The organism is Marinobacter sp. B-21, from assembly GCF_056857895.1.
Genome location: NZ_JBSXNZ010000088.1, coordinates 171,246 through 286,588, shown reverse-complemented (window position 1 = coordinate 286,588; position 115,343 = coordinate 171,246). Strand labels below are relative to the sequence as shown.

The window sequence follows — 115,343 nt, the reverse complement described above, 5'->3', positions numbered from 1 at the left end:
GTCTGTCACCGGTGATCGTTGCCGACAGCGCGACCCTGTTCGCAGCGCTGGATGAGAATGCTTCACTTAATCCTTCCCTGAATGCATCTGGCCAGGTGCACAGCTGGATCAACCCGCCTGAAGGACCGTTCGATCTTGTGGTTATGCGAATTCCGCGGCAGGCGGACTATCTTGCCTGGCTGCTGCGCTGGCTCAATGGCGTAATGGCAGGATCCGGTGTCCTGCTGGCTGGAGGCATGATCAAGCACCTTCCGGCCAGAAGCGTTGATGTCTTTGCTAAAACCGTGAACACCGAGAAGGTACTGCCGGCACGAAAAAAGGCCCGGGTCATTCGTTGCAGGAAAGGGAGTGAGCTTCCTGGAGATTGGCCGGGGACCTGGAAAGGCTATCTGTTAACCGGGCAGAGCGATCGCAAGGTTGAGGCGTTACCCGCGGTGTTTGCAAGGGAAAAGCTGGATATCGGTACCCGGCTGCTCCTGCCCCGCGTGGCAGAGGCGGTGAGAGATGCCGAACCCGGTGCACGGGTTCTCGATCTCGCCTGTGGCAACGGTGTGCTTGGCATGACGGCTCTGGCAGAGCGGCAGGATCTGCAGGTGTGCTTCAACGACGTATCGAGCCAGGCGGTGCTCAGCGCCAGCCACAATGTCGAACGGGCATTCCCGGAAGCGGAGGTGGCCTTTGTGCACGCCGACGGTATTGAACCCGGACAGGGAAGATTTGATCTTATACTCCTGAATCCGCCGTTTCACGAAGGAGGCGTGGTTGGCGATCATATCGCCCTGCGCCTGTTCGGGCAGGCCGCCCGACATCTGTCGCCGGGCGGCAGGTTGTTGATGGTCGGAAACCGCCATCTGGGCTATCACCGCAGCCTGCGCCGGTATTTCTCATCTATACATCAGCTGGATGCCAGCCCTAAGTTCGTGGTCTTCCGGGCTGGCAATCGCTGACAGACCGGGCTGGTTAAAGGGTGGGTGCCGGACCGTCATAGCCCAGTCGTGCCAGGGTATCCACGATGGTCTGGGTCTGGCTGTCTATTTCAATATTCACCTGCTGGCCTTCCTGAACCGAGGCAAAGGTTGTGGCCCTGAGGGTTTCCGGAATCAGGTGGACACTGAACCGGTTGCCCCGGGCTTCGCCAATGGTCAGGCTGGCGCCGTTAATGGCAATGTAGCCCTTGGGGAAAAGGTAGCGGGCCCACTCATCAGGCACTTCAAACCACAGGGTGACATTGTTCTCCGGGCGCAGGATTTCCACGATCTTTGCGGTGGTATGAATGTGACCGGACAGCAGGTGCCCGCCAATCTCATCCCCGATACGGGCGGCGCGTTCGAAATTTACCGGGTCCCCGGCTTTCAGATGCCCCAGTGTGGTCAGTTTCAGGGTTTCCTGCATGGCGTCGAAGCAGAGCGCGCTGCCTTCATGGCGCGTTACGGTCAGGCAGGTGCCATTGATGGCCACGGAAGCTCCGATAGAGACACCGTCGAGTTTATCCTCCGGGAAACGGACAATATAGGTGCTAAGACCGGGTTCGGCAGTGACCTCTTCAATGGTTGCGACTCCCTGAACAATGCCTGTGAACATAACCTGACCTCATAAAATGGTGTGCGGCTGCCGGTTTGGCAGGAGCGCACAGGATAGCGAGCGGACCGCCCGGTGCCAAGGCGGCGGTAAAGGATTCAAGAATCCGGTTTGATGGTCGATACTTGTTAAAACCGTCTTTATTCCGGACAACCTGTCATGGCCGAAAACCAGAGCAAAGCCACGCAAGCAGATGCGCCCGCCCAGGCTCCTGTGCTGCGGCCCGGCCGGGCAGCGGATCCTGTGCCCGCGGCGGCGCCCACCGACGCCCAGCCTTCAGTCCCGGCGCCTGCCCTGACCGGAACGGTAGGCGTCACAAAGCCCGGGGAGGGTTCAGGCGCTGCCGTTGCCCCCGATGCCCCCGATGCCAGGGCCGGCGAGGGTGGTGATAAAACCGATGGCAGTACAGAGCGGGTGGTGGCGGAGTCGAGGCAACGCAAACTGAGGCTGATGCTGCGGCAGTGCGACCGTGTTCTGTTGATGGATTTCGACCTGCTGGCGATGAATGACTGGCCCGACAACTACACTCTGGCCGAGGCGCGCCGAAGCCGGGACCTGTGGCTTTTCAGTGCGCTGCTTGCCGCGGTCGTCTTTCTCGGCGGCTTGACCGGGGTTGTGCCGGCCTGGATCGCGGGTGGCGGTTTCGGGGTCTTTGTGATGATCCTGCTGCTCGGAATGCCCGCTGTTCGTCGAATCTACACGTCGAAACCGTCCTACCTGGATTTCCTTGTCACCCGTCAGCGGATGCTTCGGGAGGCCAGGCGGCATGCGGCGCATCTGGAAGGCGCCGACGGGCTGATATGGCAGTGTGCGCAGATGTCCGATTTTAATCCGGCTCTCAGGAATTCGCGTTTCAGTCATTTGCTGAGACTGTCTGAGAGCCGCATTCTCCCCCGTCAGCTTACCCGGCGGGAGTACGTGCGCCTGTATCTGATATACCTGCTGGAGGCGGAGAAGGCCTACAGCCGGGTTCAGAGGGCATTTTTTGAGGGCAATCAGAAAGCCATTGACCATGGCTGGCAGGATGTTGCGGCGGAACCTGCGCCCAGAACTTGACATAACTGCGCCTCAAACGTATGTTTCAAACAGACGTTTGCTAGAGGCATTGAAAACAAAATGGCACAGTCTGATACCGTTGACCGGATTCTCGATGCAGCCGAAGAGCTGTTCGCCGACCGGGGTTTTTCAGAAACCTCGCTCCGCATGATTACCAGCAAGGCTAAAGTAAATCTGGCCGCTGTCAATTACCATTTTGGTTCAAAAAACGCTCTGATTCATGCCGTCTTCGCGCGTTTTCTGACGCCGTTTTCCGCAACTCTTGAAAGCGCGTTCGACGAACTTGAGGAGCGCTGTGCGGGCAAGCCGCCAACATTGAATCAGACGCTCTGGGCCCTGACGGAAAGCGCGGTACGAATGCCCCAGCGGAACGAGAAGGGCATTTCCATCTTCATGCGCCTGCTGGGTCTCGCCTACACCCAGTCCCAGGGGCATCTCCGGAAGTTTCTGGAGCAGGAATACAGCGAGCCGTTCGGCCGTTTCATGCGCCTTCTCAAGGAAGCAACGCCGCAGTTGTCTTCGGTCGACCGGTACTGGCGCATTCAGTTCATGCTCGGAGCAACCGCGTTCACCATGTCCAGCAGTGACGCCCTGCGCGATATCCTGCAGAACAAGCTGGGTGTCGAAACCACCGTTCAGGAAATTGCCGCCCGGCTGGTGCCCTTCCTGGCCGCCGGCATGCAGGCAGAAGACGCCGTGCTGATTCCCTCGTCTGGCAGCAAGGTCTCGGTTGCCTGAGTTCCTGCCTCTCGGTTAGGCTTCCCTCCTGAACCCACAAGGGAGCCTGGCCAGTGCTGATTCATTCCACTGCAGCGCGAATCGATATTGATCTGACCCTCCAGCTCCTCAGGCTTGTCACCGGAGATGGGCAGGTTCTTGCCTCCTATCCGGTATCCACGGCACTGAACGGCCCGGGTGAACAGGATGGTAGTGGCTGCACCCCGAGGGGTGAGCACTATATCCGTGCCCGTATTGGTGCCGGACTTCCAGACGGGACGGTGTTCCGTGGCCGGCGTCCGACCGGCGAGATCTACAGTCCCGGGCTTGGCCTTGAGCACCCCGGCCGGGACTGGATTCTAAGCCGGATTCTCTGGCTGTGCGGTCGTGAATGGGGAAAAAACCGGGGGCCGGGTGTCGATACTTTCCGTCGCTTCATATACATTCACGGCACACCAGACAGCGAGCCCATGGGGGTGCCGCTGTCCCATGGCTGTGTCCGGATGCGGAACGCCCACATTCTTGAACTGTTCGAACGTGTTGGGCCGGGTGCAGCCGTTTACATCCATTAAACCGTTTTTTGTCAGAGGGATCCGATGATCGGGGATTTTAAGGCCATCGTGAATGGCTGGATCGAGAATTTCGGGCTGCTCTCGGAAAGCTGGCGTGTTGGTATTGTTGTGTTTGCGCTGGTATTCGGAACAGCGGCGGTGGCGTATGTCGCCAGTCATATCGTCGGTGCGCTGGAGCGAAAATTCAGTAAAACCAGTAACCTTTGGGACGACGCACTGCTTCATGCCGCGCGCAAGCCTGTCGTCGCGTTTGTCTGGGTACAAGGCGTATACTGGGCCGCCGAGGTCGCTCACCGGTATTCGCAGGCCGAAATTTTCAAGGCCAATGACTCAATGCTCCAGCTGGGTTTCGTGTTCGTGCTGGTCTGGGCGGTACTTCGCCTGATCAAGGAAGGCGAGGGGATTCTCGCTTCTCCCGTGAAGATGAAACAGCCCATGGACTACACCACTGTGAATGCGGTGAGCAAGTTATCCAGGGCCGTGGTCATAATTACCGCCGTTCTGATTGCAATGCAGTCTCTGGGGTACAGCATCTCCGGGGTGCTGGCGTTTGGCGGCGTGGGTGGCATTGCCGTCGGCTTCGCCGCCAAGGATCTGCTGGCGAATTTCTTCGGCGGTTTCATAATTCACCTGGACCGCCCGTTCAAGGTGGGGGACTGGGTGCGCTCGCCGGACCGCAACATTGAAGGCACGGTTGAGCATATCGGCTGGCGGCTGACTACTATCCGGACTTTTGACAAACGCCCGTTGTATGTGCCGAACGCAACCTTTACAACCATTGCGGTCGAGAACCCCTCGCGGATGACCAACCGCAGGATCTCGGAAACCATTGGTATCCGGTATGCCGACGTCAGCCAGATGGCCACCATCGTTGCCGATATCAGGGCCATGCTGGAGCAGCATGACGATATTGACAGCAAGCAGACATTGATCGTCAATTTCCTCGCTTTTAATGCCTCGTCGCTGGATATCATGGTGTATACCTTCACCAAGACAACCCAGTGGGTTCGTTTTCAGGAAGTGAAGCAGGATGTGTTGCTGAAAATCAGCGACGTTATTGAGAGCCATGGTGCCGAGGTGGCGTTCCCGACAAGGACACTGCATCTTCCGGACGGCGTTCGGCTAACCGGGTCGCAGACCGGTGAGTCCCGCGATCAGGGCGCCGGTTCATCGTCTGCAAAAAGTGCGGAGAAATCACGGCATCGCCAGACAACGGGAGATGCAGACGATTCAGGAGATTCAGAATGACGTCACCGGAGAAAATTCATCCCGTCGGCATTATCGGTGGCACCGGGCTGACAACCTTGTCGGGCCTGGAGATTACCGGCGAAAAGCAGGTCGGGACATCCTGGGGCATGCCATCGGCGCCACTGGTTGAAGGGCGACTGGGAGACCAGCCGGTCATATTCCTGTCCCGCCATGGCAATCCGCACCGCATTTCGCCTCATCAGGTGAATTACCGGGCCAATCTGCGGGCCCTGTATGATGCCGGCGTCAGAACGGTGGTTGGTGTCAACGCTGTGGGCGGGATTCACAAGGACATGGGGCCTGCTCACGTGGTCATTCCCGATCAGATTATTGACTATACCTGGGGGCGTGCCAGTAGCTTCTTCGAGGGCGATCTGGCGTCAGTGACCCACATTGATTTCACCTGGCCCTACGATGAGAGTGCCCGCCAGATCCTGATTGATGTCGCCGGCGCTGAGGACGTGCCGTTCTCGGGTTTCGGGGTTTACGGCGCAACCCAGGGTCCGAGGCTGGAAACGGCGGCTGAGATCATCCGCATGGAGCGGGACGGCTGCGATCTGGTGGGTATGACAGGCATGCCGGAAGCGGTGCTGGCAGCCGAACTGGGGATGCGCTATGTCTGTCTCGGGCTGGTGGTGAACCGGGCGGCCGGCAAATCCGACCACATCATTACCATGGCGGAGATTGAAGAGGCCATTGAGCGGGGGATGTCTGGGGTCAGGCGGATCCTTGAGGTCTCAATGGCCGGTCTTGGTGTGCTTACTCCGTTGCCTCAATCTTCTTGAAGAACACCAGGACGCCGATGGTGGGGGAGTCCAGGAAGTGGACTTCCTCGCTCCGCATCCGGCGTGTTTCCCGAATCCAGGTGAGCAATTCCAGAGGCACAGATTCGGCCCTCAGGGCTTGCGGTTGAACGGCCGGATCGCCTGCTGAGGTTGTGGCCGGGTTTTCGCCTCCGGGCGGGGGCGCCTCTTCCGTGGATGCATCCGGGATTTCTCCGGCCGCGGGCTCATCAAGCGCCGGCCGGGCATCTTCCGCAGTCTGCCAGTGGTTCAGGTGAACACCCACATGGAGATAGCGCTGGCGGTCGATGGTGATGTGGCCTTCCACCTCCCGGGTTCCCGCGCCTTCGATCCAGTCTCCTGCCTCAATCCTCAGAGGAGTGCCTTCATAATCCGGCGGAAAGGCTTCGTACCAGCCGGCGCTGACCAGTACGCGGTATCTGCCGCTGCGCTCCAGGCGTTTGGCTGCGTTTGCAAGATACAGCTCGTTCCGGGGTGCCAGGTTCAGAGTGGTTTCCGTTGATCCGTCCTGAAGCACCGACCAGAGTACCTGGTCGGTTTCGACCGGTGGCTCCACGCTACGACCCGACATTTTTTCATTCACCGCTTCAGGCTCGACAATCCGCTCAAGAATCACGAATTCTGCACGGTAATAGTCCTCCGGAATCGGTTTGCCCGGTTCCAGTGGCAAACTGGCGCGCTCAGGTTGCTGGGCAGTGCCAGTGGTTGAAACAGTCAACAGGAGCGCTGCCAGAAAGGCCCGTGTCGCGTATCGGTTCCAGCGAGTTCCATCAATCTGCAAGGGTCGTACTCCACATGTTGATCGGGCGTTCATGAGCCGGATGCGCCGTGTTTGGCAGGTTCCAGTTCGTCAAGCATCCGGGAAATGCCGTCGAGTTTACCATCGGTTGTGGCATCCTTCAGCCGAAAACGGAAGCTGTTGGCCCCTTCAAGCCGGTACTGGTCCGGCCTGGATTGCACTTTTTTAACCAGTACCAACGGGTCTACCGGCGTCGAGCTGCCAAATTCCAGGCGCGCCCATTCCTTGCCGGCATCGACTTTCACGATACCCAGGGCCTCTGCCTCGAGCCGAAGCCCGGTCTGGCGGATCAGGTTCCTGGCCGGATCCGGTAATAATCCGAACCGGTCAATCATCTCAACCTGAAGTTCTTTTAATGCTTCGTTGTTATCCACGCTGGCAATTCGCTTGTACAGCATCAGCCGGTTATGGACGTCCGGCAGGTAATCCTCCGGAATCAGGGCAGGAATACGCAGATTCATTTCGGTGCCGTGGCTCAGGGGCAGATCGGCATTTGGCGTCCGGCCCTCACGAATGGCCTTGACGGCCTCATCCAGCAGCTGCATGTACAGCGTAAAGCCGATGCTTTCGATCTGGCCGCTCTGTTCCTCTCCGAGCAACTCGCCAGCGCCCCGGATTTCCAGGTCGTGGGTGGCCAGCATGAAACCGGCACCCAGGTCCTGTGCTTCCGAGATGGCCTCCAGACGCTTTTTGGCGTCCGCGGTGATGGATTTCGGCGGCGGCGTCAGCAGGTAGGCATAGGCCTGGTGGTGCGAGCGACCCACGCGGCCACGCAACTGATGCAGCTGCGCCAGGCCGAACTTGTCGGCCCGCTCGATGATAATGGTGTTGGCGCTGGGAATGTCGATGCCGGTTTCGACAATGGTGGTGCACACCAGCACATTGAAGCGCTTGTGGTAGAAATCCGACATGATCTGTTCCAGGTCCCGTTCCCGCATCTGGCCATGGGCCACACCCACCCGGGCTTCGGGAATCAGCGACCGGAGGTCCTGAGCGGTTTTTTCAATGGTCGCCACATCGTTATGGAGGAAGTACACCTGGCCGCCCCGGAGTATTTCCCGGAGGATGGCTTCCTTGACCATGGGGTTGTCCCGCTGGCGGACAAAGGTCTTCACCGACAGGCGCCGGGCCGGCGGTGTGGCGATGATCGACAGATCCCTCAGGTGTCCCATGGCCATGTTCAGCGTACGCGGAATCGGCGTCGCGGTGAGAGTGAGCATGTCGACTTCCGCCCGCAGGGCCTTGAGTTTTTCCTTCTGCTGCACGCCGAAACGATGTTCTTCGTCGATGATCACCAGCCCGAGGTTTTTGAACCGGATATCGCCCTGAAGGAGTTTATGGGTGCCGATCACGATGTCGGCCTTGCCATTTCCAATGGCTTCCATTGCCTTGCTGGTCTGGCCGGACGAGCGGAAGCGGCTGAGCAGTTCCACCTGTACGGCCGTGTCTGAGAACCGGTCCCGGAACGACTCATAGTGTTGCTGTGCCAGCAGGGTGGTTGGCACCAGGACGGCCACCTGTTTGCCGGACCAGGTCGCCATAAAAGCGGCCCGCATGGCCACTTCGGTTTTGCCAAAGCCGACGTCACCACAGACAAGGCGGTCCATCGGGCGTTCACTGGTCATGTCTTCAATAACGGACTGAATGGCGACCTGCTGGTCCGGGGTCTCCTCGAAGGGGAAGCCGGCGGCAAAGGCCCGGTAGGCCTCTTTCGGATCTTCAAAGCTGAAGCCCTTGCGGGCCTCCCGGCGGGCGTAGACATCCAGAAGTTCCGCTGCGGTGTCGCGGATTTTCTCCAGCGCTTTCTGTTTGGTTGTGCTCCAGCGATCCGTGCCGAGTTTGTGCAGCGGGGCATGCTCGGTGTCGTTACCGGCATAGCGGGAAATCAGGTGAAGACTGGACACCGGCACATAGAGTTTTGAGCCGCCGGCATATTCCAGCATCAGAAATTCGCTGGCTTCGTCTTCAACAGTAATGGTTTCCAGGCCCCGGTAGCGACCGACACCATGGTCGATGTGGACCACTGGAGCACCGATGCGCAGCTCTGACAGGTCCCGGAAACCGGTATCATCGGTTTGTGTCGGTTTTTCCCGGCGCCGTCTTTGCAGCACCCGCTCTCCGAAGAGCGCGGTTTCGGTAATCAGCGCAAGGGAGTGCTCCGGGAGCAGGAGCCCTTGCTCCATCGGGGCAATGGTAATGCCCAGCGGACATCCGTTGTTCTCCAGAAACGCCTGCCAGTTGGCAAGGGTTTCAAGCTCAAGGCCCTGGTCTCCAAGGTTTTCAATCAGGGCCTCACGCCGGCCGGATGATTCCGCGCAGATCAGCACCCGGCCACTGAATTCCCGGAGAAACCGCTTCAGGCGGCCGGCAGGATCAGCGGCGCGACCGTCCATGGCAATGTCTGGCAGGGTTTGACTGGGGCAGTTGAACGATCCGGCGGCGTCCGAGGTTTCAGACGATATCGATACCCGCGGGAACGCCTTCAGGTGACCAAACAGTTCATCCTGCTGCAGGAACAGGAGGCCGGGCGGCAGGATTGGTCGTAAGCGGTCGTGGCGGCGGTCCTCGTACCGGTTCCGGGTTTCGGAGTCGAAGTGGCTGACGGCTTCGTTCAGTTCAGCGGCGGTAAATACATGGGTTGTGCCCGGCAGGTAATCGAACAGAGTAGCTGTTTGGTCGAAGAACAGGGGCAGGTAGTACTCAATCCCTGGTGGTGTAATGCCGTGGGTCACATCCTGATAAATGGGCGTGTCTTTGCCCGAATTGGGGAACTGCTCGAACCAGCGGCTGCGGAATCCGGAACGGGCTTCCTTGTGCCAGGGGAACTCATACGCGGGCAGCAGTTCGATGTGGTCTATACGATCGATCGAGCGCTGGGTCTCCGGGTCGAAGGTCCTGAGCGTTTCAATCTCATCATCGAACAGGTCGATCCGGTAGGGCTGGCCGGCACCCATGGGAAAGATGTCGAGGATCGAGCCACGAACGGCATACTCCCCATGCTCATAGACGTTTTCCGCGTGCCGGTATCCTGCGGCTTCCAGTTGCATTCGCCAGCTGTCGATGTCCAGGGACTGGCCGACTTCCAGCACAAGTGTGTTGCCCTGGAGATAGCTGACCGGGGGCAGCCTGTGCATGAGCGTTCGTGCCGGTACGACGAGCACGCCGTGGCTGGTTGACGGCAGCCGGTGCAAGGTGCGGATACGCCTGGAAGTAATGTCCTGGTGCGGCGAAAACAGGTCGTAGGGCAGGGTTTCCCAGTCTGGCAATGACAGCAGTTCCAGTCCATCCTCGCTGACTGCCGGGCCATCTTCCCCGGCGTCCAGGCCAAGGAAAAAGCGCATGGCCTGCTCCAGGCGAATGGCATCGTCGGTGCTGCGGGTGATGACCAGCGTCAGGCCCTTGTGGGCGCGGGCACTTTCACAGATGGCCAGCGCGTCACTGCTGCCGTGCAATTGGCCCCATATGCGATGATTGGCCGGCCGGGTTGGAAATTCCGGGGCAATCATGATCCGGGATGACGGGTGGGTGGTTGCACCTTGGCTCATGGGCAGTCTGGTTCTCCTGCTGTGGATGTCCGGGAGGCGGCGAGCCGCGTATTCTAACGCCCGCGGATGACGCTGTCATGGCGGCTGCGGCTGGCGAGCCCCCGTGTTCCGGGTGAAAGGGGGTGTCTACGAAGGTCTGGGGTGCTCGTATTTGCGGTCGGCGGGATTAAGTTGGATAATGTGCGCGCCAAATTCCAAGTGCCAATTGCAGAGGTCCAAGCGTGAGTCACGAACAGATCAATCAGCACCTGTCCAACTGGACAGAAAGAGAATCCACCGCGGAAGCCATGATTCCGCTGATCGGCCGCCTCTACCGCAAGAACAACGTGGTTACTTCTGTCTATGGCCGCGCAATCATTAACCAGTCTGTTATCGGTATCATTCGTGCCCACCGGTTCGTACGTCAGGTTGAAGATAGCGAACTGTCTGTTCACGACACCCTGCCGATCCTCCAGGCCATGGACAAGCTTGAGCTTGGCCGTGCCCACGTTGATATTGGCAAGCTCGCGGTCAAGTTCAAGGAAGAAGGTGGCGACCTCACCGAATTCCTGAAGCGTGAAATCGGCCCGGTGGTTGGTCAGTACGCCGCCCAGTCCGAGGAAGATGCCAACAACGACACCAAGGACGTGGTTCTGTATGGCTTTGGCCGTATCGGTCGTCTCCTGGCGCGCATCCTGATCGAAAAGGCCGGCGGTGGTAACAACCTGCGTCTGCGTGCGATTGTGGTTCGCCAGGGGGGTGCCGAGAATGATCTTGAGAAGCGCGCCAGCCTGCTGCGCCGTGACTCGGTCCACGGTCCGTTTGATGGCACCATCACTGTGGACGGGAAAGAATCCGCCCTGATTGCCAATGGCAACTACATCAAGGTGATCTACTCCGATGGGCCCGACAAGGTGGACTACACTCAGTACGGCATCAATAACGCCATTGTGATCGACAATACCGGTAAATGGCGTGACGAGGCTGGTCTGGGTCTGCACCTGAAATCCAAGGGTGTCAGCCGGGTGATGCTGACGGCGCCGGGCAAGGGCGACATCAAGAACATCGTCTATGGCATTAACAACGACTGGATCACCGATGAAGACAGGATTCTGTCAGCCGCCTCCTGTACCACCAATGCCATTACGCCGGTCCTGAAGGCCATTGAGGACGAGTACGGAATTGAAGACGGACACGTTGAGACCGTTCACTCCTACACCAATGACCAGAACCTGATCGATAACTACCACAAGGGCAGCCGTCGCGGTCGCAGTGCGGCCCTGAATATGGTTATCACTGAAACCGGCGCGGCCAAGGCGGTTGCCAAGGCGCTGCCGGTTCTGAAAGGTAAGCTGACCGGTAACGCCATCCGGGTACCGACACCCAACGTCTCCATGGCGATCCTGAACCTCAACCTCAAGAAGGAGGTTGATGTGGAGGGTGTCAACGAGTACCTCCGGGAAATGGCGCTGCATTCCGAGCTGCAGAAGCAGATCGATTTCGTGAATTCTCCGGAAGTGGTTTCCACGGACTTCGTGGGTTCCCGCCATGCCGGCATCGTTGACGCCCAGGCGACCATCGCCAGTGGCAAGCGTCTGATCCTTTACGTCTGGTATGACAACGAATTCGGTTACAGCGCCCAGGTGATCCGTGTGGTGAATCAGATGGCCGGCGTAAGTTACCCGATCTTCCCCAAGCGTGCGAGAGACTGATCAAACCGCACTGACCTGGTGAAGTGAAAGGTATGAAAACCCCGACAGTGAATGCTGTCGGGGTTTTTGTTTTATCGGTCTGTGAGCCAGGCGGTTTACGTTCAGGCACAAACCTGTTCCGGTTTCTGGTGGAAATAGGATTCCTTAATCTCTATAATTGGCGCGATTTTGGGTATGTCTGGCACTCCGTTTCTCATCGTTTCCTGGGCCGCAGGTGTCGGGCGTTACAAATCCATTGAATAGTTTCTGATGATTGGACGAGGCTAATGATTAAGATCAAAAAAGGCCTGGATCTTCCCATCAGCGGCGCTCCCGAACAGACCATTACAGACGGCAAACCCGTTCGCCATGTGGCGTTGATCGGTTTTGACTACAACGGCATGAAGCCGACGATGGCTGTGAAAGAGGGGGACCGTGTCAAGCGCGGTACGCTGCTGTTCACGGACAAGAAGACCGAAGGCGTTCGTTATACTTCACCCGCCGCCGGCGTCGTGAAAGAGATTAACCGTGGTGAGCGTCGGGTATTCCAGTCGATCGTTATCGAAATCGATGGCGATGAGGCTGAAACCTTTGCGCGCTACAGCGAAGCGGATCTTGCCGGCCTGGAACGCCAGCAGGTGGTTGACAACCTGGTGGAGTCCGGGCTGTGGACGGCGTTCAAGACGCGCCCGTACAGCAAGGTTCCGGAGATCGATTCCGCTCCCCACTCCATTTTCGTGTCGGTCATGGACACCAATCCGCTGGCAGCAGACCCGACGGTCATCATAGGCGAGAATGGCCAGGCGTTCGAAAAAGGCCTTACGCTCCTCACCAAACTGACCTCCGGCAAGGTATTTGTCACTGGCAAGCCCGGATCCAACGTTGCGGTTCCCAAGTCCGACGCCGTTGAAGTGCACCAGTTTGACGGTGTGCACCCGGCCGGCAACGTGGGCACCCATATCCACCACCTGGATCCGGTTTCCGGCAGCAAGACTGTCTGGAGTATCAACTACCAGGACGTCATCGACATCGCCAGGCTGTTTGAATCCGGTGAAGTGCCGGTCGAGCGTATCGTGGCGATCGGCGGCCCCAAGGCCCTGAAACCCCGCCTGGTGCGTACCCGCCTGGGTGCCAGCCTTCCGGAACTTCTGGACGGTGAGATTGCGACCGACTGCGAAGTACGGGAAATCTCCGGCTCCGTGTTCGGTGGTCGCCGCGGCGATGGCCCCTGCGCGTACCTTGGCCGTTTTGCCAACCAGGTTTCCGTGCTGGAAGAAGGCTACAAGCGTGAGTTTCTGGGCTGGCTGTCTCCCGGGCCGAACAAATTCTCGGTTCTGAACATCTATCTGTCCAAACTGGCCAGTGGCAAGTTATTCAACTTCACCACCACCACCAACGGCAGTGAGCGGGCAATGGTTCCCATGGGTGCCTATGAGCAGGTCATGCCCCTGGACATTCTTCCAACCCAGTTGCTGCGTTCGCTGATTGTCGGCGACACAGAGATGGCGCAGAAGCTTGGCGCGCTCGAGTTGGATGAAGAAGATCTGGCGCTGTGCACCTTCGTGTGCCCGGGTAAATATGAATACGGTCCGATTCTCCGCGAGAACCTGACCCGAATCGAGATCGAGGGCTAAGACGATGGCTATCAGACAGTTTCTCGATGGAATCGAGCATCACTTTGAAAAGGGTGGCAAGTACGAGCGGTGGTATGCGCTCTTCGAAGCCGTGGACACTATTTTCTACACTCCCGGCAAAGTTACCTCCACGACGGCCCACGTGCGCGATGGCGTAGACCTCAAGCGCATCATGATCACCGTGTGGTTGTGCACTTTTCCGGCGATGTTCTTCGGCATGTGGAACATCGGCTATCAGGCCAACAGTTTCCTGGCTTCCAATCCGGGTGCCATGATCGCTGACGGCGGCCTGCGGGCTGCATTCATCCAGGCGCTTGCCATTACCGGTGCCGGTGCCGGCGTCTGGGACAACTTTGTCTATGGTATAGCGTACTTTGTGCCTATCTACTTCGTGACCTTCGTGGTCGGTGGCTTCTGGGAAGTGTTGTTTGCCACCGTGCGTCGTCACGAGGTGAACGAGGGCTTCTTCGTCACGTCGGTTCTGTTTGCACTGATCTGCCCGCCGACCATACCGCTCTGGCAGGTGGCTCTGGGCATCACCTTCGGTGTGGTTATCGGCAAGGAAGTGTTTGGCGGTACCGGCAAGAACTTCCTGAACCCGGCACTGACTGGTCGTGCGTTCCTCTATTTCGCCTACCCGGCGCAGCTTTCCGGTGACACGGTATGGACCGCCGTTGATGGTTTCAGTGGTGCCACGGCTCTGAGCTGGGCAGCCAGCGGTGGTCTGGAGGCCCTGCAAACCCAGATCGGCTGGATGAACGCCTTTGTCGGTACCATTCAGGGGTCCGTCGGTGAGACCTCAGCCCTTGCAGTGCTTGCCGGCGGCCTGATTCTCCTGATTATGAAGATCGCCAGCTACCGGATTGTGGGTGGTGTTCTGATCGGCATGATTGGTATGGCCCTGGTGCTGAACATTGTCGGTTCGGAAACCAATCCCATGTTCGATGTGCCCGCGCACTGGCACCTGGTGATGGGCGGGTTTGCCTTCGGGATGATGTTCATGGCGACGGATCCGGTGTCCGCGGCGATGACCAACACGGGCCGCTGGTGTTTCGGTATCCTGGTGGGTGTGATGACGGTTCTGATCCGTGTGGTCAACCCCGCCTTCCCGGAAGGTATAATGCTGGCGATCCTGTTCGCTAACCTGTTTGCGCCGCTGATGGACCATTACGTGGTCCAGGCCAACATCAAACGGAGGCTTGCTCGTGGCTAAAGCTAAAGAAACCGTCTCCCGCACGCTGATTGTTGCGCTGGTGCTGAGTGTTGTGTTCTCGGTGGTAGTTTCTGTCGCGGCGGTCACGCTCCGCCCGGCCCAGATTCAGAACCAGAAGCTGGATATCGTAACCAATATCCTCTCCGCCGCCGGTATGCTGGAGCCTGGCTCCAGTACCCAGCAGATCAAGGAAGCGTTTGAGCGTTTTGATGTCCGGCTGGTGGATCTTGATACCGGCAAATTCGTGGAACCGTCGACGGTTGGTGTCGAGGACCCCATGAAGTACAACATGTACAAGGCCGCTTCCGATCAGAAAATGTCCGAAATGATCCCGCCTTCAGAGGATATGGCGGGTATCAAGCATCGTCCGAATATCGCCAAGGTTTACACCCTGACCGAGAATGGCAAATTGGTTCGCGTGGTGTTACCCGTTCACGGCTACGGCCTGTGGTCCACCCTTTATGGATTTATTTCGCTCGAAGGTGACCTGAACACCATTGAAGGGCTTGGTTTTTACTCCCATGCGGAAACACCGGGGCTTGGTGGTGAAGTCGACAACCCTCGCTGGAAGAAGCAGTGGGTCGGTAAGAAAGTCTATGAGGACGATACCTACGAGCCCCGAATTCAGTTGGTCAAGGGCGGTGTTAGCGCCGACGCGCGTAACAAGCAGCACAAAGTTGATGCTTTGTCTGGTGCGACGCTCACCAGCAGGGGTGTTGAAAACCTGGTCAATTACTGGATGGGCGAGAATGGATTCGCCACATTCCTGCAAAAACTTCGTGAAGGGGAGGTCTGATCATGGCAGCCGGATCGGTCAAGCAGGTTCTTTTCGAACCAATTTTAAACAATAACCCCATCGCCCTTCAGATTCTGGGTATCTGCTCGGCTCTGGCGGTAACCACCAGCATGAACGTGAGTATCGTCATGTCAGTGGCGGTTATTGCGGTTACTGCGTTCTCAAATCTTGCGGTATCGCTGATACGCACCCAGATCCCGGGCAGTATTCGGATCATTGTGCAGATGACCATCATTGCTTCCCTGGTAATCGTGGTTGATCAGATTCTCAAGGCCTACGCCTACGAGATCTCCAAGCAACTTTCGGTTTTCGTGGGTTTGATTATCACCAACTGTATCGTCATGGGTCGTGCGGAAGGCTATGCCATGAACAACCCGCCGTTAATGAGCTTTCTGGATGGTATCGGTAACGGTCTGGGATACGCCGTCATGCTGATGTTCGTGGCTTTCTTCCGCGAACTGATCGGTGCCGGCTCCCTGTTTGGTTTCACCCTGTTACCTACTGTGAACGAGGGCGGCTGGTATGTGCCCAATGGCCTTTTGCTTCTGCCCCCCAGTGCTTTCTTCATCATTGGCCTGGCTATTTGGGGGTTGCGCATCTGGAAGCCGGAGCAGGTTGAAGAGCCGGATTACAAGCTGTCCCGCCATACCGCCAAGGAGGCTTTTTGATGGAACATTATATCAACCTGATTGTAAAGGCTATTTTCGTTGAGAATATGGCGCTGGCGTTCTTCCTGGGGATGTGCACCTTTCTCGCCATATCCAAGAAGATTGAAGCTGCGACAGGCCTGGGTATTGCTGTCATAGTTGTGCTGACGGTTACTGTCCCGGTTAACAACCTTCTGTACAACAGCGTTCTTCGGGAAGGCGCTCTGGGCTGGGCCGGCCTGCCGAATGTTGATCTGAGTTTTCTCGGATACCTGAGTTACATTGGTGTAATCGCAGCGATTGTCCAGATCATGGAAATGGTCATGGACAAGTACATACCGGCACTTTACGCCGCCCTGGGTGTGTTTCTGCCACTGATTACAGTGAACTGCGCCATTCTCGGTGCCTCGCTGTTCATGGTGGAGCGTGACTATGCCTTCGGCGAGAGTGTGGTGTATGGCTTTGGTGTTGGCATCGGCTGGGCATTGGCAATTATCGCTCTGGCGGGTATCCGCGAGAAGCTCAAATACAGCGATGTTCCGGAAGGCCTGCGCGGGCTGGGTATCACCTTCATTACCGTTGGTCTAATGTCTCTGGGCTTTATGTCCTTTTCCGGCATTTCCCTGTAACTCATCCGGTGATACGGTTTAACAAAAAGGCGAGACCATGAATACAGAAATTATTCTCGGCGTGGTCATGTTCACCGTTATCGTTCTGGCCCTTGTCGCGGTGATTCTTGCGGCGAGGTCCAGGCTGGTAAGCACCGGTGATGTGACCATTGAGATCAACGATGATCCAGAGCACACGTTGAAGACCGAAGCTGGCGGAAAGCTGCTCGGTACCCTGGCGAACAACGGAATTTTCCTGTCTTCTGCCTGTGGCGGAGGCGGTACCTGTGCCCAGTGCAAGTGCAAGGTGTTTGAAGGCGGCGGTGCCATGCTGCCGACGGAAAAGACTCACTTCACCAACCGTGAAGAGAAAGAGGGTTGGCGCCTGTCCTGCCAGGTTCCCGTCAAGCACGATATGAAGGTGGAAGTGCCGGAAGAGTTCTTCGGCGTCAAGAAGTGGGAATGTGAGGTCGTCTCAAACCACAACGTGGCGACCTTCATCAAGGAACTGGTGCTGAAGCTGCCAGAAGGGGAAGAAGTAGACTTCCGTGCCGGCGGTTACGTGCAGTTGGAGTGCCCCCCGTATGAAATCGACTTCAAGGATTTCGAGATTGAGGAAGAGTTCCACGAAGACTGGGACAAGCACAACATCTGGCGTTACAAGGCGATTAACAAGGAAGACACCATCCGCGCGTATTCCATGGCGAACTACCCGGAAGAGAAGGGCGTTCTCAAGTTCAACATCCGTATCGCCACGCCGCCTCCGGGTACCGATCACCTGCCGGGCATCATGTCCAGCTACGTATTCAACCTGAAGCCGGGTGACAAGGTCACCGTGATGGGACCGTTTGGTGAGTTCTTCGCCAAGAAGACCGACGCCGAAATGGTATTCATCGGCGGTGGTGCGGGTATGGCGCCCATGCGCTCCCACATCTTCGATCAGCTCAAGCGTCTGAACTCCAAGCGCAAGATCAGCTTCTGGTACGGTGCGCGAAGCGTTCGCGAGATGTTCTATGTGGAAGACTTCGACGGGCTGGCCGAGGAAAATGATAACTTCGAGTGGCACGTTGCACTGTCAGATGCGCTGCCGGAAGACAACTGGGAAGGCCCGACCGGCTTCATCCATAACGTGTTGTACGAAAACTACCTGAAGGACCACCCGGCTCCGGAAGATTGTGAGTTCTATATGTGTGGGCCCCCAATTATGAACGCATCTGTTATCAAGATGCTCAAGGATCTGGGCGTTGAGGACGAAAACATCATGCTGGATGACTTCGGAGGTTAAGCGATCCTGATGACATTCCGCATGCTTCGACCCGCCAGGGTGGCCCTGGCCAGCGCTTTTGCAGCGCTGGCCATCGTCGCTCTGGCGGGTTGTTCGTTTGAGCCCGAAGAACAAATCTGGGAAATATCGGGCCCCGTTTTCGGCACCAGGTACCACATCAGTGTGGTATTGACGGACGATCAGGAAAGGCTTGAGACGCTGTCAGACGGTATCGAAAGGGTGCTCGAAGGGGTAGATGCCTCTATGTCCACCTGGCGTGAAGATTCGGAATTGTCCCGGTTTAATCAGCAACCGGACCAGTCGGACTGGACGCCGGTCTCCGAGGAGCTCTTTGAGGTGCTTCAAAAGGCCGATGAAATCTCGAAACTGACCGACGGAGCCTTTGATGTAACAATTGGCCCAGTGGTGAATCTCTGGGGGTTCGGGCCGCAGGCACAACCGGAAACGATACCCTCAACTGAGGAACTTGCAGAGGTTTTGTCTGCGACCGGTTTCGAAAAGCTTGAGCTGAGAGCCAGTCCGCCGTCAGTGCGGGCATCCACGCCACAATACGTGGATCTTTCTGCCATTGCCAAGGGCTATGGCGTGGATGCGGTGGCCCGCTTTCTCGACAGTCAGGGCGTGCAGGCCTACCTCGTGGAGATCGGAGGGGAAGTCCGGGTCAATGGGCGAAAACCGGACGGCAGCACCTGGCGTCTGGCGATAGAGCAACCGATATCTGAAGGGCGGCAGGTTAACCGGGTGGTGTCGCTGGAATCCCGCTCCATGGCGACATCCGGTGACTATCGGAACTATTACGAATCGGAAGGACGCCGATATTCCCATACAATAGATCCTGCGACCGGTGAGCCGATTACGCACAATCTGGCGTCGGTAACCGTGATTGCAGCGGACTGTATGACCGCAGACGCCCTGGCAACGGGGTTTAATGTGATGGGCTACGAGCGGGCCAATGAGCTCGCGGTAAGGGAAAATATCCCGGCCTATTTTATTGTAAGGACAGATGAGGGCTTCGAGACGCATCAGACGCCGGCCTTTTCGTCTTACGTGACTCAATGAGGGGGAGGGCAACATGGGTACCTTTCTTTTGGTTTTGTTTATTGTAGTGCTGCTGGTTGCAGCCATGTCCATTGGCGTGATTTTCGGGCGCAAGCCGATCAGCGGAACCTGTGGCGGCATTGGCGCCCTGGGTATCAGCCAGTCCTGTGATATCTGCGGTGGTAATACCCGGAAATGCGAGGAAGAAAACGAGCGACTGGCCAATGAAGGAAAAGAGCCCGAGGCCCTGGCATACGACGCCACCAGGACCAGCAAGCATTGATCTGATTCTGTTTTCAACAATTACAACCATTTTTTCACGACGTAGATAAGGAGTCACTGCGCGCATGGCAGAACATCATTACGACGTCGTCGTTATCGGCGCTGGTCCGGCCGGCGAAGGCGCGGCGATGAATGCGACGAAACACGGTAAACGTGTCGCGATCATCGAGGACAAGCCCACGGTTGGCGGCAACTGCACCCACTGGGGCACCATTCCGTCCAAGGCCCTGCGTCATTCCGTCAAGCAGATCATCACCTTTAACACCAACCAGATGTTTCGGGATATCGGTGAACCCCGCTGGTTCTCCTTCCCGAGGGTTTTGCAGAATGCCCAGAAGGTGATAGGCAAGCAGGTCAAGCTCCGGACCCAGTTCTATGCCCGGAACCGGGTGGATCTGATTAATGGTCGTGCATTTTTTATTGACCAGAACCGGGTCGAAATCCGCGGCAGCAAGTCGGTGGACACCCTGCACTTCAAGCAGGCCATCATAGCTACCGGCTCCCGGCCCTATCTGCCACCGGACGTGGATTTTCGTCATCACCGGGTCTACAACTCGGACACCATTCTGAACCTCTCCCATACGCCACGAACGCTGGTTATATACGGCGCTGGTGTTATCGGCTCGGAGTACGCCTCCATTTTCGCCGGGCTGGGTGTGAAAGTGGATCTGATCAACCCGGGCAGTCGGCTGTTGTCATTTCTCGATGACGAGATTTCCGATGCCCTGAGCTATCACCTTCGCAATAATGGCGTACTGGTGCGCCACAACGAGCAGTATGAGTCTGTCGTGGGTGACGACCATGGCATTGTGCTGTCGCTGCAGTCCGGTAAAAAGATCCGTGCAGACGCTTTCCTGTGGTGTAATGGCCGAAGTGGCAACACCGAGAAGTTAGGTCTTGAAAACATTGGCCTGGTGCCGAATGGCCGCGGTCAGTTGGCGGTTGATGAGCATTACCGCACCGAGGTTGAAAATATCTACGCCGCAGGGGATGTGATCGGCTGGCCAAGTCTGGCCAGTGCCGCCTACGATCAGGGTCGTTCGGCATCCTCGGACATCGTCCGGGATGAGTACTTCAGGTTTGTCTCGGACGTACCAACCGGCATTTACACCATTCCCGAGATCAGCTCCGTAGGCAAAACTGAGCGCGAGCTGACTGAAGCCAAGGTGCCCTATGAGGTTGGGCAGGCCTTCTTTAAGGATCTGGCCCGGGCCCAGATCACCGCTGAAGCGGTGGGCATGCTGAAGATTCTGTTTCACCGCGAGACGCGCCAGATTCTGGGTATTCACTGTTTCGGGGACCAGGCAGCCGAGATTGTCCACATCGGCCAGGCGATCATGAATCAGGACGGGGAGGCAAACTCCCTGAATTACTTCATCAACACCACCTTCAACTACCCGACCATGGCCGAGGCTTACCGGGTTGCTGCTCTTAATGGCCTGAACCGAATCTTCTGATTCGGCTTCAGTGCGAACCAGGGGTCAGATGAAGGCTTTCATCTGACCCCACGTTCATCTCGGGCTCCACATTTAGCGCTTCCCTCGCAGGCAAGCTCAACAATGCCTTGGCCCGGTTATCGAAAAATATCCGGGTGCTGGTGGGGTAGTCGGTAATAATGCTGTCCACCCCTATTTCTTCCAGTTGCAGCATGTCGTGAATGCGGTTCACTGTCCAGGTGGAGACGTGCATGCCACGGCGGTGTGCATGTTCAACAAGGTCCTTTGAGCACAGCTTCCAGTTAATGCAGAGGTACTCGCATCCCAGACGGCTGGCCATGCTCAGGGGGCGCGGGAACTTTCTTTCTGTTACCAGACCGATGCGGATGTTTTTGTTGCGCCGCCGGATTTCCTTCAGAAACCAGGTGTCCGACGACGTGATCGCGGCGGTCTGATACAGGCTCCGGCGCTGGATCACCTCCGTCAGCCGGTTACAGAGGATATTGAGCCTGGCGCGACTGTCCTTTTTGACCTCCAGTTGCAGGTGTTCCAGATCGTCAAACTTATCCAGAAGGTCTTCCAGTGTCGGTATACCGGTAGGCCTGGGCCATGAACTGGTATTGCGCCTTGCATCCATGGCCGCCAGTTCGGCAGCGGTGTATTGGCTGATGCTGCCTTTCTGGCCGGTGGTGCGTTCAACCGACAGGTCGTGCACCAGCACCGGCTTTCCGTCCTTCGACAGTACCAGATCCAGTTCGAAGTGCCGGATGCCGTGGCGGTAGGCGTGCACAAAGCCGGGCAGGGTGTTCTCCGGGGCCTCTCCTTTGGCGCCTCTGTGTCCGTACACAATCATTCGGGTGCTTCATCCTTCAGGCGTTGATAAATGGCCTGGCGTTTCTTCCAGGTGTCATGGCAGAGACGGATATCTTCGAGGTAAGCCGGCAATTCGTGCATCAGCAGGGCCTGGGGGCCATCCACAAGGGCTTTTTCCGGTTTCGGGTGGAAGTCCACCAGCACCATGTTGGCGCCCGCGATAACGCCCTGGGCTGTCGCGTGCATGACATCGAGAATGCCATCCGGCGATTGCTCACGGGTCCCGACCGAATGGGAAGGATCCACGCACACCGGCATGCGGGTCAGGCGTTTGACTGCAGGCACATGGGCAAAATCCACCATGTTGCGATGGGGCTGACCGGCCTCTGTTTTCATGCCCCTCAGGCAGAAGATGACGTTGGCGTTGCCTTCGCTGGCCAGGTACTCAGCGGCGTTCAGGGATTCATTCAGGGTGATGCCAAAACCACGCTTTAGCAGCACGGGGTAGGTGCTCTGCCGGCCAATGGCCTTCAGCAGCTCGAAGTTCTGGGTGTTCCGGGTGCCTACTTGCAGCATGACACCGGTGGGCCGGCCGAGTTTTTCCAGGCAGGTGTCGATTTCTTCAATATGGCTTTCGTGGGTGATCTCCATGGCGATCACCTTGATGCCATGTTTGCCGGCTTTCTCAAACACCCAGGGCAGGCAGCCCTTGCCATGCCCCTGGAACGAATAGGGGTTGGTGCGCGGCTTGTAGGCGCCCATCCGGGTGCAGACTTCGCCACTTTCCTCCAGAGCCTTCATCATCATGTCGACGTGCTCGGGTACATCTACAGCACACAAACCGGCGAAGATGTTCAGGTTGGTCTGATTGAATTCCACACCATTGTAGGTGAAACCGCTCTGTCGCCGGTCGTCCCGGTGACGGCCGAGAATGCGGTAATCCTCCGATATGCGAATGGCCCGCTCAACCGCCGGAAGTGCCTCGATTTCTTCCTTGTTCAGGGGTTTGGTGTCGCCCAGCAGATAGATTTCCGTCAGCCGCTGGGTGGCGCCCTGAACCTCGTGAACCCGCACGGTAACACCCGGAAGATTCTCAAGGTAATGCATTGTCTGGTGGTATTCTTCACTGTCCAGAGCTGTGTTGGGGTGAAGGATGGCTAACATGCTGTCTCCTTTTATGAACCGGCCCCTTCCGCGCGGTGCCGCGCCTGCATGTATTCCCGATGGTTAAGGTGCAGCAGGTCCGCCATGCGGCGAATAAGGTGTTCTTCGTATTTGTCGATGCGCCCGTCCGCAAAGGCCACGCGCCAGATGCTTTCCAGCAGTGCCTGTTTGCCTTCCTGATCCAGATGTTCGTTGATCTGACCGGTAAATTCATAAAGCGAGGTGGCATCGTCGGCGTGGCTGAGGGCGTCCTTCAGGATCTCCCCGGCTTCCGCCCGGGAGACCTGGTGTGCTTTAACCGCGCTATCGACAATGGCCTGCAGTTCCCGCTCATCTTCATGCTGATCAACCCGGGACAGTTGCACCATCAGCGCCGTGGCTGCCACGGCCAGCTGATGGTTATCAGGCTTTTCGTTTTCAGCTTCCGGTCCCGCAAACAGTTTTTTCAGGCGCTCGATCATGATCGGACAGTCGTACTCCTGTGTTCAGTGTCAGGCTCGGAGTCAGGCGGCTTTCGCGAGCTGCCGGACCCGGTTTTCAAGTTCAATCTGGTCCGCCGTAAAGCGGCGAATACCATCGGCCAGCTTTTCCGTGGCCATGGCATCTTCGTTGGATTCCCAGCGGAACAGCTTTTCATCGATAGTGCCAAAGCGATCCGGCGAGCTGGCCGAATCAGCCGTCAGTTGTTGCGGCAGACCGCCCTGGTCGTCTTTCAGCTCCTGTAAAAGGGTAGGGCTGATCGTCAGTCGGTCGCAGCCGGCGAGCATCTCGATTTCACCGGTGTTGCGAAAGCTGGCCCCCATTACCACGGTGTTGAAGCCGTTGGCCTTGTAGTAATTATAGATCCGGGTTACTGAAAGCACGCCTGGATCTTCGGCGGCCGGATAGCTGTCGCGGCCACTGTTGGCCAGGTGCCAATCCAGAATTCGCCCAACGAAGGGCGAGATCAGGAATGCCCCGGCCTGGGCGCAGGCGGCAGCCTGGATAAAGGAGAACAGGAGCGTAAGGTTGCAATGTATGCCTTCCTTCTCCAGTTGCTCGGCGGCTCGGATACCTTCCCAGGTAGACGCAACCTTGACCAGCACACGGCTGGCATCCACACCCTGTTTGTCGTAAAGCTCGACCAGGCGGCGGGCCCGTTCCAGAGTCCCCTTGGTGTCAAACGAAAGCCGTGCATCGACTTCGGTGGAAACCACGCCAGGAATCAGGTTCAGGATTTCCCGGCCGGCAAACACGGCCAGCATATCCGTCGCCATGGTCAGTTGCTCGGCATCTGATCCGCCGTGGCGGCGGGCTTCGGCTATTGCCTTGTCCAGCATCGGGCGATAGGCCTCGGAGGCGGCCGCCTTAAGCAGAAGCGACGGGTTTGTGGTGGCATCTTCCGGCCGCCATTTGGCGATTGCGTCGATGTCGCCGGTGTCTGCCACTACGGTGGTCATGGTTTTCAGTTGGTCGAGCTTGCTGGTCATTCGTCCTGTTGTCCCGGTTGATTTGTTATTGATGTGCCCGAATCCCGGGCGCTGGCTATATGCCTACAATAACGGGCCGCTCTGACAGGAACAAGACAACAAATGGTATGGGGTGTACTGAGAGCAATTAAGCTTCGGCAATCTCCGGACTGACCGGCTCCCTCACCTTTTCCAGGGCGGTCTCGATGACTTCCAGGCCAGCGCCGGGTTTGTGGGCATTCTCGCTGATGTAGCGCCGGAACCGCCGTCCGCCGGGCTGGCCGTGGAACAGGCCGAGAAGATGCCTGGACATGTGGGTGAGGAACACGCCCCGGTCCAGCTCGCTCTGAATGAACGGGAGCGTTGCCCGCAGCGCCTGGTGGCGCGTTTCTACGGGCGCGGCCTGTCCGAAGAACTCCGGGTCAACGCCGGCGAGCAGCCAGGGGTTATGATAGGCCTCCCGGCCGAGCATTACGCCGTCGGTGTGCCGGAGGTGTCCGTGGCACTCGTCGAAGGTCTTGATGCCGCCGTTAATGATCATTTCCAGGTGCGGGTATTTGGCCTTCAGGCGGTATACCCAGTCGTATTTGAGCGGCGGTATATCCCGGTTCTCCTTCGGACTGAGGCCCTCCAGAATGGCAATGCGGGCATGCACGATAAAGGTCCGGCAGCCGGCAGCGGCCACCTTTTCCACGAATTCACACAGATCGTCCCAGGATTCCCGGCCATCGATCCCGATTCGGTGTTTCACGGTAACCGGCAGATCCGTTGCCTCAATCATGGCGCGGACGCCTTCAGCCACCTTGTCCGGGTGCCCCATCAGGCAGGCGCCGATCATGTTGTTCTGCACCCGGTCGCTGGGGCAGCCAACATTCAGGTTTACCTCATCAAATCCATACTGTTCTGCAAGCCTCGCACAGTGCGCCAGCTCACCGGCATCACTGCCACCCAGCTGCAACGCCAGCGGGTATTCGGCTTCGTCATGGCGGAGGAAGCGTGCGGTATCGCCATGGATCAACGCCCCGGTGGTTACCATCTCGGTGTAGAGCAGGGTGTGCCGGCTAAGCTGCCGCGCCAGGTAGCGATAGTGGCTGGTGGTCCAGTCCATCATTGGTGCTACGCAAAACTTCCGAGACGGCCCATCGCCAGTGTTACCGCTGCTTACCGCTGAATTTCCTGCCTTTTCTGCGTCACTAATATAGACCATTTATTGCCCGTTATTGCCCGTTTTTCACCATTTTGGAAGGTAGTATATCGCGAAAGCCGCACCTTTGACCGTAAGGCTTTGGCGAAAGATTGGGCAAGCCGCCGTGAGCCGTGAGTTGGAGCTCCAGGAGCCCGGGGCCATCGATAAGGTTCGTCATCGCGGTGTCACTATTGGCGACTGGATGAGCGGATCTTTCCCTTCAACTCAAAGTCCATCAGTGCCCGGTTCACCGATTGGTGCAAGTTACTGGGCATCCCAGACCCGCACTTCAATGATCTCAGGCATGAGTGCATAAGCTGGTTGTTTTGAGCGAGGGTGGGATATTTCGAGTGTGGCAGGAGTGAGTGAGCATGCCACCTGGTCTTCTCTGCAGAGGTATACCCACCTGAGTCAGCATGAGCCACACGACAAATATGATGGGTGGAAGTGGCGCCCGGCTCCTGTCGATAGCCAGAGCGACCAACTGTAAAAACATTGTGAAATGTGAACTCTGACCCCCTTGCATCTTGAAAGACTCAATCGGCTTCTGTTTCTGGTGGTACTGAATGATCAGCGAAAGCTCCCGCAGGCTGATTGTCTCGATAGACTTCCCGCGCTTCTCAGGGAGCTCCAGCACCTCGCCCTGTTCTTCCAGGTCCATTTGCTTTAATTCCGGCGCCGGCTGACGCATGTCCATAGCTTGCAGGGTTCCAGGATTCTGCGGATTAGGGTCGCTTTCATCTTTGGCGGTCCTTTTCGAGCTGGAGCGGTGTATTGGTAATGCAGGCTTGCGTACTATCCCGGACTATTCCTGAATTGTTTTTCTGTATTCAGTTGGATACACTTTGATCATGAACGAACTGAACGAAACGGAAGAATTCGCCAGTTGGTTGTCCAAGCTGAGGGACCCGATTGGAAAGGCGAGCGTGATTCGCCGAATAAAAAGAGCGCGTAAGGGCAACTTTGGAGACCATGAGCCTGTTGGAGATGACGTCTCGGAGATGCGCCTTTTTAACGGTCCGGGGTACCGTCTCTATTACACGATGGTGAAGGACAAGGTTTATTGGCTGTTGGTCGGTGGAGACAAGTCCACGCAGGAAAAAGATATAGCAAGGGCCAAGGAAATGGCCGCTGATATTCACGGAAAAAAGCCGTGAGAGGTGGTGAAAATGACTGTTAATCAGGAAGCAATGGAAAAATACGGTGTTCGCCCATTCGATGCAGCTGAATACCTGGATGATGATGAGGTAATTGTTGCCTACCTGTCGGAGATCCTGGCAGATGGTGATATGGATGAACTTCTGGAAGCTCTGGGAGAAGTTGCCAGGGCGCGGGGTATGACCAAGCTCGCCGAAGATACAGGACTTGGCAGGGAGTCTCTCTACAAGGCTCTGACCCCTGGAGCGAAGCCGCGATTCGATACGATCAATCGCATTTTGAAAGGCCTCGGAGTAAACCTGCGAGCTGAGCCGGCTGAGCCACGAGTAACCAGAACTGCCACTGCTACTTATACTCATTATGGGCGTCGTGGATTGAAGGCCGGTGTGGCCAAGCGCGGCGCTAGAAACAAACTGAAACACGCTTAGCCCCCTGGCGAGCAGCGCGCGCCTGGCTCACAAGGTACCCGATGGCAACTTGAAGATGTGACTCGTTGGAGCCGGGCCTGTCGGCAGTTGTCATTTTGCCTGGAGCCAGATCAGCGCAGTTTTTTCCGGGGTGCCTGCGCTTTGCATGGCCGCGACAGGACGATGCGGCAGGCTTTTGCTATCCTCCATGGCTTGCTAATAACGGGCGGTTCTACGCCCGTCCTCTTCAGGTCTTGGAGTTTGCGCGTATGCCCCTGATGGTACAGGCTCTGCTGCCGGTATTTGTCCTGATCATGTTCGGGCATCTGTTCCGGCGTATTGATTTTCCGGGTGGCGATTTCTGGCCCCAGGCGGAGCGCTTTACCTATTACGTACTGTTCCCGGCGATGCTGGTTTTCAAGCTGGGGCAGGCACGCTTGCCAGCCTCGGCCTACGGCGAAATAGCGGTTCTGATCGGGTCCATGCTGTTAGCGATGACCCTGGTTCTGGCGATGGTGCAATGGTTCTGGCGCTGGAGTGGTCCGGTGTTTTCATCCGTTTACCAGGGTGCCATCCGGTTCAACTCCTACGTTGGCCTGGCTGCCGGGGGCATGTTGCTGGGCGATGAGGGGTTGTCGTTGACCGCAATAGCGGTTGCCGTCATGGTGCCGCTGCTCAACCTCCTATGCATCCTGATGTTTTCTCTGGTGGCGACGGACGGGCCGGTACGGCTTGGGCCGGTGTTCCGGGCCATTGGCACCAATCCGTTGATTGTTGGCTCGGTTACCGGTGTTGTCTGGAGCTTTTTCGAAATTGGTTTCCATCCCCTGATCGGCGGCATACTTGAGCCACTCAGTAATCTGGCTTTGCCCATGGGGTTGATGACGGTCGGCGCGGGTCTTCAATTGAAGGCGTTGCGCGGAGCGTCACTGCCTTTCATCGTCTCCTCCGTTCTGAAGCTGGTGGCTTTTCCCCTGATGACTGCCGGGCTGGCGCTGTTGCTGGGCCTCGACGGACTGATGGTGCAAGTTGCTGTTTTGCTGGCGGCCCTGCCGACTGCCACATCTGCTTATATCCTGGCTCGCCAGTTGGGAGGCGATGCCCCACTGATGGCGGCTATCATCAGTGGCCAGACCCTGCTGGCCATCGCTTCCATCCCTTTAATGCTGAGTATTCTCTGGTAGGCATTTGAGCACGGCATCGGCCATGCTGTGCTGAAAATCGTTATAGCCATCCGCAGTGACCATGATCTCCGTCGCCAGTGGATCCCAGGTACTGAATGTGACATCCAGATTTTGCGTGATCGATTTCCACCATTGCTGATTAAACTGGGGCTCGGTCAGCAGGCAAGGGTGGTGGCCTTTGCGCAGTTTGCCCTGAACCTCGGCAATATGACGTGCGCCCGGTGAGAGCTCCGGGTTCAGTGTCAGAACACCTTCCAGTTTCAGGTCGTAGTGATCAGCAAATCGGGTGAAGGCACTGTGGTAGGAGAACAGGCTGATGTCGTGCGCTGGCGCCAGCCGGGCACGAATGGCGCTCTCAGTTTCCCGAACACTGGCCTGGAACTGCTCGAAGTTCTGATCCATGGCCGGAATGTTGACGCCTTCCAGTCGGACCAGTGCGTCGCGAATGGTCTCAGCCATTTCGATGGCCAGCTCGGGATCAAGCCAGGTGTGCGGGTCTTCACCATTGCCATGATCGTGGCCGTGAGCATCATGATCGTTTTGCCCGGCGTTGTCGGGCTCGTGCTCGCCTGCCATCAGTGTCACGGTGCGGCTGCTGAACTCTTGTCCCGACAGAAGCCGGTACAGAAAGTTTTCCATCTCCGGTCCCACCCAGAAAATTACGTCGGCATTTTCCAGGGCGCGCCGCTGGGAAGGTTTCATGGTGTAGTTGTGGGGGCTTGAGCCCGCTGGAACCAGACTGGTTGTCTGCATGTCTTCCGTGGCAATGGCGCGGACGATCAGCTCGACAGGCTTGATGGAGGTAACAATACGGGTTTCGGCATGCAGAAGGTCGCTTACAAGGAGGGTGCTGGCACCGAGTGCCAGTGAAAGTGCTTTTCCGGGAGCGCGCATGGGTGTTTCGGATCCTGCGATTGAATATGTAACGTTATAATATAACAGATATTTGGTTTTTGTCGCAAAAGTGGTGATTGTCGCAAAATAAGGTGCCAATGCCGGGATTTATCTGGCCTCGGAAACGCCCCGATCATGCGAAACCTGTTGAGGGCCGGTATAATGCCGGATTTATCAAACGGCCACCGACTTTTTCAGGAAGGTTTCATGACAGTACGTACCCGAATTGCTCCGTCACCCACCGGTGATCCACACGTTGGTACCGCCTACGTGGCTCTGTTCAACCTGTGTTTCGCCCGCCAGCACGGTGGCCAGTTCATCCTCCGTATTGAAGATACCGACCAGGCCAGAAGCACGGCGGAGTCGGAGCAGGACATCCTCAAGGCCCTGCGCTGGCTGGGGCTCAACTGGGACGAAGGTCCCGATGTGGGTGGCCCCCACGGTCCTTACCGGCAGTCCGAGCGCAAGCATTCCTACCGCCAGTACGCCGAGGACCTGGTCACCGCCGGCCATGCCTTTTACTGCTTCCGTACCCCGGAAGAACTGGATGCCATCCGGGAAGAACGCAAGGCCCAGGGCCTGAACCCCGGAATCAAGGGTAACCTGGAGCTGTCGGAAGAAGAGGTAAAGCGCCGCCTGGATGCCGGCGAGCCACACGTGATTCGCATGAAAGTGCCCGACGAGGGTATCTGCGAGATCGACGACATGCTCCGCGGCACCATTGAAATCGACTGGGCCCAGGTAGATTGCCAGATCCTGCTCAAATCTGATGGCATGCCAACCTACCACCTGGCAAACGTGGTCGACGACCATCTGATGGAAATTACCCACGTTCTGCGGGGCGAGGAGTGGATCAACTCTGCGCCGAAGCACAAATTGTTGTACCAGTACTTTGGCTGGGACATGCCGGTGCTTTGCCACCTGCCGCTGCTGCGCAACCCGGACAAGAGCAAGCTCTCCAAGCGCAAGAACCCGACCAGTATCAATTTCTACGAGCGCATGGGTTTTCTGCCGGAAGCGGTTACCAACTACCTTGGGCGCATGGGCTGGTCCATGCCTGACGAGCGGGAAAAGTTCACGCTGGACGAAATGATCGAGAACTTCGACATCCAGCGTGTTTCCCTGGGTGGCCCGGTCTTCGATGTGGAAAAACTTCGCTGGCTCAACGGCCAATGGCTGCGGGATGAGCTGACCGAAGAGCAGTTCATGGAGCGCATGCGCCAGTGGTGGTTCAACGAAGACGCTCTGAGCGCCCTGGTGCCTCATATCAAGGGCAGGGCAGAGGTGTTCTCTGATGTGGCGCCCATGGCCCAGTTCATGTTCTCCGGCACGCTCAACCTCAAGCCGGAAGACTTCGCCCACAACAAGCTCGAAGAGGCCCAGATCAAGCGCGTCCTGCAGTTCAGCCTGTGGAAGCTTGAAGCCCAGCGCCACTGGAGCAAAGACACCATCTTTGCTGACATCAAGGCCCTGGCCAAAGCCATGGACCTGAAAATGGGCGACTTCATGTTCTCCATCTTCGTGGCCATTGCCGGCACACCCAACTCCTGGTCAGTGATGGACTCCATGGCCCTCCTTGGCCCGGACATGACCCGTTCACGACTGCGGCACGCGCTGGAGGTGATGGGCGGTTTTTCCAAGAAAGAAACCAGGAAAGTGGAAAAAGAATACGCCGCACTGGGTATTTGATAACCGCTTTGGTGAATTAATAGACGGCCTGAACAGGGATGTTCAGAAAACTGAAAAAAGTATGTGCAAAAGGTTGACGCCCATAGGGCGGATCCTTAATATACGCAGCCGTTGAGGGGCCATAGCTCAGCTGGGAGAGCGCAACACTGGCAGTGTTGAGGTCAGCGGTTCGATCCCGCTTGGCTCCACCAATTTCCAGTCCCCTTCGTCTAGTGGCCTAGGACTCCGCCCTTTCACGGCGGCAACAGGGGTTCGAACCCCCTAGGGGACGCCAATACGGCTTGACGGTTTAGTCCACCGGAAAGCCATCAAAAAAACCGCCTTCGGGCGGTTTTTTTGTGCCTGAATTCGGGGTCAGATGAAAACGGGGTCAGATGAAGTTTTCATCTGACCCCGTTTTCATCTGACCCCAAGTTCAATCAACGGTCAGCGATTGCCCCTTTGCCCACACCTTCGTAAGCCTTGACCCGAATGGTGTCAGTGGGAAACTCCACCTTGAGCTTGTCGGCAATATGCGCCGCAATCAGCTCAACCGTGGTATCGGTATCCAGCATGTAAACCCGCTCCTCGGGCAGTGTCAGCGCAAACTCCCCCTGATTGGCCTCATACTCGAAGGTCACGTACCGAATGCCGTCGTCACCCACATGGCGCCGTACCACGTCTTCTTCTGAGCCCACGTAAATATCGCGCCAAAGCTTCGCCCAGCGACGCTCCAGGTCATGATCCCGGTGCCCGTTGCGATCAATGCGAATCGGGGAGCGATGGCCATGAGCGATGCGTTGGCAGTTGCCGAGATGCTTCTTCAGGCCATGCACGTAGTGATAGTAAGCACCGTCGATTTCCTCTTCCCGAAGATGGATTTCTACAGAGGTTACGTTCGCCGGAAGCACCGCCTTGATCTCCTGTTCCAGCAGGGCAGCCACTGCAGAAGGTACGACCCGTTCCGCCGACAACCAGACGATGGCTTCGTCCGGCGAGCGGTGAATGATCTCGGCGCCATCGGTCAGCGCCCAGTTGAAGGTGTCCGGCTGCTCCTCGTTCCGGGACAAACCCTGGTAGCCACGCGGAATCACCAGCCGGTGGTCGACGCGCTCATCGATAACCCGTTTGATGGTGCGCTTCACGTTGCTAAAGTCGAACACCATTCCCTGTTCGTCCAGCTCCCCGCCAAGCACCACATCCGCAATCCAGCTTTCGCCTACCAGCCCCCTTGTCGGGTCCAGATACGCGAAATCAATAACGGTCAGGTTGTCTACAAACAGATGGTTCATCAAATTTCCGGGCGGGTATGGTTGATTGATGGACGAATTCTAGCAAAAATCCCCGGGTACAGCAGTCTGGCTGAGTGCCGGGGACCATTACTTATCGCTATCGGGCGCAACGTCATAAACTTCCGCAAACGGATCAACGATCAGGAATTTCCGGCACTGATACTGGCTGCCGGTGCTTCGAGCCGAATTGGGCGGCCCAAGGCGCTTCTGCCCCTTGGCGTCGGTGGAGGTGAGGGCAAGCAAATCCTGCTGGACGCTGCCATTGACCAGGGCCGGCTATTGAGCCGTGATGTCAGGGTAGTTTGTGGCGCCTGGTACCCTTTGATCCGTTTTCGTTGCCACAGGCAACCGTCGCTATGGCTGAAAGCGCCAGACTGGCATGAGGGGATGTCGGCGTCGCTGGCTGCCGGAATCCGCAGCCTGGGGCCCACGGCGAAAGGAGTCTTTGTGCTGCTGGCGGATCAGCCACTGCTGGATCTGAATGCCCTGAAGGCGTTTGGGAATGCCGCGCGTTATGTTCCTGAGCAACCAATCGCGGCGGATTACGGCAGCCGGCCCGGTGTTCCGGCCTATCTGCCTCGCTGGCTGTGGCCCCTGGTACTGGATCTGGAAGGGGACCGTGGAGCCGGACGGTTACTGGCGGATGTGAGGGCAACCCGGGTGGACATACCGGGGGTCCGCGACGATGTGGACACCCTGGCCGACTGGCAAAGAATCAGAGCCTTGCTCAGCCAAACAGGCCCGACAACCATGCGATTCCGACGCTGAAGATGCCAAGACTGACGGCCAGGCCAACGGTATAGACCCGGGACGACGCTGACCGCTGTTGGGCAACGAACAGATCGATGGTGCGCTGGGCGATGTCTTCCGCGGTTTCCCGGGAAATCTCGTGGGCCTGCTGAATCGCCTCGGATTGCAGGGTTTGCCAGAACTCCGTATCAATGGTCTGGACGCTGGTGATGTGATCCTTCAGTTCGGCCATGTGTTCGCTGGTAAACCCGGAATTCTTTTTCAGCTCTTTTTTCAGCACCGCAAGCTCGCTGCCCAGATTGAGATTAACTTCGGCGGCAACGTCATCCCGCAGATTTTTCGTGCGCTCTTCGACCATGTCGGAAACGGTATTGAGGCGTTCCTCAATGACCGCCTCCTGTTTGCTGCGGGATTCGTCCAGAGCGCGCTTGAGGTGGTCAAACTGCTCATCAAAGAGGGAGCTGAGCAGCTCGTGCAGCCGGTTGTTGATATGGGTTTTAACAGCGGAGCGGGCAATTTGCTCAATGAGGTCGCTGGTCAGCGGGACAACGTTGGCCTGGGTGCTGCTCCGGCTCGCGGAACCTCCGGTTTTGGGTGAGAGTTCGACCGAGGCATCTGCAGGCACATTCAGCAGGTCGTCTTCCCGGGCCAGGGCGGCCTCTTCGGTGGGTGGCTCAGGCAGCGTCCCCTTGGTGACATCGCTGGCCAGTTGATCCAGAACCTGGCTGAGGCCATCGGTCTGGGGCGGTTTGGTCAGGATGTTGTAAACGCCGAAGTTCTTTGCCTCTTCCATGAAGGAGGAGGATTTCTTGGACGTGCACATGATGATCGGAATGCCCGCTGTCTGGGGGTTGCACTTGATGGCCTTGGTGGCTTCGACGCCGTTCATGCCTGGCATCAGGTGATCCATGAAGATCACATCCGGCCGGTCATGACTGCTCAGGAAATCCAGGGCCTCTTCGGCCGAACCCGCCATGTTGACTTCCATATCACGATCCTCCAGCAGTTTGCTCAGGGCAAATCGGGCCACCTTGGAGTCGTCCACCAGCAGAGCGTTCTTGATCGCCATGTCACTACCTCAATCGTTTACTGCAAACGCGTTTGTTATCGGGCCGGCGTGATTACCAGCCTTCCAGTTTCGGGCATTCGGTAGCCCGGTAGCTCTTGTCCCGATAACAGACACCGGGTTCCGTTGTGCGGGCTGTGAAGATTTCCCCCGCCGCCGTGGTCAGGCGAACCTGTCCATAGGGCTCGCCATGACGGAAAGTGGCTTCAATGGAGCTGCCATTCGGGTTCCTTAACAGCCCGTTGCCATGGAACTTCCCTTCGATGTACTGGCCCTCGTACTTCTTGCCATTGGCGAAGACCTCGGAGCCGGTACCGTGGAAGGCTCCGTTGGAAAATTCACCCTCATAGTGGCGTCCGTCCGGGTAAGTCAGTGTGCCGGTGCCGTGGAATTCATCGTTACGGAACCCGCCGACGTAGAGCATGCCGTCAGCGGTGGTCAGTGAGCCGTGGCCATTGAGTTGGCCCTGCTGCCAGTGGCCGGTGAGGATATCCCCGTTCGCCAGGGTCAGTGTGCCTTTGCCGTTGAACTGGTCCGCCCGGAATTCCCCTGAGTAGCGGGCACCGTCGGCACTGCGCCACACGCCTTCACCTTCACGCTTGCCGCCGGACCATTCGCCTTCATACCGGCTGCCGTCGGGATACCAGGCGGTGCCCTGACCATCAAACCCGCCATTCACGAAATGCCCTTCATAGCGCAGGCCATCGGAGTCTTCGTAGGTGCCGTCGCCGGTGCGCACGCCACCGATCCAGGTCCCGTTGCGGAAATTTACCGTCGTGTAGGCTTCCAGTTTGCCGACCAGCGTCATCTCGTTGCCGGCCTCCAGGGCAACGTACTGGCTCCAGGGTTTAAAGCCGGTCTTGCTGATGGTGACATCGTACCGGCCCGGTTCCAGTTCCAGATCCAGGCGGGTTGCGCCGTAATCCTTACCGTTGATGGTGACCTGGTCGCCCACAACGTTCGAGCGAAGCACCAGTGTCCCGGTGGTTGGTGGTTGCTTCCCGGGTTTGTTGCGAGCCGGCTTTTGCGCCGACGGAGCGGCGTCCGTGCGAGTTGCCATTGCCAGGGGCGGTTCGGCGACCGCCAGAACCGTGGGCTCTTCAGGCATGGGCGGTACGGTGAACGGGGTGGTATCGACAACGGGCTGACGGGCTTTGGTACGGGCCTGCACTGTATTTGCGGGATTTGCAGGTGCCGGTTCAACCGGCGCGGGTGCTGGCGGCTTGCCGGTTGCAACAGCTTCAGCGGCAACGGCCTGGTCCATGATGGGGGGATCGAAGATTTCTGTCATCCGCAGCTCGTCCCGGACCGATGCGAACCCGGCGGTGACCAGCAACATCAGCGCCAGGGCGTTGATGAACAGAAGTGGTCTGAAATCGACCATGGCGGAACCTCTTAATCCTGCATTCTCGGAATTCTGTCTACCGCTTCATCTTAACCAGTGAGCGCAACGTTATGTAACAGAAAGTGTCTGGAGTTAACGAGAATGCAGGCCAAATCACACTTTATCCGGAAGCTGGTCATGGTTGAGCTGTTCCCATGATTTCATGTACACATCGGCTTCGTATTCATAAGGCGACTTAAAAGGGGTGAGCACAAAATCAAACACCAGGAAGAAGAATCCGATTGATGCCCAGGCAATCAAAAGGCTACTGATGGTGGTGGCCTGCACCTCCGGGTTGGAATTGACGAAATCCTCCAGCAGAGGAATCAGATCGGATGCCATGACAACAGGGTTGAAGCTGGCCATCACGAACGGAATCCAGAAGGCCAGGAATACCGGGAAAAATCCGAATGACCAGAGCACACGACGGAGCAGGTAGATGGCAACTTCCCGCCAGAAACGCTGTCTGGTTTCCGGAATCATTCGTATGCGGTTGAGATATCGGCGTCGTTCTGCCCAGTAGGCAGCGACCTCGGGGGCATCAACAGCCTTGGTATGAGGTGCAGGTGTTGTCATGGGTTGGTGGGGTACCTTATCGCTACGGGAGTGATGCATGATAATCGATACTACGTGTTACCCTACAATTCTCCAATTGTTTAAAGACAGGATAGATTGAATGGCTGCAGTGATCGACAACGCAACCCACCCGGCCTTTGAGAAGCTTCGCAGTCACCGGATTGACACGCTCAATCTCGAGGTTGAGGAGTATCGCCACAAGAAAACCGGGGCCCGGCACCTGCATCTGGCGGCAGATAACGATGAGAACGTGTTCTTCGTGGCCCTGCGTACCTTCCCGATGGATTCCACCGGCGTTGCCCATATTCTTGAGCATACCGCACTCTGCGGCAGCGAACGTTATCCGGTTCGCGATCCGTTCTTCATGATGATCCGGCGGTCACTGAATACTTTCATGAACGCCTTTACCAGCAGCGACTGGACCGCGTATCCCTTTGCCAGCATGAACCGGAAAGATTTTAACAACCTGCTGTCGGTGTATCTGGACTGTGTGTTTTTTTCCAAGCTGGATCCGCTGGATTTCGCCCAGGAAGGCCATCGCCTGGAATTCGAAAAGCCGGAAGATCCTTCCACCGATCTGGTCTATCGGGGGGTTGTCTATAACGAAATGAAGGGTGCCATGAGTTCGCCCACATCCCAGCTATGGCAGAGTCTGAGCAGCCATCTGTTCCCCACCACCACCTATCACTACAACAGCGGTGGTGAACCGGACCATATTGTCGACCTCAGCTACGATGACCTGATGAAGTTCTATCGCCACCACTATCACCCCAGCAACGCGATTTTTGCCACCTACGGCGATATTCCGGCTCGCGAGCACCATGAAAAGTTCGAGGAGCTGGCGCTAAAGCGCTTTGACCGGCTCGACATTGACCTGCCGGTCCGGGACGAAAAGCGCATGTATGCTCCGGTTCGGGTGGAACAGGGCTATGCGGTCAACGAAGGTGAGGGTACAGACAACAAGACCCACATCGTTGTTGGCTGGCTCCTGGGCCACAGCTTCGATCTTCAGGAAAACCTGGAAGGGCAGCTGCTTTCCGCAGTACTTCTCGAAAACAGTGCCTCGCCCCTGATGCGGGCCCTGGAAACCACCGGGCTCGGCCACTCGCCATCGCCCATGTGTGGCCTGGAGGATTCCAATCGCGAGATGACCTTCGTCTGCGGTATTGAAGGCAGCGAACCCGGCAAACACGAAGAACTGGAAGCACTGGTCGAGGCAACGCTGCTCAAGGTAGTGGAGGAGGGCGTCAGTGAGGAACGGCTGGAAGCCATCCTGCACCAGTTGGAACTGCATCAGCGTGAAATCGCCGGTGACCAGTTCCCCTATGGTCTGCAACTGATCATGAGCGCGATTGGTCCGATGGTTCACGGCGGCGACCCGGTTGAATTGCTCGATCTGGAGCCGGTGCTGGCAACACTCCGAGAGAAGATCCGGAATCCCGGGTATGTGCCCGGCCTGATTCGCAAAAAGCTGCTGGAAAACCCCCACAGGGTGACACTCACACTGCGCCCGGACGAAAAGCTGGAGAGCCATCGCCAGGACGCTGTCCGGGAAGCGCTGGCTCGTCGTAAGGCCGAACTTACCGGGGATGAGGTGCGGATGATTGTCGAGCGCGCCGGCGCGCTGGAAGAGCGCCAGATGCGCAAGGACGACGACTCCATTCTGCCGAAGGTCGATTTGTCGGATGTGCCACTGCAAATGCCGGAGCCACAAGGCCGTTACGACGGCGAGATGTCGGCAACGGCCTATGCCCGCGGAACCAATGGCCTGGTGTATGAGCAGGTGGTGGTGCCGGTGCCGGCGCTCACAGAAGAGGAGCTTTTGCTGGTACCGTATTACACCACCCTGGTCTCCGAGGTGGGTTGCGGAGAGCTGGACTACCTGCGGATGCAGGACCGTATTTCCGCGGAATCCGGCGGCATTGGAGCCGCATTCAGTGCCAAGGGGCGTATCGACGATGTTCAGGACCTGTCCGGTTACATCATCTTTAATGGCAAGGCTCTGGCCCGTAATCGCAGCGCATTGACCCGGTTGCTCCGTGACGTCTGTACCAGTGCCCGCTTTGATGAGAAAGAGCGGGTTCGGGAACTCATTGCCCAGATCCGTGCCCGCCGCGAGCAGGCGGTCACAGGCAGTGGTCATGCCCTGGCCATGAGCGCGGCCTCCCAGGGTATGAGCCCGGGGGCCTGGCTGTCATTCCGCCTCGGCGGTCTGGCTGGAATCCGGGGCACCAAGCAGCTGGATCAGGCCCTGAAGGATCCGGAAGAGCTGGCGGCGCTGTGCGAGAAACTGTCAGCCCTTCATAAGAAAATCAGTAACCAGGGGCGGGAATTCCTGGTGATTGGCGAGGAAGAGCAGCTTCCGGCCATGGTTGACGATCTCAAATCCTGCTGGCAGGAAGCATCCGCGCCAGAGAGCTCTGACTGGAAAATGGAGCCGGTCAGCTATACCACCCGAGAGGCCTGGCTGACGTCTACGCAAGTGAATTTCTGTGCCAGGGCTTATAGTACTGTGCCGGTAGACCACCCGGATGCAGCGGCGCTGACCGTGCTTGGTGGTTTCCTGCGTAACGGTTACCTGCACCGTGCCATCCGTGAAAAGGGTGGCGCCTACGGTGGTGGTGCCGGGCAGGACAGCGTGAACGGAACCTTCCGGTTCTTCTCCTACCGGGATCCCCGCCTGGAAGAGACCCTGGAGGATTTCGACAAGGCGCTGATCTGGCTGCAGGAAACGGACCACGAATACCAGGAGCTCGAAGAGTCGATTCTCGGGGTCATCGGCCAGCTGGACCGGCCCCGCTCTCCGGCCGGTGCAGCCCGCCATGCGTTCCACAACAAGCTGTTTGGTCGTTCCCCTGAGCAGAGGGCCCGGTTCCGGGAGCGCGTTCTGGCAGTTACCCTGGAGGACATCAGGCGTGTCGCCAGTACCTGGTTGATGCCGGAGAAGGCGAGTACCGCGGTTGTTACCAGTCCCGAGAACCGGGCCAGGGTGGAGAAACTCGGCCTGGCTATTCAGGAACTGTAGAGCAGAAGTGCAACGCAGGACACACAGGGGTCAGATGAACGCTTTCATCTGACCCCTTTTTCATGACCCCTTTTTCACTTTTCCCGCCCCTTCAGCGATTCCGCTTCAGCCCGGTGCTCACCATAATCCGTGTCGAAATCTCTTCCACTGAATAGGCCGTGGTATTCAGGTAGGGAATGCGCTCACGCCGGTACATCAGCTCGATTTCCTCGATTTCATGCATGCACTGCCTGATTGAGGAATACCGGGAGTTGGGGCGGCGCTCGTTGCGTATGGTGGCGAGGCGCTCGGGATCGATGGTCAGCCCGAAGACTTTCTCCTTGTGGGGCTTCAGGGCGCCCGGGATCTGCTGATCCTCCAGATCCTCCTCGGTAATCGGATAATTGGCGGCCTTGACGCCGTATTGCAGCGCGAGATAGAGGCAGGTGGGGGTTTTTCCGCTTCGGGAAGCACCCACCAGAATCAGGTCCGCTTCATCGTAATATCGTGTCCGGGCGCCATCGTCGTTATCCAGCGCAAAATTGACGGCCTTGATCCGCCGCTCGTAACTGCCCTCGTTATTGATTGAGTGAGATTTTCCCACGGTGTAGGAAGAAGATGACTGCAGCTCCTGCTCCAGGGGTTTGAGAAAGGTTCCGAAAATATCCACCATGAAACCCTCGGCTGTGGAGATGATATCCCGGATGTCGCTGTTCACGATGGTGTCGAAAACCAGTGGCCTTGCGCCGTCTGTTTCGGCGGCCTTGTTGATGCGTGTGACCATTTCGCGGGCTTTTTCTTCGTCCGCAATGTAGGGAACGGTCACCCGTTCAAACTCGATTTTTTCAAACTGGGCCAGAAGACTGTGCCCCAGTGCCTCGGCAGTCAGGCCGGTGCCATCGGAAATGAAAAAAGCAGTGCGTTTCATGATGTATCGTCCGGTTCCGTATTCAGCGGGTGGTTCCCTAGGTAATTTCCGCGGGTTACAGTATCATACACGCCAAGTTCGAGACCCCGCAGTGGATATTGCCTGCTTTTACCGCTTGATACCGCTGGCCCGGTTTTGCTCTTTGCTTCATAGACTCAAGGGAGACGTGCTTTGGAAGATTACATTATCTGGTTTGATCACCTGGGAATGTCCGATGTCGACCGGGTGGGCGGGAAGAACGCCTCCCTCGGCGAAATGATCAGTAATCTCGCCAACGCAGGTGTTACCGTTCCAGGTGGTTTTGCCACGACAGCACACGCCTATCGCGAATTTCTGGCCAAAGACGGCCTGAAAGAGCGAATCGATAATGTCCTGGATGCTCTGGACATCAATGATGTCAACGAGCTGGCCCGTGTAGGCGCTCAGATTCGTGAGTGGATTATTGACACACCCTTCCCGGATGTCCTGGAAAAGGCCCTGGAAGAGGCGTTCTCAGCGCTTCAGGATGGCAATGATCGCATGGCCGTTGCGGTCCGTTCCTCAGCCACCGCCGAGGACTTGCCAGATGCCTCGTTTGCCGGCCAGCAGGAAACCTTCCTGAACGTGGTGGGGCTGCAGCAGGTGCGCACCTCGGTTAAAGAAGTGTTTGCTTCGCTGTTCAACGACCGGGCCATCTCTTACCGTGTCCACCATGGTTTCGATCACAAGATGGTTGCTCTTTCTGCCGGCATTCAGAAAATGGTTCGCAGTGAAACCGCGGCCAGTGGCGTTATGTTCACCCTCGACACCGAATCCGGGTTCCGGGATGTGGTTTTTGTAACGGCCTCTTATGGCCTCGGCGAAACCGTTGTCCAGGGTGCCGTGAACCCCGATGAATTCTATGTCCACAAGCCGACACTGGAGGCTGGGCGCCCGGCGGTATTGCGCCGCAACCTGGGCAGCAAGGCCATCAAGATGGTTTACCATTCAAGCCCCGGTGAAGGCCAGTTCGTGGAAACGGTCAAGGTTGGGCAGGACGAGCGTAACCGCTTCTGCATTACCGATGCCGAGGTGGAAGATCTGGCCCGTCAGGCGATGATTATCGAGAAGCACTACCAGCGCCCGATGGATATCGAGTGGGCGAAGGATGGCGACGACGGCAAGATCTACATCGTTCAGGCCCGTCCTGAAACCGTCAAGAGCCGCGCCTCCGCCAACGTGATGGAGCGGTACCTGTTGAACGAAACCGGCAATGTGCTGGTGGAAGGTCGCAGTATCGGCCACAAGATTGGCAGCGGCCCGGTGAAGGTTATTACCAGCATCAAGGAAATGGATCGCGTTCAGGCCGGCGACGTGCTGGTGACAGACATGACCGACCCGGACTGGGAACCGGTCATGAAGCGGGCCTCCGCCATCGTGACGGATCGAGGCGGTCGTACCTGCCACGCAGCCATTATTGCCCGTGAGCTGGGTATTCCGGCGGTGGTCGGTTGTGGTGACGCGACCGAGGTTTTGAAAGATGGTCAGGAAGTGACGGTTTCCTGTGCCGAGGGCGACACCGGTCTGATTTACGAAGGTGCCCTGGACTTCGAGCTGCGGGAAAATACCGTTGACTCCATGCCCGATATTCCGTTCAAGATCATGATGAACGTCGGCAACCCGGACCGTGCCTTTGATTTCCAGGGGTTGCCCAATGAAGGCGTTGGCCTGGCCCGCCTCGAGTTCATCATCAACCGGATGATTGGCGTGCACCCCAAGGCCCTGCTGAACTTTGACGGGTTGCCCCGGGACATCAGGCAGACCGTTGAAAAACGCATTTCGGGCTATTCGTCTCCGGTCGATTTCTACGTGGACAAACTGGTGGAGGGTATTTCCACCCTGGCAGCCGCGTTTGCGCCGAAAAAGGTCATTGTGCGGCTGTCGGACTTCAAGTCCAACGAGTACGCCAACCTGATTGGCGGCACCCTGTACGAGCCGGATGAAGAAAATCCGATGCTGGGTTTCCGTGGCGCATCCCGCTACATCTCCGAAACGTTCCGCGATTGCTTTGAGCTGGAATGCCGCGCCCTGAAAAAGGTGCGCAACGAGATGGGGCTGACCAATGTGGAAGTGATGGTGCCGTTTGTTCGCACCGTTGGTGAGGCGGAACAGGTGGTTAGCCTGCTGGCGGAGAATGGTCTGAAGCGGGGTGAGAACGGCCTTCGTGTGATCATGATGTGTGAGCTGCCGGCCAACGCGATTCTGGCCGAACAGTTCCTTGAGCATTTTGACGGCTTCTCCATCGGTTCCAATGATCTGACTCAGCTTACCCTGGGGCTGGACCGGGATTCCGGCATCATCGCCCACCTGTTCGATGAGCGTAACGACGCCGTCAAGGCATTGCTGGCCAGCGCCATTCAGGCCTGCAAGAAAGCAGATAAGTACATTGGTATCTGCGGGCAGGGGCCATCGGATCATCCGGATCTTGCCAAGTGGCTGATGGATCAGGGCATTGATTCCGTTTCCCTGAATCCGGATTCGGTGCTGGATACCTGGTTTTTCCTGGCCGACGAAAAGATCGACTGAGTTCATTTTCCAGGATGAAGGAGAACGACAAAGTGACACAGATTATTACCCCGGACCTGTGCGACGAGTTTCCGGAAGTGCAGGTTGTGGCGCCCGGCTTTAACAACTACGGCGGTAACAAGGCGTTTGGCGGCGAGATCGTTACCGTGAAATGCTTTGAAGACAATTCCGTGGTGAAGGAACAGGTTGGCCAGCCCGGCAATGGTCGGGTTATGGTGGTGGATGGTGGTGCCTCAAGGCGCCATGCACTGCTGGGCGACATGCTGGCGGAGAAGGCCGCCAGCAATGGCTGGGCCGGCCTGATTATCTATGGCTGTGTCCGGGACGTAGACGAGATTGGTAACACCGCACTGGGCGTTCAGGCCCTGGGGACTCATCCCCGGAAAAGTGAAAAACGCGGCCTTGGCGACCTGAATGTGCCGGTTACCTTCCACGGTGTAACCTTCCACCCGGGTCATTATGTCTATGCCGACAATAACGGCATTGTTGTTTCGGAGAAGCCCCTGGTCTGAGCCAGAAGCCATCTTGCAGGAACAAGAAACGGTGGCTGCTGGCCGCCGTTTCTTGTTCAGCGAGTCACTTCGCTGATGTTCGTTCCGAGCAGGTAGCCTTCACCCTCCGGTTCACACCGAATGACTTCGCACACGGTTTCCAGTGGAGGAAACTGATCGCTTGTGGGGTGGAGGACCGTTTGCAGTTCTTCGCCAACGGCTACCTCGCGCTCGACATAGAGCTGCATGCCGGCTGCACTCAGGTCGCGGCAGACGCCGGTGAACCTGTTACCCTGGCTGTCGGTAATTTCGATTTCAGAGTTCACCTGCATACGGTGAAAGTCGCGCTTTTCCGAGTAATCCTTCATGGCATCAGGCCCAGTTGTCAGTTTTTCTTGTTGGTTTGAGCATCGGAATAATCAGTGCCAGCAACACACCGCCGAGGACCAGGCCGGCACCGAGTAGCATGAAGTCATACTCCTTGCTGGCTTCGAGGCGTTCGTTTTCCGCGGTAAGGATCTCAAGGTCGTTGCGGATCTTCTGGTTTTCCTCGAGGAGTTCGCGGTTGCGGCGCGACAGATTGATAGAGTCGGATGCGATACTCTTGATGCGCTGAAGTTCTTCCTGGAGTTCCTGGGAGCGATTCGAAAGCGACGATTCAGAGTTTTCAAGAGCGTCCCGTTCGTTGGTTACCTGGGTCAGTTGCTCTTTTACCCGGGCGAGCTCCGCACGGGTATTTTCCAGCTGTTGGTTGGCTGTCCGGAGACGGTCGGCGGCGATGGGTGTTTCGCTCAGATATTGGCTGGAGACCCAGCCCTCCGTACCCTTGGGGGTGCGAACCAGGGTGTAAGCCGAATCGGAGGCATCGAGCACTTCCAGGGGCGTCCCACTGGGCACGGCATTCTCGATAATCCGGTACTGGGTACCTGCGCCAGACCTCACCGGAAGGTACAGCTGATCGTCCACCCAGACCGTTTTCGCCTGGGCAACGGCAATTGACGACACTGCAAACAACACACTGATGGCGAGGCGAAAAAGCGTCACTGGTTACGTTCCCTGAAATTCTCTGGATGAAGTCCGCGCATGATTAAAAGCGCAATTTTGTCACAGATGCCCTGCTGTGCAAGCGAGCCATCATTACAATAAACTCATGCTGCAACGGAGGCGATCACGGTAATACAGCCTTGAACGGCTTCACGGTAACCTTCTCGTATACGCCGGCCTCAATGTAGGGGTCAGAATCTGCCCATGCTTGTGCTGCCTCCAGTGAGTCGAACTCCGCAATCACCAGGCTGCCGGTAAAGCCAGCCTCACCCGGTTCCGGTGTGTCCAGGGCGGGGTGCGGGCCGGCAACAAGCAATCTGCCCTCGGCTTTCAGTGCCTGCAGGCGCTCAGTGTGAGCGGGTCGCGCCGTCTGGCGCAGTGGCAGGCTGTTTTCGACATCTTCACTGATAATGGCGTAATACATTCAGCTCTCCGGATTGAAGTTCCTAACGTTACTGGCTGGCAAATAATCAGCAGTCGTGCGGCGCCAGGGATGGGTGGTACAATGTCCCACCGTGGCATATCGCCCGTTACCCTCTGATTCAGGATGTTTCGTGACTATACCGCAAGACCCGGTTTTGTGCATCGACCTGCATTGCCACAGTACCGCCTCGGATGGCGCGCTATCGCCGTCGGCGCTGCTTGAGCGTGCGGCCGAGCGGGGTGTCAGCCACCTTGCATTGACGGATCATGACACGATTGGCGGGTTCGCCGAAGCCTGGGATGCGGCCGGAAAGCATGGTGTCACCCTGATTCCCGGGGTGGAACTGTCCTGCCTCTGGAAAAGCCGTACCATTCATGTTGTTGGGCTGGATTTCGATCCGGACAGTGCCGGATTCCAGGGCGCCCTGGCGCAGCAAAACGAGAATCGCTGGGCCCGGGCAAGGATGATTGCCGAACGGCTGAGCAAGCTTGGCATCGATGATCTGCTGGAACAGGCAACTGCTGCTGCAGGCGGCGATGTCCCGGGCCGTCCGCATTTTGCCGCAGTCCTGACTGGCGAGGGTGTCGTGCGTAACTCCGCGCAGGCGTTCAAGCGTTACCTCGGCAACGGCAAGGCCGGTGACGTAAAAGCCTACTGGCCGGAACTGCCGGAGGTGGTTCGCTGGATTAATGAGGCGGGCGGAATTGCCGTTCTTGCCCATCCACGGAAATACCAGCTCACTGCTACCAAACTCCGGGAGCTGACAGCCGATTTCCGGAGAGCGGAAGGGCAGGCGATTGAAGTTTCCACCTCGGGGCAGTCCAGCGGGGATCTGGGATTTCTGGCGGAGCTGTGCCGAAGGGAAGGGTTGTTGGCATCTCAGGGCAGTGATTTTCACTTTCCCGGAGCACCCTGGTGTGAGCTTGGTCGCATCACGAAAATGCCAGACGGGCTTGAGCCGGTCTGGCATTCATTCAGGCAGCCAATTCTGAGTCCTGCGCCGGTTTAATCCGGCGCGTGAAACAGGAGATACAGATCGGTCAGTGAATCGGGAATGGCATCGGCCATTTGCCGGGACAGTTTGTCGCTGTTGCGAACCTTTTGAAAATCCTCGTCATCGAACAATCCTGACAGCGTAAGCATGGGCACCATCAGGTCGGCGGTTTCCTCTTCGCTGGCAGCGTCCAGCCACTGTTCTTCGTGCTCCAGGAAGGTATCCACGAACCCGGCACACCAATTCTCCAACGCGTTCATGGGGTCGCCGTCTTCCGGTTCCGGTAATTCCAGAGCCTGGCCCATATCCAACGCGTGGGCCATGCCTCCGGCCAACTGCTCGGCACAGCGCCTGAACACCTCAGGAACCCCGCCATCGGGCGCCTCATCGATACCCGTGGCGAGGCGGAAGATTTCTTCCGCCCCCAGTTCAGCCGGGCCAACGACGCTGGCGCAGACAACCCCGTGGAAGCCGAAGAAATCCAGGGCGTCATCGCCCCAGGGTTCGGCAAAGAGAATGTCTTCCAGCGCCTCTATGTCGGAGTTCGATAGCATCAGTTAGTTACTCCCGGCCTTTTTGGCCTCTTCCGCAGCCTTCTGGCGCTTGCGGACCTCTCGGGGGTCATTGTAGGCACGTCCTGGTGTAACAGGAATATTGGCTGCCGGTGTTTCGGGAGATTCGTCCGTTTTCGCGGCCTCAGCCGCAGGCTTCTCAGTCTTTTCAGGCTGCGCATCTGCGGCCAGAGACGGCTTCGGTTCGGGCTGCTCTTTCGGCGCCGCCTTTTTCGGAGCGGTGGACTGCGGTGCCGGCTCGTCAGCCGCTTGCGGCTTTTCGGCAGGGGCCGGCGCTTCAGAGCTGCCGGCCGGTTGCCCGGAAGCGGTCTCAGGCGCTTTTTCGGCCTTGGCCGGTTGCTTTGGTTCAGCTTCTGCCTTCTTTTCCGCTTCGACTTTCGGTGCCTGATCAGCGCTTTCGGCTGCGGGTTCGTTCTCCGGAGCAGAGGGCTTTTTATCGGCCGCGGAGCGCTTTTTCCCAGCCGCTGATGGCTTTCGATCCGCAGCTGAAGGCTTGGCGCTCTTGTCTTCTGCCTTTTGAGGGGGCTCCGCGCTTTTGCCGGACTCAGCAGCGTCGCCGGTCTTCCCGGTCGGCTGGTCAGCGGCTTTCGGTGCTTCTTTCGGCTGCTCTGGAGCCTGGCTGTCAGAAGACGCTTCTGAAGCAGCAGGCTGGTCGGCCTGGCCCTGTTTCGGATCTTGCTTCGGCGCGTCCTTCTGAATCGGCGTGGCTGCCTTGTTTTCAGGTTTTTCAGAAGCCTTTTCACGGCTATCCCGTGGCTGCCCGGCTTTCACCGCAGGCTTGTCGCCTTCGGAACTAACCTCCGGCTGGGTATCCTTTTGGTGCTTTTCGCTTCGGACAGCCTTGCGATCCGCTGGTGTGGAGGCCGGGTTTTCCGCCGGAGAGCCATCGCGATTACGCTGACGGCGGGGCTTGCGACGCTTTTCGTCAGATGCGGTTTTTTCGCCACCGGCTGGCTTGGCAGCGCTTTCCTGTGGGCCGTTGTCCTTCTGGTCCCGACTATCTTTCTGGTCTCGCTGAGGCTTGTTGCGCCCACGGCCCTGGTTGTCCCGGCGGTTATCCCGGCGGTTGTCAGCGCCCTTGCCGTCGCTTTTGTTGTCGCCTTTGGTGTCGCTGTCCTTGGTCTCGGGGCTCTGGCGATTCTGGTTTCCGCGGTTCGGGTCATCGTTGCGATTGCGGTTGCGACCGCGGTTATCCTCGCCACGGCTTTGCGGGCCGCCCTGACGACGTTCGTTGCCGCTGCGGTTGCCGCCGGAACGCTGGTCGTCACCACGGGCTACGCGGGATTTGCGACGATCCTGGCGGCCCTGATTGCGGTGTTCCTCACGCTGGCTCCTGCTCTTTTCGCTGGTCTCGGTCTGCTGTTCTTCTTCTCCGCTGAAGAAGCAGGCAATCTTGCGGCCAAGGCGGCGGAACAGGCCTTCTTCCTGATCGACGGCTTCGGCAGCCTTTGGTGCCGGAGTGGGCGCGGGTGCACTGGGGCGAACCGCCCGTACGGCTGCCTGTTCACGAACCGGTTTTTCCGCGGCCGGAGCTTCGAAGATTTCCTCTTCACGCTCGCTGTATTCCTGGGCCACCTGGTGGCTGGAGATATGCTCGGGCGTTGTTTCATCGTCGCGCATCCGGACGATTTCGAAGTGCGGTGTTTCCATGTGTGGCACGGGAACCACGACGACGCTCACTTCCTGGCGCGCCTCGATATCTGCCAGCTGCTTGCGCTTTTCGTTCAAAAGGAAAGTGGCAACGGACACGGGAACGACAGCCCGCACTTCGCCGGTCTTGTCTTTCGAGGACTCTTCGTAGATCAGGCGCATGATGCTCAGGGCGAGGGATTCAATGCCCCGGATGGTGCCCTGGCCTTCGCAACGAGGACAAACCTCACTGCGTGTTTCCCCGAGGGAGGGGCGCAGACGCTGACGGGACATCTCAAGCAGGCCAAATCGCGAGATCTTGCCAACCTGAACCCGGGCCCGGTCAATTTCCAGGGCCTCACGCATCTTCTGTTCAACTTCCCGCTGGTGCTTGGCTGGGGTCATATCGATGAAATCGATGACAATCAGGCCGCCCATGTCACGCAGGCGCAGCTGGCGGGCGATTTCCTCGGCCGCTTCCAGGTTGGTCTGGAGGGCGGTTTCCTCGATGTCGTGGCCCTTGGTGGCGCGGGAGGAGTTGATGTCGATGGAAACCAGTGCTTCGGTTGGATCGATAACAATTGAACCGCCGGAAGGCAACTTCACTTCCCGCTGGAACGCGGTCTCGATCTGGCCTTCGATCTGATAACGGCTGAACAGGGGGATTTCGTCCTTGTAAAGCTTTATCTTGTTCTCGAATGTTGGCATTACCGCGCGGACAAAATTCAGTACGTCCTCATGTACGCCATCGGAATCGATCAGAACCTCGCCAATATCCTGGCGAAGGTAGTCACGTACGGCACGGATAATAACGTTGCTTTCCTGGTGAATCAGGAACGGCGCCTTGCGTTCGCCGGCGGCCTGGGAGATGGCTTCCCAGAACTGAACCAGGTAATCCAGATCCCACTGCAGTTCTTCGGTGGTCCGGCCAATGCCTGCGGTACGAACAATGATGCCCATGGATTTCGGTATCTGGACATTGTTCATGGCATCTTTGAGCTGGGCCCGCTCGTCGCCCTCAATGCGGCGGGAAATACCACCGGCACGGGGGTTGTTGGGCATGAGTACCAGATAGCGGCCGGCCAGGGAAATAAAGGTCGTCAGGGCAGCGCCCTTGTTACCACGTTCTTCCTTGTCCACCTGGACGATGACTTCCTGGCCTTCAGAGACCACATCCTTGATGTTGATCTTGCCCTCAATCTGACCCGGGGATTTCTTGAAGTACTCCTTGGAGATTTCCTTCAGGGGCAGAAAGCCGTGGCGATCGGCACCGAAATCAACGAACGCAGCTTCGAGGCTGGGCTCAACGCGGGTAATGCGACCCTTATATACGTTGGCTTTCTTCTGCTCGCGGGAGCTGGATTCGATGTCAAGATCAAACAGACGCTGGCCGTCAACCAGAGCTACGCGCAACTCTTCAGGGTGAGTTGCATTGATAAGCATTCTTTTCATGGAAAGAAAGAGTTCCTGTCGTTTAGTTTGACAGAAAACCAGAGGGGATCGCATCAGCGAAGCAGGATGTGCGTACCGCGGGCCCTGTTACGTCAAGGGCGGACCGGCGGCCAGACGAATCAGACCCTTCGGGGGTTTGATCCTTTCGGTCTGAGACCAACGCCGACGATCCGACTGCCTGTAGGCAGGGAGAGGTCGTGTAAGGTTCGTGTCTGTTGACGCATGTTATCCGTTTTCAGGTTCACTCAGGTGCCTGGGTCTCACGTCGTATTCGTAAGCTGGACGGCCCGGCCCTGCGTGGCAGTGATTCTTCGCGATGTCGCCCGCGGTTTTCTGCGCGGTTTTTTCTTCTCCCGGGGACAGGGTTCAGTCTTTCCAAGATCTGGCCTGGTACTCCGGGAGCATTTACTTCGCCGTTCCCGGTAGTGATTGGGTGCACGGCGTTCAAACTCTCGAATAGTGTCGGTATACTTCTGCCGCTCCGGCTTCTGACTTGAGTTGATCAGGCCGTAGACAAACGGCAGAGCACGCCGGAATATAACAGTATTCAGGTTGTCGTTCAATCCTGCATTCATGTCACCACCATAGGAATTCCATGTCCCGCAAGCCCGCGAACAAGAAGCCAGCCAGAGTCAGGCCCGACAAGGCGGCACCATCGCCCATGGGAAGGGGTGGTGGTGGGGCGGTGGCACACCGCGGCGACGTTCGCCAGGGGGTGCGGTGGGTCACTGTGGGTGAGGACAATGAAGGTCAGAGGGTGGATAATTTTCTTTTGGCGCAGCTGCGCGGCGTGCCGAAAAGTATTATCTACCGCGTGGTCAGAAAGGGCGAGGTTCGGGTCAACAAGGGTCGGGTGAGGCCAGACACCCGGCTGAAAACCGGTGACCAGGTGCGGATTCCTCCCGTAATTCGCAAGGAAAAGCCGGAGCAGGTCGCGCCCGGCTCCCGGGTGCAGCGGGTCATTGAGGCCGCGGTCATTTTCGAGAATGAACAGATGCTGGTGGTCAACAAACCCTCCGGCATTGCCGTTCATGGCGGCAGTGGCCTGAGTTTCGGTCTGATTGAAGTCTTGCGTTCGGCCCGGCCATCGGCAAAGTTTCTGGAGCTTGTGCACCGGCTGGATCGTGACACGTCCGGCCTGGTTATGGTGGCCAAGAAGCGCTCAGCACTGCGCTATCTGCAGGACGAACTTCGCCAGAAACGGGTAAGAAAGCACTACCACGCGTTGGTGGCCGGTGACTGGCAGGCCAGTGTTGACCGGGTTGATGTCCCCCTTCTGCGTTACGAGATGCCCAATGGCGAGCGTCGGGTGAAGGTTGACGAATCGGGGAAAGCGTCATTGACTACCTTCCGCTGCCTTTATCGTTACCAGGGCTACAGCCTGGTGGAGGCCTCACCCATAACCGGGCGAACACACCAGATCAGGGTTCACAGTGCCTGGGCGGGTCATCCGATTGCAGGTGACGACAAGTATATGGATGATGTCAGCCTGAAAGCGTTCAGGGCGATCGGTGGGCAGCGCCTGATGCTTCATGCCAGGGCTCTCGAATTTACCTTGCCCGTGTCGGGGGAGGCCGTGCGCCTTGAGGCCCCGTACGACGATGCATTCAGCGAGGCGCTGGAAAAACTTGGGGCACGCATTAAAGGAACAGGTCAATGAACGTCAGAGTGGTTATTTTTGACTGGGACGGGACGCTGGTGGATTCGGTCGAGCACATCGCCGACAGCCTGCATCAGGCGGCGACCGATCTGGGTTACCCGGCCCTGGAGCGTGAGGCCTACCGGGATATAATCGGTCTTGGTATGGTCGAAGCGCTGGAGAAACTTTATCCGGGCATCAGTTGTGACGAGATGAATAGTATCCGGGAGGGCTATGCGGGTTACTTCTTCAGCAAGACCACCACGCCCCAGAATGTGTTTGAGGGTATGGCGGATGTGGTGGCTGACCTTCGCGGTTCTGGTCGCAGCTGTTCCGTCGCCACCGGCAAGAGCCGTCGGGGGCTCGATTCGGCCCTCGTTTCCAGCGGGCTTGGCAGTTATTTCGAGATAACCCGGTGCGCGGATGAGACCCGCTCAAAGCCGGATCCTGCAATGCTCGAGCAGATTCTGAATTTCTACGGAATTGAGCCGGCCGAAGCGGTAATGGTCGGCGACACCCGCTACGATCTCGAAATGGCCCGGCGTATCGGAATGCCTTCCATCGGTGTCGAGTGGGGCGTACACAAGCGTGATGTTCTGGGTGACTATTCGCCCCATGCCATTGTTGATACCGTGCCCGGCCTGCGCCGGGTACTTGGGCTCTGAGCGAGCCGGATTAGCCAATTTAATCGATGTTGCTGACAGGATGAATGAATGAGTGACTGGGATTCCGATAAGTCCCCTGATTGGGGAGATGAGCCAGTGGAGCCTGAAAAGGACAGTAAGCCGTTGTTTGGCCGCAAGTCGCCAAAATTGCCGCCGGAGTCCGGCCGGGACTGGAAACTCATTGAAAAACTGGTGATGTCGCTCCAGGCCGAGCAGCGTAGAAGCCGCCGGTGGGGGATTTTTTTCAAGCTCCTTACCTTCGGTTATCTGATTGCGTTGCTTTTCATGCTGAAGGCTCCGTTCGGAGACACTTTGAGCAGTGTCTCTGGTAAGCATACCGCCCTGGTTGAGATTAACGGCCCGATAGCGGCGGATGAGCTGGCGAGCGCCGATAATATTGTCGGTTCGCTTCGTTCTGCTTTTGAGGAGCCAAACTCGGTGGCGGTGATTCTTCGAATCAACAGCCCCGGCGGAAGCCCGGTTCAGTCGGGGTACGTATACGATGAAATAAAGCGGCTGCGTGAAGAATATCCGGAAAAGAAAGTGTACGCCGTGATTTCCGACATCGGCGCTTCCGGGGCTTATTATATCGCCTCGGCCGCCGATGAGATTTACGCCAATCGTGCCAGCCTTGTGGGGTCCATTGGCGTTGTTGCCGGTGGCTTCGGCTTTACCGGTGTGATGGAAAAGATTGGGGTTGATCGACGCCTGTACACAGCGGGTGAGAATAAGGCCTTCCTTGATCCTTTTTCGCCAGAGCAGGAAGAAGAAGTGATGTTCTGGCAGAGTGTGCTCGAAAACACCCATCAACAGTTCATTGAGGCGGTAAAGCAGGGTCGGGGTGATCGGCTGGCCGATGATGAGCGTCTGTTCAGCGGTCTGGTCTGGAGCGGCGACCAGGCGGTCGAGCTCGGCCTGGTGGATGGGGTGGGCAGCGCTTCGCACGTCGCCCGGCAGATTATCGGCCAGGAAGAGCTGGTGGATTACAGTCGTCGCAAATCGCCGCTCCAGGACATTGTTGACCAGCTTGGCGTTGCCTTCGGGACGGGCTTTGCCAGTCAGCTGATGGAGTCCCGTCTGGAGCTTCGTTAAACCCGGGGCGCATCAGGCCGGTTTTCCAGCAGCGGATTCCGGCCCCAGCGTCGCAGCATGTCGTTCAGGGCAATCAGTGGTAGTCCTACGAGACTGTTCGGGTCCCGGCCTTCCAGTGCTTCAAAAAGAGTGATGCCAAGGCCTTCCATCTTGAAGCTGCCAGCGCAGTCATAGGGTTGTTCCCGTCGCAGATAGGCTTCAATTTCCGCGTCGGTCAGCTGTCGGAAGTGAACGGTGTAAGGTTCGCAGTGATGCTCCAGTTTTCCAGAATCCGTGTCCAGCAGTGCAAGACCAGTGAGGAACAGGACCCTGTGGCCGCTGCTCTGGCGTAACTGGTACCTGGCTTGTGTGTGATTTCCGGGTTTGTTCAGTATGGAGCCATCCGGCAGGCAGGCTACCTGGTCAGATCCAATAATCCAGTGGCCGGGAAATCGCTCTGTCAGGGCCCTGGCCTTGGTCTCCGCCAGGCGGGTTGCCAGCGCCTCCCCGGTTTCGTCATGAATTGGTGTTTCGTCAATATCAGGGCTGGCGCAACTGAAGGGCAGGCCGAGCCGTTCCAGAAGCACCTTGCGGTAAGGTGACGACGAGGCCAGCAGCAGGGGGTTTTGCCTCATGTGTATTGTCCTTGGGGTAGCGGGGAGGAAGAACTGGAGTGCGCTTATCGTAAATTACACTTACCTGCACGGGAACCCCTGCCCAAAAAGCAACGAAGTCTTTGACACTAGAGGGCTGCGCCCCTAAAATTGCGCGCCTATGTCAAAAGCGCCAAACGCCGAGTTACCCAAATCTGTTGATCCTTACCGGTTGGCGGAACAAAACAGCACTCTGGAGGGAATCATTCCCCTCAGCGGGCTTGGCCGTTTCCGGGAAGCTGTTCTGGGGTTTTCAGAGAATGCTGCGTGTCGGGTGAAGTTGTCCTTTTATATGGACAGTGAGCGTCGTCGTGTTGTCTCGGGTGAGCTGGAGGCTCCGGTGGAGCTGGAGTGTCAGCGCTGCATGGGTTCCATGGGCGCGACACTGGTTTCCCGGTTCAGCCTGGGGTTGGTAACCAGTGATGAACAGGCGAAACAGCTGCCGAACGAGCTTGAGCCTTACCTGACCGATGATTTCAGTGCAGATCTTTGGTCAATGGCAGAAGACGAGCTGTTGCTGGTACTGCCACCGTTCCCGCTTCATGATCGGAATGAGTGTCCGGCCCGGGAAGATCTGGAGGCTTACGAGCCTGAGGGCTCCGCGGCACCGCCAGTGAGAAAGTCGGGCGAGAACCCGTTCAGCGTGCTGGCGGATCTCAAGAAGACAAAGCATTAACCGGGCGCGGGTTTCCTGAGGGGAAGCCGGCGCCCATCAAACGAACACACGTTACTTTCCGAGTAATACAAAGTTTACGTTAACAGGTCAGGAGCATAATCATGGCTGTACAGAAGAATCGCAAAACCCGTTCCAAGCGCGGCATGCGCCGTTCACACGACGCTCTGAGCACTGCCGCTCTGAGCACCGACGCGACCACCGGTGAAGTTCATCGTCGTCACCACGTGTCTCCAGACGGTTTCTACCGTGGTAAGCAGGTAATCGAAGCACGCGACGAGTAATCTCGTTGTCGCTATGCACCGCACGGAATCGGATGGCAGAACGGTGAAGCCGGTCACCATTGCGATTGACGCCATGGGTGGCGACCGCGGAGCCGCGGTTGTGGTTGCTGCGTCGCTACAGGCGGTGCGTGAAAACGAAGCCTTGAGCATCGTTCTGGTCGGAGTCCGGAGCGAGCTTGAGGCTTTGTTGCGTGAGGGGCATGCAAGAATCCGCATTGTTGAGGCGGCAGATGTGGTGCGCATGAATGAGCGCCCGTCCCATGCGCTCCGTCACAAGAAAAACTCATCCATGGCCATTGCCCTGAGTCTGGTCCGTGACGACGAAGCTCAGGGCTGTGTCAGTGCCGGGAACACCGGCGCCCTGATGGCGTTTGGCCGTACCATCATTCGCATGTATCCGGGCATAGAGCGACCGGCTATCGCCAAGCTGATTCCCTCTCTCCGCGGGCGTTGTCACGTCCTTGATCTTGGTGCCAATGTCGATTCAACCGCCGAAAATCTCTATCAGTATGCCCTGATGGGCTCCCTGATGGCCTCGGCTATCTGCCAGCAGGCGGAACCCCGGGTGGCCTTGCTGAATGTCGGGGAAGAAGAGATCAAGGGCAATGAGCAGGTCCGTCTGGCCTCTCACATGCTGGCCCAGTGCGACACTGTCAATTACATCGGTTACGTGGAGGGGAGCGATCTGTTCCGGGATGTGGCCGATGTGGTTGTGTGTGACGGGTTTGTCGGGAATATCGCCCTGAAAACCGGTGAAGGCGTTGCCGGACTCCTGATTGAGTTGATGGAGCAGGCTTTCACCCGGAATCTCTACGGCAGGCTGGTTGGTCTGCTGGCCAGGCCGATTATTGGCCGGCTGCTTCGGTTGATGGACCCCTCCCGTCACAATGGCGCCAGCCTGCTCGGGTTGCAGGGCGTGGTTATCAAGAGCCATGGCAACGCCAACGAGCGAGCCATGCTGTCAGCCATTCGTCAGGCTGTCAGGGAAGTTGAACTGGAAGTGCCCCGCCGGATCAATGAGCGCCTCGACGACCTCATGCTTTGAGCGCCTGAGACTAAAGTCTGTCCCGATCTGGCCACACATTCGCGGATAATTGGCCTACCTTGTACTATTGGCTAATCTCCCGTAACCCTTTAATGACGATAAGATCCCGCTTATGAAATCAGCCTTTATTTTTCCCGGACAAGGGTCACAATCCGTTGGCATGCTTTCGGCGGCCGCTGAAACCTGGCCCATTATCAACAGAACCTTTGCTGAAGCTTCCAATGTATTGGGCTACGATCTCTGGCAGCTGTGCCAGAAGGGCCCGGCCGAGGAGCTTAACAGAACCATGGTCACCCAGCCTGCACTGCTGACAGCCAGTGTCGCCCTGTGGCGCCAGTGGTTTGTTGCAGGCGGCAGCAAGCCGGACTTCCTCGCTGGCCACAGCCTGGGCGAGTACAGTGCCCTGGTTGCCTCCGAGAGCCTTGACTTCATTGAAGCGGTAAGGCTGGTTCGCCTTCGTGGAGAGCTCATGCAGGATGCGGTGCCGGCAGGGGAAGGCAAAATGGCGGCTATCCTGGGTCTTGAGGATGATGATGTCGTCGCTGCCTGTGAAAGCGCTGCTCAGGGCGAGGTTGTCTCCGCCGTGAACTTCAACGCCCCCGGGCAGGTGGTAATAGCCGGTTCGGCGGCTGCCGTCGAACGGGCCATTGAAGCCTGCAAGGAAAAAGGCGCGCGCAAGGCCATGCCTTTGCCGGTCAGCGTTCCGTCCCATTGCGCCCTGATGAAAGGCGCGTCGGAAGAGCTGGCAAAAGCCCTGGATGATGTGCGCTTTAATGATGCTGTCATCCCGGTTATACAAAATGTTAACGCCGCGGCCGAGACGGAATCCGCTACACTGAAGGCCAATCTTCTGAAGCAGCTCTATTCGCCGGTCCGGTGGACGGATTCCGTTCGTACCCTCGTGAGTAACGGTGTGGAAGTGGCTGTTGAATGCGGTACCGGTAAGGTCCTGGCCGGACTTGCAAAGCGTATTGACCGGGCACTGGCGGTTCACAGTATCGAAGATCCGGACTCGCTGGCGAAGGCGCTTGACGCGTTCAGCCAGTCCTGAAACGAAAGGGAGTGATTCATGTCTCTGGAAGGTAAGATTGCACTGGTAACCGGTGCGACCCGCGGAATTGGCCAGGCGATTGCCCGTGCATTAGCCGAGCAGGGCGCTGAAGTCATCGGTACGGCCACCAGCGCCGGCGGTGCCGAATCCATCACCAACGATCTGCAGTCTGCCGGGCTCAAGGGCTACGGCATGGTTATGAATGTGGCAGATCCCGCCAGCATCGAGGCGGGTCTGAAGGAGTTGACCGAGAGATCCGGTGCGCCGCTGATTCTCGTCAATAATGCCGGCATTACCCGTGATAACCTGCTGATGCGCCTGAAAGACGAGGACTGGGCGTCGGTTCTGGAAACCAATCTGTCCAGCGTCTATCGCACCAGCAAAGCTGTGCTTCGTGGAATGGCGAAGGCGAGGTGGGGTCGGATTGTCAATATCAGTTCAGTGGTTGCAGGTATGGGTAATCCCGGGCAGGGTAACTACTGCGCCGCCAAAGCCGGGGTGGAAGGCTTTACCCGAAGCCTTGCCAAGGAAATGTCGAACCGGGGCATTACCGCGAATTGCGTGGCGCCGGGATTTATTGACACGGATATGACAAAAAAACTGGACGACAGGCAGCGCGAGGCTATGCTGGAAATCATACCCGCGGGTCGTCTGGGTGAGCCGGAAGAAGTGGCAGCTGTGGTTGCCTTCCTGGCATCAGATGCCGCCGGATACGTGACGGGTGAAACCATCAATGTAAACGGTGGAATGTACATGGGATAAGCTTCGTTCCGGAGCCTGTGCGCAACTCCTTGTCGCACAACATGTTTGACAGAATCCCTGCTTGTTTGCAGGTAGGGTTTAAACTAAACTGGCAGCACTTGAGTTGCTTGGTTGACACACAAAGTGAGGACATTATGAGTACAGTTGAAGAGCGCGTTAAGAAGATCGTTTGTGAACAGTTGGGCGTTAAAGAGTCCGAGGTTCAGAACTCATCTTCTTTTGTAGAGGATCTTGGCGCTGACTCACTGGACACCGTTGAGCTGGTTATGGCCCTGGAAGAGGAATTTGAAACCGAGATTCCTGATGAGGAAGCCGAGAAGCTGGCAAGTGTTCAGGACGCGATCGACTACATCGTCGCGCACACCTGATACTCTGCATTCAAGAAAGCCAGGCAAAAAGCCGTCCTTGTGAAACATCGGGGGACGGCTTTTTTATTGGCTGAAAATCAGGTTCAATCCGGGTTCAGATTTATACGGACAAGATCAGGTGCAAGGGGTTATGAGCAAACGGCGAGTTGTTATCACAGGCGTGGGCATGCTGTCTCCACTGGGAAATGACGTGGAGTCATCCTGGGAAGGTATCCGGGCAGGACGCAGCGGGATCGGAATGATCGACCGTTTTGACGCGTCGGGCTACAACACCCGGATTGGGGGTGCCATCCGTGAGCTGGATATGGAGCCATACCTCTCGACCAAAGACGCCAGAAAGCTTGATGCATTTATTCATTATGGCCTTATTGCCGCCCAGCAGGCGGTGGACGACAGTGGTCTTGAGGCTTTTGAGGCGCTTGACCGGGAAAGAGTGGGGATCGCAATCGGCTCCGGGATCGGTGGTCTCGAATACATCGAGAAAAGCGTTCTGACCATGGACAAGTCCGGCCCTCGCAAAGTCTCGCCTTTTTTTGTGCCGGCCTCCGTGATCAACATGATTTCCGGCAATGCGGCGATCCGTTTCGGCTACCGTGGTCCCAACATCGCAATCGTTACCGCTTGTACCACCGGCACTCACAATATCGGCTATGCTGCCCGCACTATTGCTTACGGGGATGCCGAGGTGATGCTCGCCGGTGGCTCGGAAATGGCAACAACGCGTACCGGGATGGCGGCCTTCTCTGCCGCCCGGGCACTTTCTACTCGCAACGACCAACCCACCAAGGCAAGCCGGCCATGGGACAAAGACCGGGACGGATTTGTGCTGAGTGACGGTGCGGGTGTCGTTGTCCTTGAAGAGCTGGAACACGCGAAGCAACGAGGTGCCACAATTTATGGCGAGGTTGTCGGCTTCGGCATGAGCGACGACGCCCACCACATTACCGCGCCGCCGGAGAATGGCGAAGGAGCGGCCCGGTCCATGGCGAATGCGATCCGGGATGCCGGCCTGAAGCCGGATGAAATCGATTATATCAATGCCCACGGCACGTCAACCCAGGTGGGAGATGTGGCGGAAGTGGCTGCTGTCCGGCGTATATTCGAAGGCCATGCCGACAAACTTGCCATGAGCAGCACGAAATCCATGACCGGGCATCTGCTTGGTGCTGCCGGTGCGGTCGAGGCGATTTTTTCGGTGTTGTCGATCCGCGATGGGGTGCTGCCCCCGACCATCAATCTGGACAATCCCGATGACGGATGCGATCTGGATTTTGTTGCCCACGAAAGCCGTAAAGCGGATGTGCGGGTGGCTTTGTCCAATTCCTTCGGATTCGGTGGTACCAACGGAACCCTGATTTTCCGTCGCTTTGAAGGCTGACCATGGCCGTTTTTCGCCTGTTTTGGGCAGAGGAGGGCGGTCTGCCAGCGGATGACCGGGGACTGGCCTATGGTGATGGCCTGTTCGAAACCATCCGTATGGTCGGGCAAAAAGGTGTTCTTCTTTCCCGGCATCTCGAGCGTATGGTGCGGGATGCCGGCAGGCTTGGTATTCATGTTTCGCGCCGGGAACTTGCGACTGTCTGTACCCGGGCCGGCCAGCGTTTTTCTGAGCGATTCACCGATGATGGCTGGATTCTCAAACTGACCCTGACCCGTGGTGGAGGCGGTCGTGGTTACCGCCCGGACCCAGGCATGGTGCCTAACCTGCTTGTGTCTGCGTCGCCACTGGCTTCCACACCCGATGCTTCTGGTGTTGTGGTCGATTTCTCCAGGGTTCCGCTGACGGTCAACCCTTTGCTTGCCGGCATCAAATCCCTGAATCGGCTTGAGCAGGTAATGGCGGCAGCCGATCTTGGCCAGTCCCTATTTGAAGTCATAATGTCTGACGGCGACGGCAATCTCGTGGAGGGTACCCGGACCAATCTTCTGCTGCGGACGGATAATGCCTGGGTGGCGCCGCCTGCTGCCTGCCTGGCCGTTGCCGGAGTCCTGCGCCAGTGGCTGTTGGAGCGCCTGAGACAAAGGGGGGAGGCGGTGACGGAGCGGCGGTTAACGGTCGAAGACGTACTGGGCCCGGAATGCCAGGGCCTGTTTCTCCTGAACAGCGTTCTCGGTATTGTTCCGGTTCGCACGATTGCCGGTCATGATTTGCCTGTCGATAGCGGACTTGCGACAATCTTCAATCCTCTCGAATTACTGGAATAAATCGTTTGCTCAAGAAGTTATTGCTTGCGAGTGTTTGTGTTGCCGTGCTGGCCTCGGCCGGAACCGGGCTGTGGGTCTGGCAAGGCCTTCAGGGTCTTGAAAAACCAGTGACTCTGGAAGAGCCGGTGCTTTTTAACGTTCCCCAGGGGGCCACCTTCACGGAAGTGGTTCAGAGACTGGAAGCGCAAGGGCTGGTCGGGCAAAGCCTGTGGCTCAGGCTCTATGGTCGCCTGAATCCGGAGCAGGCCCGTATCAAGGCCGGTGATTATGAGTTTCTCAATGGCATGAGCCCGGAAGCCATGGTCAGCCTCATGGTGTCCGGGGATATCAAACATTGGTACGTGCAGTTCATTGAGGGCTGGACGTTTCGGGACATGCGTGAAGCCCTGGCGCGCGCTGAGCGGTTGCAGCGGGTAACGGGCGAGTGGACCGATGAGCGGATCATGTCCGCCGTCGGGGCTGAAGGAGAGCATCCTGAGGGGCGGTTCTTCCCCGACACCTATGCCTTTACCAGTAATGAGACCGATCTGGATATTCTGAAGCGGGCCTTCAGCAAGATGGAGACCGTTCTGGCGGAGGAATGGGAGGCCCGGGAGGAGGGTTTACCCTACGACAGCCCCTATGAAGCCCTGGTCATGGCCTCTATTGTGGAGCGGGAAACCGGTGCACCTGGCGAACGGGATCAGGTGGCCGGAGTGTTTGTCCGCCGTCTGCAAAAGGGAATGCGGCTCCAGACCGATCCGACCGTTATTTACGGCATGGGCGACAGCTACAAGGGCCGGATTGGCCGGAAAGACCTGCTTACCCATACGCCCTATAACACCTACCGGATTGATGGTCTCCCTCCCACGCCGATTGCCTTGCCGGGGCGCGATTCGATTCATGCGGCTCTGCATCCGGATGACGGGGATGCACTCTATTTCGTCGCCCGTGGTGATGGCTCCCACAAGTTTTCCCGCACCCTCGCCGAACACCAGAAGGCCGTGCGGGAGTTTCAGCTCAACCGTCGCCAGGATTACCGGTCTTCTCCGGCACCGGAAGACGGCTTCTCGGGTACTGATGGAGGCGCCGGATGAGTGCTCGGGGAAAGTTCATCACATTTGAAGGCACCGAAGGTGTTGGTAAATCGACACAGCTCGCCAATGCCGCGAGAACCCTGAAGGGCCTTGGTGTAGACTTTATCGTGACCCGGGAACCTGGCGGGACGCCCATGGCAGAGGCCATTCGTGAGCTGTTACTGTCTCCCAGGGATGAGCCGGTGAACGAAACCACGGAGCTTCTCCTGATGTTTGCGGCGAGAGCGCAGCATCTGTACAACCGCATACTGCCGGCTCTGGATCAAGGCAAATGGGTCCTGTGTGACCGCTTCACAGACGCGACATATGCCTATCAGGGCGGTGGAAGAGGCGTGCCGGTTGAACGGATCACCCTTCTGGAAACCCTGGTCCAGGGTGAAATACGGCCTGATCACGTCGTGCTTCTGGATGCCCCGGTTGAAACCGGAATGGCCAGGGCTCGAAAGCGAGGTGAGCTGGACCGTTTTGAACAGGAAGACCTGGAATTCTTCCAGAGAATCCGGGATGCCTATCTGGAGAGGGCCGTGGCGCTACCCTCCAGGTATCATGTGGTTGATGCGGCACTTCCGCTGGAGGTGGTGTCTGAAAGCGTTTCCAGAGTGTTGACAGGGCTGTTCAGGAGCTCCGGGTCGTCCTGAAAGGTGCTGGGATTTGCGAATGCTTTCCCCGGCATTCGTGCACTTTTTGTAATGATCTGCTTTAATTGATGCACATTCTCAATTATAAGCCGGCAGTTTTAATGCTCAATACGAAACTTCTGAAACTTCCAATAGCCGCTCACCAGCACAAACATGAACATCATCAGATTGTTGTCGGGGTGCGGGGAGAAGCTGAACTGAGCGTCGATGGGACCGGGTCCCATCTCGACACATGGAAGGCCTGTTTCGTTCCAACTGAAGCCAGACACGACTATTGTGGTGATGACAAAAATCATGTTCTCGTCATTAACCTTGACCCGCTGATCCCGGCCATCAATACACCGGCTCATGCCGACTATGAACGGATGATGCGGGTGTTTGAAAAGCCACGGACCCTGCAGATGGATAGTCGTCTACAGGGGCTGGTCCAGTTTGCTGCCGGCGAGTTTGATCGTGCACCGGACAACATCACCCTTCAGCAGCATCTGGCTGCAAGTATTCTTTACTGTATGGCTGACCGGATCAGTGACCGGCATGCCAAATTCCCGAATCGTTACAGCATCAGCCCTGAAGCCGTTCGACGTTATATCCTCAAAAACCTCCATCGCAAGATTACGGTTGAAGACATGGCCGGCGAAGCCTGTCTGAGCGTCAGCCGGTTCCACGAGGTTTTCAGGGAAGTGGCTGGCATTACACCTCACCGGTTTCTGTTACTCACCCGCCTTGATCAGGCAGCTGAACTGCTTGTGTCCACCTCTCTCTCGGTGTCCGAAATCAGTTATCGAACCGGTTTTTCTTCCCAGAGCGCACTGACTAATGCGTTGCGAAAGTATAAGGGTACAACACCGTCCCGGTTGCAATTCCGTGAAAACGTGGCCTGATATGGTCCGTGTTTAGAGTGGTACCGTAGGATTCTGTAAAAGAATCGTAGGATTTTGCAAGCCTGAGATCCGTAGTAATACTAACTTATAGCAGCTGGAGGCCCGTCTGGCGCAATTGCTCAAGGCAGCTGTCGCAATCCCTGGATGGTTGGCTATATTCAAGGAGTGCTTTTGCAGTGTATCGCCTTGCTTCAATCAGAATGGGATTCGGGTATACAAGAAGAATAGTACAGCATGCTGGCGTTGGATCGGCTCTGTGCTTCGCGAGCGGATCTAATCCGACTCATTAAACCGGAGGAGCCTTATGGCTATTGGTGTTTGGATCAGTCTATTTGCATATTTTGCGCTCATGATTGCCATCGGCATTTTTGCAATGCGCAGATCTACTTCTTCGTCTGAAGATTATATGCTGGGCGGGCGAGCTCTCAGTCCTAAAGTGGCGGCCCTTTCAGCGGGCGCTTCGGATATGAGCGGATGGTTGCTTCTGGGGCTGCCGGGGGCGTTGTATGTTTCCGGTCTGGCCTCAGCCTGGATCGGTATTGGCCTGTTTGTGGGTGCCTTTTTTAACTGGGTGTTCGTTGCGCCCCGGCTCCGGGAACAGACGGTGCATTACGGTAACGCCATTACCATCCCGTCCTTCCTGGCGAACCGGTTCCCGACCCAGGCATTGTCGTTGAGAACGGTGTCAGCAGTTGTCATCGTTATTTTCTTCGCGGTCTATACGGCGTCCGGCCTCGTTGCGGGCGGCAAGCTGTTTGAAAGCGCGTTTTCCGGAATTTTCAATTTCGGTGGTCTGAGCGATTACGCGGTGGGTATCGTGATCACCCTGGGCGTCGTGCTGGCCTATACGGTTGTGGGTGGTTTCCTTGCGGTGAGCATGACGGACTTTGTTCAGGGCTGCATCATGATGCTGGCGCTGGTGATCATGCCAGCCGTTGTGCTCTTTGGTGAAGGCGGCGGTGGCTACGCCCAGGCGTCCCAGACCCTGAATGAAGTCGATCCCACGCTGTTGTCCTGGACCGAAGGGCTTACCTTTGTCGGTTGGCTTTCAGCCGTAACCTGGGGGCTTGGCTATTTCGGTCAGCCGCACATTATTGTGCGCTTCATGGCCATCCGCACGTTAAAAGAGGTCCCGATTGCCCGCAACATCGGCATGAGCTGGATGGGGATTTCACTCTTCGGTGCCATCTCTCTGGGCGTGTTCGGCCGCGCATACGCCGTGCGCAACGGCCTGGATGTTGCGGATCCGGAAACCATCTTTATCATCCTGTCTGACCTGCTTTTCCATCCGCTGATCACGGGTTTCCTCTATGCGGCTCTTCTGGCTGCGGTCATGAGCACCATCTCCAGTCAGCTTCTGGTATCGTCTTCTTCACTGACCGAGGACTTCTACCGTCTGTTCCTGCGTAAAGAAGCAACAGATAAGGAGTGCGTGGGCGTAGGCCGGATTTGTGTGGTGCTGGTGGGCCTGGTTGCAGCCGTTATCGCCTCCGATCCGAACTCTCAGGTTCTGGCGCTGGTCGCGAACGCCTGGGCAGGCTTTGGCGCCGCATTTGGTCCGCTGATTATCCTGTCGCTGATGTGGCCGCGTGCCAACGGCGCTGGTGCCATCGCAGGCATGGTTGCCGGTGCGGCCACCGTCATAATCTGGATTTCACTGGGCTGGAACGGAGAGTTCATGGGTGGTCCTGGCGTGTACGAGATCATTCCGGGCTTCATTGCTTCCTGGATTGCCATCATGGTTGTGAGCCTTGCCACTTCCGACGCTGGTGAGTATCAGCACATCACCCGTTGAGGCAAGGGGCGCGTGAGCGCCGGAAGAAGGAACGGGGCTCCGGGAGGAGCTCTGTTACGACTGACAAGCCCTCCGCCCCCGGCGGAGGGGTGTTGCATTTGGTGCTTCGTATTTTTTAGCGGAGCAGGTTGCGACTCATACCAAGGTCTAGAGTTGGCCTCATGAACTGGTAGATCCCCCTCCAAGCCGCTACCTTAATAGGGTTGCATCTCAGTTGCGGACTAAAATAATGACGAAAGGACGAAGGGTTATGAACAAAAACCAATTTCTGACATCCACCGTGGGCGTGCTGGCGGCCGCCCTCTTTTCTTTTTCTTCCGGGGTGCAGGCGGAAGGGAACTACGTGATGGGCACCGCGACAACCGGGGGCACCTATTACCCCGTGGGCGTTGCCCTTTCCACTCTGATCAAGGTAAAGCTGGAGCCCAAGACCAATATTTCCGTTTCTGCCATCAGCTCTGCCGGTTCCGGCGAGAATCTCAAGCTGATGGACGAGGATCAGATTCAGTTTGGTATTCTCCAGGGACTTTACGGCGCATACGCCTGGAACGGCACCGGGCCGGTTCCCAAGGCCTATAAGAACCTGCGTTCGGTGTCCATGCTCTGGCAAAACGTTGAACACTTTGTGGTGTCCAGGGAATTGGCGGAAACCGGCACCATTGCCGATATGACCAACCTTTACGGCGAAAGCTTTTCCATCGGCGCCCGGAATTCCGGCACCGAAGGCTCCGGGCGCTTTATCCTGGGCAAGGTCGGCATTGACCTTGAAAAGATTGATCTGGCTTATCTCGGCTATGGGCCCAGTGCAGACGCACTTCAGAACGGCAACATCGATGGCATGAACATCCCGGCCGGCGTTCCCGCGTCCGCCGTTACCCGGGCCTATGCCAACATGGGCGACGACATTACCACCCTGAACTTCACCGAAGAGCAGCTCGCCAGTGTGAACAGTGATTTCGAGCTGTGGACACCCTATACCATCCCGGTGGGCACCTACCCCAATCAGGACGAGGTGATCGAAACGATTGCCCAGCCCAACATCCTCGCCGTGCGGGCGGACGTTACCGAAGAGGATGTTTACCAGATCACGAAAACCATTTACGCCAACCTGCCGTTCCTGAATAACATCCACCCCGCCACCAAGGCGATGGCGCTGGAAAAAGCCATTGCCGGGCTGCCCATGCCGCTGCATCCGGGCGCTGTCCGGTTTTATCAGGAGCAGGGGCTGACCATTCCTGATCGGCTGATTGCTGAGTAATCGTGGCTGAACGGGAAACAGGCGAACCTCCGGTGGAGGTTCGCGACGAAAGCGCCAGCGAAGCGGCTGAACGACTGGGTCACTGGCTGATCGGGCCGGTGATTTTCTGGCTTGCCATCGGTGCCGCGCTGATTCACCTGTACTTCAACACCCTGTCCACGTTGTCGACCTTGTGGACGTCGGCGTTGCATTTCGGCATTTTTGGTCTGATCTGCGCCCTGACGACCCCCATGCTGAAGACCCGCTCGGTCACCGGTCAGCGTGTGGTATTTGGCGTGGATGTGGTGCTTGGTCTGGGGGCATTGGCCTCTGCCTTCTACCTGATCCTCTTTGAAGATGACCTATACCAGCGCGGCGTCAACTTCAATACAGCGGACTGGATCGTCTCTATTGCCGCGGTGATCCTGATTCTGGAGTTCGCCCGCCGGACCGTCGGCTGGTTTATTCCGCTCCTGTGTATTGTCGCCCTGTCCTATGTGGCCTGGTGGGGCCAGTATGTTGACGGTATCTTCAACTTCCCCGGCCTTTCATGGGAAACGGTACTATTCCGTTCCTACCTTGGGGGCCAGGGTATGCTGGGCTCGATCGCCCGGATTTCCTGGACCTACGTGTTCATGTTTATCCTGTTCGGTGCCTTTCTGGTTAAGTCCGGCGCCGGCGACTTTATTATCGAGCTGGCCCGCTGCGCCGCCGGCCGGTTTGTTGGCGGTCCGGGTTTCGTGGCGGTCTTCGCATCGGGCCTGATGGGGTCGGTATCCGGCTCCAGCGTAGCCAATACGGTGTCTACCGGCGTGATTACCATACCGCTGATGCGCAAGGCAGGCTTCCCGGCCCGTTTTGCCGCCGGGGTTGAGGCGGCGGCATCCACCGGCGGCCAGTTGATGCCGCCGGTGATGGGCGCAGGGGCGTTTATCATGGCGTCCTACACCCAGGTGTCCTACCTCACCATCATTGGTGTGGCGGCGTTACCCGCCTTGCTGTACTTCCTCTCGGTGGCCATGTTCGTCCGGATTGAGGCCAAACGCAGCCACGCGGTCGAGCTGGAAGACGATCAGGCGCCCACCCTTAAGGACGTGATGAAAGACGGCTGGCATTTTCTGCTGCCACTGGTGGTACTGGTTGCAGCGCTTATTTACGGATTTACCCCCACTTACGCCGCAGGCATCGCCATTCTCTCAGTGATCGTGGCTTCCTGGCTTTCCAGGCACCCGATGGGATTCCGGGATATCCTGGACGCATTGGCCATGGGGGCGCGAAATGTAACCACCACGGCCATTCTGCTGATCGCCGTTGGTTTGATCGTGATGGTGGTCTCCACCACCGGTATCGGTAATACCTTTTCCCTGATGATTACCGACTGGGCCGGTGGCAGCCTGGTCATTACCATTGTGCTGGTGGCCCTGGCATCACTGATTCTGGGTATGGGCTTGCCGGTGACAGCGGCCTACATTGTCCTTGCGACTCTGTCGGCACCCGCAATCTATAACCTGATTGCCCAGGGCCAGTTGCTGGAGTTGCTGATGAACGGTAACCTGCCGGAACAGGCGAAAGCCATCTTCATGCTGGCAGCCCCTGACAAAACGGCTTTGCTCAACGCTCCCATGGACCTTGCCACGGCCCAGCAGCTTCTTGCGATGGTGCCCGACACCTTCAGCACCCAGTTGCTTGAGCAGGCACTGTCTCCGGCGACCCTGTCGATGGTGTTGGTGGCCGCGCACATGATCATTTTCTGGTTGTCCCAGGATTCCAATGTGACACCGCCGGTGTGCCTGACCGCTTTCGCGGCGGCGGCCATTGCCGGCACCCCGCAGATGCGTACCGGATTTACCGCGTGGAAACTGGCCAAGGGTCTTTATATTGTTCCGCTGCTGTTTGCCTATTCGCCGCTGATCACGGGTGATTTCACTGAAATGATCCGGGTGTTTCTCTTTGCCCTGTTTGGCATTTACGCCATTATCGCCGGACTCGAGGGCTATCTGGAGCACAAGCTCCATCCGGTTGTCCGACTGTTGATGTTTCCCATCGGCGCGCTCATGCTCTGGCCTCATGGTCAGATCCTCCTGGACGGAGCCGGCGTCGTGATTTTCATCGCGGTTCTGGTCTGGAGCAGCCGTCGCGGCAGAGCTTCTCCGGCATTGGCTCGGGCCGGCCGGGCTGATTCATGACGGTAATCGATGTCCTGGCACTGCTTGCCATCGGTGGTCTGGCCGGGTTCATCAATGTGTTGTCCGCTGGTGGGTCCATGCTGACCCTGCCACTGCTCATGTTTCTCGGGTTGCCACCGCAGGTGGCAAACGGTACCAACCGGGTCGCCATTACCCTTCAGAGCATCACGGCGGTAGGTGGCTTCCACCGGATGGGGCATGGCAACCTGATGGTCAGTCTTCATCTCGCGGTGCCGGCGGTCCTGGGCTCACTGCTGGGAGCCTGGGTGGCCACCTGGGTCGCCGACGCGGTTTTCGAGTTCGTGCTTGTAGTCGCCATGATCGGCGCGTCTGTCTTCATGCTGTTGCCCCAACCAAAGCTGGACACCCGCCCGCTGACACCGGACCGGCTGGGCCCGGTGATCTATCTGGCCATGTTTCTGATCGGCGTCTATGGCGGCTTCATCCAGGTAGGTGTCGGCGCGCTGTTCCTGGTGGTCCTGTACCGCATGCTGCGGATTGATCTGCGCCAGGTGAACGTCTTCAAGGTTTCCATAATCTTGCTGTATACCTTGCCGGCCCTGGTGATTTTTGCGATCAGTGATCAAGTGCGCTGGGGCATGGGGCTGACGCTGGCCCTTGGCAATATTACCGGTGCGTTCATTGCGGTGCGGGTCAATCTGAGCGAGAAGGGCGCCCAGTGGGTTAAGTGGATCACCCTGGTGATGGTGGCGGCTATTCTGGTCCGGCTTATCGTGTATTAGTCCGCAACCCGGCCCGGACTCCAGCCGGTGTGCGCCCTCATCATAAAAAAACGCCAGCCTCCAGGCTGGCGTTTTTTTGTGGAGCTGAACCGAGAAGGTCAGTGCTCAGGCAACGTTCGCCTCGGCGGCCTTCCTGGTGTAGTTCTCCATCTGATCGAAGTTGAGATACTTGTAGATCTCTTTCGACATGCTGTTCAGATCCTTGGCGTACTCCATGTACTCCTCGGCGGAGGGGAGTTTGCCAAGCACCGCACCAACCGCTGCCAGTTCCGCAGAGGTCAGGTACACGTTGGCACCATCACCCAGTCGGTTCGGGAAGTTACGGGTGGAGGTGGACAGGACCGTGGACTTGGCCGCCACGCGGGCCTGGTTGCCCATGCACAGGGAGCAGCCCGGCATCTCGGTGCGAACACCGGCGGTGCCGTAGATGTTGAAGTAGCCTTCTTCCATCAGCTGAGCCTGGTCCATCTTGGTGGGAGGGGACATCCACAGGCGGGTCTTCAGGGGCTCCTTGTTCTGTGCCAGCAGCTTACCCGCGGCACGGAAATGACCAATGTTGGTCATGCAGGAACCGATGAAGACTTCGTCAACCTTGTCGCCGGCCACTTCGGACAGGGTGCGGGCATCGTCCGGATCGTTCGGGCAGCACACGATGGGCTCTTTGATCTCGGCCAGGTCGATTTCCACTACGTGAGCATACTCGGCATCTTTGTCGGCACGCATCAGCTTCGGATCGGCCAGCCATTCTTCCATCTGCTGGGCGCGACGTTCCAGGGTACGCGGATCGCCGTAACCTTCGGCAATCATCCAGCGCAGCATGGTGATGTTGGAGCGCAGGTACTCGGCCACGGACTCTTCAGACAGGTTGATGGTGCATCCGGCTGCCGACCGTTCCGCGGAAGCGTCGGACAGTTCGAACGCCTGCTCCACGGTCAGGTGCTCAAGGCCTTCGATTTCCAGGATACGGCCGGAGAATTCGTTGATCTTGCCTTTCTTCTCAACGGTCAGCATGCCCTGCTTGATGCCGTACAGCGGAATGGCGTGGACCAGGTCACGCAGGGTGATGCCCGGCTGCATTTCGCCCTTGAAGCGAACCAGAACCGACTCCGGCATATCCAGCGGCATTACACCGGTGGCGGCGGCAAACGCCACCAGGCCGGAGCCGGCCGGGAAGGAAATGCCCATCGGGAAACGGGTGTGGGAGTCACCACCGGTGCCGACGGTGTCCGGCAGCAGCATACGGTTCAGCCAGGAGTGGATGATGCCATCGCCGGGGCGCAGGGAAACACCACCCCGGGTACGGATGAAGTCCGGCATGGTGTGCTGCATTTCCACATCAACCGGCTTCGGGTAGGCGGCGGTGTGACAGAAGGACTGCATCACCAGGTCGGCCTGGAAGCCCAGACACGCCAGGTCTTTGAGTTCGTCGCGGGTCATCGGACCAGTCGTGTCCTGGGAGCCGACGGTGGTCATGTGGGGCTCGCAGTAGGTACCAGGGCGAACGCCCTTGCCTTCTTCCAGGCCACAGGCCTTGCCGACCATCTTCTGGCCGAGGGTGAAGCCCTTGGTGCCTGCTTCCGGATCCTTCGGCAGACGGAACAGGTCAGTCGCGCCCATGCCCAGTGCTGTACGGGCCTTGGCGGTCAGGCCACGACCGATGATCAGCGGGATGCGGCCGCCGGCCTGAACTTCGTCCAGGATTACGTCGGATTTGAACCTGAACTCGGAGATGGTCTCGCCGGCTTCGTTCAGGATCTTGCCTTCGTACGGGCGGATTTCAATGACGTCGCCCATGTTCATGTCGTCGACCGGGGCTTCGAATACCAAAGCGCCGGCGTCTTCCATGGTGTTGAAGAAGATCGGGGCAACCTTGTTGCCGATACAGACGCCACCGGCACGCTTGTTCGGCACGCCGGGGATGTCCTCGCCGAAGAACCACAGAACCGAGTTGGTGGCGGACTTACGGGAAGAGCCGGTGCCTACTACGTCACCTACGAAGGCGACCGGCAGGCCCTTGGATTTGATGTCGTCGATCTGGCTCATGGGGCCAGTTACGCCGGGCTCTTCCGGCTTCAGGCCGTCGCGTTCCATTTTATAGGCGGCGCGGGCGTGCAGCGGGATATCCGGGCGGGACCAGGCATCCGGAGCCGGAGACAGGTCGTCGGTGTTGGTTTCGCCAGTGACCTTGAATACCACCATTTTGGTGCTTTCGGGAACCTTTTTCTTGTTGGTGAACCATTCGGCATTGGCCCAGGATTCAACCACAGACTTGGCGACGGCGTTGCCCGCGTCCATCTTTTCCTTAACGTCGTTGAACGCGTCAAACATGAGCAGCGTGTGCTTGAGTTCTTCGCCGGCCAGCCCGGCCAGTTCGCTGTCGTCCAGAAGGTCAACCAGAGTGGCGATGTTGTAGCCACCCTGCATCATGCCCAGCAGCTGGACGGCCTTCTTTTTGTCGATCAGCGCAGAAGCAGCTTCACCTTTGACAATGGCAGACAGGAAGGCGGCTTTTACGTAAGCGGCTTCGTCCACGCCCGGCGGAACGCGGTTTTCCAGGAGGTAAACCAGGGTTTCTTCCTCACCCACTGGCGGGTTTTTCAGCAGCTCAACCAGAGCAGCAGTCTGCTCGGCGTTCAGGGGCTTGGGAGGAATACCCAGGGCTTCACGTTCGGCAACGTGTTCACGGTAGGCTTCTAACACGATATGGACCCTCATCAGTTGGAATGTCCCGCGCCGGCTTCTTGCCTGGCGGGAGGTTTTTGGCGGAAAGGCCGCAGGAGCCTCTGAATAATGCCTCAAATCACCGATGGGGTTTCAGGGTTTATTCAGAGACTCCTTAATCTGGCGCTGCATTCTATAGGAAACCCCTTATAAAGTTAAGTTGGACAGAGGTCGGAGAAATCTGCTAGGTGCGTTATACTCGCGGGCCGCAAATCAACCACCGTAATGACGCCATGAACGACGCCCTGCAAGAGATTCACGACTTTCTGCCGTGCCGGACACCACAACAATGGATCGACAACGCCCTGGCCAACCAGGACCTGATGCTCATCGACCATGCCCATTGTGAGAAAAAGGCGGCCTCAACCGCGCTGAGCCTGATGTACCGGTACGTGAATAACACTGAGTTGCTGAACAGGATGTCGCGGCTGGCCCGTGAAGAGCTCCGGCATTTTGAGCAGGTACTTGCGATCATGAACAAACGAGGCGTGGAGTACTGCCATCTGACACCGGCTCGCTACGCTGCCGGGCTGAGGCAGGAGGTCCGCTCGGAAGATCCCGGCCGGCTGGTGGATGTTCTCATCGTGGGTGCCATTATCGAAGCGCGTTCCTGCGAGCGGTTCGCGGCACTGGCGCCTTTTCTGGATGAAAAGCTGGAAGATTTCTACACCGGCCTGCTGAAATCCGAGGCGCGGCACTACCAGGATTACCTGAAGCTGGCGCAGCAGGCCGCCGCAGGCCCGGTGGATGATCGCGTGGCAGAGTTTCTGGTGATCGAGAAGAGACTGATCGAGGAACCGGACAGCGAGTTCCGGTTCCATAGCGGGCCGTTGAGGTGAAGTTGGGGTCATGAAGTTGGGGTCAGATGAAAGCTTTCATCTGACCCCGGCTTCACCTCAGCCGCCGGCAAAGCTCAATCCAGGCATCAATCCCGGCACTGCGGTATTTCTGCTTGTGCAGGATGAAGTAGAACTGCCGGTTAAAGCGCCGATGCTCCGGCACTGCCAGGGGAACCAGACTGCCACGCTTGAAGGCGTCGGCCAGAACCACGTCGGACAGGCAGCCAATACCGAGGTTCGCTTCGACCGCGCGCTTGATGGCTTCCGTGTGCTCCAGCTCCAGCAGCACGTTCAGATCCGGCAGCAGACCGTGCATGCCTCGCTCAAAACTCTGCCGTGTTCCGGAACCTTGTTCCCTCATAATCCAGGTGGCTTCGCGCAGATCCTCGTCCGTGAGTGAACCTTTGCTGGCCAGGGGATGGCTGGGCGAGCAGAAAACCACCAGTTCATCGCCCCGCCAGGGAATGACATCCAGTTCTGACGACTGTAGTTCCCCCTCAATCAGCCCGATATCCAGTTCAAAATCCTTGACCCTTCTTGCGATCGTGCTCGTGTTGGCAACCTCCAGCGCGACTCGTGGCCGGGTAGGGGTATTCATGTATTGGGCCATGACACCTACAGCCAGATAGTTACCAATAGTGAGTGTGGCGCCGACTTTTAAGGCACCCACTTCCGTGTGTTTGCTGAACGCCCGCTCCAGTTCGTTTGCCTGGGCGAGGACGGCCTCAACTTTTGGCCGGTAGAGTCGACCGAGCTCGTTTAGCTGAAGGCGTTTGCCAACGCGGTCAAACAGCTGGATATCAAACTGGTTTTCCAGCTCCTTGAGCGCACTGCTGGCTGCGGACTGCGACATGGCGAGCGACTCGGCGGCGCGAGTGATGTTCTGGAAATGGGCCGCGGCCAGAAAGACTTCCAGTTGTCGAAAACTGTATTTCATAACATTTTGCTCTAAATCGACTCGCTCGAATAAGGTTATGAGAATATCCCATTTTCCCGATAGGTTAGTGTCGGGTTACACTTAACGCAATCCAAAGTTGAAACATTCGCCGTAAAAAGCGTAACGAACAGGCAAGAGGTTTACATGAGCAACCTGATCAAAGAGAAAGTTACCAGCGTCCACCACTGGAACGATACCCTGTTCAGCTTCACCACAAGCCGGGACCCGGGATTTCGTTTCAAGAACGGTCATTTCGTCATGATCGGTCTGGAAACCGACGGCAAACCCCTCATGCGTGCGTACAGTATTGCCAGTGCCAATTACGAGGAAGAGCTGGAGTTCTTCTCAATCAAGGTTCAGGACGGCCCGCTGACCTCCCGCCTTCAGAAGATTCAGGTAGGGGATGAGATCCTGGTGAGCCGCAAGCCGACCGGTACCTTGATACTGGACAACCTGCTGCCGGGCAGGAATCTCTGGCTGATCAGTACCGGTACCGGGCTCGCGCCGTTCATGAGCATCATCAAGGATCCGGAAGTCTACGAGGCGTTCGACAAGGTGATCCTGACTCACGGCGTACGCTATGTGTCAGAACTCGCCTACCAGAAGGAGATCGAAGAGCTGCCGGAAAACGAGTTCTTCGGTGAAATGGTCGAAGGCAAGCTTGTCTATTACCCGACCGTCACCCGTGAGGAGTTTCGTAACCGGGGCCGCCTGACGGATGCCATGAAAACCGGAAAGATTACCCGTGATCTCGGCCTGCCGGAGTTCGACCTGGAGAACGACCGGTTCATGATCTGCGGCAGCCCGAGCATGCTCAAGGACACCTGCGCTATCCTTAACAACATGGGCTTCAAGGAAGCTCGGGGTGGTGACATGGGGCATTACGTTATCGAGCGGGCGTTTGTGGAGCAGTAAAGGGTGCATCACACAGGCCCTGATAAAGCCGGAGCGTGATGCTCCGGTTTTTTTCGTGCTGAAATCGGGGTCAGATGAAAGCTTTCATCTGACCCCAGGTTCACAACCGGGGCCTTTCTTTGTAGCCAGTGTGCCAGTGTATAGTAGGCGGTTTTGGAAATAGGGAAGACACGATGTTTCATCTTGAACTGGAACCACGTTTCAGCGATACCGATGCCCTGGGGCACATCAGCAACACCACCTTGCCGGTCTGGTTTGAACAGGCCAGAACGCCGGTTTTCCGGATTTTTCATCCTACCCTGGAAGCCGAAACCTGGCCGCTGATCATCGCCCGGCTGGAGATTGATCTGATGGCACAGAGCTACTGGCATATGCCGGTGGAGATCCGCACCGGGATTGGAAAAATCGGCAACAGCTCCTTCCACGTGGTTCAGGAGGCCTGGCAGAATGGCAAACAGATTGCCCGTGGCATCGCTGTCTTGATTCATTTCGATTATGGAGCCGAAAAAGCCCTGCCGATTCCTGACGAGATCAGGTCAAAACTGTCCGGACATCTGATGGACTGAGGCGTACGATGTGATCCACAGAAGCCCGGAGCCTCATGTTGCCGGGCTTTCTGTTTTTTTGCGCGGATCAACAGTGTCCTCATCGAGCCAGGTTCCGCAGAATTTACAGTAGCGCGCATCCTGTTCATGGTGATCCCTGCCGCATCCGGGGCAGGCTTCACGGGAGTAGCGCTCTTCACGCAGGGCCCGGATCACTTCGGCGGAGAAGATGCCCGCGGGCAGTGCAATGATCGAGTAGCCGGTGAGCATTATCGCTACCGATATAAACTGTCCCAGAGGGGTGACCGGTGTTATGTCGCCGTAGCCGACCGTTGTCAGTGTAACAATGCCCCAGTAGATCGCTGTCGGAATGCTGGTGAATCCGGCGTCGGCGGGTTCAATCAGGTAGAGGACAGAAGAAAAGATTGTCACAACCATCAGCACGGTAAAGAGGAACAAAAGGATCTGATGCCGGCTCCGTATCATGGCATCCAGCAGGAGCCTCTTCTCTCCCTCCAGGATCATCATGTCAAGCACCCGGAACAGCCTCAATGCCCGGAGCATCCGAACGATAATCAGGGTCTGGAAACCGGGCAGGATCAGTGTCAGCCATGACGGCAGGATCGCCAGCAGGTCGATGATGCCGTAGAAGCTTTTCAGGTAGAGCCATGGCTTCTGCAAACAGTAGATCCTCAGAGCCAGCTCGATTGTGAAGAGAATGGTAATGCACCATTCTGTATAGAAAAACAGGTCACCATAGCGTTGGTGATAGCTGTCTATGCTATCGAGCATGACAATCCCGACACTGACGAAAATCAGCAGGACCAAACCAATATCAAAAGCCTTGGCTGCGCGGCTGTCGGACTCAAAAAGCAGCTTGAAAAGTCGGGTGCGCAGTCCCAGCTTTGCGGGCTCAAGGCGGGTTGGCATTCTTTTCAGTCTCCATTTTACTATCGGGCGTCTGAACTCCTCTAAACTCTAGAGAGCAGTGGGTTTCCCCGTCAACATACTTTCTCCGAAGGAGGGGCTATGAAGGGACTTTCAATCAAGAGTGTGTTCGGCGCGGCTGTTTCTGTTCCGGGGATGGCTCTGGTGAAGTGGTCAAAAATGCGCGGCATCGACAAAAGCAGCCATGCCGAACCCGATTGATGCTTTACGTCACGAATAACGACCTGACGAAATCTGGCGGAGTATGTTATTGATTGACTGACTGTGTTTAACACCTACTCGCTCGGAGCAAACCATTGGCTTTTAAATTCCTCGTAGTGATCTTCGTGGCCAGCCTTCTGGGTTTGGCTGGTTGCGGTTCTGATGAAAAGGCGCCAGCAAGTGATTCCGGGAGGCAGGTTGCAAAGACTGATAATCTGCCGGCTGGAGATATATCACTTGCGCTTACCCCTGCTCAGCTGGACTGGGTCGGTCAGCAGATTTTCCGAAACGAGTGCGCGGGTCGTTTCGAGTGTCTGGTTCACTGGAACGAGGGGGAAGCCTTTCCATCTCTGGGTATCGGACATTTTATCTGGTATCCGGAGGGTGTGGATGGAAGATTCGTGGAAAGTTTTCCTGCTCTTGTTGAGTACATGAAGCAGCGTCAGGTCAGTATTCCCGAGTGGCTGAGAGATCTCGACCCCTTTGACGCCCCCTGGGGCGACAGGCAGTCCTTTCTGGCTGTCGTTGATTCGCCGGAAATGGCAGAGCTCAGGGAGTTTCTGGCAGGCAGTCAGGGTATGCAGGCGGAGTTTATATTTCGTCGGGCCAGAATGTCTCTGGAGAAGGTGATTGATGCGGCTCCCGAAGAACAGGAAGACGACATCACCGAGCGCCTCGAAGCCTTGAGCCAGACGCCCGGCGGCGTGTATGCAATCATGGATTATGTCAACTTCAAAGGAGAGGGGGTGTCGCAGACGGAGCGTTATAAAGGTGATGGCTGGGGTCTGTTGCAGGTGCTGATGGCCATGTCCGGCGATCCGGAAGAAGCGGCCATTCAGCAATTTCGGGAGGCGGCCCGCAAAGTGCTGACCCGCAGGGCAGAGAATGCTGAAGATCCGGTTGAGCGGGAACGCTGGCTGCCGGGCTGGCTGAAGCGGCTGGACACCTATTCTGAACCTCCTGAAATGAAAATTCCTGAAAATCAGTTCAAACCCTGATCTATGTTCTATCTTGTAACTGAGCGTTCTGGAAAACACCTTTCCACCGACCTGTAGTCTCCCCGTGCGCCGAACTGAGGCCCGGTTTGCACAGTGGTGTGGCCGAAGTGTGTTAGCGGAAACGCCTCGTAATAGAATAAACACAATAAATCAACGTGTTAAGTTCTCTGGCTCATAAATTGCTGAGAACCGTTGCTCGTATAACCAACGGAACTTCGGAGATAATAAATGAATAACGCCAAGTCGATTGCCGTCGGCGCCGCCCTGATTCTGGGTGCATTCACCGCTTCAACCGCTAGCGCGGCCACAACGCTCGAAAGTGTCAAGGAGAAAGGGCACCTGCAATGCGGTGTGACCAGTGGTCTTCCCGGATTTTCACAGCCTGATGAGAAGGGCAACTGGACAGGCATTGATGTGGATACCTGCCGGGCTGTGGCCGCTGCCATCTTTGGTGACGCCAAGGCTGTCCAGTTCACCCCACTGACCGCCAAGGAGCGCTTGACAGCACTGCAGTCCGGTGAAATCGATATATTGTCCCGGAATACCACCTGGACCCTGACCCGTGATGCCTCCCTGGGTCTGAACTTCACCGGTGTCAATTACTATGACGGTCAGGGCTTCCTGATTAATAAGGGCATCGGTGTGGACGATGCCACCCAGCTTGATGGTGCAACCGTGTGTATCCAGGCGGGTACTACCACCGAACTGAACCTTGCCGACTATTTCCGGGCCAAGGGCATGGAGTTCAAGCCGATTGTATTTGATACATCCGAGCAGACAGTGCAGGGGTTTGCCTCTGGCCGGTGTGATGTGCTGACATCCGACCGGTCGCAGCTTGCGGCACTTCGGTCCAAGCTCGCCGACCCGTCCTCGGCCAAGATTCTGCCAAACACTATCTCCAAAGAGCCCCTGGGCCCCGTGGTGCGCCAGGGTGATGACCAATGGTTCAACATAGTGAAGTGGGTTCTTTTCGCCCAGATCAACGCCGAGGAACTGGGCGTCACCATGGAGAACGTGGACGACATGCTGAAGTCGGATAACCCGAATATCCAGCGTCTGCTTGGATCCGACGGTGACATGGGCGCCAAGTTGGGCGTGCCGGCGGATTTCGGGTACAAGGTGGTGAAACAGGTTGGCAACTACGGTGAGATGTACAACCGTAATGTCGGACCAGACACCGCGCTGGGTCTTGATCGCGGTCTCAACGCACTGTGGACCGAAGGCGGCATCATGTATGCGCCACCGGTTCGTTAACACCTGAGAGCGGACAGGGGGCGGGCTCCCGGTGAGCTTTGCCTCCGGTCAATCTGTGATGATGTGTTTAACCGCACGGAAGCTTTTCGGGAAAATGCATGAAAAGACAAACAACTGATTCGAGACCTGCGGGTCCCAAACCCTGGTATGATCCGCGTATTCGTTCCATCTTCTTTCAGCTCGTTACTCTGTCGCTGGTCTTCTGGGCTGGCTGGACCCTGATCGATAACACACTGTCCAACATGGAAAGCCGTGGCATCAGCACCGGTTTCGGCTTTCTCGATGAAACCGCCGGCTTTGGCATCATCATGAGCCTGGTCCCCTACGACGCCACCATGTCGTATGGCCGGACCTTCTGGGTGGGGCTCACCAACACCCTGCTGGTCTCCGCCATGGGTGTCGTCGCTGCCACGATTCTCGGCTTTATTCTCGGGGTTGCCCGACTGTCCAGTAATTGGCTGGTGGCCAAGGTTGCCCTGGTTTACATCGAAGTGATCCGCAACATCCCACTGCTGCTGCAAATCTTCTTCTGGTACTTTGCGGTGCTCAGTAATCTGCCTTCGCCCCGGCAAAGTGTCGAGGTGGGCAATGCGCTGTTCCTGAATAACCGGGGCCTGTACCTGCCGGAACCGGTGGCCCAGGATGGCTTCGGCCTGGTCTGGGGTGGGGTGATCGCCGCCGTCGTTGCGGTTGTGGCTCTGCGAACCTGGGCCAAAAAACGTCAGTTGGCCACCGGGCAGATCTTTCCCACATTCAAGGTGGGTCTTGCCGTTCTGGTTCTGGTGCCGGTGCTGGCGTACCTGATGGCGGGGCAACCGCTGACCTGGGACTTTCCGGCCCTGAAAGGGTTCAACTTCGGCGGTGGCATTTCCATCATTCCGGAGTTGGCGGCCCTATGGATTGCGCTATCTCTCTATACGGCCAGTTTCATCGCGGAGATTGTCCGCTCCGGCATCCTTTCCGTGAGTAAGGGCCAGACAGAAGCCTCCAAAGCGCTGGGGCTGCCGAACAGTCTCACCCTGCGTCTGGTCGTTATTCCGCAAGCCATGCGGGTGATTATTCCGCCGTTAACGAGCCAGTACCTGAATCTGGTCAAGAACTCCTCGCTGGCGACAGCGATCGGCTATCCCGATCTGGTGGCGGTGTTCATGGGGACGACCCTGAACCAGACAGGCCAGGCCGTTGAAGTCGTTGCGATTACGATGGCCGTTTATCTGACAATCAGTCTACTCATTTCCCTGTTTATGAACATTTATAACCGGGCTGTGGCGATTAAGGAGCGATGATGGCTGAGTCTGTAATGAAACCACCCAGGAAAACTCTGGGCCCGGTAGCGTGGATGCGGATGCATCTGTTCTCCAGTTGGTACAACACCCTGTTGACCCTGATCGTGGGCTACCTGTTGGTAACCAGCGTGGGGCCAGTGCTGAACTGGTTGTTCCTTGAGGCCGACTTCAAGGGCAGTGAGCCGAGCGACTGCACGGGCGCCGGTGCCTGCTGGCTGTTTATCAACCAGCGCCTGAATTTCTTTATCTACGGGTTTTATCCGGATTCCCTGCAGTGGCGTATCGATGTGATGTTCGCCCTGCTGGCTCTGTCGTTCGTGCCCCAGTTCATTGAGAACTTACCGGGCCGCAAGTGGCTGGGCATTTTCGGCATGACTGGCCTGCCGGTGGTCGGCTATTTCCTGATCCCGGGCGGCAGCTTTGGCCTTGAGGCAGTGGACAGCGCCAAATGGGGCGGCCTGATGCTGACGCTGATCATTGCCTATATCGGCATAATCGCGTCCCTGCCCATCGGTATTCTTCTGGCCCTGGGGCGGCGTTCGGATATGCCCATTATTCGCGGCCTTTGTGTCGTGTTTATCGAGGTCTGGCGGGCGGTTCCGCTGATTACCGTGCTGTTCATGGCGTCTGTGATGCTGCCGCTGTTTTTGCCGGAAGGCATGAACTTCGAGAAGCTGATGCGGGCACTGATCGGCATTACCCTCTGGCAGTCGGCCTACATGGCGGAAGTTATCCGGGGCGGCCTGCAGGCCATTCCGCGGGGGCAGTACGAGGCAGCGGACGCGCTGGGGCTCGGGTACTGGAAAAAAACCGGGCTGATCATTCTGCCCCAGGCCCTCAAGATGGTCATTCCCGGGATCGTTAACACGTTTATAGCGCTGTTCAAGGACACCACGCTGGTGCTGATCATCGGCCTGTTCGACATCCTTGGCGCAGTTCAATCAACCATAACGGACCCCGCCTGGCAGAACGTCGCCATTGAGGGGTATGTCTTCGTTGCCTTCTGTTTCTGGGTGTTCTGTTTTGGCATTTCCCGGTACAGCCAGAAGCTGGAGCGCAAACTCGACACTGGTCATAAATCATGATGGGTAATCCAATGACAGAAACCACCCGAACACCGGACAGCCAGCAGAATGCCGAGAGCCGGAGTGAGCCGAAAGTCGATATTATTCGAGTCGAGGGTATGCACAAATGGTATGGGGACTTTCACGTTCTGAAAGATCTGAACCTGACCGTGAAGCAGGGCGAGCGCATCGTTATCTGTGGCCCGTCAGGTTCCGGCAAATCCACATTCATCCGCTGCATTAACCGGCTGGAAGAGCATCAGCAGGGCAAAATCGTGGTGGATGATGTGGAGTTGACCGATGATGTGCGCCAGATTGACACCGTGCGCCGGGAAGTCGGCATGGTGTTTCAGCACTTCAATCTTTTTCCGCACCTGACCGTGCTGGAGAACTGTTGTCTGTCGCCCATCTGGGTCCGGAAGACCCCCCGCAAGGAAGCTGAAGCGAGCGCAATGGAATACCTGGAAAGGGTTAAGATTCCCGATCAGGCCAACAAGTACCCGGGTCAGTTGTCCGGTGGCCAGCAGCAGCGGGTGGCCATTGCCCGGGCCTTGTGCATGAAGCCGAAAATCATGCTGTTCGACGAGCCCACCTCGGCACTGGACCCGGAAATGATCAAGGAAGTGCTCGACGTTATGGTGGAATTGGCGAAAAGTGGCATGACCATGATCTGCGTCACCCATGAAATGGGGTTTGCCAAAACGGTGGCGGACCGGGTGATCTTTATGGATAGCGGTGAGATTGTGGAAGAGGCTCCGCCCCAGGAGTTTTTCTCCAACCCCAGAGAACCGAGAACCCGGAAGTTCCTGGAGCAGATTCTGCACAACTGAGACGGAAAGGCCGGGCAATGGCCCGGCCTTTCTACGTTACAGCGGGTGTTTGTCGAGAAGGGGTGAAGCGCCGGGCGTCACTTCCAGCCACCAGACGTTCTCGGCCCAGTCGCCCAGGACAATCCGCTTCGCTGGCTGCCCATTCGCAGTCAGCGCATGCTCCGCCGGACGGTGTGTGTGGCCGTGGATCATCCGTTGCACGCCGTGGGCTTCCAGCTCCCGGACCACTTCCTCGGGTGTTACGTCCATGATGAACTCTTCCTTGCCCTGATTTTTGGCCATGCTGATTTCCCGCAGTTGGCGGGCCATCTGCTGGCGATCTTTCAGCGGCCGCTGGAGAATCATCTTTTGCCATTGCGGGTTGCGCATGTTGGCACGGAACTTCTGGTACTCCTCATCGGCGGTGCACAGGCTGTCACCATGCATCAGCAGGGTTGGCGTGCCATATAGATCGATCACGCAGGGATCTTCCAGCAACGTCGCCCCGGCACGATCGCAGAAATCCTCGCCGATAAGGAAATCCCGGTTGCCATGCATCAGAAAGATCTCGGTGCCCCCGTCTCTCACTTTGCGAAGGGCGGCAGCAACCTTTTCCTGCAGCGGTGTGCGCTCATCGTCCCCAATCCAGGCCTCAAAAAAGTCGCCAAGGATGTAGAGCTGTTCAGCCCCGGCGGCTTTTTGCTCAAGAAAGGCCAGGAATGCCCCGGTGATGTCCGGGCGTGATTCTTCCAGATGAAGATCCGAGATAAACAGCGTGGTCACGCCGCGCCTCCGTCCTCCAGAACTTCGGCTTTCTCAATGACCACATCATCCGCGGGAACGTCCTGGTGTCCGCCGCGCATGGTGGTGCGCACAGCACGAATGGCGTTGACCGTTTCCATGCCTTCAACCACCTTGCCGAAAACACAGTAACCCCAGCCCTCGGCGTTCTTGGCGGTGTGGTCCAGAAAACCGTTGTTCTCAACGTTGATAAAGAACTGGGCCGTGGCGGAATGAGGGTCCATGGTGCGGGCCATGGCAATGGTTCCCTGCATGTTGCTCAGGCCGTTATCAGCCTCGTTCTGGATGGAATCCCGGGTTTTGCGGGGTGTCATGCCCGGCTCAAATCCGCCGCCCTGAATCATGAAGTTGCTGATCACACGGTGAAAAATCAGACCATCGTAAAAGCCGTCGCGGACGTACTGTTCAAAGTTCCTGGCGGTTTCCGGTGCCTTGTCGTAGTCCAGTTCGAGCTTGATGTCACCGTAGTTGGTTGTCAGCAGAATCATCAGGTTTTCCTGTTCGTAATGGTTGAATGCGTTACGGGCCCCATTGTACTCAAGACTTTCCCGCTATGCATGAGTCCGGCAAGGATTTGTGAGTATAATACGCGGTTTAAGATTCACTCCCCTTTTAACAGAGATTGTATGAGCGCCGAGTCGAAGAAAGCCCACAACTTTATCCAGAGCCTGATCGAAGACGCCATCGCCAACGGAGAGCATACCGGCAAGGTGGTCACCCGTTTTCCGCCGGAGCCCAACGGCTACCTGCACATTGGCCACGCCAAGTCGATTTGCCTGAACTTTGGTATCGCCGAAACCTTTTCCGGAGACTGTAACCTGCGGTTTGACGACACCAACCCGGAGAAGGAAAACCAGGAATACATCGACGCCATCAAGCAGGACGTGGAGTGGCTTGGCTACGAGTGGGCCGGCGAGGTTCGCTACGCGTCGGATTACTTCGACGCCCTGTATGAGTTTGCCGAGGAACTGATTACCCGGGACAAGGCTTACGTGTGCGCCCTGAATGCCGACGAAATGGCCGAGTACCGGGGCAGCCTGAGAGAGCCGGGCAGAAACAGCCCCTATCGTGATCGCCCGATTGAAGAAAGCCTGCAACTGTTCCGCGACATGCGCGACGGCAAGTACCAGAACGGTGAGCTGGTTTTGCGGGCCAAGATTGATATGGCGTCCCCGAACATTAATTTGCGGGATCCGATTCTTTACCGTATCCGGTACGCCGAGCACCACCAGACCGGCGACAAATGGTGCATCTACCCGATGTACGATTTCACCCATCCGATTTCGGACGCTATGGAGGGAATCACCCATTCGCTCTGTACCCTGGAATTCGAGGATCACCGGCCGCTGTATGACTGGGTCCTGGATAACATCTCAGTCCCCTGTCACCCGCGCCAGATCGAGTTTGCCCGGCTGAACCTGAATTACACCATTACTTCCAAGCGCAAACTCAGGCGCCTGGTGGATGAGGGGGCTGTTGATGGCTGGAATGACCCGCGGATGCCCACCATTTCCGGTATGCGCCGGCGCGGTTATACCCCCGAGTCCATTCGCACCTTCTGCGATATGATCGGCGTGAATAAGGCCGGTGGCACTGTGGATGTGGGTATGCTGGAGCATGCCATCCGGGAAGATCTGAACAACCGGGCCCCGCGCGCCATGTGTGTGATGCGGCCACTGAAGGTGACGCTGACCAACTATCCGGCCGGCCAGAGCGAGACCCTGACGTTGCCCGTGCACCCGCAAAACCCGGAAATGGGCGAGCGCGAAGTGCCCTGGACCCGGACCCTGTATATTGACCGGGAAGATTTCGACATGGAGCCTCCGCGGAAATGGAAGCGGCTGGCGCCGGATCAGGCGGTACGCCTGCGGGGCGGATATGTGATGACCTGCCGGGAAGTTATCCGAGACGACAGCGGCGAGATTGTTGAGCTCAAGTGCGAATACGATCCGGACACCCTGGGTGTGAATCCCGAGGGCTACAAGCCTAACGGCGTTGTTCACTGGGTGTCCGCAACTGACAGTGTGGAAGCGGACATCAACCTGTACGACCGCCTGTTCAGCCATGAATCGCCGGACAGCGATAAGGACAGCGATCTGATGGATCACCTGAATCCGGAATCTCTGGTCGTTCTCAAAGGCGCCCGGGTCGAGAAGAGTCTGGCGCAGCCTCGTACCGATCTGCCCTACCAGTTCGAGCGCGAAGGCTATTTCTTCTGCGATCAGGAGCACACCGCCAGTGCCGGCCGGCCGGTTTTCAACCGCACCGTAACGCTCAGGGATTCCTGGGGTAAGGGGGGCAAGTGATCCGCATCTACAACACGCTGACCCAGCAGAAGGAAGAACTGCGGCCTATTGAACCGGGCAAGGTCCGGATCTATGTCTGCGGCATGACGGTTTACGACTACTGCCATCTTGGCCATGCCAGGGTTCTGGTGGCGTTTGATGTGATCACCCGTTACCTGCGCCACCGGGGTTACGAGGTGAACTATGTTCGCAATATTACCGATATTGACGACAAGATCCTGCGTCGTGCTGACGAGAACGGCGAGCCCTACACTGAGCTCACTGACCGTATGATCAAAGCCATGCACGAAGACGAAGCCCGCCTGGGCGTGCTGTCTCCGGACGACGAGCCCCGGGCCACGGCATTCATTGACGAAATCATCGCGATGATCCATAAGCTGATTTCCGGGGGGCATGCCTATGCTGCCGATAACGGCGATGTGTATTTTGCCGTTGATTCCTTTGATGACTACGGCAAGCTCAGCAAAAAGAAGCTGGAAGATCTGCTGGCGGGTGCCCGGGTCGATGTTCAGGAAGCCAAGCGTAGCCCGGCGGATTTCGCACTGTGGAAAGCGGCCAAGGCGGGGGAGGTGAGCTGGCCTTCACCCTGGGGTGATGGTCGACCGGGCTGGCACATTGAGTGTTCGGTAATGTCCACCGCCTGCCTGGGCGACACCTTTGATATTCATGGCGGTGGCCCTGATCTGTTGTTCCCGCACCATGAAAACGAGATTGCCCAATCCGAGTGCGCCACCGGCCATACCTTCGTGAATACCTGGATGCACGCTGGAGCTATTCGGGTGAACAAGGAAAAGATGTCCAAATCCCTGGGCAATTTCTTCACCATCCGCGAGATTATGGAAAAGTACCCTGCGGAGGTGGTTCGTTATTTCCTGGTTTCCAGTCATTACCGGAGCCAGGTGGACTATTCCGAGGAAAACCTGGCTGAGGCCGGTCGCACGCTCACCCGGCTTTACCATGCGCTGCGCGGCATTGTGCCCGCTAAAGTAGCGGATGTGCCGGAAACAGAGTACGACCAGCGGTTCGCCGAAGCGATGGATGATGATTTCAACACCGCAGGCGCGATTGCTGTGTTGCACGCCGTCGCTAACGAGATCAACCAGCATCGTCGGGACGGGCGTGAAGAGGAAGCGAAGCGCAGCGCAGCGGTGCTGGTAAGACTCGGTGGCGTACTTGGCCTGCTGCAGCAGGATCCCGAGGCTTTCTTCCAGGCCGATACTGGAAGTGAACTCAGTGCCGAGGACATTGAGACGCTGATCCAGGCCCGGGCAGATGCCCGCAAGGCGAAGAACTTTGCCGAGGCTGACCGGATTCGCGACGATCTCGCGGAGAAGGGCATTGTTCTGGACGACTCCCGCGAGGGGACGAGCTGGCGGAGAGGTTGAATTTCGGGGAAATGGTGGTTGGTCAGACCAGTTTTGCGCCTGCAGGAATGATCTTGTAAGGATTTTCCCTTACAATGCGGCGCTCTAATTAGAATGCCCCCTCAAGGTGAAGGGGGAGTCGGGAAACGTAACCCACTGAGGCAGACAACGATGACAGAACGCGTACAAGTCGGCGGCATTCAAGTCGCAAAGAATCTGTATGATTTCGTAAACAACGAAGCGATTCCGGGTACCGGAATCGATGCCGACAAATTCTGGGCAGAATTCGACAGGATCGTGAACGAGCTGGCGCCGCGCAACCGCGAGCTGCTGGCAAAGCGTGATGCGATCCAGGAAAAAATGGACAGCTGGAACCGGGACCGCAAGGGTCAGAAGCTGGACATGGCCGAGTACAAATCTTTCCTGAACGACATTGGTTATCTGGTTGACGAGCCCGCAGAATTCAAGATTTCGACCGCCAATGTTGATCCGGAAGTCGCCACCATGGCCGGCCCGCAGCTGGTTGTGCCGATCATGAACGCCCGCTTTGCCCTTAACGCGGCAAACGCTCGCTGGGGCAGCCTTTACGACGCTCTGTACGGCACTGATGCCATCTCCGAAGAGAACGGTGCCGGGAAAGGTCGTGGCTATAACCCGGTACGCGGCGCCAAGGTCATCGAGTGGGCCCGCGATCTGCTGGACAGCTCCGCGCCGCTGGTTTCCGGTAGCCATAAAGACGCTGCCAAGTACCTGGTTGAGGGTGGCAAGCTGGTGGTAAAGCTGCAGAATGGTGAAGCCACCGGTCTGAAGGACGAAGCCGGCTTTGTCGGTTACACCGGTGCCGCCGATGCGCCCACTGGCGTGCTGCTGGTCAAGAACGGCATGCACTTCGAGATTCAGATTGACGCCAGCCATCCGATTGGCAAGGACGACGGCGCCAATGTGAAAGACGTACTGATGGAGTCTGCCCTGACCACCATCATGGATTGCGAAGATTCGGTTGCGGCCGTCGATGCCGACGACAAGGCTCTGGCCTACCGCAACTGGCTCGGCCTGATGAAAGGTGATCTGCAGGAAACCTTCGAGAAGGGCGGCGAGCAACTGACCCGTAAAATGAACGCGGACCGCACCTACACCGCACCGGACGGCGGCGAATTGAGCCTGAAAGGGCGCAGCCTCATGTTTATCCGGAATGTCGGTCATCTGATGACCAACCCGGCCATTCTGCTGAAAGACGGCAACGAAGTGCCGGAAGGTCTGATGGATGGCCTGATCACCTCGCTGATTGCCATTCACGACATGAAAGGCAATGGCAAGTTCCAGAACAGCACCAAAGGCTCCATGTACATTGTGAAGCCCAAGATGCACGGCCCGGAAGAAGTGGCGTTCACCAACGAATTCTTTGGTCGTGTTGAAGACGCACTGGGCATGCCACGTTTTACCCTGAAAGTTGGCATCATGGACGAGGAGCGCCGCACGACGGTTAACCTGAAGGCCTGTATCCATGCCGCCAAGGAGCGTGCTGTGTTCATCAACACCGGCTTCCTGGACCGCACTGGTGACGAGATCCATACCTCCATGGAACTGGGTCCGTTCATTCGCAAAGGCGCGATGAAGCAGGCAACCTGGATCAACGCCTACGAGCAGTGGAACGTGGACATTGGTCTGGAGACCGGTTTCCGTGGCGTTGCCCAGATTGGTAAGGGCATGTGGGCCATGCCGGATCTGATGGCGGGCATGCTGGAGGCCAAGATCGGTCACCCGAAAGCTGGCGCCAACACTGCATGGGTTCCGTCTCCCACCGCCGCCACCCTGCATGCCACTCACTACCATCAAGTGAGTGTGGCTGACGTTCAGAAGCAGCTGGAAAGCCGTACCCGTGCCGCCCTGGAAGACATCCTGACGGTACCGGTGATGGACGATCCGTCGTCGCTGAGCGCCGAAGACATCCAGCAAGAGCTGGACAACAACGCCCAGGGTATCCTCGGTTATGTTGTACGCTGGATTGATCAGGGCGTTGGTTGTTCCAAGGTGCCCGATATTAATGATGTGGGTCTGATGGAAGACCGTGCCACCCTGCGGATTGCATCCCAGTTGCTGGCCAACTGGCTGCACCACGGCATCTGCTCTGAAGAGCAGATCATGGAAACCATGAAGCGCATGGCAGCTGTGGTCGACAAGCAGAACGCCGGTGATCCTGCGTATCGCCCGATGGCCGGAAACTTTGATGACAGTGTGGCCTTCCAGGCGGCCCTGGATCTGGTTCTGAAGGGCCGTGAGCAGCCGAATGGCTACACCGAGCCGCTCCTGCACGCATACCGCCTCAAGGCGAAGGCGAAGTACGGGCAGTAAGCTCTGGTCACAAAAAACCCCGCCACGGCGGGGTTTTTTGTGACCAGCTTTTCTTAGCGGGGTCTGACCCCGTGGGGTCAGACCCCCTTTTCACTAGTATGGAGATGGATCCCTGGCAAAAGCTGAAAATCGGGTCAGACCCCTTTGGGGTCAGACCCGGTGCACTATGTTAGCGGCATGAAAGGTGCTCCGAGACCCCTTTGGGGTCAGACCCGGTGCACTATGTTGGCGGCGTGAAAGGTGCTCCGAGACCCCTTCGGGGTCAGACCCGGTGAAGCACGTCAGCAGCGTACAGGGTGTTCTGCAGCAGGGTGGCAATGGTCATCGGTCCGACACCGCCGGGGACCGGTGTGATGTAGGCAGCACGTTCGGACGCTGTCCTGAAATCCACGTCGCCGTGCAGTTTTCCGTCTTCCATCCGGTTGATGCCCACATCAATCACGGTTGCGCCTGGTTTCACCCACTCTCCCTTGATCAGGCCGGGTTTGCCCACGGCTGCCACCAGAATGTCCGCTTCACGAACAAACTTCTCCAGATCCGGTGTGAATCGGTGGCAAACGGTTGTGGTCGCGCCTTTAAGCAGCAGTTCCATACTCATTGGCCGCCCGACGATGTTGGAGGCGCCCACAATCACGGCGTACTGGCCCTTGTAGGGAGTATCGATGCTGTCGAGCAGGGTGATGATGCCCGCCGGGGTGCAGGGGCGCAGGGTGGGTTTGCGCTGCATCAGCCGGCCAATGTTGTAGGGGTGAAAGCCGTCCACATCCTTGTCTGGCCGAATCTTCACCAGAATCGGATCCGCATCCAGATGGTCGGGGAGGGGGAGCTGTACCAGAATCCCGTCCACCGTCGGGTTCTCGTTCAGTTCGTCTATCAGTGCCTCCAGCGCGTCCTGGGAGGTGTCTTCCGGCAGGTCGTAGGAGAGGGAAAGGATTCCGGCTTCATCGCAGGCTTTGCGTTTGTTGCCTACGTATACGTGGGAAGCGGGATCGTTGCCAACCAGCACCACAGCAAGTCCTGGTGCACGAAGCCCTTGCTGCCTGCGGGCTTCCACGCCGATGGCGACCTGCTGTCTTACTTCGGCGGCAATTTCTTTTCCGTTGATCAGTTTGGCGGTCATGTCTCGTCTTGTCGGTTGGGCGTTGGTAAGTTGGAGGCCGGGCATTGTCTCATGCTTCCGGGGGAACTCCAATTAGAGGGTATGCCGGCCCGCTTCAGGGGAACTTTTGTGCCGGTGTTTTGTCACTGGGAGACCGTTGCCTCAGGGAATTTAAAATTCCGTGTTGACGGAGCCCGTCGGCGCCGGTAATATGCGCGCCAACTTTGCTGAAGCACTTGTTGTTCAGTTCAGTCGGGGTATAGCGCAGTCTGGTAGCGCGCCTGCTTTGGGAGCAGGATGTCGGGAGTTCGAATCTCTCTACCCCGACCATTTTCTGGATATTCAGGTGGGCGAACGGTCAAGCGCCCGTAGCTCAGCTGGATAGAGCACCCGCCTTCTAAGCGGGTGGTCGCAGGTTCGAGTCCTGCCGGGCGCGCCATCAAGTCGTCGGCTTGGTCCGCGCCGGAGCGACCGTAACCGGCAAAGTTGAAACCTTGACGATTCGGTCGTCAAATAGAGAATGCCGAAAGGTATGTCCCGATGTGGTGGACGTAGCTCAGTTGGTAGAGCTCAGGATTGTGACTCCTGCGGTCGAGGGTTCGATCCCCTTCGTCCACCCCACTTTTCTTTCAGGTTTGATTCCGCGTTTGGTGAATGTATTGATGGCAGTCTTGTCATCGGCCATTCCTCATCCCGTTGTGCGCGAGTGGCGGAACTGGTAGACGCGCTGGATTTAGGTTCCAGTGGGGCAACCCGTGAGAGTTCGAGTCTCTCCTCGCGCACCACTCCTTTCTTTTTTCGTTTCGCCTTTCTTTTTCCGGTTTTGTCCCCAGTTCTGATTTCTATCCCCGGAAGTGGTTTCGCCGGTCTTATCAGGGTGCGGTCCAAAGTGCCTTGCCAGGTGATTCTCTCGGCGGGGCAAAGCATGATAAACTACTGGCTTTTAATTTTCGGTCCTTTTGCGGGAATTCTCCCGAAATCGGACTTTTAGGTTTAATTTCATTCACATACCGAACCTGTAATTTGAGGATCTTCCATGCAAGTGTCTGTTGAAACGACCTCCAACATCGAGCGTCGCATGACGATTGGTGTGCCCGCCCAGGAAATCGACCAGGCGGTCCAGAAACGGCTGCAGGAAACCGCGCGTACCGTGCGTCTTAATGGTTTCCGTCCGGGTAAGGTGCCCATGAGCGTGGTCAAGCGTCGTTTCGGTGACAGCGTCCGCCAGGAAATTGTCGGCGAGGTAATGCGCGACAACTACATCAAGGCATTGCAGGAGCAGGATATTAATCCGGCAGGCTGGCCGAAGTTTGAGCCGAAGACCATGGAAGAGGGCAAGGACCTTGAGTTCGTAGCCATTTTCGAAGTACTTCCGGAAATCGAGCTGGGCGATCTGAGCAGGATTTCTGTTGAAAAGCTGACCTCTGAAATCACCGACAAAGACGTCGACAACATGATCGACAACCTGCGCCGTCAGCAGGCCACCATGAAAGAGGTCGGCCGCAAGTCCAAGAACAAGGACGTTCTGACGATTGATTTTAAAGGGTTTATCGACGGTGAAGAGTTCGAGGGTGGTGCCGCTGAAGGCCATCGCCTGACTCTGGGTTCCGGTCAGATGATTCCGGGCTTCGAAAAAGCCATCGTGGGCGGCAAGGCCGGTGAAGACATGGTAATCGAAGTGACCTTCCCTGAGGATTATCACAACGAAGATCTGGCGGGTAAGCCGGCCAGGTTTGAAATCAAGATTCACAAGGTCGAAGAGCCCCAGTTGCCGGAAATGAATGCCGAGTTCTTCAAGAAGTTCGGTATTGATGCCGAAGATGAAGCGGCATTCCGTGAAGAAGTCAGAAAGAACATGGAGCGGGAGCTTAAGCAGGCAGTCGCGAACAAGGTCAAGAACGACGTTGTTGACGGCCTGCTTGAAACCACCGCTCTGGACATCCCGGCTGCGCTGGTGGACCAGGAGATTGACCGCCTGCGTCAGGACGCGGTTCAGCGTTTCGGTGGCCAGGTTGATTTCCAGCAACTGCCGAAGGAAATTTTCCAGGAGCAGGCTGAGCGCCGCGTGAAAACCGGCCTCCTGTTCCAGGAAGTGGTCAAGAAGAACGACCTGAAGGCGGACCCTGCCAAGGTGGACGAAAAGATCCAGGAGATCGCGTCTACGTATGAACAGCCGGAAGAGGTTGTTGCACATTTCAACAGCAATCCGGAGCAGAAGTCCCAGATCGAGTCCTCTGTGCTGGAAGATGCGGTTGTTGATCACGTGCTTGAGCAGGCCGACGTGAAAGAAAAGAAGGTCAAGTACGAAGAGGCCGTGCAGGCTGGTCAGCCCCAGCGCTGATTTGCCCCGGGGCAGGATTAATTCCGGCCCTGTTGGCCGATCCCTGAAAACAGCCGGCATGCCCGGCTGTTTTCATCTGGGGCTGCTGCTGGCAAAGTATGGGGTACAACATTACTGAAACTGCCGTGGCACGAGTCCACGACCTATTGTTCTTAAGGAGTCCAGTCGCATCATGACGCAGAAACCAATTGATGGCCCCGCAATGGTGACCAGTTCCGGACTGGTACCGATTGTTATCGAGCAGACAGCTCGCGGCGAGCGGTCGTTCGACATTTATTCCCGTCTGCTCAAAGAACGGGTGATCTTCATGGTGGGCCCGGTAGAGGACCACATGGCGAACCTGATTGTGGCTCAGCTCCTGTTCCTGGAATCGGAAAATCCGGACAAGGACATCCATCTCTACATCAACAGCCCGGGTGGTTCTGTGACTGCGGGGATGTCCATCTACGACACCATGCAGTTCATCAAGCCGGATGTCGCCACTCTGTGTGTCGGCCAGGCGGCCAGCATGGGCGCCTTCCTGCTCGCCGGTGGCGCGGCTGGCAAGCGCGCCTGCCTGCCTAACTCCCGCGTGATGATCCATCAGCCGCTGGGTGGTTATCAGGGGCAGGCGACGGATATTGAGATCCACACCCGTGAGATTCTCAAGATCCGGCACACCCTGAATTCAATCCTGGCCCATCATACCGGGCAGGATCTGGAGACCATCGCCAAGGACACCGACCGTGATAACTTCATGGATCCGGCGCAGGCGAAAGAGTATGGGCTGATTGATTCAATACTTGATAAGCGCGTACTGAATAAATAATACTGGAAGTAATCGCATCATACTTGTCCGGCGTATCAGGCTGTGACGCCGGCAAAACGAGATCAGAGGTATTTCAATGGCAGATGAAAGAAACGGCAGGGGCGACGATAGCGGCAAGTTGCTGTACTGCTCGTTTTGTGGAAAGAGCCAGCATGAAGTCCGTAAGCTCATTGCAGGGCCCTCGGTGTTCATCTGCGACGAGTGCGTCGACCTGTGCAATGACATTATCCGGGAAGAAATCCAGGAAAATGCACAGGACGAGCCGAGCGATCGCCTTCCTACGCCGGCCGAAATCCGCATTACCCTTGACGAGTATGTCATCGGCCAGGACCGCGCCAAGGTGGTGCTGTCAGTTGCAGTTTACAACCACTACAAACGTCTTCGTTATGGAGAGGGCAAGGGCGATGTTGAACTCGGCAAGAGCAATATTCTGCTGATCGGTCCAACGGGTAGCGGTAAAACCCTGTTGGCAGAAACCCTTGCGCGCATGCTGAATGTCCCGTTCACCATTGCCGATGCCACAACACTGACTGAAGCAGGTTATGTCGGTGAAGATGTCGAGAACATCATCCAGAAGCTTCTGCAGAAATGTGACTACGATGTCGACAAGGCCCAGCGGGGTATTGTTTACATCGACGAGATCGACAAGATTTCCCGCAAGTCAGACAACCCTTCCATTACCCGGGACGTTTCCGGTGAAGGTGTGCAGCAGGCATTGCTGAAGCTGATCGAGGGCACCGTTGCCTCGGTTCCGCCCCAGGGAGGCCGGAAGCATCCGCAGCAGGAATTCCTGCAGGTGGATACCGGAAACATGCTGTTTATCTGTGGCGGTGCCTTTGCCGGGCTGGACAAGGTCATCCGTGAGCGCACCGAGAAGAACAGCATTGGCTTCTCCGCCTCCGTGGCCAGTCAGGACGATGCCAAGAACATGGGCGATGTCATCAAGGACGTGGAAACCGAGGATCTGGTCAAATACGGCCTGATTCCCGAATTCGTTGGCCGTCTGCCGGTGGTCGCAACGCTTAACGAGCTTGATGAGGAAGCATTGATCCAGATTCTGACCGAGCCCAAGAACTCCCTGACCAAGCAGTATCAGAAGCTGTTTGATATGGAAGGTGTCGAGCTGGATTTCCGGGATGATGCGTTGCGGGCGGTTGCCAAGAAGGCCATGGTGAGGAAAACCGGTGCCCGCGGATTGCGGTCGATCATGGAAGCAACGCTTCTGGATACCATGTACCAGATTCCGTCTGAACATGATGTCTGCAAAGTTGTGATCGACGAAAGTGTGATCAGTGGCGATTCCGATCCCTTCAAGATCTACGCGAGCAGTGATCACGCCAAGGCGGTTCCTGAGGATTGAGCCCGTTCAGATGAGCGGCCAAGTCAGACCGGGGGTCAGATGAACGCGTTCATCTGACCCCATTTTAGTTACGCCATTCCCCTGCTTTCCCTCCGGTAAAAATATTGCAATTTACGTCGGCGCCCCAATGAAGGGTGATATGCTGAAAGAAATATCGTCAGAGGATTCCCTATGACCCGGATACCCGAAAATGCCGTGCACGAATACCCGCTGCTCCCGCTGCGAGACGTAGTGGTGTTTCCGCACATGGTGGTCCCGCTGTTTGTGGGCCGAGAAAAATCCATTCAGGCTCTCGAAGCCGCCATGGAGGGAAGCAAGGAAATTCTTCTGGTTGCCCAGAAGGATGCTTCCACAGATGAGCCGGGCCCCAGGGATGTATTTGATATGGGCACCCTCGCCACCGTTCTGCAGATGCTCAGGCTGCCGGACGGCACCGTGAAGGTGCTGGTTGAAGGTAACGCCCGCGCCACCATCAGTGACATTGCTGAAGGCGAGTACCTCTCGGGCGGTGCCGTTCTGATGGATGAAGAGAGTCTGCCGGAGCGTGAGGAAGGGGTGCTCATCAAGACCTTGATGGACGAGTTCGAGAAGTACGTGAAGCTCTCCAAAAAGATACCCTCGGAAGTGTCCAGTGCGCTGACCGGGATTGAAGAACTAGAGCGCCTGGCCGATACCATGTCCGCCCATCTGGAAATGCGCATCCCGGAAAAGCAGGAGCTTCTGGAAGCCCTGGATATCCGCAAGCGCGTTGATCTGTTACTCGGCAAGCTTGATGGCGAGATCGACCTGATTGAGGTTGAGAAGCGCATTCGTGGCCGCGTGAAAAAGCAGATGGAACGCAGCCAGCGCGAGTACTACCTGAACGAACAGATGAAGGCTATCCAGAAGGAAATGGGTAACCTGGGCGAGGGCAATAACGACTTCGAAGAGCTTGAGCAGAAGCTGGAAGAAGCCGGCCTGCCTGAGGAAGCCCGAAAGAAAACAGAAACAGAACTGAACAAGCTGAAGATGATGTCACCCATGTCTGCGGAAGCCACCGTGGTCCGGGGTTACATCGACTGGATGCTGGCGGTGCCCTGGAAAAAGCGCAGCCGTGTTCGTCATGACATAGAGAAAGCCCGTGAAATCCTGGACAGGGATCATTACGGCCTGGATGAAGTGAAGAAGCGCATCCTGGAATACCTGGCCGTTCAGAGCCGTGTGAAGAAGGTGAAAGGCCCGGTGCTTTGTCTGGTCGGCCCTCCCGGTGTTGGTAAAACCTCACTGGGGCAATCCATCGCCCGTGCCACCAACCGCAAATACACCCGTATGGCGTTGGGCGGTGTGCGTGATGAAGCCGAGATTCGCGGCCACCGGAAAACCTACATTGGTGCGCTGCCGGGCAAGCTCCTGCAGAAGCTGTCCAAGGTCGGAGTGAAGAACCCGCTGTTCCTGTTTGATGAAATCGACAAGATGGGTATGGATCACCGCGGCGATCCGGCGTCAGCGCTGCTTGAGGTGCTTGATCCGGAGCAGAACCACACGTTCAACGATCACTACCTGGAAGTGGACTACGACCTTTCCGATGTGATGTTTGTGTGTACCTCAAACTCCATGGACATTCCGCCGGCCTTGCTGGACCGCATGGAGATTATCCGCATTCCGGGTTATACCGAGGATGAGAAGGTTAACATTGCCCTGCGTTACCTGCTGCCCAAGCAGATCAAGGCCAACGGGCTGCGTAAGGACGAGTTGAAACTACCGGAGGAAACGCTTCGGGACCTGATCCGTTACTACACTCGGGAAGCAGGCGTTCGTGGCCTTGAGCGCGAGATCGCGAAAATCTGTCGCAAGGTGGTGCGCAACCACGTTGAGAGTGGCGACAAAGCCTCCGTAACGATAGTGCAAGAGATGCTTGAGGACTACTCAGGGGTCAAGAAGTTCAAATACGGTCTTGCGGAGGAGAAAAACGAGATCGGCCAGGTAACCGGCCTGGCCTGGACCCAGGTGGGTGGCGAGCTTCTTCACATTGAGTGTGCGCTCACCCCGGGCAAGGGCCGTGTGGTCAAAACCGGCTCCCTCGGCGATGTCATGCAGGAGTCGATTCAGACTGCGCTGACGGTGGTTCGCAGCCGGGCACCGGGTCTCGGCATTGCCGATGACTTCCATGAGAAGCACGACCTTCACGTCCATGTTCCCGAGGGCGCAACGCCAAAAGACGGCCCGAGCGCTGGTATTGGCATGTGCACGGCACTGGTTTCCGCGCTGACCAAGATTCCGGTTCGGGCCGACGTTGCAATGACCGGCGAGATCACCCTGAGAGGTCGCGTGTTGGCCATTGGCGGGCTCAAGGAAAAGCTGCTGGCAGCGCACCGAGGAGGCATCAAGACGGTTATAATCCCGGATGAGAATGTCAGGGATCTCAAGGAGATACCGGATAATATCAAGGAATCCCTGGAGATTCGACCGGTGAAATGGATTGATGAGGTTCTGGACATTGCACTGGCTTATCCGCCGGAGCCACGGGCCGGGGATTCGTCACGGGAAACCGGTTCAGGTAAGCCGCGTGATGAAGAAGGCGATGCGTCAGAACGCATAAATACACATTAAAGCCTTGATGAGTTGTTGACACGCCAGAGAGCCCATTGGTATAACTGTTTCGCCGTGAAGCAGCCAATACCAAGGGCTCCCGCGCAGTAAGTGCCTATTCCGAACACCGGTTTAAAGCCGCAAGGAATAAGAAAACTGAAGAATGGAATTCTCTGACCGCTTATGCGATAGTCGAGAACGCCCGAGAAAAAACAAACCAACCTATAACATCTTCAACCTGAAATCGAAGGGGTTTAGTGTGAACAAGTCCGAACTTATCGATGCAATTGCAGAGTCCGCAGATATCTCCAAAGCCGCCGCTGGCCGTGCTCTGGACGCAATGACCAACTCCATCACCGGAGCCCTGAAAAAAGGCGATCAGGTAACCCTGATCGGTTTTGGTACCTTCTCCGTAAAAGAGCGTGCTGCCCGTACCGGTCGTAACCCGCAGACTGGTGCCGAGATCAAAATTCCGGCCTCCAAAGTGCCTGGGTTCAAAGCAGGCAAGGCCCTGAAAGACGCCGTTAAGTAACGGTTCTTTCTCCGGTGGCTCCTGTCACAGGGAGTCACCCAAGAAGAATTCAAGGCGCATTCCGAACCGGGTGCGCCTTTTTACGTTAAGCCGGACCGTAACAGCACGCTGAAACCAATAACACTGCACGACCTTGAACAGGGATTCGGGAGAAACATGCTTCAAGATATTCGGGAAAATGCCCAGGGCACGATTGCCAAGATTATTATTGGCGTACTGATTGTGTCGCTATCCATCTGGGGAATGGACGCCATTATCGGCGGATTCTCTGGCGAGCCTGAAGTGGCAACCGTCAATGGCGAGGATATTACTGAGCGGGAGTTCCTCCGCGTGGTTCAGATGGAAAGCCAGCGCCGGCTATCCGCAATGGAAACCCCCGATCCGTCCTTGCTCAATGAAGACCAGATTCGTAAAGACGTTCTCGATTCCCTGATCCGGGAGCAGGTTCTGATTCAGGATGCCAATGCCCAGGGTCTTGCGCTCAACGACGCTGACGTTGACGCGCTGATCACCCGGATGCCCCAGTTCCAGGTAGATGGCCAGTTCAATCGTGACCGTTTCGTTGCCACGGTTCGCAACATGGGGATGGGTGTCGCAGAATTCCGTGAGGCAATGCGGAAGCAGTATGTTCTCAACCAGATCAGGGCAGGCATCATCCAGAGCGCTGTTGTTGCTGATGAGAATGCAGCCCAGCTTTTACGCATCCAGAATCAGACCCGGAGTTTTCGGGTTCTCGACATTCCTGCCAGTGCGGTTGCAGACACTGTTTCAGTGACCGATGCTGACGTTGAGGAATTCTACCAGCAGAACGCAGGCGCGTTTCAGAAGCCTGAACGGGTGGATGCGGCGTACATCACGCTTTCCCTGGGAGCGTTGGCTGAGAAAATAGAGATCAGCAATGAGGAACTCCAGGCTTATTATGAGCAACGTGCCGCTGATCTGGCCAGTGAGGAGCGCCGTGCGTCCCATATCCTGATCGAGGAGGGCAGCGAAGCCGACCAGACCATGGCAACCATCCAGAAGCGTCTGGAGGCCGGAGAGTCGTTTGCTGACCTGGCGAAGGAATACTCCATTGATACCATCTCGGCGCAAGATGGTGGCGATCTTGGCTATGCTGGCCGGGGTATCTACGATGAAGCCTTTGAAGAGGCTCTGTTTGCCCTTGAAGAAGGCGAAATTTCCGAGCCGGTACGGACGTCATTCGGCGTCCATCTGATTCGTCTGGAGGACGTCCGACAGTCCGAGGTACCGTCGCTGTCGGAGATTGGCGGTCAGTTGCGTCGGGAACTGGCCCGTGACAAGGCACGAGAGCGTTTTGCCGAGGTTCGGGCCCAGCTCGCGGATTCCGCCTACGCGGCAGACGATCTGGCCGGACCTGCGGAAGAACTTGGACTGGAAGTGCGTGAAGCCAAGGGAATCGCCCGGGAAGGTGGTCAGGCACCGTTTGATCACGGCGGCCTGGTTCGGCAGCTGTTCTCCGAAGACGTGCTGGAGGCGGGTTACAATACCGAGCTGATTGATGTGGGCGACAATGTGTCCGTTGTGGCGCGGGTACGCGAATACCACGAGGCGGAGCAGCTGCCTCTGGCAGAGGTTCGTGAGAATATCCGGGCGACGCTGGAACAACGCAAGACCCGTGAAGCCCTTGTTGAAAGGGCGGATGCAATCATAGCGGATCTTGAGGCGGGAGAGCCTGTTGAGAGCGTGGGGGAATGGGTCAGCTACGAGAGTCTGGCCAGAAACTCCTCCGAAGCAGCCCCCGCTGTGATGCAGCAAGCGTTTTCGCTGCCGCGTCCGGGTGAAGGCGAAGCCCGCTACGGCAAAACGGTGACAGCGAATGCTTCCTCCGTTGTAGCACTGGAAGCAGTCAAAGACGGCGAGGTTGCCGACGACGGCACGGAACTGAACCAGCTTCGCGATTTCCTGGCATCGCTTGAGGGGCAGCGGGAGTATGCCGCCTATCAGCAGTTCCTGAGAAATCAGGCCGAAGTAGATCGCCCCTGATTTTCGCCAGGAAAAAGGGCGCCGCCTGGCGCCCTGCGGATGTAACAGCGCGGTTGTAAAAGAAGGCCCGGCGTAATATTTCGCCCGGGCTTTTTTTATTCAGCCTTCTTGATATAGGTCTGAGACACTTGGCCGGAGGCGTCAGAGTAAAAGCCGTATACTGCGGATTGGGGGCGCAGGAGGATAAGCCCCTCTATTGGTCGCTTTGCTATTTTTCTGTGGCGGTGGTCAGATTTCGTTTGGCGGGAACCGGGTGGGCTTGAGGCTTTCCTTGATCTTCTTGAGATGGCCGAGGAAATCCGCGCCGCGCTTGAGGGTTACGCCGGTTGCCAGAATATCGATAACGGTCAGGTGAATGATGCGTGACGACATCGGCATGTAGACCTCGGTGTCCTCTGGCGCGGTAACGCCCAATACCACCGTGCAGGTTTCCGCCAGGGGCGAGTCCGGATTTGTGATGCCGATCACAGTGGCGCCGTTGGCGCGCGCCAGCTGGGCAATGTCCACGGTTTCCCGGGTCCGGCCGGTGTAGGAAATCAGCACGATCACATCACCGACGTTGGAGCCTGCGGCAACCATTCGCTGCATCAGGGCATCGTCGTAGGACATGACCGGGATATTGAAACGGAAAAACTTGTGCTGGGCGTCCAGTGCGACCGAGGCGGAGCCGCCCATGCCGAAGAAATTGATCTGTTTGGCCTGGATCAGGTAGTCAATAGCGGTGGCCAGTGCTTTCGGGTCCAGCGCCTGGCGGGCCTTGTCCAGGCTGGCAATGGTGCTGAGCATGATCTTGTCGGCGAATTCGGCAACGGTGTCGTCGGGTTCGATATTCTGGCCGATGTAGGGGGTGCCGGTGGCAATGCTCTGCGCCAGGCGAATCTTGAAGTCCGGGAACCCGGTGGCCGAGAAGCCCCGGCAGAAACGGTTAACCGTAGGCTCGCTGACGTCCGCCGCCCTCGCCAGGGCGGCTATGCTGTATCGGGTGGCCGCGCTTGGATCGCGGAGAATGGCTTCGGCCACTTTCCGTTCGGATTTGTTAAGGCTGTCCAGCCTGGACTGGATGTCCTCAAGCAGATTGTCGTCACGGTGCGCCTGGTTCGCGGCCATCAATGGTACTCCCTGAATCTTGGGCGGTCGTTATCGTAAAAAACGCGCTGATTATACCGCTTTTTTCCAGCTTTTTGGGTAGTAAAAATATCATGAAATGCAGTTTTTTCTTGGAAAAATCCTTCTTTGATGCCATTATTTGTTTAAAATTACTACATTAAGGTCTGTCGGTGAGTTCTTGCCGTCGACTGTCCACCAGAGAGAAGGAACCAATGGTCAACAAGATTACTACCCGTTGTGACCTGATACTATTTGGCGCGTTGGGCGACCTCGCCCAGCGTAAACTGTTCCCGGCCCTTTACCAGCTGGAGCGCGCAAACCTGCTGGCCGATGGTAGCCGGGTGCTGGCGGTTGCGCGCACTGACGCTGATACTGAAACCGTGCGCCAGCAGTTGCTTGAGAAGCTCAAGCAGCATGTAAAGCCGCAAGAGTTCGATCCGGCCCTGGCGGAAACCTTTCTGCAGCGTGTCGATTATCAGGTTCTGGATTTTAACGATTCTGAAGGGTTCAGTGTCCTCAACGAGTGGCGTGATGATGCCCACAACGAGCTCATCGTTTACATGGCAACGCCGCCATCCATGTATGGCGTCATCGCCAGAAACCTTCGTTCGGCCGACTGCTGCACCGAAAAGACCCGGGTAGTGGTTGAAAAGCCGATCGGCCACGACCTGGAATCCTCGAAGGTCATCAACGACGAGCTGGGTGAGGTCTACAACGAGAACCAGCTGTTCCGTATTGACCACTACCTGGGCAAGGAAACGGTTCAGAATTTGATTGCCCTGCGGTTCGCCAACAACCTGTTTGCGTCCCAGTGGGATCAGAATCACATCTCCTACGTAGAAATCACAGTGGCAGAGAGTGTCGGCATCGAAGGCCGCTGGGGCTATTTTGACAAGGCCGGCCAGATTCGCGACATGATCCAGAGCCATCTGCTCCAGTTGCTGTGCCTGATCGCCATGGACCCGCCCTCGGACCTGTCCGAGGACAGCATCCGGGACGAAAAAGTGAAGATTCTGAAGGCATTGAAACAGATTACGCCGGACATGATGGACAGCTATGTGGTTCGTGGTCAGTACACCGCCGGTACCAGCAATGGCAAACCTGTTCCCGGCTACCTTGAAGAAGAGGGCGCCAACAAGGGCAGCGCCACCGAAACCTTTGTGGCACTGAAAGCCGAGATCGACAACTGGCGCTGGTCCGGCGTGCCCTTCTATATCCGGACCGGCAAGCGCCTGCCCGAGAAGCTGTCGCAGATCATCATTCACTTCAAGCCGGCGCCGCACTACATCTTTGACCCGGACCAGAAGCACCTGGCCAACAACAAGCTGATCATTCGCCTGCAGCCGGATGAGGGCATGTCCCTGAAGATCCTGACCAAGGACCAGGGTCTGGACAAGGGCATGCGCCTGCGCCAGGGCCCGCTTGAGCTGACCTTCTCTGAAACCTTCGATACGGACCGTATTCCCGACGCCTACGAGCGTCTGCTTTGGGAGGTGATGAAGGGTAATCAGTACCTGTTTGTACGCCGGGACGAAGTGGAACACGCCTGGCGCTGGGTGGACCAGGTTATCCAGAACTGGAAAGACTGCGGCGAACCGCCCAAGCGTTACGCCGCCGGAACCTGGGGCCCCGTTGCATCCATCGCCATGATCACCCGGGATGGAAGGAGCTGGTATGAGGATGTCTGATCTGCGGTTGCCCGAGGGCGTGCAGGCCCGGTTCGGAGAAACCCCGGATGAAGTGGCCCTGAACCTTGCCGACGCTGTCGCTGAATTTCTGGCTGTTCGCCTGAAACAAGCGCCGCGGGCCAGCCTTGTTGTTTCCGGCGGCTCCACGCCCCTGCCGTTTTTTAAGGCGTTGTCTGATAAGAACCTCGACTGGAGCAGGGTAGACGTTCTGCTGGCGGACGAGCGCTGGGTAGACGAAGACGACCCTGCGAGCAATGCCCGTCTGGTGAGGGGCAACCTGCTGCAGAACCACGCAGCATCGGCTCGATTTCTGTCCCTCAAACAACCCGGCGCCACGCCCGCAGAGGGGTTGGGTGCAGTGAAAGCGGAGCTGGCGGACCTGGCCCTGCCACTGGACGTGCTGGTTCTGGGCATGGGTAACGACGGCCACACCGCCTCCCTGTTTCCGGACGCCCCGGAACTGGCCCACGCCATGAGTCCGGAGTGCCAGGATATCGTTTCTGCTGCAACACCGGCATCCCAGCCCCAGAAGCGCATTACCCTGACCTGGCCGCCGCTTAGGGACGCACGATTCACGGCTTTGCACCTCAAGGGTGAGGACAAACTGGACACCCTGGAAAAAGCAATTTCCGATATGGACAGGGTTATGGAAATGCCCGTCAGGGCCTTCCTGAAACCCGGTCTGCAAGTGTTCTGGAGTCCCTGAAACGCCCTGAATCGATTATGGAGAAGATTATGAGCCAACTTTCCGATTATCATCGCGAGCGAGTCAGGGCGGTACTGAATTCCTCCCCTCTGGTACCGGTGATCACCATTAACGACATCGACGACGCCGTGCCCCTGTGCCAGGCGCTGGTCGATGGTGGTATCAACGTTCTGGAAATTACCCTGCGAACCAGGCACGGTATCCAGGCCATCGAAAACGTCCGCAAAGCCATCCCGGACGCCTGGGTAGGTGCGGGCACCGTCACCAGCATCGCCCAATATCGCCAGGTCGAAGCCGCCGGCGCCCAGTTCGTGATTACCCCGGGCGTTACCGAGGCCATCCTGGAATTCGCCCTGACCTCCGAAGCGCCGCTGTTGCCCGGTGTTGCTACCGTCTCGGAATTGATGGTCGGCTACAACCTGGGCTACCGCGAGTTCAAATTTTTTCCGGCCGAAGTCGCCGGCGGCATCCCCGCCCTGAAAGCCTTCGGCGGCCCCTTCCCGGACGTCACCTTCTGCCCCACCGGCGGCATCCGCCGCAACACCGCGGCAGACTACCTGACCCTCGGCAACGTCCAGGCTGTTGGCGGTACCTGGTTGACGCCGCCTGATGTGGTGGCGGCCAAAGACTGGTCGCAGATCACCGAAATTGTGCGTGGTAGCCTGGCTGATCTTTGATCCGTGGTCTGTTCCTTCTAGCCTGTGAGTATTGGAGTAGGCGCACTTTGGGGCGGGGCTTCCGGGAAACGCTACGAGCACATCCATGTGCGCTTGAGGCTGGCCGTCCCTGGCCAGCCACATTCCCGCAAGCCCCGCCCCAAAGAGCTCTGTCTGACCGAACGATATCGCGTAGCAAATCAATGAAAGCCGGGTGGTCGGATTGGATTCAGTTGTATTTCGACCTATATCCATTGCGGAAAATCGTTCACCCAGGGATTTTTCAGAAAGGAAGGATGGAGGTAGTGGGGTTACCGTTTCCAAAAATGTCTGTGGCCATGGATGGCCGGAGTCAAGCCACAGGGACGTGCTTGGAGCGGTTTTGGGCAGGGGCTTTCCTCCGCTGCCAGGCACTCAACCATCAGACTACAAGGTCAAGCACCAATAGCAGCGGGCTCAAGAAAAGAAACGATAATCAGCGAATATCAGAACCAACCCGAACAATCTTCATGGTATTGGTTCCGCCCTGGGCATTCACATAATCACCCTTGGTAATCACCACCAGGTCGCCTTCCCTGACCGCCTCACGGTTGACCAGTTCAGACACCGCCAACGCATTGGTCCGCTCATTCGGAATCTTTGCCGAATCAAACGGAATCGTCTGAACACCCCGGAACAAGGCAACCCGATGCTGGGTTGAGTGATGGCGCGAGAACGCAAAGATCGGCAAGCTGGACTTGATGCGGGACATCAGTCGGGGCGTGGCGCCGGTTTCGGTCATGCAGATGATGGCCGAGACGCCCTCCAGGTGGTTGGCGGCGTACATGGCAGACAGGGCGATGGCCTCATCTACCTCTTCCATGCTCTCGTGAATCCGGTGCTTGGACTGGTGCATGGAGGGGTGCTTCTCCGCGCCCAGACAGATACGCACCATGGCTTCCACCGCTTCTTTCGGGTAATCACCCACGGCGGTCTCGGCAGAGAGCATCACCGCATCGGTGTAGTCCATCACCGCATTGGCAACGTCTGAGACTTCCGCCCGTGTGGGCATCGGGCTGGTGATCATGGATTCCATCATCTGGGTTGCGGTGATCACCGCACGGTTGAGGACCCGGGCCCGGGAGATGATGTGTTTCTGGACGCCTACCAGCTGGGCATCGCCGATCTCAACGGCAAGATCGCCTCTGGCAACCATCACCGCGTCGGAAGCCTCGATAACCGCATCCAGTGCTTCCACATCGTCGGCAAGCTCGGCACGTTCGATCTTGGCGACGAGGCCCGCATCGGAGCCTGCATCCCGGAGCAGGCGGCGGGCAATGTGAATGTCCTCCGCCGTCCGGACAAAGGACACGGCAACGTAATCGGCGCCCAGCCTGGCTGCGGTAACGATGTCCTGTTTGTCTTTCTCGGTGAGCGCCTCGGCAGAAAGCCCGCCGCCACGCTTGTTCAGGCCCTTGTTGTTGGAAAGGGGGCCGCCGATCAGTACCGTTGAGGTGATGCTGTGCTCAGCCACGGATTGAACTTCCATTTCGATACGGCCGTCATCAAGGACCAGAATATCGCCGGGCTCCACGTCCCGGATCAGCTGCTCGTAATCGATTCCGACTCTTTCCCCGGTGCCGGCTTCCTTGTCCATGGCGGCATCCAGGATGAAGGTCTGGCCGGCTTTCAGCGTAACCTTGTTTTCTGTAAAGCGGGCAATACGGAGTTTCGGACCCTGCAAATCGGCCAGGAGAGCGACAAACCGCCCTTGCGCAGCAGCAGTTTCACGAACGCGGCGGGCGCGGCCGATGTGCTCCTCTGCGCTGCCATGGGAAAAGTTCAGTCGGGTGACGTCTACGCCCGCCGCAATGATCGCGGCCAGGGATTCCGGCGAGTCGGTTGCTGGGCCGAGGGTGGCGACGATTTTGGTACGCCTGAGCATGGTTGGTGTCCTTTGGTTCTTCAAAATGTTCTCGAACAGAGTAGCGGAATAACTCGGGCTGGCCAGTTTTACTGGCCGGCGTTGATCAGGGCGACGGCATTATCCAGCATGCGATTCGAGAAACCCCATTCATTATCGTACCAGGCCATGACTTTTACATGACGACCCAGGACCCGGGTGTGGTTGGCGTCGAAAATGCTTGAGAGTGCGTTATGGTTGAAATCCACGCTCACCAGTTTCTCGACGTTGTAGCCCAGAACCGGGTTCTTCTCGGCGGCGGCCTTCACGGCGTTGTTTACTTCTTCCACCGTTGTCTCCCGGCCGGCAATAAAGCCGAAATCCACCAGCGATACGTTGATGGTGGGCACCCGAACGGCCAGGCCGTCCAGCTTGCCTTCGAGTTCCGGAATGACCTTGCCGATTGCCGCAGCAGCGCCGGTCCTGGTTGGAATCATGGACTGGGTGGCCGAGCGTGCGCGGTAAAGGTCGGAATGGTAAACGTCGCTCAGTTTCTGGTCGTTGGTATAGGAGTGGATGGTTGTCATCAGGCCACTCTCGATGCCAACGGTCTTGTGCAGAGCCTCAACAACCGGGGCCAGGCAGTTTGTGGTACAGGAGGCGTTGGAAATGATGTCGTGTTCGGCTGTCAGCTTACCATGGTTCACGCCATAGACCACCATGGCGTCTGCATCCGGGCTTGGGGCCGATATGATGACTTTGTGGGCGCCGGCTTTCATGTGTGCCGCCGCCTTGTCCCGTCTGGTGAACAGGCCGGTGCACTCGAAGACAACATCCACACGGTAATCTTGCCAGGGCAGTTCTTCCGGGTTGCGCAGTGCGGTGGTGGCAATCCGGTCTCCGTTTACGGTCAGGGATTCTGCGTCGTGGCTGACATCGGCACTAAAACGGCCATGAACACTGTCATACTTGAGCAAATGAGCGTTGGTCCCGGCGTCGCCCAGGTCATTGATGGCAACAACCTGCAGCTGGCTCCGGTAGTTATTTTCATACAATGCTCTCAGAACATTGCGACCGATGCGGCCAAAACCGTTGATTGCGATACGGATCGTCATTGTCTGACTCCTTGATGGGTCGTTTTTGTTCGTTTAATTCATTAGATGTAGTAAATATAACAACAAAAAAAGAATAAATGAACGATTAAAAGGTGGAAATACCAAAAAAAGAAAGTAACATTACGTCTACAAACGAATACTCCAATAATTTATGCAATGGAGCCCAGCATGCACCCGACCGTCGACAAGGTTACACAGCGAATTATCGAGCGCAGTCGTGCCACCCGGCAGGACTATCTCAGCCGGATGAATGCATTGAAGGCACAGTCGCCGCACCGCAGCTCCCTGTCCTGCGGTAATCTGGCCCACGGCTTTGCGGCCTGTAACCAGGGCGATAAAGACGCACTGAAGTTCATGAACAGGGCCAACGTGGCCGTGGTGACGGCCTACAACGATATGCTTTCGGCCCACCAACCCTATGAAAGGTTCCCGGACCTGATCAGGGAAGCGGCCCGGGGCATGGGCTCGGTGGCCCAGGTTGCCGGTGGCACACCGGCCATGTGCGATGGCGTGACCCAGGGTCAGCCGGGCATGGAACTGAGCCTGTTTTCCCGGGACACCATCGCCATGAGCGCGGCAGTGGCGCTGAGCCACAATATGTTTGATGCGACCCTACTGCTGGGGATCTGCGACAAAATTGTTCCGGGCCTTCTCATAGGCTCTCTCAGCTTCGGTTACCTGCCCACCATCCTGGTTCCGGCAGGCCCGATGCCCTCGGGGCTGTCGAACAAGGAAAAGCAGCGGATCCGTCAGCTCTACGCCGAAGGAAAAGTTGGTAAGGAGGAGCTGCTTGAGGCAGAGAGCAAGTCCTATCACAGCCCTGGCACCTGTACGTTTTATGGCACCGCCAACAGCAACCAGTTGCTCGTGGAGGTCATGGGGCTGCACCTGCCCGGGGCGGCGTTCGTGAACCCGAACACGCCACTGCGCGACCAGCTCACACGGGCGGCAACCGAGCAGGTGATCAAGCTGTCGAAGCCTCACGGCGGCGAGCACGGCCTGGGCGATATGGTCGACGAAAAGAGCATCGTCAACGCCCTGGTGGCGCTGCTGGTAACCGGTGGCTCCACCAATCACACCATCCACTGGATCGCGATTGCCCGGGCGGCGGGTATCGTTATCGACTGGAACGACTATGCTGAGCTTTCCTCGGTGGTTCCCTCCATGACCCGGATCTACCCCAACGGTCAGGAAGACGTGAACGCGTTTCACGAGGCCGGCGGAACCCCCTTCCTGATCAGGGAGTTGCTGAGCGGAGGCTACCTGCACAATGATGTGAACACGGTGGTCGGTTATGGATTGGAGCGCTACACAGAGATGCCGGAACTGGCGGATGACAAACTGATCTGGAAGCCGGCACCGGAAAAAAGCCTGCGTCCGGATGTCCTCAGCCCCGTGGCGGAGCCGTTCGCGCCGGATGGCGGGCTCCGGGTGCTCGATGGCAATCTGGGCCGGGGCGTGATCAAGGTATCAGCCGTTGCCCCCGAACACCGGAAGGTGGAAGCGCCGGCCGTGGTCTTTAATGACCAGAACGAACTCAAGGCGGCGTTTGAAGCCGGCGATCTGGACAGGGACTGCATTGTGATCGTGCGTTTCCAGGGCCCGAAGAGTAATGGCATGCCGGAGTTGCACAAACTCACGCCCTATCTCGGAGTGTTGCAGGACCGCGGATTCAGGGTTGGTCTGGTGACCGACGGCCGAATGTCGGGTGCTTCGGGCAAGGTGCCCGCGGCGATCCACGTCTATCCGGAAGCCCTGGATGGCGGGCCCCTGGCTAAGGTCAAAAATGGTGATCTGATCTGCCTGGATGCCGAAAGGGGCGTTCTTGCCATCCGGGTGGATGAACAGGACTTTGCCGGCCGCGAATCTGAAAAAGCGGACCTGACCGGGTATCATCATGGCTATGGTCGGGAGTTGTTTGGCTGGATGCGTCGTGCCGCCGGCAATCCCGAGGAAGGGGCCAGCTTTTTCTGGAATCATGAGGCATGACAGCAACACATTATTCACTGGTCGGTGATATCGGTGGCACCAATGCGCGTTTCGCCCTGGTAGAGCGGGGCAGCGTTCAGCCGTACGCTATCGAAATCCTGCCCTGCGGAGATTACAACAACCTTGATGACGCGGTACGCGATTACCTGGCCCGCGTGGGGGTCTCCGAAGTCGGGGAGGTCTGCCTGGCGGTGGCATCGCCGGTGCGTGGAACCCAGGTGCGGATGACCAACAATCACTGGCGCTTTGATACCGAAGAAATCCGGGAGCAGTTTGGCTGGTCGGCGTTCAAGGTGATCAACGATTTTACCGCCATGGCGCTTGGCGTTCCCCATGTTGCGGGTGATCAACTGGTTCATGTTTGTGGCGGTCCGGGTGACAGCCGTCGTCCCAGGCTTGTTATGGGGCCTGGAACCGGGCTCGGGGTTTCCGGGCTGGTGCCGATCAGGCAGGGTTGGGTGCCGTTGATGACAGAAGGCGGGCACGTGGATTTTGCGCCAACGGACGATACCGAAATGGCGGTTCTGCGTATCCTGAAGGCCCGCTTCGGGCGGGTTTCGGTAGAGCGGATTCTGTGTGGTCAGGGCCTGCTGAATCTGTATCAGGCCCATGCTGAAATACAGGGTGTGGCTGCGCCGCTGGATGCACCCGAGAAAATCACCGCAGCTGCTGTTGATAATGCCGATAACCTGGCTCGCCACACTCTGCGTCATTTCTGCGAGATTCTGGGCCGGGTTGCCGGCAATGGTGTCCTCACCCTCGGAAGTACCGGCGGCGTTTACCTGTGTGGTGGCATCTTGCCGAGATTCCTCGATTTCTTTCTGGAGAGTCCGTTCCGCAACGGCTTTGAGGACAAGGGCAGGATGCGGCCGCTGCTGGAATTCACGCCGGTTTACGTGGTAACGGAGCCCTACACCGGGCTGCTGGGAGCCGCCGAGGCGCTGGGCAATCCGGAGGTTTGATTCGGCATTGTCCGGCCTGATCGGAGAAAGCGTACCAGTTCGCTTCGATCAAAACGGTACTGGTGGTTGTACGGCGTTCATGGTGGGTCCTTTGGTACTTGTTGTGCAGGTCTTGTGGCCCTATCGTTACGGGAAATACCGGTTTATGCAATTGCCCTGATGAGGGGCCTCCCCATGAGTGACAATCTCTCACAACTTTCCTTTGATAATCTGGTGCGCCGGGTGAGGGCCTGTACGATTTGCCAAGAGGCCCTGCCTCACAAGCCGAGACCCGTGATCCAGATATCCGAATCGGCGCGCATCCTGGTGGTCGGTCAGGCGCCAGGGCGGCGCGTTCACGAAACCGGGCTGCCGTTCAACGACCCCAGCGGGGATCGGCTGCGACAATGGATGGGTATTACCCGGGACACCTTCTACGACGAGCAGAAGCTCGCAATCCTGCCCATGGGCTTCTGCTATCCGGGAACCGGCAAGTCCGGGGACCTTCCCCCGCGGCCTGAATGCGCGCCCGCCTGGCGTGAGGCTCTTCTGGACCGTCTGCCGGACATCGGGTTGACTCTGGTCATCGGCCAATACGCCCATGCCTGGCATCTGGCCAACAGCCGGAAATCCGTAACCGCCAACGTTCAGCACTGGCGGGAGTATTGGCCCGGGGTTCTGCCCATGCCTCACCCCAGCCCACGAAACAACCTCTGGCTGCGTCGTAATCCCTGGTTCGAAAGCGAGGTCGTGCCCGAGCTGCAACGGCGGGTTGCCCGGCTTCTTGAGCCTGGGCCGGCCACCAGTCAGCTCCCTTGAGCTGCTCCTCTTCGGCCATCTTCGGGCCAAAATCGTGGGCAAGGAAATTGCGCTCAATGACCGACAGGGTTCTGTCCTGGGCGGCTGCAGGTTGTCCGGCGCTTGCTGGGGGGCGGCACCATTCCATGCGAATACCCCATTCATCAACCGGCAATCCGTTGGGAATTCCCCTGTCACCTGCGCCTGCCATGGAAAACCAGGCATTGGTGAAGCGCCATCCCAGGGACGGGTCCCGTTTGCCGTAGTCCATGTGGCCATAGACGCGCTCTCCATCGATCTCCTTCACGTGAGCGGTGAAGAACTCTGCAATGTCTTCGTGGGCAGACCAGTTTACGGGTACGCCAAGCTCGTAGCCGTAACGTTGCCGGAACTGTGCCCTCAATTCCGGCCGCTGAAATCAGTCGTAACGGAACCAGTACAGGTTGGCAAACTGCTGGTCGGGAAGCTGTTAGATCTTGCCATCCGGGCCGGTGATGAATTCCAGGCCGATGAAGTCTTCCAGTGCCAGGGTCGGCAGGGTGAACGCTTTCCCCGCGCCCTCCATGTAATCGCTGAGCGCCAGAACCCGCGCCTCGTAGTCGTTGGTAGGCAGTTGCTCGGAAAGAACCCAAATTCCCGTGCCCCTCAGATATGCCGCCGCGTGAGCGAACCAGGCCAGTTCTTCGGCCTGCTCATCCCTGGAAAGCGTCGAATCCGGAAAGTGGTCCCGGATCAGCGTTTGAATGAACATTTGTTTCTCATCGGGCAGCGAGTCGAACAGTGGGCCGGCATCTGCCGGCTGGCTCATCAGGAGCATCAGACTGGTTAGCAGTGGCAGTTTTTTCATGACCGTCTCTCGTTTTGTTGGTTTTCGTACAATTTGCGGTCATAGAATTCGTTAGCAAGTTCGTACACGAAAAAATATACAGGCATGATGTTTATTATTAAGCTATAAAAAACAATATAATAGGTTGTGTTTAAGGTTTTTTATCATTCCTGGGGCCGCCTAAACGAAAATTTTTTTCGATCATAAACTTTCCATTTGCGATTTTGGGCGCTAGATTTGTTCTGTTACGAACGTTTTGGTCTTAAAACGAAAAACCGTCAGTTCGATAACGCCGTTGGTCACCGGGCTCCGAACGAGTGTCCTGCCGCGGGCAGGTCTATGCGGATGGCTGACGATAGTCCAGCGCTAACAAAAACAGGAAGCTAACATGATCGAAAACAACAACGTTTTAATGTCGTTCAACAACCGTTCATTCCGGAAAGCCCCTCTGGCTGTCGCACTGTCGCTGCTGACAGCCGGCGTCGCCTCGCCGGCCTTTGCTGAGGTTTCTTTTGAGTCAGACAGTGGTTGGAAATTCGGTATCAATGGCCACATTCCGGTTTTCGCACTGATGAGCGATAACGATAATCTTGAAGAGGATGCCTTCCGGATTACCACCGGGTTCAACCCTGCGACCGCCCAGTTCAACGTGTATGCCCCCACTCAGTACGGTCTCAATGTGTCGGGTCACTTCCAACTGAACAGCCACTTGTCCGGGGCAGATGGGGTGCAGAATTCGGGGTTTGGCCGGGTGGATTTCGGGAGAGTGTCAGGTGTCGAAAGTCGTGTCGCGGAATTTGCGGTCTCCGGCGGTTTTGGCGTAGTTAATATTGGCAAGGGCTACGGCATTTTTGGGGTGCCGGCCATCGGTGATACTGGCAGTGCGAAAGGTATGGGGTTATTTGCTCCGAACAATGGCGATTCGACGGCGGGTAGAATTGGCAACGGCTATTTCTATGCCAACTTCAACCCACGCGTTATGTACACGTCGCCGACCATGAGCGGCCTTACCTTCAAGGTCGGTCTTTTTCAGCCGGAAAAACCTAAGTCGGGAGTCATTGATTTTCCGGGTGCTGCAGATCCCGCCGCCGCTGCGGAGGCTACCAATGCCTCGGTAGGAACGGAAAGCCCACGTATTGAAGCCAACGTTGTCTGGTCTGGCGACATGGTCACCCTCTGGTCCAGTGGTTTCAGTCAGTCCGTGAGTGTGAAGGACCCCGCGGTGGAAGATTTCACCATGACCGGTGTCGATTTTGGTGGCGCACTGTCCCTGGGTGATCTGGGCGTGCGGGCAAACTATGCGATGACTCAGGGCACCGGTAATTTTGTTGTGGGCGGCCATGGAGTTGTCGGAGGCTCCCAGGAAGAGGATGCGGACCAGTGGTATGTTGAGACCACCTACGACATTAACCGCACAACACTGGGCGCGAGCTACGGTGAAGGTTCGGATGACCTGTCGGACGAGGACACTGAACTGACCATGCTGTTTGCCCGCTACCGTGCGACCGACGCCTTAACTGTGATGGCTGAAATCCAGGACTACGCCAGCAGCACGCCCAACAGTGACTACAGCGCTTTTATTCTGGGTTCCCAGTTCACTTTCTGAACCAGCGACTAAGTGACCCCCGACGGAGCGGGGGTCAAAAGGCCGGTACTCCGGAAGGGGTGCCGGTCTTTATTTTGGCATGGAAACAGGCGGGCTCCTCCGGAGAGCCAAGTCCGATGTTTGGGTTCCGTGCAGGGGGCTTGCGAGTGGCCAAAAAAAGCGCCGGCCGGAGATCATCCGGCCGGGGCAAAGATGCCTGAGAGAACTTCAGGCGCTGTGGTGGAGAGAGGTCTTGCGAGTTTCGGGGATTGCGGTGTTCATGAGAAACCGGTCCAGGGCCTCAACGTCGCTGTCTGTTGCATAGAGACCTTGCTTGGTCCGGCGCCAGAGAATGTCTTCAGAGGTCAATGCCCACTCATTTTTCATCAAGTGAAGCACTTCCCTTTCATACAACGTGCCTGCGAAATGAAACCCCAGGTCTTCCATCGAGCCGCAATCCTTGAGGATGTCATAGGAGGTCATACCGTAAGTGCGAACATAGCGGCTGATGACCTTCTCCGAGAGCCATGGACAATCGTGACTGAGCTTCTGCTCAAGCGATGCATGGTTGTCAAAATCGCCACCGGGCAGCACCGCGGTCTTGGTCCACTTGCCTCCCGCCTCGGGAAAGAACTGGCACAGCTTGTCGGTTGCCGCTTCGGCCAGTTTTCGGTAAGTGGTAATCTTGCCCCCGAAAACCGAAATAATGGGAGCCTTGTTTTTTTCGCTGCTCACTTCAAAGGAGTAGTCCCGGGATGCCTTCTGCGCGTTTTCCTCCTCGCCGTCCATCAGCGGACGAACCCCTGAGTAGGACCAGACTACATCCGCCGGTTCAAGCTGGCGCTTGAAGTGGGAGTTCACTATGTTCAGCAGGTAGTCGGTTTCTTCTGGTGAGATTTTCGCTTTCTTCGGATCCCCTTCGTAATCCACGTCGGTGGTGCCCACCAGAGAGAACTCATCTTCGTAGGGAATCACGAAGACAATGCGCTCGTCTTCGTTTTGAAGGATGTAGGCTTCGGTGCCCCTGTTCAGTCTCGGTACCACGATATGACTGCCCTTGACCATACGAATTGATTTCGGCGCTGGCATGGAGAGGGTCTCGCCAAACAGTCTGCTCACCCAAGGGCCTGAGGCGTTCACGATTGCTCTGGCCGAAACCGTTGTTTCGGTTTCGTTGGTCATGTCACGGAGTGTCACCGTCCAGTCCTTCGCGTTACGTTCGGCTCTGACGCACTTGGTCCTGGTCATGATCCGCGCGCCGAATTGCTGGGCTTTTTTCGCAGTCAGTACCACCAGACGAGCGTCGTCGACCCAGCCATCGGAATACTCAAAGCCTTTGGTAATGTCGGGCTTCAGTGGATCGCTCTCAGTAAAGCGGATTGAACGGGATCCCGGCAGGATTTCCCGTTTTGCCAAATGGTCATAAAGAAACAGGCCGGTCCGGATCATCCAGGCAGGGCGAAGGTGAGGGCGGTGGGGCAGGCGGAAGCGCATGGGCCACATGATGTGTGGCGAATTGCGGAGCAGCGACTCTCGTTCGGCCAGGGCTTCCCTGACCAACCGGAATTCATAGTGCTCAAGATATCTGAGTCCACCGTGTATCAGCTTGCTGCTGCTGGAAGAGGTGGCGGATGCCAGATCGTTCATTTCACAAAGCAGGACTTTCAATCCCCGGCCTGCTGCATCCATGGCAATGCCGGTGCCGTTGACTCCGCCGCCAACGACAACAACATCAAACTGTTCGTGCTCCATAGTCATTGTTGGTCATCTCCTGACGCCAATGGAAAAGACGCTTTGTTGTCATGCGCACTTTTCAATGTTCAATATACGGTATAGAACTATTATGCGAAAGCTCGGGATATTCGTAAAGGAAAAATTAGAAAAAAAACGAAAATAAAGAGGCATTCACGTTTTCGATTGGGTGGTTAACCGAAAAGTCTCAGACGAGGTGAAGTTCGACGTTGTGCTCGCTAAGAAGCTGGCGGATTTCGACCGGAGGCTGCTGATTAGTAAACACGTGGTCCGCCTGGGTAATGCTACCGAGGCGAACCATGGCGTTGCGGCCAAACTTGGAGTGGTCAGCCGCGAGCAGAACCTGATTGGAGTTTTCGATAATGGCCTGGGCGACCCGGACTTCGCGGTAATCAAAATCCAGCAGCGAACCGTCGTTATGGATGCCGCTGATCCCAATGACGCCGAAATCCATCTTGAACTGATTGATGAAGTCGCGGGTAGCCTCGCCGACAATGCCGCCATCCCGGTTTCGAACCTCGCCCCCGGCAATGATCACGTGAAAATCCTCTTTTGCCGAGAGAATGGAAGCGACATGGAGGTTATTGGTGACAATCTGCAGATTGTTCTTTTCCAGCAGTGCCTTGGCGATGGTTTCGGTGGTGGTGCCAATGTTGATGAATATGGAGGAGTTGTCCGGAATCATCTCGACCAGCGCTTCGGCGATGCGCTCCTTGGCTTCCAGGTCCATGATCTTGCGAGCCTGGTACGCGGTGTTGACCGTGCTGGAGTCAATACCGGCGCCTCCGTGATGCCTGCGGAGCTTCTTCTGTTTCGCGAGTTCGTTCAGATCACGGCGGATGGTCTGGGGCGTTACCCTGAACTGGTCAACCAGCTGCTCGGTTGTCACGAAACCGTTCTGCTGGATCAGCTCCATGATCAGATCCTGTCGGCGACGCTGTGCCATTACTACCTCCTCCGCGTTGTCGTTTTTCTCATGCGAAATATTGTGCGTCCGGAAACATGTTTAAAGTTTAGTGGTTTTCAGGAGGTTATGCAGCTTTTTTAGAGAGTTGCCCATCACCAACGCGCGGATCCCGTGAAAACTGCTTGGCATTTATGTTCAAAAAGGGAAAAATACGAAAAAATAAGAACCTTAGGTGGAAAACAATATGAGTCAGTACATTCTTTCCATTGATCAGGGAACCACCAGTTCCCGGGCCATACTCTTTGACCTGCAAGGCAACATCCACGCTACCCGACAGCAGGAATTTCCGCAGCACTTCCCGGCCAGCGGCTGGGTGGAGCATGATCCCGGAGATATCTGGTCATCGGTCCAGCGTACCTGTGACGCCGTGATGGCCGAAGAGTGCGGGGAGGGGGGTGAAGTGGTCGCTGTGGGTATTACCAATCAGCGTGAAACTACCGTTCTTTGGGACCGCAAAACCGGTGAGCCGGTGTATAACGCAATCGTGTGGCAGGACAGACGAACGGCCTCCTACTGCGAGTCCCTGAAAAGCGAGGGCCTGGAACCCTGGGTAAGCAGCAAGACCGGCTTGCTGATCGATCCGTATTTTTCCGCCACCAAGATCCGCTGGATCCTGGAAAACGTTGCCGGTGTCCGGGAGCGCGCGGAGTGCGGCGAGCTGGCCTTTGGCACCATCGACAGCTTCCTGCTCTGGCGACTGACCGGTGGACGGGAACACAGGACCGACGCTACCAATGCCAGCCGGACTCTGTTGTTCAATATTCACACTCAGCAATGGGATTCCGAATTGCTGGAACTGTTCGGAATCCCTGAGGTTCTGTTGCCTGAAGTCATGGATTCAGCGGACCAGTTCGGGCAGATCACTGACGGTGGTGCTCTCAATGGCACCTCGGTGCTCGGTGTTGCAGGTGATCAGCAGGCGGCGTTGTTTGGCCAGACCTGTTTCCAGACCGGTATGGCCAAAAGCACCTATGGCACGGGCTGTTTTCTGATGCTGAACACGGGTGACAAGGCCCTTCAATCGGAACACCGGTTGCTTACCACGGTGGCCTACCGTGTGAATGGCAAGCCCACCTACGCACTGGAAGGGAGTATTTTCATTGCCGGGGCCACAATCCAGTGGTTGCGGGATGGCTTGCGGTTGATCCGCGATGCCTGCGAAACCGAGCCGCTTGCAGAGGGAACCCCCGTGGATCACGGTGTATACCTGGTGCCGGCGTTTACCGGACTGGGCGCGCCCTATTGGGACCCGAATGCCCGGGGGGCCATTTTCGGGTTGACTAGGGACACCGGCATCAAGGAAATCGT

General features: G+C 57.3%; 98 protein-coding genes, 6 tRNA genes and 2 pseudogenes (2 of these 106 cut by a window edge). 74 read left to right on the top strand and 32 right to left on the bottom strand.

The genetic code is table 11. From position 1 onward, the window contains the following. On the top strand, positions 1–947 hold the 3' portion of the coding sequence (locus AC13C0_RS19425; RefSeq protein ID WP_341582195.1) for a class I SAM-dependent methyltransferase. The gene continues 199 nt to the left of window position 1, outside the view; only the last 947 of its 1,146 coding nucleotides appear in the window; its start codon lies beyond the left edge, outside the window; the stop codon is at positions 945–947. 13 nt (positions 948–960) lie between these two features. On the opposite strand, the gene AC13C0_RS19420 is transcribed toward AC13C0_RS19425, so the two are convergent. Beyond that, positions 961–1,581: a riboflavin synthase subunit alpha gene (locus tag AC13C0_RS19420; RefSeq protein ID WP_117617559.1), complete on the bottom strand. Its 621-nt coding sequence runs from the start codon at positions 1,579–1,581 to the stop codon at positions 961–963. Positions 1,582–1,737: 156 nt separating this feature from the next. Here AC13C0_RS19420 and AC13C0_RS19415 point away from each other — a divergent pair, with 156 nt between their 5' ends. The 5 genes from AC13C0_RS19415 (at position 1,738) to AC13C0_RS19395 (ending at position 5,956) form a co-directional block, all read left to right on the top strand. Then, positions 1,738–2,634 carry a hypothetical protein gene (locus tag AC13C0_RS19415; RefSeq protein WP_341582194.1) on the top strand — a complete coding sequence of 299 codons (897 nt, stop codon included), beginning with the start codon at positions 1,738–1,740 and terminating at the stop codon, positions 2,632–2,634. Between the two features lie 60 nt (positions 2,635–2,694). After that, entirely contained in the window at positions 2,695–3,372 is a 678-nt protein-coding gene (locus tag AC13C0_RS19410; RefSeq protein WP_341582193.1) for a TetR/AcrR family transcriptional regulator, read from the top strand. 86 nt (positions 3,373–3,458) lie between these two features. Further along, positions 3,459–3,923, top strand: coding sequence for a L,D-transpeptidase family protein (locus tag AC13C0_RS19405; protein ID WP_482954917.1), 465 nt, complete (start codon positions 3,459–3,461; stop codon positions 3,921–3,923). A gap of 24 nt (positions 3,924–3,947) precedes the next feature. Then, positions 3,948–5,171, top strand: coding sequence for a mechanosensitive ion channel family protein (locus AC13C0_RS19400; protein ID WP_341582192.1), 1,224 nt, complete (start codon positions 3,948–3,950; stop codon positions 5,169–5,171). Continuing rightward, positions 5,168–5,956, top strand: a complete 789-nt coding sequence (locus AC13C0_RS19395; RefSeq protein ID WP_341582191.1) for an S-methyl-5'-thioinosine phosphorylase — start codon at positions 5,168–5,170, stop codon at positions 5,954–5,956. The genes AC13C0_RS19400 and AC13C0_RS19395 overlap by 4 nt, the downstream gene beginning before the upstream one ends. Here the strand turns inward: AC13C0_RS19395 and AC13C0_RS19390 are convergent. Next, positions 5,931–6,755: a CsiV family protein gene (locus AC13C0_RS19390; RefSeq protein ID WP_341582190.1), complete on the bottom strand. Its 825-nt coding sequence runs from the start codon at positions 6,753–6,755 to the stop codon at positions 5,931–5,933. The two genes, AC13C0_RS19395 and AC13C0_RS19390, sit on opposite strands and share 26 nt — an antisense overlap. 29 nt (positions 6,756–6,784) lie before the next feature. Next, positions 6,785–10,318, bottom strand: a complete 3,534-nt coding sequence (mfd, locus tag AC13C0_RS19385; protein ID WP_341582189.1) for a transcription-repair coupling factor — start codon at positions 10,316–10,318, stop codon at positions 6,785–6,787. Positions 10,319–10,554: 236 nt separating this feature from the next. Between mfd and AC13C0_RS19380 the strand changes: the two genes are divergently transcribed. From AC13C0_RS19380 to sthA, 10 genes are all read left to right on the top strand, one after another. Then, positions 10,555–12,009 carry a glyceraldehyde-3-phosphate dehydrogenase gene (locus AC13C0_RS19380; RefSeq protein ID WP_376788082.1) on the top strand — a complete coding sequence of 485 codons (1,455 nt, stop codon included), beginning with the start codon at positions 10,555–10,557 and terminating at the stop codon, positions 12,007–12,009. Between the two features lie 266 nt (positions 12,010–12,275). Further along, the gene (locus AC13C0_RS19375; protein ID WP_117617551.1) at positions 12,276–13,622 is read left to right on the top strand and encodes a Na(+)-translocating NADH-quinone reductase subunit A; all 1,347 of its coding nucleotides are present in this window, start codon (positions 12,276–12,278) and stop codon (positions 13,620–13,622) included. 4 nt (positions 13,623–13,626) lie between these two features. Continuing rightward, positions 13,627–14,835 carry an NADH:ubiquinone reductase (Na(+)-transporting) subunit B gene (locus AC13C0_RS19370; protein WP_117617550.1) on the top strand — a complete coding sequence of 403 codons (1,209 nt, stop codon included), beginning with the start codon at positions 13,627–13,629 and terminating at the stop codon, positions 14,833–14,835. Beyond that, entirely contained in the window at positions 14,828–15,631 is an 804-nt protein-coding gene (locus AC13C0_RS19365; RefSeq protein WP_482954901.1) for a Na(+)-translocating NADH-quinone reductase subunit C, read from the top strand. The genes AC13C0_RS19370 and AC13C0_RS19365 overlap by 8 nt, the downstream gene beginning before the upstream one ends. A gap of 2 nt (positions 15,632–15,633) precedes the next feature. Continuing rightward, positions 15,634–16,299: an NADH:ubiquinone reductase (Na(+)-transporting) subunit D gene (locus AC13C0_RS19360; RefSeq protein WP_341582186.1), complete on the top strand. Its 666-nt coding sequence runs from the start codon at positions 15,634–15,636 to the stop codon at positions 16,297–16,299. Next, the gene (nqrE, locus tag AC13C0_RS19355; protein ID WP_117617547.1) at positions 16,299–16,907 is read left to right on the top strand and encodes an NADH:ubiquinone reductase (Na(+)-transporting) subunit E; all 609 of its coding nucleotides are present in this window, start codon (positions 16,299–16,301) and stop codon (positions 16,905–16,907) included. Before AC13C0_RS19360 ends, nqrE begins: the two co-directional genes overlap by 1 nt. 37 nt (positions 16,908–16,944) lie before the next feature. Next, positions 16,945–18,171, top strand: coding sequence for an NADH:ubiquinone reductase (Na(+)-transporting) subunit F (nqrF, locus tag AC13C0_RS19350; RefSeq protein WP_117617546.1), 1,227 nt, complete (start codon positions 16,945–16,947; stop codon positions 18,169–18,171). A 9-nt stretch (positions 18,172–18,180) separates the two neighbouring features. Further along, positions 18,181–19,230: an FAD:protein FMN transferase gene (locus tag AC13C0_RS19345; RefSeq protein ID WP_117617545.1), complete on the top strand. Its 1,050-nt coding sequence runs from the start codon at positions 18,181–18,183 to the stop codon at positions 19,228–19,230. Between the two features lie 13 nt (positions 19,231–19,243). Continuing rightward, a complete protein-coding gene (gene nqrM, locus AC13C0_RS19340; protein WP_117617544.1) occupies positions 19,244–19,492 on the top strand; it encodes a (Na+)-NQR maturation NqrM in 249 nt (82 codons plus the stop codon). A 64-nt stretch (positions 19,493–19,556) separates the two neighbouring features. Beyond that, a complete protein-coding gene (gene sthA, locus AC13C0_RS19335) occupies positions 19,557–20,948 on the top strand; it encodes a Si-specific NAD(P)(+) transhydrogenase (RefSeq protein ID WP_117617543.1) in 1,392 nt (463 codons plus the stop codon). A 7-nt stretch (positions 20,949–20,955) separates the two neighbouring features. Here sthA and AC13C0_RS19330 read toward each other — a convergent pair whose 3' ends face one another. The 5 genes from AC13C0_RS19330 to dusA all read right to left on the bottom strand — a co-directional run bounded on the left by AC13C0_RS19330 (position 20,956) and on the right by dusA (position 25,559). Then, a complete protein-coding gene (locus AC13C0_RS19330) occupies positions 20,956–21,780 on the bottom strand; it encodes a glycerophosphodiester phosphodiesterase (protein ID WP_117617542.1) in 825 nt (274 codons plus the stop codon). Continuing rightward, the gene (locus AC13C0_RS19325; RefSeq protein ID WP_117617541.1) at positions 21,777–22,904 is read right to left on the bottom strand and encodes a 3-deoxy-7-phosphoheptulonate synthase; all 1,128 of its coding nucleotides are present in this window, start codon (positions 22,902–22,904) and stop codon (positions 21,777–21,779) included. The genes AC13C0_RS19330 and AC13C0_RS19325 overlap by 4 nt, the downstream gene beginning before the upstream one ends. Before the next feature lie 11 nt (positions 22,905–22,915). Beyond that, on the bottom strand, positions 22,916–23,365 hold the full coding sequence (locus AC13C0_RS19320; RefSeq protein ID WP_117617540.1) for a tellurite resistance TerB family protein: 450 nt from the start codon (positions 23,363–23,365) through the stop codon (positions 22,916–22,918). A 42-nt stretch (positions 23,366–23,407) separates the two neighbouring features. Then, complete coding sequence (tal, locus tag AC13C0_RS19315; protein WP_117617539.1) at positions 23,408–24,373, bottom strand: transaldolase; 966 nt, start codon at positions 24,371–24,373, stop codon at positions 23,408–23,410. Between the two features lie 127 nt (positions 24,374–24,500). After that, a complete protein-coding gene (gene dusA / locus AC13C0_RS19310) occupies positions 24,501–25,559 on the bottom strand; it encodes a tRNA dihydrouridine(20/20a) synthase DusA (protein ID WP_227539443.1) in 1,059 nt (352 codons plus the stop codon). Positions 25,560–26,389: 830 nt separating this feature from the next. Here dusA and AC13C0_RS19305 point away from each other — a divergent pair. The 3 genes and pseudogenes from AC13C0_RS19305 to AC13C0_RS19295 all read left to right on the top strand — a co-directional run bounded on the left by AC13C0_RS19305 (position 26,390) and on the right by AC13C0_RS19295 (position 28,287). Beyond that, positions 26,390–26,695: a type II toxin-antitoxin system RelE/ParE family toxin gene (locus AC13C0_RS19305; protein WP_117620280.1), complete on the top strand. Its 306-nt coding sequence runs from the start codon at positions 26,390–26,392 to the stop codon at positions 26,693–26,695. 33 nt (positions 26,696–26,728) lie between these two features. Continuing rightward, positions 26,729–27,010 (top strand): annotated as a pseudogene (locus AC13C0_RS19300) (addiction module antidote protein); the annotation flags it as partial. Positions 27,011–27,372: 362 nt separating this feature from the next. Further along, positions 27,373–28,287, top strand: coding sequence for an AEC family transporter (locus AC13C0_RS19295; RefSeq protein ID WP_117617536.1), 915 nt, complete (start codon positions 27,373–27,375; stop codon positions 28,285–28,287). On the opposite strand, the gene AC13C0_RS19290 is transcribed toward AC13C0_RS19295, so the two are convergent. After that, positions 28,264–29,181 carry a zinc ABC transporter substrate-binding protein gene (locus AC13C0_RS19290; RefSeq protein ID WP_117617535.1) on the bottom strand — a complete coding sequence of 306 codons (918 nt, stop codon included), beginning with the start codon at positions 29,179–29,181 and terminating at the stop codon, positions 28,264–28,266. The two genes, AC13C0_RS19295 and AC13C0_RS19290, sit on opposite strands and share 24 nt — an antisense overlap. 207 nt (positions 29,182–29,388) lie before the next feature. Here AC13C0_RS19290 and gltX point away from each other — a divergent pair, with 207 nt between their 5' ends. The 3 genes from gltX to AC13C0_RS19275 all read left to right on the top strand — a co-directional run bounded on the left by gltX (position 29,389) and on the right by AC13C0_RS19275 (position 31,144). After that, on the top strand, positions 29,389–30,870 hold the full coding sequence (gene gltX, locus AC13C0_RS19285) for a glutamate--tRNA ligase (protein ID WP_117617534.1): 1,482 nt from the start codon (positions 29,389–29,391) through the stop codon (positions 30,868–30,870). 115 nt (positions 30,871–30,985) lie between these two features. Next, positions 30,986–31,061 (top strand) — tRNA-Ala (locus AC13C0_RS19280). Between the two features lie 7 nt (positions 31,062–31,068). Then, positions 31,069–31,144 (top strand) — tRNA-Glu (locus tag AC13C0_RS19275). Between the two features lie 145 nt (positions 31,145–31,289). Here the strand turns inward: AC13C0_RS19275 and AC13C0_RS19270 are convergent. Further along, entirely contained in the window at positions 31,290–32,141 is an 852-nt protein-coding gene (locus tag AC13C0_RS19270) for a 6-pyruvoyl trahydropterin synthase family protein (protein ID WP_117617533.1), read from the bottom strand. Here AC13C0_RS19270 and AC13C0_RS19265 point away from each other — a divergent pair. Further along, positions 32,133–32,909 (top strand): nucleotidyltransferase family protein, encoded by a 777-nt coding sequence (locus AC13C0_RS19265; protein WP_117620279.1) that lies wholly within the window; start codon positions 32,133–32,135, stop codon positions 32,907–32,909. The two genes, AC13C0_RS19270 and AC13C0_RS19265, sit on opposite strands and share 9 nt — an antisense overlap. Here AC13C0_RS19265 and AC13C0_RS19260 read toward each other — a convergent pair. The 3 genes from AC13C0_RS19260 to AC13C0_RS19250 all read right to left on the bottom strand — a co-directional run bounded on the left by AC13C0_RS19260 (position 32,869) and on the right by AC13C0_RS19250 (position 35,917). After that, on the bottom strand, positions 32,869–33,960 hold the full coding sequence (locus AC13C0_RS19260; protein ID WP_117617532.1) for a response regulator: 1,092 nt from the start codon (positions 33,958–33,960) through the stop codon (positions 32,869–32,871). The genes AC13C0_RS19265 and AC13C0_RS19260 overlap by 41 nt on opposite strands. A gap of 52 nt (positions 33,961–34,012) precedes the next feature. Further along, a complete protein-coding gene (locus tag AC13C0_RS19255) occupies positions 34,013–35,341 on the bottom strand; it encodes an MORN repeat-containing protein (protein ID WP_117617531.1) in 1,329 nt (442 codons plus the stop codon). A gap of 114 nt (positions 35,342–35,455) precedes the next feature. Next, a complete protein-coding gene (locus AC13C0_RS19250; protein ID WP_117617530.1) occupies positions 35,456–35,917 on the bottom strand; it encodes a hypothetical protein in 462 nt (153 codons plus the stop codon). Between the two features lie 100 nt (positions 35,918–36,017). Between AC13C0_RS19250 and AC13C0_RS19245 the strand changes: the two genes are divergently transcribed. After that, entirely contained in the window at positions 36,018–38,942 is a 2,925-nt protein-coding gene (locus AC13C0_RS19245; RefSeq protein WP_341582183.1) for an insulinase family protein, read from the top strand. Positions 38,943–39,033: 91 nt separating this feature from the next. Here the strand turns inward: AC13C0_RS19245 and ppsR are convergent, their stop codons facing one another. Further along, positions 39,034–39,849 carry a posphoenolpyruvate synthetase regulatory kinase/phosphorylase PpsR gene (ppsR, locus tag AC13C0_RS19240; RefSeq protein ID WP_117617528.1) on the bottom strand — a complete coding sequence of 272 codons (816 nt, stop codon included), beginning with the start codon at positions 39,847–39,849 and terminating at the stop codon, positions 39,034–39,036. 171 nt (positions 39,850–40,020) lie between these two features. Here ppsR and ppsA point away from each other — a divergent pair, with 171 nt between their 5' ends. Both ppsA and rraA read left to right on the top strand, forming a co-directional pair. Next, entirely contained in the window at positions 40,021–42,393 is a 2,373-nt protein-coding gene (gene ppsA, locus AC13C0_RS19235) for a phosphoenolpyruvate synthase (protein ID WP_117617527.1), read from the top strand. A 32-nt stretch (positions 42,394–42,425) separates the two neighbouring features. Next, positions 42,426–42,905 carry a ribonuclease E activity regulator RraA gene (gene rraA / locus AC13C0_RS19230; protein ID WP_117620278.1) on the top strand — a complete coding sequence of 160 codons (480 nt, stop codon included), beginning with the start codon at positions 42,426–42,428 and terminating at the stop codon, positions 42,903–42,905. Positions 42,906–42,961: 56 nt separating this feature from the next. On the opposite strand, the gene AC13C0_RS19225 is transcribed toward rraA, so the two are convergent. The 3 genes from AC13C0_RS19225 to AC13C0_RS19215 all read right to left on the bottom strand — a co-directional run bounded on the left by AC13C0_RS19225 (position 42,962) and on the right by AC13C0_RS19215 (position 44,352). Further along, positions 42,962–43,252 carry a PilZ domain-containing protein gene (locus tag AC13C0_RS19225; RefSeq protein ID WP_117617526.1) on the bottom strand — a complete coding sequence of 97 codons (291 nt, stop codon included), beginning with the start codon at positions 43,250–43,252 and terminating at the stop codon, positions 42,962–42,964. 4 nt (positions 43,253–43,256) lie between these two features. Then, the gene (locus AC13C0_RS19220; protein WP_117617525.1) at positions 43,257–43,928 is read right to left on the bottom strand and encodes a TIGR04211 family SH3 domain-containing protein; all 672 of its coding nucleotides are present in this window, start codon (positions 43,926–43,928) and stop codon (positions 43,257–43,259) included. Between the two features lie 124 nt (positions 43,929–44,052). Beyond that, positions 44,053–44,352, bottom strand: coding sequence for a YciI family protein (locus tag AC13C0_RS19215; RefSeq protein ID WP_117617524.1), 300 nt, complete (start codon positions 44,350–44,352; stop codon positions 44,053–44,055). 130 nt (positions 44,353–44,482) lie between these two features. Between AC13C0_RS19215 and AC13C0_RS19210 the strand changes: the two genes are divergently transcribed. After that, positions 44,483–45,361 (top strand): PHP domain-containing protein, encoded by an 879-nt coding sequence (locus AC13C0_RS19210; protein ID WP_482954900.1) that lies wholly within the window; start codon positions 44,483–44,485, stop codon positions 45,359–45,361. Here the strand turns inward: AC13C0_RS19210 and AC13C0_RS19205 are convergent. Together AC13C0_RS19205 and rne are read right to left on the bottom strand one after the other, a co-directional pair. Further along, the gene (locus AC13C0_RS19205) at positions 45,358–45,900 is read right to left on the bottom strand and encodes a YecA/YgfB family protein (RefSeq protein WP_117617522.1); all 543 of its coding nucleotides are present in this window, start codon (positions 45,898–45,900) and stop codon (positions 45,358–45,360) included. The two genes, AC13C0_RS19210 and AC13C0_RS19205, sit on opposite strands and share 4 nt — an antisense overlap. 3 nt (positions 45,901–45,903) lie before the next feature. Then, on the bottom strand, positions 45,904–48,999 hold the full coding sequence (gene rne, locus AC13C0_RS19200; RefSeq protein ID WP_482954899.1) for a ribonuclease E: 3,096 nt from the start codon (positions 48,997–48,999) through the stop codon (positions 45,904–45,906). 661 nt (positions 49,000–49,660) lie between these two features. Between rne and rluC the strand changes: the two genes are divergently transcribed. The 3 genes from rluC to AC13C0_RS19185 are packed head-to-tail and all read left to right on the top strand — an operon-like array spanning position 49,661 to position 52,395. Then, the gene (gene rluC / locus AC13C0_RS19195; RefSeq protein ID WP_482954916.1) at positions 49,661–50,659 is read left to right on the top strand and encodes a 23S rRNA pseudouridine(955/2504/2580) synthase RluC; all 999 of its coding nucleotides are present in this window, start codon (positions 49,661–49,663) and stop codon (positions 50,657–50,659) included. Then, positions 50,656–51,303, top strand: coding sequence for an HAD family hydrolase (locus tag AC13C0_RS19190; RefSeq protein ID WP_117617519.1), 648 nt, complete (start codon positions 50,656–50,658; stop codon positions 51,301–51,303). Before rluC ends, AC13C0_RS19190 begins: the two co-directional genes overlap by 4 nt. A 48-nt stretch (positions 51,304–51,351) precedes the next feature. Further along, positions 51,352–52,395: a S49 family peptidase gene (locus AC13C0_RS19185; protein ID WP_117617518.1), complete on the top strand. Its 1,044-nt coding sequence runs from the start codon at positions 51,352–51,354 to the stop codon at positions 52,393–52,395. Here the strand turns inward: AC13C0_RS19185 and AC13C0_RS19180 are convergent. Beyond that, the gene (locus AC13C0_RS19180; RefSeq protein ID WP_482954898.1) at positions 52,392–53,009 is read right to left on the bottom strand and encodes a Maf family protein; all 618 of its coding nucleotides are present in this window, start codon (positions 53,007–53,009) and stop codon (positions 52,392–52,394) included. The two genes, AC13C0_RS19185 and AC13C0_RS19180, sit on opposite strands and share 4 nt — an antisense overlap. 139 nt (positions 53,010–53,148) lie before the next feature. Between AC13C0_RS19180 and AC13C0_RS19175 the strand changes: the two genes are divergently transcribed. From AC13C0_RS19175 to AC13C0_RS19105, 15 genes are all read left to right on the top strand, one after another. Continuing rightward, entirely contained in the window at positions 53,149–53,703 is a 555-nt protein-coding gene (locus AC13C0_RS19175) for a YceD family protein (RefSeq protein ID WP_117617516.1), read from the top strand. 101 nt (positions 53,704–53,804) lie between these two features. Then, positions 53,805–53,984, top strand: a complete 180-nt coding sequence (rpmF, locus tag AC13C0_RS19170; RefSeq protein WP_117617515.1) for a 50S ribosomal protein L32 — start codon at positions 53,805–53,807, stop codon at positions 53,982–53,984. 43 nt (positions 53,985–54,027) lie between these two features. After that, positions 54,028–55,029 carry a phosphate acyltransferase PlsX gene (gene plsX, locus AC13C0_RS19165; protein WP_376788069.1) on the top strand — a complete coding sequence of 334 codons (1,002 nt, stop codon included), beginning with the start codon at positions 54,028–54,030 and terminating at the stop codon, positions 55,027–55,029. Positions 55,030–55,141: 112 nt separating this feature from the next. Beyond that, positions 55,142–56,080, top strand: a complete 939-nt coding sequence (gene fabD / locus AC13C0_RS19160) for an ACP S-malonyltransferase (RefSeq protein ID WP_117617513.1) — start codon at positions 55,142–55,144, stop codon at positions 56,078–56,080. An 18-nt stretch (positions 56,081–56,098) separates the two neighbouring features. After that, on the top strand, positions 56,099–56,842 hold the full coding sequence (gene fabG / locus AC13C0_RS19155; protein ID WP_117617512.1) for a 3-oxoacyl-ACP reductase FabG: 744 nt from the start codon (positions 56,099–56,101) through the stop codon (positions 56,840–56,842). A 134-nt stretch (positions 56,843–56,976) separates the two neighbouring features. Continuing rightward, positions 56,977–57,210 (top strand): acyl carrier protein, encoded by a 234-nt coding sequence (gene acpP / locus AC13C0_RS19150; RefSeq protein ID WP_012136033.1) that lies wholly within the window; start codon positions 56,977–56,979, stop codon positions 57,208–57,210. 130 nt (positions 57,211–57,340) lie between these two features. Next, a complete protein-coding gene (fabF, locus tag AC13C0_RS19145; protein ID WP_117617511.1) occupies positions 57,341–58,588 on the top strand; it encodes a beta-ketoacyl-ACP synthase II in 1,248 nt (415 codons plus the stop codon). Positions 58,589–58,590: 2 nt separating this feature from the next. Then, the gene (locus tag AC13C0_RS19140) at positions 58,591–59,415 is read left to right on the top strand and encodes an aminotransferase class IV (RefSeq protein WP_482954897.1); all 825 of its coding nucleotides are present in this window, start codon (positions 58,591–58,593) and stop codon (positions 59,413–59,415) included. Between the two features lie 5 nt (positions 59,416–59,420). Continuing rightward, entirely contained in the window at positions 59,421–60,491 is a 1,071-nt protein-coding gene (gene mltG / locus AC13C0_RS19135) for an endolytic transglycosylase MltG (protein ID WP_482954896.1), read from the top strand. Further along, entirely contained in the window at positions 60,488–61,129 is a 642-nt protein-coding gene (tmk, locus tag AC13C0_RS19130; protein ID WP_117617508.1) for a dTMP kinase, read from the top strand. The genes mltG and tmk overlap by 4 nt, the downstream gene beginning before the upstream one ends. A gap of 101 nt (positions 61,130–61,230) precedes the next feature. Next, positions 61,231–62,010 carry an AraC family transcriptional regulator gene (locus AC13C0_RS19125; RefSeq protein ID WP_482954895.1) on the top strand — a complete coding sequence of 260 codons (780 nt, stop codon included), beginning with the start codon at positions 61,231–61,233 and terminating at the stop codon, positions 62,008–62,010. A 304-nt stretch (positions 62,011–62,314) separates the two neighbouring features. Continuing rightward, positions 62,315–63,805, top strand: a complete 1,491-nt coding sequence (gene putP, locus AC13C0_RS19120; RefSeq protein ID WP_117617506.1) for a sodium/proline symporter PutP — start codon at positions 62,315–62,317, stop codon at positions 63,803–63,805. A 250-nt stretch (positions 63,806–64,055) separates the two neighbouring features. After that, positions 64,056–65,063, top strand: coding sequence for a TAXI family TRAP transporter solute-binding subunit (locus tag AC13C0_RS19115; protein ID WP_227539442.1), 1,008 nt, complete (start codon positions 64,056–64,058; stop codon positions 65,061–65,063). 2 nt (positions 65,064–65,065) lie between these two features. After that, positions 65,066–67,228 (top strand): TRAP transporter permease, encoded by a 2,163-nt coding sequence (locus tag AC13C0_RS19110; RefSeq protein ID WP_117617504.1) that lies wholly within the window; start codon positions 65,066–65,068, stop codon positions 67,226–67,228. Further along, a complete protein-coding gene (locus tag AC13C0_RS19105; protein WP_341582176.1) occupies positions 67,225–67,971 on the top strand; it encodes a sulfite exporter TauE/SafE family protein in 747 nt (248 codons plus the stop codon). Before AC13C0_RS19110 ends, AC13C0_RS19105 begins: the two co-directional genes overlap by 4 nt. A 105-nt stretch (positions 67,972–68,076) precedes the next feature. Here the strand turns inward: AC13C0_RS19105 and AC13C0_RS19100 are convergent, their stop codons facing one another. Continuing rightward, complete coding sequence (locus AC13C0_RS19100) at positions 68,077–70,671, bottom strand: bifunctional aconitate hydratase 2/2-methylisocitrate dehydratase (RefSeq protein ID WP_117620276.1); 2,595 nt, start codon at positions 70,669–70,671, stop codon at positions 68,077–68,079. 254 nt (positions 70,672–70,925) lie between these two features. On the opposite strand from AC13C0_RS19100, the gene AC13C0_RS19095 reads away from it, so the two are divergent. Further along, positions 70,926–71,531 (top strand): MiaE family protein, encoded by a 606-nt coding sequence (locus AC13C0_RS19095; protein ID WP_117617498.1) that lies wholly within the window; start codon positions 70,926–70,928, stop codon positions 71,529–71,531. Between the two features lie 52 nt (positions 71,532–71,583). Here the strand turns inward: AC13C0_RS19095 and AC13C0_RS19090 are convergent, their stop codons facing one another. Further along, positions 71,584–72,468: a LysR family transcriptional regulator gene (locus tag AC13C0_RS19090; protein ID WP_482954894.1), complete on the bottom strand. Its 885-nt coding sequence runs from the start codon at positions 72,466–72,468 to the stop codon at positions 71,584–71,586. A gap of 144 nt (positions 72,469–72,612) precedes the next feature. Here AC13C0_RS19090 and AC13C0_RS19085 point away from each other — a divergent pair, with 144 nt between their 5' ends. Further along, on the top strand, positions 72,613–73,383 hold the full coding sequence (locus AC13C0_RS19085) for a ferredoxin--NADP reductase (protein ID WP_117617496.1): 771 nt from the start codon (positions 72,613–72,615) through the stop codon (positions 73,381–73,383). Positions 73,384–73,556: 173 nt separating this feature from the next. Beyond that, positions 73,557–73,949, top strand: coding sequence for an acyl-CoA thioesterase (locus AC13C0_RS19080; RefSeq protein WP_117617495.1), 393 nt, complete (start codon positions 73,557–73,559; stop codon positions 73,947–73,949). A 33-nt stretch (positions 73,950–73,982) separates the two neighbouring features. Here AC13C0_RS19080 and AC13C0_RS19075 read toward each other — a convergent pair whose 3' ends face one another. Next, on the bottom strand, positions 73,983–74,858 hold the full coding sequence (locus tag AC13C0_RS19075; RefSeq protein WP_482954893.1) for an ion transporter: 876 nt from the start codon (positions 74,856–74,858) through the stop codon (positions 73,983–73,985). Between the two features lie 314 nt (positions 74,859–75,172). On the opposite strand from AC13C0_RS19075, the gene AC13C0_RS19070 reads away from it, so the two are divergent. The 5 genes from AC13C0_RS19070 (at position 75,173) to AC13C0_RS19050 (ending at position 80,509) form a co-directional block, all read left to right on the top strand. After that, positions 75,173–76,075 carry a hypothetical protein gene (locus AC13C0_RS19070; protein WP_482954892.1) on the top strand — a complete coding sequence of 301 codons (903 nt, stop codon included), beginning with the start codon at positions 75,173–75,175 and terminating at the stop codon, positions 76,073–76,075. Positions 76,076–76,303: 228 nt separating this feature from the next. Beyond that, on the top strand, positions 76,304–77,329 hold the full coding sequence (locus AC13C0_RS19065) for an amino acid ABC transporter substrate-binding protein (RefSeq protein WP_117617492.1): 1,026 nt from the start codon (positions 76,304–76,306) through the stop codon (positions 77,327–77,329). 98 nt (positions 77,330–77,427) lie between these two features. Beyond that, complete coding sequence (locus AC13C0_RS19060; RefSeq protein WP_117617491.1) at positions 77,428–78,615, top strand: amino acid ABC transporter permease; 1,188 nt, start codon at positions 77,428–77,430, stop codon at positions 78,613–78,615. Further along, the gene (locus tag AC13C0_RS19055; protein WP_341582174.1) at positions 78,615–79,700 is read left to right on the top strand and encodes an amino acid ABC transporter permease; all 1,086 of its coding nucleotides are present in this window, start codon (positions 78,615–78,617) and stop codon (positions 79,698–79,700) included. The genes AC13C0_RS19060 and AC13C0_RS19055 overlap by 1 nt, the downstream gene beginning before the upstream one ends. Positions 79,701–79,711: 11 nt before the next feature. Beyond that, entirely contained in the window at positions 79,712–80,509 is a 798-nt protein-coding gene (locus tag AC13C0_RS19050) for an amino acid ABC transporter ATP-binding protein (protein WP_117620275.1), read from the top strand. A 36-nt stretch (positions 80,510–80,545) separates the two neighbouring features. Here the strand turns inward: AC13C0_RS19050 and lpxH are convergent, their stop codons facing one another. Continuing rightward, positions 80,546–81,271 carry a UDP-2,3-diacylglucosamine diphosphatase gene (gene lpxH, locus AC13C0_RS19045; protein ID WP_117617489.1) on the bottom strand — a complete coding sequence of 242 codons (726 nt, stop codon included), beginning with the start codon at positions 81,269–81,271 and terminating at the stop codon, positions 80,546–80,548. Then, a complete protein-coding gene (locus AC13C0_RS19040; protein ID WP_117617488.1) occupies positions 81,268–81,777 on the bottom strand; it encodes a peptidylprolyl isomerase in 510 nt (169 codons plus the stop codon). The genes lpxH and AC13C0_RS19040 overlap by 4 nt, the downstream gene beginning before the upstream one ends. A gap of 138 nt (positions 81,778–81,915) precedes the next feature. Here AC13C0_RS19040 and AC13C0_RS19035 point away from each other — a divergent pair, with 138 nt between their 5' ends. The 3 genes from AC13C0_RS19035 (at position 81,916) to AC13C0_RS19025 (ending at position 87,311) form a co-directional block, all read left to right on the top strand. Then, positions 81,916–83,595 carry a glutamine--tRNA ligase/YqeY domain fusion protein gene (locus AC13C0_RS19035; RefSeq protein ID WP_117617487.1) on the top strand — a complete coding sequence of 560 codons (1,680 nt, stop codon included), beginning with the start codon at positions 81,916–81,918 and terminating at the stop codon, positions 83,593–83,595. Then, positions 83,592–84,980 (top strand): cysteine--tRNA ligase, encoded by a 1,389-nt coding sequence (cysS, locus tag AC13C0_RS19030; RefSeq protein ID WP_117617486.1) that lies wholly within the window; start codon positions 83,592–83,594, stop codon positions 84,978–84,980. The genes AC13C0_RS19035 and cysS overlap by 4 nt, the downstream gene beginning before the upstream one ends. A gap of 150 nt (positions 84,981–85,130) precedes the next feature. Further along, on the top strand, positions 85,131–87,311 hold the full coding sequence (locus AC13C0_RS19025; RefSeq protein ID WP_117617485.1) for a malate synthase G: 2,181 nt from the start codon (positions 85,131–85,133) through the stop codon (positions 87,309–87,311). Between the two features lie 262 nt (positions 87,312–87,573). Here AC13C0_RS19025 and folD read toward each other — a convergent pair whose 3' ends face one another. Next, positions 87,574–88,431: a bifunctional methylenetetrahydrofolate dehydrogenase/methenyltetrahydrofolate cyclohydrolase FolD gene (folD, locus tag AC13C0_RS19020; protein ID WP_482954891.1), complete on the bottom strand. Its 858-nt coding sequence runs from the start codon at positions 88,429–88,431 to the stop codon at positions 87,574–87,576. Between the two features lie 232 nt (positions 88,432–88,663). Between folD and AC13C0_RS19015 the strand changes: the two genes are divergently transcribed. The 10 genes from AC13C0_RS19015 (at position 88,664) to AC13C0_RS18970 (ending at position 98,023) form a co-directional block, all read left to right on the top strand. Then, positions 88,664–88,740, top strand: a tRNA-Pro gene (locus AC13C0_RS19015). Positions 88,741–88,772: 32 nt separating this feature from the next. Further along, a tRNA-Arg gene (locus AC13C0_RS19010) sits at positions 88,773–88,849 on the top strand. A gap of 106 nt (positions 88,850–88,955) precedes the next feature. Continuing rightward, positions 88,956–89,031, top strand: a tRNA-His gene (locus AC13C0_RS19005). 79 nt (positions 89,032–89,110) lie between these two features. Beyond that, positions 89,111–89,195 (top strand) — tRNA-Leu (locus AC13C0_RS19000). A 251-nt stretch (positions 89,196–89,446) separates the two neighbouring features. Next, entirely contained in the window at positions 89,447–90,751 is a 1,305-nt protein-coding gene (gene tig, locus AC13C0_RS18995) for a trigger factor (protein ID WP_341582171.1), read from the top strand. A gap of 172 nt (positions 90,752–90,923) precedes the next feature. Beyond that, entirely contained in the window at positions 90,924–91,559 is a 636-nt protein-coding gene (gene clpP, locus AC13C0_RS18990) for an ATP-dependent Clp endopeptidase proteolytic subunit ClpP (RefSeq protein ID WP_117617482.1), read from the top strand. 76 nt (positions 91,560–91,635) lie between these two features. Continuing rightward, entirely contained in the window at positions 91,636–92,919 is a 1,284-nt protein-coding gene (clpX, locus tag AC13C0_RS18985) for an ATP-dependent Clp protease ATP-binding subunit ClpX (RefSeq protein ID WP_117617481.1), read from the top strand. Between the two features lie 171 nt (positions 92,920–93,090). After that, positions 93,091–95,508, top strand: a complete 2,418-nt coding sequence (lon, locus tag AC13C0_RS18980) for an endopeptidase La (RefSeq protein WP_117617480.1) — start codon at positions 93,091–93,093, stop codon at positions 95,506–95,508. A 238-nt stretch (positions 95,509–95,746) separates the two neighbouring features. Further along, positions 95,747–96,019, top strand: a complete 273-nt coding sequence (locus AC13C0_RS18975) for an HU family DNA-binding protein (protein WP_008174603.1) — start codon at positions 95,747–95,749, stop codon at positions 96,017–96,019. 156 nt (positions 96,020–96,175) lie between these two features. After that, positions 96,176–98,023: a SurA N-terminal domain-containing protein gene (locus tag AC13C0_RS18970; RefSeq protein WP_482954890.1), complete on the top strand. Its 1,848-nt coding sequence runs from the start codon at positions 96,176–96,178 to the stop codon at positions 98,021–98,023. A 228-nt stretch (positions 98,024–98,251) separates the two neighbouring features. On the opposite strand, the gene AC13C0_RS18965 is transcribed toward AC13C0_RS18970, so the two are convergent. Next, a complete protein-coding gene (locus AC13C0_RS18965; protein WP_117617478.1) occupies positions 98,252–99,130 on the bottom strand; it encodes a MurR/RpiR family transcriptional regulator in 879 nt (292 codons plus the stop codon). 212 nt (positions 99,131–99,342) lie between these two features. Between AC13C0_RS18965 and zwf the strand changes: the two genes are divergently transcribed. The 3 genes from zwf to AC13C0_RS18950 are packed head-to-tail and all read left to right on the top strand — an operon-like array spanning position 99,343 to position 102,201. Further along, complete coding sequence (gene zwf, locus AC13C0_RS18960) at positions 99,343–100,818, top strand: glucose-6-phosphate dehydrogenase (RefSeq protein ID WP_117617477.1); 1,476 nt, start codon at positions 99,343–99,345, stop codon at positions 100,816–100,818. Continuing rightward, positions 100,811–101,524, top strand: coding sequence for a 6-phosphogluconolactonase (pgl, locus tag AC13C0_RS18955; RefSeq protein ID WP_117617476.1), 714 nt, complete (start codon positions 100,811–100,813; stop codon positions 101,522–101,524). Before zwf ends, pgl begins: the two co-directional genes overlap by 8 nt. Positions 101,525–101,553: 29 nt before the next feature. Beyond that, positions 101,554–102,201, top strand: a complete 648-nt coding sequence (locus AC13C0_RS18950) for a bifunctional 4-hydroxy-2-oxoglutarate aldolase/2-dehydro-3-deoxy-phosphogluconate aldolase (protein WP_117620274.1) — start codon at positions 101,554–101,556, stop codon at positions 102,199–102,201. A gap of 454 nt (positions 102,202–102,655) precedes the next feature. Here AC13C0_RS18950 and pyk read toward each other — a convergent pair whose 3' ends face one another. Both pyk and gap read right to left on the bottom strand, forming a co-directional pair. Further along, a complete protein-coding gene (gene pyk / locus AC13C0_RS18945) occupies positions 102,656–104,104 on the bottom strand; it encodes a pyruvate kinase (RefSeq protein ID WP_117617475.1) in 1,449 nt (482 codons plus the stop codon). 68 nt (positions 104,105–104,172) lie between these two features. After that, positions 104,173–105,177: a type I glyceraldehyde-3-phosphate dehydrogenase gene (gap, locus tag AC13C0_RS18940; protein WP_117617474.1), complete on the bottom strand. Its 1,005-nt coding sequence runs from the start codon at positions 105,175–105,177 to the stop codon at positions 104,173–104,175. Between the two features lie 168 nt (positions 105,178–105,345). On the opposite strand from gap, the gene edd reads away from it, so the two are divergent. The 3 genes from edd to AC13C0_RS18925 all read left to right on the top strand — a co-directional run bounded on the left by edd (position 105,346) and on the right by AC13C0_RS18925 (position 108,926). After that, complete coding sequence (gene edd / locus AC13C0_RS18935; RefSeq protein WP_341582170.1) at positions 105,346–107,166, top strand: phosphogluconate dehydratase; 1,821 nt, start codon at positions 105,346–105,348, stop codon at positions 107,164–107,166. Beyond that, complete coding sequence (locus tag AC13C0_RS18930; RefSeq protein ID WP_341582169.1) at positions 107,163–108,128, top strand: glucokinase; 966 nt, start codon at positions 107,163–107,165, stop codon at positions 108,126–108,128. The genes edd and AC13C0_RS18930 overlap by 4 nt, the downstream gene beginning before the upstream one ends. Before the next feature lie 174 nt (positions 108,129–108,302). After that, the gene (locus AC13C0_RS18925; protein WP_341582168.1) at positions 108,303–108,926 is read left to right on the top strand and encodes a uracil-DNA glycosylase family protein; all 624 of its coding nucleotides are present in this window, start codon (positions 108,303–108,305) and stop codon (positions 108,924–108,926) included. A gap of 97 nt (positions 108,927–109,023) precedes the next feature. Here the strand turns inward: AC13C0_RS18925 and AC13C0_RS18920 are convergent. Then, positions 109,024–109,638: pseudogene (locus tag AC13C0_RS18920) on the bottom strand (carbohydrate ABC transporter substrate-binding protein); the annotation flags it as partial. Positions 109,639–110,119: 481 nt separating this feature from the next. Here AC13C0_RS18920 and AC13C0_RS18915 point away from each other — a divergent pair. Continuing rightward, positions 110,120–111,337 (top strand): porin, encoded by a 1,218-nt coding sequence (locus tag AC13C0_RS18915; RefSeq protein ID WP_117617470.1) that lies wholly within the window; start codon positions 110,120–110,122, stop codon positions 111,335–111,337. Positions 111,338–111,544: 207 nt separating this feature from the next. Here AC13C0_RS18915 and glpD read toward each other — a convergent pair whose 3' ends face one another. Then, on the bottom strand, positions 111,545–113,074 hold the full coding sequence (glpD, locus tag AC13C0_RS18910) for a glycerol-3-phosphate dehydrogenase (RefSeq protein ID WP_117617469.1): 1,530 nt from the start codon (positions 113,072–113,074) through the stop codon (positions 111,545–111,547). A 181-nt stretch (positions 113,075–113,255) separates the two neighbouring features. Then, positions 113,256–114,014 (bottom strand): DeoR/GlpR family transcriptional regulator, encoded by a 759-nt coding sequence (locus tag AC13C0_RS18905; RefSeq protein ID WP_117617468.1) that lies wholly within the window; start codon positions 114,012–114,014, stop codon positions 113,256–113,258. A gap of 205 nt (positions 114,015–114,219) precedes the next feature. On the opposite strand from AC13C0_RS18905, the gene glpK reads away from it, so the two are divergent. Further along, positions 114,220–115,343, top strand: the 5' portion of a protein-coding gene (glpK, locus tag AC13C0_RS18900) for a glycerol kinase GlpK (RefSeq protein ID WP_117617467.1). The gene runs 349 nt beyond the window's last position; 1,124 of the gene's 1,473 nt are visible here — the first part of the coding sequence; it begins with the start codon at positions 114,220–114,222; its stop codon lies beyond the right edge, outside the window.

Excerpts from the sequence above, each read along its gene's own strand:
- tig (WP_341582171.1), top strand. The coding sequence starts at position 89,447 with ATGCAAGTGTCTGTTGAAACGACCTCCAACATCGAGCGTCGCATGACG.
- AC13C0_RS19290 (WP_117617535.1), bottom strand. The coding sequence starts at position 29,181 with ATGCGCGCTCCCGGAAAAGCACTTTCACTGGCACTCGGTGCCAGCACC.
- AC13C0_RS19305 (WP_117620280.1), top strand. The coding sequence starts at position 26,390 with ATGAACGAACTGAACGAAACGGAAGAATTCGCCAGTTGGTTGTCCAAG.
- AC13C0_RS19125 (WP_482954895.1), top strand. The coding sequence starts at position 61,231 with ATGCTCAATACGAAACTTCTGAAACTTCCAATAGCCGCTCACCAGCAC.
- AC13C0_RS18970 (WP_482954890.1), top strand. The coding sequence starts at position 96,176 with ATGCTTCAAGATATTCGGGAAAATGCCCAGGGCACGATTGCCAAGATT.
- AC13C0_RS19345 (WP_117617545.1), top strand. The coding sequence starts at position 18,181 with ATGACATTCCGCATGCTTCGACCCGCCAGGGTGGCCCTGGCCAGCGCT.
- AC13C0_RS19360 (WP_341582186.1), top strand. The coding sequence starts at position 15,634 with ATGGCAGCCGGATCGGTCAAGCAGGTTCTTTTCGAACCAATTTTAAAC.
- AC13C0_RS19080 (WP_117617495.1), top strand. The coding sequence starts at position 73,557 with ATGTTTCATCTTGAACTGGAACCACGTTTCAGCGATACCGATGCCCTG.
- AC13C0_RS18930 (WP_341582169.1), top strand. The coding sequence starts at position 107,163 with ATGACAGCAACACATTATTCACTGGTCGGTGATATCGGTGGCACCAAT.
- AC13C0_RS19265 (WP_117620279.1), top strand. The coding sequence starts at position 32,133 with ATGGTTCATCAAATTTCCGGGCGGGTATGGTTGATTGATGGACGAATT.
- nqrF (WP_117617546.1), top strand. The coding sequence starts at position 16,945 with ATGAATACAGAAATTATTCTCGGCGTGGTCATGTTCACCGTTATCGTT.
- clpP (WP_117617482.1), top strand. The coding sequence starts at position 90,924 with ATGACGCAGAAACCAATTGATGGCCCCGCAATGGTGACCAGTTCCGGA.
- AC13C0_RS19085 (WP_117617496.1), top strand. The coding sequence starts at position 72,613 with ATGAGCAACCTGATCAAAGAGAAAGTTACCAGCGTCCACCACTGGAAC.
- AC13C0_RS19105 (WP_341582176.1), top strand. The coding sequence starts at position 67,225 with ATGACGGTAATCGATGTCCTGGCACTGCTTGCCATCGGTGGTCTGGCC.
- AC13C0_RS19255 (WP_117617531.1), bottom strand. The coding sequence starts at position 35,341 with ATGGTCGATTTCAGACCACTTCTGTTCATCAACGCCCTGGCGCTGATG.
- rluC (WP_482954916.1), top strand. The coding sequence starts at position 49,661 with ATGGGAAGGGGTGGTGGTGGGGCGGTGGCACACCGCGGCGACGTTCGC.
- AC13C0_RS19245 (WP_341582183.1), top strand. The coding sequence starts at position 36,018 with ATGGCTGCAGTGATCGACAACGCAACCCACCCGGCCTTTGAGAAGCTT.
- AC13C0_RS19325 (WP_117617541.1), bottom strand. The coding sequence starts at position 22,904 with ATGTTAGCCATCCTTCACCCCAACACAGCTCTGGACAGTGAAGAATAC.
- AC13C0_RS19260 (WP_117617532.1), bottom strand. The coding sequence starts at position 33,960 with ATGGCGATCAAGAACGCTCTGCTGGTGGACGACTCCAAGGTGGCCCGA.
- AC13C0_RS19035 (WP_117617487.1), top strand. The coding sequence starts at position 81,916 with ATGAGCGCCGAGTCGAAGAAAGCCCACAACTTTATCCAGAGCCTGATC.
- AC13C0_RS19215 (WP_117617524.1), bottom strand. The coding sequence starts at position 44,352 with ATGTATTACGCCATTATCAGTGAAGATGTCGAAAACAGCCTGCCACTG.
- AC13C0_RS19410 (WP_341582193.1), top strand. The coding sequence starts at position 2,695 with ATGGCACAGTCTGATACCGTTGACCGGATTCTCGATGCAGCCGAAGAG.
- sthA (WP_117617543.1), top strand. The coding sequence starts at position 19,557 with ATGGCAGAACATCATTACGACGTCGTCGTTATCGGCGCTGGTCCGGCC.
- AC13C0_RS18925 (WP_341582168.1), top strand. The coding sequence starts at position 108,303 with ATGAGTGACAATCTCTCACAACTTTCCTTTGATAATCTGGTGCGCCGG.
- AC13C0_RS19395 (WP_341582191.1), top strand. The coding sequence starts at position 5,168 with ATGACGTCACCGGAGAAAATTCATCCCGTCGGCATTATCGGTGGCACC.
- clpX (WP_117617481.1), top strand. The coding sequence starts at position 91,636 with ATGGCAGATGAAAGAAACGGCAGGGGCGACGATAGCGGCAAGTTGCTG.
- tal (WP_117617539.1), bottom strand. The coding sequence starts at position 24,373 with ATGACCAGCAAGCTCGACCAACTGAAAACCATGACCACCGTAGTGGCA.
- edd (WP_341582170.1), top strand. The coding sequence starts at position 105,346 with ATGCACCCGACCGTCGACAAGGTTACACAGCGAATTATCGAGCGCAGT.
- gltX (WP_117617534.1), top strand. The coding sequence starts at position 29,389 with ATGACAGTACGTACCCGAATTGCTCCGTCACCCACCGGTGATCCACAC.
- rpmF (WP_117617515.1), top strand. The coding sequence starts at position 53,805 with ATGGCTGTACAGAAGAATCGCAAAACCCGTTCCAAGCGCGGCATGCGC.
- AC13C0_RS19225 (WP_117617526.1), bottom strand. The coding sequence starts at position 43,252 with ATGAAGGATTACTCGGAAAAGCGCGACTTTCACCGTATGCAGGTGAAC.
- AC13C0_RS19180 (WP_482954898.1), bottom strand. The coding sequence starts at position 53,009 with ATGAGGCAAAACCCCCTGCTGCTGGCCTCGTCGTCACCTTACCGCAAG.
- AC13C0_RS19190 (WP_117617519.1), top strand. The coding sequence starts at position 50,656 with ATGAACGTCAGAGTGGTTATTTTTGACTGGGACGGGACGCTGGTGGAT.
- AC13C0_RS19065 (WP_117617492.1), top strand. The coding sequence starts at position 76,304 with ATGAATAACGCCAAGTCGATTGCCGTCGGCGCCGCCCTGATTCTGGGT.
- ppsR (WP_117617528.1), bottom strand. The coding sequence starts at position 39,849 with ATGAAACGCACTGCTTTTTTCATTTCCGATGGCACCGGCCTGACTGCC.
- AC13C0_RS19090 (WP_482954894.1), bottom strand. The coding sequence starts at position 72,468 with ATGAAATACAGTTTTCGACAACTGGAAGTCTTTCTGGCCGCGGCCCAT.
- AC13C0_RS19330 (WP_117617542.1), bottom strand. The coding sequence starts at position 21,780 with ATGATTGTGTACGGACACAGAGGCGCCAAAGGAGAGGCCCCGGAGAAC.
- AC13C0_RS19420 (WP_117617559.1), bottom strand. The coding sequence starts at position 1,581 with ATGTTCACAGGCATTGTTCAGGGAGTCGCAACCATTGAAGAGGTCACT.
- folD (WP_482954891.1), bottom strand. The coding sequence starts at position 88,431 with ATGACCGCCAAACTGATCAACGGAAAAGAAATTGCCGCCGAAGTAAGA.
- acpP (WP_012136033.1), top strand. The coding sequence starts at position 56,977 with ATGAGTACAGTTGAAGAGCGCGTTAAGAAGATCGTTTGTGAACAGTTG.
- nqrM (WP_117617544.1), top strand. The coding sequence starts at position 19,244 with ATGGGTACCTTTCTTTTGGTTTTGTTTATTGTAGTGCTGCTGGTTGCA.
- AC13C0_RS19295 (WP_117617536.1), top strand. The coding sequence starts at position 27,373 with ATGCCCCTGATGGTACAGGCTCTGCTGCCGGTATTTGTCCTGATCATG.
- AC13C0_RS19060 (WP_117617491.1), top strand. The coding sequence starts at position 77,428 with ATGAAAAGACAAACAACTGATTCGAGACCTGCGGGTCCCAAACCCTGG.
- nqrE (WP_117617547.1), top strand. The coding sequence starts at position 16,299 with ATGGAACATTATATCAACCTGATTGTAAAGGCTATTTTCGTTGAGAAT.
- AC13C0_RS19320 (WP_117617540.1), bottom strand. The coding sequence starts at position 23,365 with ATGATCGAGCGCCTGAAAAAACTGTTTGCGGGACCGGAAGCTGAAAAC.
- AC13C0_RS19140 (WP_482954897.1), top strand. The coding sequence starts at position 58,591 with ATGGCCGTTTTTCGCCTGTTTTGGGCAGAGGAGGGCGGTCTGCCAGCG.
- pyk (WP_117617475.1), bottom strand. The coding sequence starts at position 104,104 with ATGCTCAGGCGTACCAAAATCGTCGCCACCCTCGGCCCAGCAACCGAC.
- AC13C0_RS19055 (WP_341582174.1), top strand. The coding sequence starts at position 78,615 with ATGGCTGAGTCTGTAATGAAACCACCCAGGAAAACTCTGGGCCCGGTA.
- tmk (WP_117617508.1), top strand. The coding sequence starts at position 60,488 with ATGAGTGCTCGGGGAAAGTTCATCACATTTGAAGGCACCGAAGGTGTT.
- AC13C0_RS19250 (WP_117617530.1), bottom strand. The coding sequence starts at position 35,917 with ATGACAACACCTGCACCTCATACCAAGGCTGTTGATGCCCCCGAGGTC.
- lon (WP_117617480.1), top strand. The coding sequence starts at position 93,091 with ATGACCCGGATACCCGAAAATGCCGTGCACGAATACCCGCTGCTCCCG.
- AC13C0_RS19205 (WP_117617522.1), bottom strand. The coding sequence starts at position 45,900 with ATGCTATCGAACTCCGACATAGAGGCGCTGGAAGACATTCTCTTTGCC.
- pgl (WP_117617476.1), top strand. The coding sequence starts at position 100,811 with ATGTCTGATCTGCGGTTGCCCGAGGGCGTGCAGGCCCGGTTCGGAGAA.
- putP (WP_117617506.1), top strand. The coding sequence starts at position 62,315 with ATGGCTATTGGTGTTTGGATCAGTCTATTTGCATATTTTGCGCTCATG.
- AC13C0_RS18915 (WP_117617470.1), top strand. The coding sequence starts at position 110,120 with ATGATCGAAAACAACAACGTTTTAATGTCGTTCAACAACCGTTCATTC.
- AC13C0_RS19095 (WP_117617498.1), top strand. The coding sequence starts at position 70,926 with ATGAACGACGCCCTGCAAGAGATTCACGACTTTCTGCCGTGCCGGACA.
- AC13C0_RS19050 (WP_117620275.1), top strand. The coding sequence starts at position 79,712 with ATGACAGAAACCACCCGAACACCGGACAGCCAGCAGAATGCCGAGAGC.
- AC13C0_RS18965 (WP_117617478.1), bottom strand. The coding sequence starts at position 99,130 with ATGGCCGCGAACCAGGCGCACCGTGACGACAATCTGCTTGAGGACATC.
- zwf (WP_117617477.1), top strand. The coding sequence starts at position 99,343 with ATGGTCAACAAGATTACTACCCGTTGTGACCTGATACTATTTGGCGCG.
- AC13C0_RS19025 (WP_117617485.1), top strand. The coding sequence starts at position 85,131 with ATGACAGAACGCGTACAAGTCGGCGGCATTCAAGTCGCAAAGAATCTG.
- mfd (WP_341582189.1), bottom strand. The coding sequence starts at position 10,318 with ATGAGCCAAGGTGCAACCACCCACCCGTCATCCCGGATCATGATTGCC.
- AC13C0_RS18905 (WP_117617468.1), bottom strand. The coding sequence starts at position 114,014 with ATGGCACAGCGTCGCCGACAGGATCTGATCATGGAGCTGATCCAGCAG.
- glpD (WP_117617469.1), bottom strand. The coding sequence starts at position 113,074 with ATGACTATGGAGCACGAACAGTTTGATGTTGTTGTCGTTGGCGGCGGA.
- AC13C0_RS19270 (WP_117617533.1), bottom strand. The coding sequence starts at position 32,141 with ATGAACCATCTGTTTGTAGACAACCTGACCGTTATTGATTTCGCGTAT.
- fabF (WP_117617511.1), top strand. The coding sequence starts at position 57,341 with ATGAGCAAACGGCGAGTTGTTATCACAGGCGTGGGCATGCTGTCTCCA.
- AC13C0_RS19115 (WP_227539442.1), top strand. The coding sequence starts at position 64,056 with ATGAACAAAAACCAATTTCTGACATCCACCGTGGGCGTGCTGGCGGCC.
- AC13C0_RS19075 (WP_482954893.1), bottom strand. The coding sequence starts at position 74,858 with ATGCCAACCCGCCTTGAGCCCGCAAAGCTGGGACTGCGCACCCGACTT.
- rne (WP_482954899.1), bottom strand. The coding sequence starts at position 48,999 with ATGAAAAGAATGCTTATCAATGCAACTCACCCTGAAGAGTTGCGCGTA.
- AC13C0_RS19370 (WP_117617550.1), top strand. The coding sequence starts at position 13,627 with ATGGCTATCAGACAGTTTCTCGATGGAATCGAGCATCACTTTGAAAAG.
- AC13C0_RS19040 (WP_117617488.1), bottom strand. The coding sequence starts at position 81,777 with ATGATTCTGCTGACAACCAACTACGGTGACATCAAGCTCGAACTGGAC.
- AC13C0_RS19400 (WP_341582192.1), top strand. The coding sequence starts at position 3,948 with ATGATCGGGGATTTTAAGGCCATCGTGAATGGCTGGATCGAGAATTTC.
- gap (WP_117617474.1), bottom strand. The coding sequence starts at position 105,177 with ATGACGATCCGTATCGCAATCAACGGTTTTGGCCGCATCGGTCGCAAT.
- AC13C0_RS19415 (WP_341582194.1), top strand. The coding sequence starts at position 1,738 with ATGGCCGAAAACCAGAGCAAAGCCACGCAAGCAGATGCGCCCGCCCAG.
- fabD (WP_117617513.1), top strand. The coding sequence starts at position 55,142 with ATGAAATCAGCCTTTATTTTTCCCGGACAAGGGTCACAATCCGTTGGC.
- fabG (WP_117617512.1), top strand. The coding sequence starts at position 56,099 with ATGTCTCTGGAAGGTAAGATTGCACTGGTAACCGGTGCGACCCGCGGA.
- AC13C0_RS19175 (WP_117617516.1), top strand. The coding sequence starts at position 53,149 with ATGTCAAAAGCGCCAAACGCCGAGTTACCCAAATCTGTTGATCCTTAC.
- AC13C0_RS18950 (WP_117620274.1), top strand. The coding sequence starts at position 101,554 with ATGAGCCAACTTTCCGATTATCATCGCGAGCGAGTCAGGGCGGTACTG.
- AC13C0_RS19185 (WP_117617518.1), top strand. The coding sequence starts at position 51,352 with ATGAGTGACTGGGATTCCGATAAGTCCCCTGATTGGGGAGATGAGCCA.
- dusA (WP_227539443.1), bottom strand. The coding sequence starts at position 25,559 with ATGGTCTATATTAGTGACGCAGAAAAGGCAGGAAATTCAGCGGTAAGC.
- AC13C0_RS19375 (WP_117617551.1), top strand. The coding sequence starts at position 12,276 with ATGATTAAGATCAAAAAAGGCCTGGATCTTCCCATCAGCGGCGCTCCC.